At 65.2% G+C, this 111841-nt stretch carries 104 protein-coding genes and 1 tRNA gene; 31 read left to right on the forward strand and 74 right to left on the reverse strand.

The window, feature by feature from the left end:
• Positions 1-47 precede the first annotated feature (47 nt).
• Positions 48-1517: an NADP-dependent phosphogluconate dehydrogenase gene (gene gndA / locus HMPREF2990_RS03120; protein ID WP_070762662.1), complete on the reverse strand. Its 1470-nt coding sequence runs from the start codon at positions 1515-1517 to the stop codon at positions 48-50.
• Positions 1518-1566: 49 nt separating this feature from the next.
• On the opposite strand from gndA, the gene HMPREF2990_RS03125 reads away from it, so the two are divergent.
• Complete coding sequence (locus tag HMPREF2990_RS03125; protein WP_070762663.1) at positions 1567-2034, forward strand: PaaI family thioesterase; 468 nt, start codon at positions 1567-1569, stop codon at positions 2032-2034.
• On the opposite strand, the gene HMPREF2990_RS03130 is transcribed toward HMPREF2990_RS03125, so the two are convergent.
• The 5 genes from HMPREF2990_RS03130 to HMPREF2990_RS03150 form a co-directional block, all read right to left on the reverse strand.
• The gene (locus tag HMPREF2990_RS03130) at positions 2031-3086 is read right to left on the reverse strand and encodes a magnesium and cobalt transport protein CorA (RefSeq protein WP_246817414.1); all 1056 of its coding nucleotides are present in this window, start codon (positions 3084-3086) and stop codon (positions 2031-2033) included. The genes HMPREF2990_RS03125 and HMPREF2990_RS03130 overlap by 4 nt on opposite strands.
• A gap of 100 nt (positions 3087-3186) precedes the next feature.
• Positions 3187-4062 carry a pyruvate formate-lyase-activating protein gene (gene pflA / locus HMPREF2990_RS03135; RefSeq protein ID WP_070762665.1) on the reverse strand — a complete coding sequence of 292 codons (876 nt, stop codon included), beginning with the start codon at positions 4060-4062 and terminating at the stop codon, positions 3187-3189.
• A gap of 82 nt (positions 4063-4144) precedes the next feature.
• Positions 4145-4396: an autonomous glycyl radical cofactor GrcA2 gene (grcA2, locus tag HMPREF2990_RS03140; protein ID WP_070762666.1), complete on the reverse strand. Its 252-nt coding sequence runs from the start codon at positions 4394-4396 to the stop codon at positions 4145-4147.
• Positions 4397-4424: 28 nt separating this feature from the next.
• Positions 4425-6536, reverse strand: a complete 2112-nt coding sequence (locus tag HMPREF2990_RS03145) for a pyruvate formate lyase family protein (protein ID WP_070762667.1) — start codon at positions 6534-6536, stop codon at positions 4425-4427.
• Between the two features lie 251 nt (positions 6537-6787).
• On the reverse strand, positions 6788-8182 hold the full coding sequence (locus HMPREF2990_RS03150) for an NAD(P)/FAD-dependent oxidoreductase (protein ID WP_070762668.1): 1395 nt from the start codon (positions 8180-8182) through the stop codon (positions 6788-6790).
• Positions 8183-8326: 144 nt separating this feature from the next.
• Between HMPREF2990_RS03150 and HMPREF2990_RS03155 the strand changes: the two genes are divergently transcribed.
• Entirely contained in the window at positions 8327-9649 is a 1323-nt protein-coding gene (locus tag HMPREF2990_RS03155; RefSeq protein ID WP_246817415.1) for a cyclopropane-fatty-acyl-phospholipid synthase family protein, read from the forward strand.
• Positions 9650-9756: 107 nt separating this feature from the next.
• Here the strand turns inward: HMPREF2990_RS03155 and HMPREF2990_RS03160 are convergent, their stop codons facing one another.
• Both HMPREF2990_RS03160 and HMPREF2990_RS03165 read right to left on the reverse strand, forming a co-directional pair.
• A complete protein-coding gene (locus HMPREF2990_RS03160) occupies positions 9757-10491 on the reverse strand; it encodes a YceI family protein (protein WP_070762670.1) in 735 nt (244 codons plus the stop codon).
• A gap of 5 nt (positions 10492-10496) precedes the next feature.
• A complete protein-coding gene (locus tag HMPREF2990_RS03165; RefSeq protein ID WP_070762743.1) occupies positions 10497-10823 on the reverse strand; it encodes a hypothetical protein in 327 nt (108 codons plus the stop codon).
• 179 nt (positions 10824-11002) lie between these two features.
• On the opposite strand from HMPREF2990_RS03165, the gene HMPREF2990_RS03170 reads away from it, so the two are divergent.
• Complete coding sequence (locus HMPREF2990_RS03170; RefSeq protein WP_038590569.1) at positions 11003-11374, forward strand: RNA polymerase-binding protein RbpA; 372 nt, start codon at positions 11003-11005, stop codon at positions 11372-11374.
• A gap of 54 nt (positions 11375-11428) precedes the next feature.
• Here HMPREF2990_RS03170 and HMPREF2990_RS03175 read toward each other — a convergent pair whose 3' ends face one another.
• From HMPREF2990_RS03175 to HMPREF2990_RS03200, 6 genes are read right to left on the reverse strand one after another with little or no spacing between them, the layout of a single operon-like run.
• On the reverse strand, positions 11429-12415 hold the full coding sequence (locus tag HMPREF2990_RS03175) for a polyprenol monophosphomannose synthase (protein WP_070762671.1): 987 nt from the start codon (positions 12413-12415) through the stop codon (positions 11429-11431).
• A gap of 28 nt (positions 12416-12443) precedes the next feature.
• A complete protein-coding gene (lnt, locus tag HMPREF2990_RS03180; RefSeq protein ID WP_246817416.1) occupies positions 12444-13985 on the reverse strand; it encodes an apolipoprotein N-acyltransferase in 1542 nt (513 codons plus the stop codon).
• Positions 13986-14519, reverse strand: coding sequence for an FxsA family protein (locus HMPREF2990_RS03185; protein ID WP_070762672.1), 534 nt, complete (start codon positions 14517-14519; stop codon positions 13986-13988). It lies immediately after the preceding gene.
• A 9-nt stretch (positions 14520-14528) separates the two neighbouring features.
• Entirely contained in the window at positions 14529-15737 is a 1209-nt protein-coding gene (locus tag HMPREF2990_RS03190; RefSeq protein ID WP_246817417.1) for a lipase family protein, read from the reverse strand.
• Between the two features lie 5 nt (positions 15738-15742).
• Complete coding sequence (locus HMPREF2990_RS03195; protein WP_070762673.1) at positions 15743-16498, reverse strand: SDR family NAD(P)-dependent oxidoreductase; 756 nt, start codon at positions 16496-16498, stop codon at positions 15743-15745.
• Positions 16499-16502: 4 nt separating this feature from the next.
• The gene (locus HMPREF2990_RS03200; protein ID WP_070762674.1) at positions 16503-17606 is read right to left on the reverse strand and encodes a M24 family metallopeptidase; all 1104 of its coding nucleotides are present in this window, start codon (positions 17604-17606) and stop codon (positions 16503-16505) included.
• A 32-nt stretch (positions 17607-17638) separates the two neighbouring features.
• On the opposite strand from HMPREF2990_RS03200, the gene HMPREF2990_RS03205 reads away from it, so the two are divergent.
• Positions 17639-18211 carry a S1 family peptidase gene (locus tag HMPREF2990_RS03205; RefSeq protein WP_070762675.1) on the forward strand — a complete coding sequence of 191 codons (573 nt, stop codon included), beginning with the start codon at positions 17639-17641 and terminating at the stop codon, positions 18209-18211.
• Here HMPREF2990_RS03205 and HMPREF2990_RS03210 read toward each other — a convergent pair.
• From HMPREF2990_RS03210 to dop, 8 genes are all read right to left on the reverse strand, one after another.
• Positions 18208-21087 (reverse strand): DEAD/DEAH box helicase, encoded by a 2880-nt coding sequence (locus HMPREF2990_RS03210; protein WP_083316977.1) that lies wholly within the window; start codon positions 21085-21087, stop codon positions 18208-18210. The genes HMPREF2990_RS03205 and HMPREF2990_RS03210 overlap by 4 nt on opposite strands.
• Before the next feature lie 5 nt (positions 21088-21092).
• Positions 21093-22052 (reverse strand): twin-arginine translocase subunit TatC, encoded by a 960-nt coding sequence (gene tatC / locus HMPREF2990_RS03215; protein ID WP_083316978.1) that lies wholly within the window; start codon positions 22050-22052, stop codon positions 21093-21095.
• Between the two features lie 81 nt (positions 22053-22133).
• The gene (tatA, locus tag HMPREF2990_RS03220; protein WP_070762676.1) at positions 22134-22430 is read right to left on the reverse strand and encodes a Sec-independent protein translocase subunit TatA; all 297 of its coding nucleotides are present in this window, start codon (positions 22428-22430) and stop codon (positions 22134-22136) included.
• Positions 22431-22481: 51 nt separating this feature from the next.
• A complete protein-coding gene (locus HMPREF2990_RS03225) occupies positions 22482-23423 on the reverse strand; it encodes a helix-turn-helix transcriptional regulator (protein WP_070762677.1) in 942 nt (313 codons plus the stop codon).
• Positions 23413-24360 (reverse strand): helix-turn-helix transcriptional regulator, encoded by a 948-nt coding sequence (locus HMPREF2990_RS03230; protein ID WP_070762678.1) that lies wholly within the window; start codon positions 24358-24360, stop codon positions 23413-23415. The genes HMPREF2990_RS03225 and HMPREF2990_RS03230 overlap by 11 nt, the downstream gene beginning before the upstream one ends.
• Before the next feature lie 27 nt (positions 24361-24387).
• Entirely contained in the window at positions 24388-25779 is a 1392-nt protein-coding gene (pafA, locus tag HMPREF2990_RS03235) for a Pup--protein ligase (RefSeq protein ID WP_070762679.1), read from the reverse strand.
• A 4-nt stretch (positions 25780-25783) separates the two neighbouring features.
• A complete protein-coding gene (locus tag HMPREF2990_RS03240) occupies positions 25784-25972 on the reverse strand; it encodes a ubiquitin-like protein Pup (RefSeq protein WP_070762680.1) in 189 nt (62 codons plus the stop codon).
• The gene (gene dop, locus HMPREF2990_RS03245) at positions 25965-27476 is read right to left on the reverse strand and encodes a depupylase/deamidase Dop (protein ID WP_070762681.1); all 1512 of its coding nucleotides are present in this window, start codon (positions 27474-27476) and stop codon (positions 25965-25967) included. Before dop ends, HMPREF2990_RS03240 begins: the two co-directional genes overlap by 8 nt.
• Positions 27477-27543: 67 nt before the next feature.
• On the opposite strand from dop, the gene HMPREF2990_RS03250 reads away from it, so the two are divergent.
• On the forward strand, positions 27544-29031 hold the full coding sequence (locus HMPREF2990_RS03250; RefSeq protein WP_070762682.1) for a peptide MFS transporter: 1488 nt from the start codon (positions 27544-27546) through the stop codon (positions 29029-29031).
• Between the two features lie 96 nt (positions 29032-29127).
• Complete coding sequence (gene trpB, locus HMPREF2990_RS03255; RefSeq protein ID WP_070762683.1) at positions 29128-30471, forward strand: tryptophan synthase subunit beta; 1344 nt, start codon at positions 29128-29130, stop codon at positions 30469-30471.
• 295 nt (positions 30472-30766) lie between these two features.
• Here trpB and pdxS read toward each other — a convergent pair whose 3' ends face one another.
• Positions 30767-31651, reverse strand: coding sequence for a pyridoxal 5'-phosphate synthase lyase subunit PdxS (pdxS, locus tag HMPREF2990_RS03260; protein ID WP_070762684.1), 885 nt, complete (start codon positions 31649-31651; stop codon positions 30767-30769).
• An 81-nt stretch (positions 31652-31732) separates the two neighbouring features.
• On the opposite strand from pdxS, the gene HMPREF2990_RS03265 reads away from it, so the two are divergent.
• On the forward strand, positions 31733-33121 hold the full coding sequence (locus HMPREF2990_RS03265; protein WP_070762685.1) for a MocR-like pyridoxine biosynthesis transcription factor PdxR: 1389 nt from the start codon (positions 31733-31735) through the stop codon (positions 33119-33121).
• Here the strand turns inward: HMPREF2990_RS03265 and HMPREF2990_RS03270 are convergent.
• The 4 genes from HMPREF2990_RS03270 to HMPREF2990_RS03285 all read right to left on the reverse strand — a co-directional run bounded on the left by HMPREF2990_RS03270 (position 33075) and on the right by HMPREF2990_RS03285 (position 37869).
• Positions 33075-34118, reverse strand: coding sequence for a bile acid:sodium symporter family protein (locus HMPREF2990_RS03270; protein ID WP_083316979.1), 1044 nt, complete (start codon positions 34116-34118; stop codon positions 33075-33077). The genes HMPREF2990_RS03265 and HMPREF2990_RS03270 overlap by 47 nt on opposite strands.
• A gap of 103 nt (positions 34119-34221) precedes the next feature.
• Positions 34222-35769, reverse strand: coding sequence for a proteasome ATPase (arc, locus tag HMPREF2990_RS03275; protein WP_070762686.1), 1548 nt, complete (start codon positions 35767-35769; stop codon positions 34222-34224).
• A gap of 27 nt (positions 35770-35796) precedes the next feature.
• Positions 35797-36630: a tRNA (adenine-N1)-methyltransferase gene (locus HMPREF2990_RS03280; protein WP_070762687.1), complete on the reverse strand. Its 834-nt coding sequence runs from the start codon at positions 36628-36630 to the stop codon at positions 35797-35799.
• A 15-nt stretch (positions 36631-36645) separates the two neighbouring features.
• Positions 36646-37869 carry a M18 family aminopeptidase gene (locus tag HMPREF2990_RS03285; RefSeq protein ID WP_070762688.1) on the reverse strand — a complete coding sequence of 408 codons (1224 nt, stop codon included), beginning with the start codon at positions 37867-37869 and terminating at the stop codon, positions 36646-36648.
• Between the two features lie 26 nt (positions 37870-37895).
• Between HMPREF2990_RS03285 and HMPREF2990_RS03290 the strand changes: the two genes are divergently transcribed.
• On the forward strand, positions 37896-38708 hold the full coding sequence (locus HMPREF2990_RS03290; protein WP_246817418.1) for a RecB family exonuclease: 813 nt from the start codon (positions 37896-37898) through the stop codon (positions 38706-38708).
• Between the two features lie 14 nt (positions 38709-38722).
• Here the strand turns inward: HMPREF2990_RS03290 and HMPREF2990_RS03295 are convergent, their stop codons facing one another.
• The 9 genes from HMPREF2990_RS03295 to HMPREF2990_RS03335 form a co-directional block, all read right to left on the reverse strand.
• A complete protein-coding gene (locus HMPREF2990_RS03295; protein ID WP_070762690.1) occupies positions 38723-40408 on the reverse strand; it encodes a formate--tetrahydrofolate ligase in 1686 nt (561 codons plus the stop codon).
• Between the two features lie 36 nt (positions 40409-40444).
• On the reverse strand, positions 40445-41755 hold the full coding sequence (locus tag HMPREF2990_RS03300; protein ID WP_083316990.1) for an anaerobic C4-dicarboxylate transporter: 1311 nt from the start codon (positions 41753-41755) through the stop codon (positions 40445-40447).
• 139 nt (positions 41756-41894) lie between these two features.
• On the reverse strand, positions 41895-43319 hold the full coding sequence (gene aspA, locus HMPREF2990_RS03305; protein ID WP_070762691.1) for an aspartate ammonia-lyase: 1425 nt from the start codon (positions 43317-43319) through the stop codon (positions 41895-41897).
• A 121-nt stretch (positions 43320-43440) separates the two neighbouring features.
• Positions 43441-44289 (reverse strand): ATP phosphoribosyltransferase, encoded by an 849-nt coding sequence (gene hisG, locus HMPREF2990_RS03310; protein WP_070762748.1) that lies wholly within the window; start codon positions 44287-44289, stop codon positions 43441-43443.
• 24 nt (positions 44290-44313) lie between these two features.
• Entirely contained in the window at positions 44314-44577 is a 264-nt protein-coding gene (locus HMPREF2990_RS03315) for a phosphoribosyl-ATP diphosphatase (protein WP_038590632.1), read from the reverse strand.
• Positions 44578-44588: 11 nt separating this feature from the next.
• On the reverse strand, positions 44589-45272 hold the full coding sequence (locus tag HMPREF2990_RS03320) for an HAD family hydrolase (protein ID WP_256380965.1): 684 nt from the start codon (positions 45270-45272) through the stop codon (positions 44589-44591).
• Positions 45265-45669 (reverse strand): hypothetical protein, encoded by a 405-nt coding sequence (locus HMPREF2990_RS03325; protein WP_070762693.1) that lies wholly within the window; start codon positions 45667-45669, stop codon positions 45265-45267. Before HMPREF2990_RS03325 ends, HMPREF2990_RS03320 begins: the two co-directional genes overlap by 8 nt.
• A gap of 12 nt (positions 45670-45681) precedes the next feature.
• The gene (gene mshC, locus HMPREF2990_RS03330; RefSeq protein WP_070762694.1) at positions 45682-46908 is read right to left on the reverse strand and encodes a cysteine--1-D-myo-inosityl 2-amino-2-deoxy-alpha-D-glucopyranoside ligase; all 1227 of its coding nucleotides are present in this window, start codon (positions 46906-46908) and stop codon (positions 45682-45684) included.
• Positions 46909-46966: 58 nt separating this feature from the next.
• Positions 46967-47794 carry an undecaprenyl-diphosphate phosphatase gene (locus HMPREF2990_RS03335; RefSeq protein ID WP_371441162.1) on the reverse strand — a complete coding sequence of 276 codons (828 nt, stop codon included), beginning with the start codon at positions 47792-47794 and terminating at the stop codon, positions 46967-46969.
• 116 nt (positions 47795-47910) lie between these two features.
• Here HMPREF2990_RS03335 and HMPREF2990_RS03340 point away from each other — a divergent pair, with 116 nt between their 5' ends.
• Both HMPREF2990_RS03340 and HMPREF2990_RS03345 read left to right on the forward strand, forming a co-directional pair.
• Positions 47911-48975, forward strand: a complete 1065-nt coding sequence (locus HMPREF2990_RS03340) for a hypothetical protein (protein ID WP_210399959.1) — start codon at positions 47911-47913, stop codon at positions 48973-48975.
• A 68-nt stretch (positions 48976-49043) separates the two neighbouring features.
• Positions 49044-50126 carry a quinone-dependent dihydroorotate dehydrogenase gene (locus HMPREF2990_RS03345; protein WP_256380809.1) on the forward strand — a complete coding sequence of 361 codons (1083 nt, stop codon included), beginning with the start codon at positions 49044-49046 and terminating at the stop codon, positions 50124-50126.
• A 7-nt stretch (positions 50127-50133) separates the two neighbouring features.
• Here HMPREF2990_RS03345 and HMPREF2990_RS03350 read toward each other — a convergent pair whose 3' ends face one another.
• Both HMPREF2990_RS03350 and HMPREF2990_RS03355 read right to left on the reverse strand, forming a co-directional pair.
• Positions 50134-50490: a hypothetical protein gene (locus HMPREF2990_RS03350; protein ID WP_070762696.1), complete on the reverse strand. Its 357-nt coding sequence runs from the start codon at positions 50488-50490 to the stop codon at positions 50134-50136.
• Between the two features lie 14 nt (positions 50491-50504).
• A complete protein-coding gene (locus HMPREF2990_RS03355; RefSeq protein WP_070762697.1) occupies positions 50505-51038 on the reverse strand; it encodes a YbhB/YbcL family Raf kinase inhibitor-like protein in 534 nt (177 codons plus the stop codon).
• 241 nt (positions 51039-51279) lie between these two features.
• Between HMPREF2990_RS03355 and HMPREF2990_RS03360 the strand changes: the two genes are divergently transcribed.
• From HMPREF2990_RS03360 to HMPREF2990_RS03370, 3 genes are all read left to right on the forward strand, one after another.
• Positions 51280-51365 (forward strand) — tRNA-Leu (locus tag HMPREF2990_RS03360).
• Positions 51366-51485: 120 nt separating this feature from the next.
• Entirely contained in the window at positions 51486-52139 is a 654-nt protein-coding gene (locus HMPREF2990_RS03365) for a TVP38/TMEM64 family protein (protein ID WP_070762751.1), read from the forward strand.
• A 36-nt stretch (positions 52140-52175) separates the two neighbouring features.
• Complete coding sequence (locus HMPREF2990_RS03370; RefSeq protein WP_070762698.1) at positions 52176-52742, forward strand: MarR family transcriptional regulator; 567 nt, start codon at positions 52176-52178, stop codon at positions 52740-52742.
• Here HMPREF2990_RS03370 and HMPREF2990_RS03375 read toward each other — a convergent pair.
• The 3 genes from HMPREF2990_RS03375 to HMPREF2990_RS03385 are packed head-to-tail and all read right to left on the reverse strand — an operon-like array spanning position 52705 to position 55256.
• Complete coding sequence (locus HMPREF2990_RS03375; RefSeq protein WP_083316981.1) at positions 52705-53970, reverse strand: SPFH domain-containing protein; 1266 nt, start codon at positions 53968-53970, stop codon at positions 52705-52707. The two genes, HMPREF2990_RS03370 and HMPREF2990_RS03375, sit on opposite strands and share 38 nt — an antisense overlap.
• On the reverse strand, positions 53971-54399 hold the full coding sequence (locus HMPREF2990_RS03380; RefSeq protein ID WP_070762699.1) for an NfeD family protein: 429 nt from the start codon (positions 54397-54399) through the stop codon (positions 53971-53973).
• Positions 54400-54404: 5 nt separating this feature from the next.
• Positions 54405-55256, reverse strand: coding sequence for a DUF3097 domain-containing protein (locus HMPREF2990_RS03385; RefSeq protein ID WP_070762700.1), 852 nt, complete (start codon positions 55254-55256; stop codon positions 54405-54407).
• Between the two features lie 72 nt (positions 55257-55328).
• On the opposite strand from HMPREF2990_RS03385, the gene HMPREF2990_RS03390 reads away from it, so the two are divergent.
• Positions 55329-56087 (forward strand): hypothetical protein, encoded by a 759-nt coding sequence (locus tag HMPREF2990_RS03390; RefSeq protein WP_070762701.1) that lies wholly within the window; start codon positions 55329-55331, stop codon positions 56085-56087.
• A 3-nt stretch (positions 56088-56090) separates the two neighbouring features.
• Here the strand turns inward: HMPREF2990_RS03390 and HMPREF2990_RS03395 are convergent, their stop codons facing one another.
• The 3 genes from HMPREF2990_RS03395 to HMPREF2990_RS03405 all read right to left on the reverse strand — a co-directional run bounded on the left by HMPREF2990_RS03395 (position 56091) and on the right by HMPREF2990_RS03405 (position 59981).
• Positions 56091-57143, reverse strand: a complete 1053-nt coding sequence (locus HMPREF2990_RS03395; RefSeq protein WP_070762702.1) for a ferrochelatase — start codon at positions 57141-57143, stop codon at positions 56091-56093.
• A gap of 41 nt (positions 57144-57184) precedes the next feature.
• The gene (locus HMPREF2990_RS03400) at positions 57185-58957 is read right to left on the reverse strand and encodes a DIP1281 family NlpC/P60 protein (RefSeq protein WP_070762703.1); all 1773 of its coding nucleotides are present in this window, start codon (positions 58955-58957) and stop codon (positions 57185-57187) included.
• Between the two features lie 544 nt (positions 58958-59501).
• On the reverse strand, positions 59502-59981 hold the full coding sequence (locus HMPREF2990_RS03405; RefSeq protein ID WP_070762704.1) for an Rv1476 family membrane protein: 480 nt from the start codon (positions 59979-59981) through the stop codon (positions 59502-59504).
• 304 nt (positions 59982-60285) lie between these two features.
• Here HMPREF2990_RS03405 and acnA point away from each other — a divergent pair, with 304 nt between their 5' ends.
• From acnA to HMPREF2990_RS03420, 3 genes are all read left to right on the forward strand, one after another.
• Positions 60286-63066, forward strand: coding sequence for an aconitate hydratase AcnA (gene acnA, locus HMPREF2990_RS03410; protein WP_210399960.1), 2781 nt, complete (start codon positions 60286-60288; stop codon positions 63064-63066).
• Positions 63067-63169: 103 nt separating this feature from the next.
• Positions 63170-63736 carry a TetR/AcrR family transcriptional regulator gene (locus HMPREF2990_RS03415; RefSeq protein WP_070762706.1) on the forward strand — a complete coding sequence of 189 codons (567 nt, stop codon included), beginning with the start codon at positions 63170-63172 and terminating at the stop codon, positions 63734-63736.
• A gap of 24 nt (positions 63737-63760) precedes the next feature.
• Complete coding sequence (locus HMPREF2990_RS03420) at positions 63761-64516, forward strand: glutamine amidotransferase-related protein (RefSeq protein WP_070762707.1); 756 nt, start codon at positions 63761-63763, stop codon at positions 64514-64516.
• A gap of 6 nt (positions 64517-64522) precedes the next feature.
• Here HMPREF2990_RS03420 and HMPREF2990_RS03425 read toward each other — a convergent pair whose 3' ends face one another.
• Entirely contained in the window at positions 64523-65248 is a 726-nt protein-coding gene (locus tag HMPREF2990_RS03425; protein WP_070762708.1) for an NAD(P)H-binding protein, read from the reverse strand.
• 60 nt (positions 65249-65308) lie between these two features.
• On the opposite strand from HMPREF2990_RS03425, the gene HMPREF2990_RS03430 reads away from it, so the two are divergent.
• The 4 genes from HMPREF2990_RS03430 to HMPREF2990_RS03445 are packed head-to-tail and all read left to right on the forward strand — an operon-like array spanning position 65309 to position 68310.
• A complete protein-coding gene (locus tag HMPREF2990_RS03430; protein WP_038590680.1) occupies positions 65309-65578 on the forward strand; it encodes an ACT domain-containing protein in 270 nt (89 codons plus the stop codon).
• A 15-nt stretch (positions 65579-65593) separates the two neighbouring features.
• On the forward strand, positions 65594-66964 hold the full coding sequence (locus HMPREF2990_RS03435) for a PFL family protein (RefSeq protein WP_070762709.1): 1371 nt from the start codon (positions 65594-65596) through the stop codon (positions 66962-66964).
• Positions 66965-67013: 49 nt separating this feature from the next.
• Positions 67014-67712: a MerR family transcriptional regulator gene (locus HMPREF2990_RS03440; protein WP_070762710.1), complete on the forward strand. Its 699-nt coding sequence runs from the start codon at positions 67014-67016 to the stop codon at positions 67710-67712.
• Positions 67705-68310 (forward strand): hypothetical protein, encoded by a 606-nt coding sequence (locus HMPREF2990_RS03445; RefSeq protein WP_070762711.1) that lies wholly within the window; start codon positions 67705-67707, stop codon positions 68308-68310. The genes HMPREF2990_RS03440 and HMPREF2990_RS03445 overlap by 8 nt, the downstream gene beginning before the upstream one ends.
• Here HMPREF2990_RS03445 and HMPREF2990_RS03450 read toward each other — a convergent pair.
• The 9 genes from HMPREF2990_RS03450 to HMPREF2990_RS03490 form a co-directional block, all read right to left on the reverse strand.
• Positions 68291-68533, reverse strand: a complete 243-nt coding sequence (locus tag HMPREF2990_RS03450; RefSeq protein WP_083316983.1) for a PLDc N-terminal domain-containing protein — start codon at positions 68531-68533, stop codon at positions 68291-68293. The two genes, HMPREF2990_RS03445 and HMPREF2990_RS03450, sit on opposite strands and share 20 nt — an antisense overlap.
• A gap of 147 nt (positions 68534-68680) precedes the next feature.
• Entirely contained in the window at positions 68681-70309 is a 1629-nt protein-coding gene (locus HMPREF2990_RS03455; protein ID WP_070762712.1) for an ABC-F family ATP-binding cassette domain-containing protein, read from the reverse strand.
• 102 nt (positions 70310-70411) lie between these two features.
• A complete protein-coding gene (locus tag HMPREF2990_RS03460; RefSeq protein ID WP_070762713.1) occupies positions 70412-70852 on the reverse strand; it encodes a metal-sulfur cluster assembly factor in 441 nt (146 codons plus the stop codon).
• A 3-nt stretch (positions 70853-70855) separates the two neighbouring features.
• Positions 70856-71308 carry a Fe-S cluster assembly sulfur transfer protein SufU gene (gene sufU / locus HMPREF2990_RS03465; protein WP_070762714.1) on the reverse strand — a complete coding sequence of 151 codons (453 nt, stop codon included), beginning with the start codon at positions 71306-71308 and terminating at the stop codon, positions 70856-70858.
• On the reverse strand, positions 71305-72564 hold the full coding sequence (locus tag HMPREF2990_RS03470; RefSeq protein ID WP_070762715.1) for a cysteine desulfurase: 1260 nt from the start codon (positions 72562-72564) through the stop codon (positions 71305-71307). Before HMPREF2990_RS03470 ends, sufU begins: the two co-directional genes overlap by 4 nt.
• Positions 72564-73319 carry a Fe-S cluster assembly ATPase SufC gene (gene sufC, locus HMPREF2990_RS03475; protein ID WP_070762716.1) on the reverse strand — a complete coding sequence of 252 codons (756 nt, stop codon included), beginning with the start codon at positions 73317-73319 and terminating at the stop codon, positions 72564-72566. Before sufC ends, HMPREF2990_RS03470 begins: the two co-directional genes overlap by 1 nt.
• Positions 73320-73368: 49 nt before the next feature.
• On the reverse strand, positions 73369-74541 hold the full coding sequence (gene sufD / locus HMPREF2990_RS03480) for a Fe-S cluster assembly protein SufD (RefSeq protein ID WP_070762717.1): 1173 nt from the start codon (positions 74539-74541) through the stop codon (positions 73369-73371).
• A 5-nt stretch (positions 74542-74546) separates the two neighbouring features.
• Positions 74547-75992 carry a Fe-S cluster assembly protein SufB gene (gene sufB / locus HMPREF2990_RS03485; protein WP_070762718.1) on the reverse strand — a complete coding sequence of 482 codons (1446 nt, stop codon included), beginning with the start codon at positions 75990-75992 and terminating at the stop codon, positions 74547-74549.
• Positions 75979-76713: a helix-turn-helix transcriptional regulator gene (locus HMPREF2990_RS03490; protein ID WP_070762719.1), complete on the reverse strand. Its 735-nt coding sequence runs from the start codon at positions 76711-76713 to the stop codon at positions 75979-75981. The genes sufB and HMPREF2990_RS03490 overlap by 14 nt, the downstream gene beginning before the upstream one ends.
• A gap of 262 nt (positions 76714-76975) precedes the next feature.
• Between HMPREF2990_RS03490 and mptB the strand changes: the two genes are divergently transcribed.
• The 5 genes from mptB to HMPREF2990_RS03515 all read left to right on the forward strand — a co-directional run bounded on the left by mptB (position 76976) and on the right by HMPREF2990_RS03515 (position 82444).
• Positions 76976-78574: a polyprenol phosphomannose-dependent alpha 1,6 mannosyltransferase MptB gene (mptB, locus tag HMPREF2990_RS03495; RefSeq protein WP_168167119.1), complete on the forward strand. Its 1599-nt coding sequence runs from the start codon at positions 76976-76978 to the stop codon at positions 78572-78574.
• A 5-nt stretch (positions 78575-78579) separates the two neighbouring features.
• Positions 78580-79506, forward strand: a complete 927-nt coding sequence (locus tag HMPREF2990_RS03500; RefSeq protein ID WP_070762720.1) for an ABC transporter ATP-binding protein — start codon at positions 78580-78582, stop codon at positions 79504-79506.
• Between the two features lie 132 nt (positions 79507-79638).
• On the forward strand, positions 79639-80340 hold the full coding sequence (locus HMPREF2990_RS03505) for an ABC transporter permease (protein WP_083316991.1): 702 nt from the start codon (positions 79639-79641) through the stop codon (positions 80338-80340).
• 126 nt (positions 80341-80466) lie between these two features.
• Positions 80467-81450, forward strand: coding sequence for a COX15/CtaA family protein (locus HMPREF2990_RS03510; RefSeq protein ID WP_246817419.1), 984 nt, complete (start codon positions 80467-80469; stop codon positions 81448-81450).
• Positions 81451-81490: 40 nt separating this feature from the next.
• Positions 81491-82444 (forward strand): zinc-binding dehydrogenase, encoded by a 954-nt coding sequence (locus HMPREF2990_RS03515; protein WP_070762722.1) that lies wholly within the window; start codon positions 81491-81493, stop codon positions 82442-82444.
• Here the strand turns inward: HMPREF2990_RS03515 and HMPREF2990_RS03520 are convergent.
• A complete protein-coding gene (locus tag HMPREF2990_RS03520) occupies positions 82441-83367 on the reverse strand; it encodes a heme o synthase (protein ID WP_210399961.1) in 927 nt (308 codons plus the stop codon). The genes HMPREF2990_RS03515 and HMPREF2990_RS03520 overlap by 4 nt on opposite strands.
• A 443-nt stretch (positions 83368-83810) precedes the next feature.
• Here HMPREF2990_RS03520 and tkt point away from each other — a divergent pair, with 443 nt between their 5' ends.
• The 4 genes from tkt to pgl all read left to right on the forward strand — a co-directional run bounded on the left by tkt (position 83811) and on the right by pgl (position 90350).
• Positions 83811-85892, forward strand: a complete 2082-nt coding sequence (gene tkt / locus HMPREF2990_RS03525; protein ID WP_141757787.1) for a transketolase — start codon at positions 83811-83813, stop codon at positions 85890-85892.
• Between the two features lie 101 nt (positions 85893-85993).
• Positions 85994-87091, forward strand: a complete 1098-nt coding sequence (gene tal, locus HMPREF2990_RS03530; RefSeq protein ID WP_070762755.1) for a transaldolase — start codon at positions 85994-85996, stop codon at positions 87089-87091.
• Between the two features lie 16 nt (positions 87092-87107).
• On the forward strand, positions 87108-88655 hold the full coding sequence (gene zwf / locus HMPREF2990_RS03535) for a glucose-6-phosphate dehydrogenase (RefSeq protein WP_070762725.1): 1548 nt from the start codon (positions 87108-87110) through the stop codon (positions 88653-88655).
• A gap of 21 nt (positions 88656-88676) precedes the next feature.
• Positions 88677-90350, forward strand: a complete 1674-nt coding sequence (gene pgl, locus HMPREF2990_RS13325) for a 6-phosphogluconolactonase (RefSeq protein WP_070762726.1) — start codon at positions 88677-88679, stop codon at positions 90348-90350.
• A gap of 66 nt (positions 90351-90416) precedes the next feature.
• On the opposite strand, the gene secG is transcribed toward pgl, so the two are convergent.
• The 19 genes from secG to metK all read right to left on the reverse strand — a co-directional run bounded on the left by secG (position 90417) and on the right by metK (position 110546).
• Positions 90417-90653 (reverse strand): preprotein translocase subunit SecG, encoded by a 237-nt coding sequence (gene secG, locus HMPREF2990_RS03545; protein ID WP_070762727.1) that lies wholly within the window; start codon positions 90651-90653, stop codon positions 90417-90419.
• A gap of 115 nt (positions 90654-90768) precedes the next feature.
• On the reverse strand, positions 90769-91551 hold the full coding sequence (tpiA, locus tag HMPREF2990_RS03550; protein ID WP_070762728.1) for a triose-phosphate isomerase: 783 nt from the start codon (positions 91549-91551) through the stop codon (positions 90769-90771).
• Positions 91552-91590: 39 nt separating this feature from the next.
• Positions 91591-92808 (reverse strand): phosphoglycerate kinase, encoded by a 1218-nt coding sequence (pgk, locus tag HMPREF2990_RS03555; RefSeq protein WP_070762729.1) that lies wholly within the window; start codon positions 92806-92808, stop codon positions 91591-91593.
• Between the two features lie 115 nt (positions 92809-92923).
• Positions 92924-93934 (reverse strand): type I glyceraldehyde-3-phosphate dehydrogenase, encoded by a 1011-nt coding sequence (gene gap / locus HMPREF2990_RS03560; RefSeq protein ID WP_070762730.1) that lies wholly within the window; start codon positions 93932-93934, stop codon positions 92924-92926.
• Positions 93935-94327: 393 nt separating this feature from the next.
• The gene (whiA, locus tag HMPREF2990_RS03565; RefSeq protein ID WP_083316985.1) at positions 94328-95344 is read right to left on the reverse strand and encodes a DNA-binding protein WhiA; all 1017 of its coding nucleotides are present in this window, start codon (positions 95342-95344) and stop codon (positions 94328-94330) included.
• 85 nt (positions 95345-95429) lie between these two features.
• A complete protein-coding gene (yvcK, locus tag HMPREF2990_RS03570; protein WP_070762732.1) occupies positions 95430-96407 on the reverse strand; it encodes a gluconeogenesis factor YvcK family protein in 978 nt (325 codons plus the stop codon).
• Positions 96408-96449: 42 nt separating this feature from the next.
• Entirely contained in the window at positions 96450-97370 is a 921-nt protein-coding gene (rapZ, locus tag HMPREF2990_RS03575; RefSeq protein WP_083316986.1) for an RNase adapter RapZ, read from the reverse strand.
• A 61-nt stretch (positions 97371-97431) separates the two neighbouring features.
• On the reverse strand, positions 97432-99504 hold the full coding sequence (uvrC, locus tag HMPREF2990_RS03580) for an excinuclease ABC subunit UvrC (protein WP_070762733.1): 2073 nt from the start codon (positions 99502-99504) through the stop codon (positions 97432-97434).
• A 29-nt stretch (positions 99505-99533) separates the two neighbouring features.
• A complete protein-coding gene (locus HMPREF2990_RS03585) occupies positions 99534-100130 on the reverse strand; it encodes a PH domain-containing protein (protein ID WP_083316987.1) in 597 nt (198 codons plus the stop codon).
• A 66-nt stretch (positions 100131-100196) separates the two neighbouring features.
• Positions 100197-100682, reverse strand: a complete 486-nt coding sequence (gene ribH, locus HMPREF2990_RS03590) for a 6,7-dimethyl-8-ribityllumazine synthase (RefSeq protein WP_070762734.1) — start codon at positions 100680-100682, stop codon at positions 100197-100199.
• A 63-nt stretch (positions 100683-100745) separates the two neighbouring features.
• Positions 100746-102032: a bifunctional 3,4-dihydroxy-2-butanone-4-phosphate synthase/GTP cyclohydrolase II gene (locus tag HMPREF2990_RS03595; RefSeq protein WP_070762735.1), complete on the reverse strand. Its 1287-nt coding sequence runs from the start codon at positions 102030-102032 to the stop codon at positions 100746-100748.
• Positions 102025-102660 carry a riboflavin synthase gene (locus HMPREF2990_RS03600; protein WP_070762736.1) on the reverse strand — a complete coding sequence of 212 codons (636 nt, stop codon included), beginning with the start codon at positions 102658-102660 and terminating at the stop codon, positions 102025-102027. The genes HMPREF2990_RS03595 and HMPREF2990_RS03600 overlap by 8 nt, the downstream gene beginning before the upstream one ends.
• Positions 102661-102672: 12 nt before the next feature.
• A complete protein-coding gene (ribD, locus tag HMPREF2990_RS03605; RefSeq protein WP_070762737.1) occupies positions 102673-103695 on the reverse strand; it encodes a bifunctional diaminohydroxyphosphoribosylaminopyrimidine deaminase/5-amino-6-(5-phosphoribosylamino)uracil reductase RibD in 1023 nt (340 codons plus the stop codon).
• Positions 103692-104360, reverse strand: coding sequence for a ribulose-phosphate 3-epimerase (gene rpe / locus HMPREF2990_RS03610; RefSeq protein ID WP_038590773.1), 669 nt, complete (start codon positions 104358-104360; stop codon positions 103692-103694). Before rpe ends, ribD begins: the two co-directional genes overlap by 4 nt.
• A gap of 10 nt (positions 104361-104370) precedes the next feature.
• On the reverse strand, positions 104371-105798 hold the full coding sequence (locus HMPREF2990_RS03615) for an RsmB/NOP family class I SAM-dependent RNA methyltransferase (RefSeq protein WP_070762738.1): 1428 nt from the start codon (positions 105796-105798) through the stop codon (positions 104371-104373).
• Positions 105795-106727 (reverse strand): methionyl-tRNA formyltransferase, encoded by a 933-nt coding sequence (gene fmt, locus HMPREF2990_RS03620; RefSeq protein ID WP_070762739.1) that lies wholly within the window; start codon positions 106725-106727, stop codon positions 105795-105797. Before fmt ends, HMPREF2990_RS03615 begins: the two co-directional genes overlap by 4 nt.
• Positions 106728-107228, reverse strand: a complete 501-nt coding sequence (gene def / locus HMPREF2990_RS03625) for a peptide deformylase (protein WP_070762740.1) — start codon at positions 107226-107228, stop codon at positions 106728-106730.
• A gap of 44 nt (positions 107229-107272) precedes the next feature.
• On the reverse strand, positions 107273-109279 hold the full coding sequence (locus HMPREF2990_RS03630; protein ID WP_070762741.1) for a primosomal protein N': 2007 nt from the start codon (positions 109277-109279) through the stop codon (positions 107273-107275).
• Between the two features lie 52 nt (positions 109280-109331).
• Positions 109332-110546, reverse strand: a complete 1215-nt coding sequence (gene metK, locus HMPREF2990_RS03635; RefSeq protein ID WP_070762742.1) for a methionine adenosyltransferase — start codon at positions 110544-110546, stop codon at positions 109332-109334.
• A 747-nt stretch (positions 110547-111293) separates the two neighbouring features.
• Here metK and HMPREF2990_RS03640 point away from each other — a divergent pair.
• Positions 111294-111841, forward strand: a 548-nt coding sequence (locus HMPREF2990_RS03640) for a hypothetical protein (RefSeq protein WP_141757788.1), incomplete at its 3' end; no start/stop codon positions are given.

A 111841-nucleotide genomic window follows, 5' to 3' on the forward strand; every position in this document is an offset into this window, starting at 1 on the left:
GCGCGAAGACACGCCCGGGCCGCGAACATCCCAGCAACAGGACCGCCTTAAGCGTCGATCTCCTCGCGAGACCCGGACCACGTGGTGTGGAAGGTGCCGTCCATGTCGACGCGCTTATACGTGTGCGCGCCGAAGAAGTCGCGCTGCCCCTGAATCAGCGCTGCGGGCAGGCGTGTGGAGCGCAGCGAGTCGTAGTAGGAGAGCGAGGACGCGAAGACCGGGACTGGCAGGCCGAGTTGGGTGGCGGTGATGACGACGCGGCGCCAGGCGTCGATAAGCCCGCCCTCAAGCTCCTGCTTGAAGTACGGATCGAGGAGCAGCGACGGCAGCTCGGGGTCGTTTTCGTAGGCCTCGGTGATGCGGTTGAGGAACTTCGCTCGGATGATGCAGCCGCCGCGCCAGATGCGCGCCAGCGCGCCCGGCTCGAGGTCCCAGCCGTACTCCTGCGAGCCCGCGTTGATCTCGTCGAAGCCCTGCGCGTAGGCGACGAGCTTCGAGGCGTAGAGCGCGCGGCGGACGTCCTCGACGAATGCGTCGCGGTCGACGCCGAGCTCGTCGAGCGTTTTCACCTCGCCGGCCGGCAGACCGATGCGCTGCGCGGCCTCGCGCTGGGCGATTGCCGACGACAACGCGCGCGCAAACACCGCCTCGCCGATACCGGTGACGGGCACGCCCAGGTCGAGCGCCTCCTTGACCGTCCAGCGGCCGGTGCCTTTCTGGCCGGCGGCGTCGAGGATGACGTCGATGAACGGCTTGCCCGTCTTGGCGTCGGTCTGGCGCAGGACCTCGGCGGTGATCTCGATGAGGTAGGAGTCCAGGTCGCCCTCGTTCCAGGTGCTGAAAATCTCGGCGAGTTCAGCGGGTTCGATTCCCGCGCCGTAGCGCAGCAGGTGGTAGGCCTCGCCGATGACCTGCATGTCGGCGTACTCAATGCCGTTGTGCACCATCTTGACGAAGTGGCCGGCACCGTCGGGGCCGATGTGGGTGACGCACGGGGTGCCGTCGACCTTCGCGGAAATGTCCTCGAGTAGCGGCCCGAGTGTCTCCCAGGATTCCTTCGGGCCACCCGGCATAATCGACGGGCCGCGCAGCGCGCCCTCCTCGCCGCCGGAGATACCAGCGCCGACGAAGTGGCGGCCGCGGGCGGCGACCTCCTTTTCGCGGCGGATTGTGTCCGTGAAAAGGGCGTTGCCGCCGTCGATGATGATGTCGCCGTCGTCCATCGCGGTCGCGAGCTGGTCGATCACCGCGTCCGTCGCCGCACCCGCCTGCACCATGATGATGGCCTTACGCGGGCGCTTGAGCGAGGCAACGAAGTCCTCGATCGTTTCCGCGGGGACGAAGTTGCCCTCATCGCCGTGCTCGGCCATGACCTGGCGGGTCTTCTCCGGGGAGCGGTTGAAAATGGCCACGGTGTGGCCCTTCGAGGCGAAGTTGCGGGCGAGGTTGGAGCCCATCACGGCCATGCCAACCACGCCGATGTCGGCGGTTCCGTACGCAGAGGATGCTTCAGTCATGCCGCCGATTCTACGCGCCGACACCGTGGTGGCGCGCTAGAGTGTGTCCATGAGCGCACACCAAGAGAGACAGGCTGGGCTGCCCAGCCGTTTTGCCAGGGAAGTACTGCACACACCGCTCGACAGCGATGAGCTGCGCGCCATCAACGAGCAGCGCGGCGGCTTCGGCGCCCACATCGGGCTCGTCACCACGTCCTGCTCGGCGGAGGGCGCGACCGGGTACGTGGAGGTAGAGCCGCAGTTGCTGCAGGTCACGGGTGTGGTCAATGGGGGTGTGTATGCGTCGATAGGCGAGACGCTCGGCTCGATCGCGGCGATCGCGGCGGCCGGCCGCCCGGCCGTGGGCATGAGCAACTACACCGACCTGCTCGGCAGCGTCGCGGAAGGCCGCATCGAGGCGGAGGCGCTCCCGGTACACACCGGCAAGCGCACGCACCTGTGGCGCGTGGAACAGCGCGCGGGCGGGCGGCTCGTCGCGGTGACGAACCTCAAGCTCATGCTTATCGACGCCACCTAGAGCCAGTGGTTACGCCGGAACCACCAGTACATCAGCGCCATCGAGCCGAACATGACACAGAGCACGACCGGGTAACTAAATGACCAGGAAAGCTCCGGCATGTTCTCGAAGTTCATGCCGTAAATGCCCGCGATCATTGTCGGGGCGGCCGCCATGCCCACGACGGCCGAGATGGTGCGCATGTCGGAGTTCTGCTGCATGCTGACTTTGGCTACGGAGGCGTCGAGAAGCGAGGAGAGGCGCTCGTCGAAGCCGAAGAGATGGTCGCTGGCGATCGTGGCGTTATCCATCACATCGCGGAAGTAGGAGCGCAGCGTTTTGCGCAGCAGGTCCTTGTGCGCGACCAGGGCGTTCTTCAGCGCTGGCACGAGCGGATCGATGGCGTGGCGCATCTCGAGCACCTCGCGCTTGTACATGTAGATCTTGTCGATGTTGATGTCGCGGCGCGGGGTGAAGACCTCGTTTTCCAGCTCGTCGACGTCGGTGGCGAGCTCGCTGGCGACGCGCAGGTGGTTGTCCACCGCGTAATCCGCGATCTTCCACGCCACCGCCGCGGGGCCCAAGATTGCGAGCTCCTCGTCCTCCTCCAGCTGCGCGGTGAGATCTGGCAGGGGAGCGTGGTGGCGAATGGTGATCGCGAAATTCGGGCCGACGACGATCTGGATCTCGCCGGTGGAAATGATCTCGCGGGAGTCGTCGACTTCCTCGTCGTCGCGGTAGTAGACGGTGCGGATGACCAGGAAGAGCTGGTCGTCGTAGCGCTCGACCTTGGGGCGCTGGTGAGCGTCGATGACGTCGTCGACGATGAGGTCGTGCAGGTTGAACAGCTCCGCGATGCGCTCCATCTGGGTGTTCGTCGGCTCTTTGAGCGAAAGCCACACGAAGGCGTTGTCGTGCTCCTCGACGCGCTCAAGCGCCTGAGCGACGCGCGCGTTGCCGGGCAGACGCTTGCCGTCTACGAAGATGCGGCAGAAGTCGATCGATCGCTCGATGGGCACCGGGACGTGGGGAGCAACGGGGGCGAACTTCTTCTTCGGCCGTGGACGTGGCATAGGAATCCGAGGCGGCATGCATGCCTCCCTTCATGTGACGCGAAAATGAACGGGCCCCGCCCTGGGAGCGGAGCCCTTAGAAAATACTACGCTGCGGCCGCTAGAAGACGGTGAGCCCCCGCGAGCGGAAGACCTCGCGGACCTGCTCGACGCTCTCGGGCGTCGGTGGTGTGACGTCCTCGAGCTCGTAGGGCAAACCGATGCGCTTCCACTTGTCCGCGCCCATGTTGTGGAAGGGGAGTACCTCCACGCGCTCGACGTTGTCGGACCAGCGGGCGACGATGTCGGCGACGTTATTCACGTTCTCCTCGGAGTCCGTGTGGCCTGGCACGACCACGAAGCGCACCCACACCGGTTTGCCGAGCGTATTGAGTCGGTCGCCGAAAGCAATCGTGGGGGCGAGCTCCCGCTTCGTTACGGCGTTGTAGGTGGCCTCGTCGCCGGATTTGACGTCGAGAAGCACGAGATCGATGTTGGCGAGGTCCTCGTCGCTGAGCCGCGCGCCGAGGTAGCCGGAGGTATCGATGCAGGTGTGGATGCCCGCGTCGTGGACGAGCTTGAGCAGGCGGCGCGTGAACGCGATCTGGAACAGCGGCTCGCCGCCGGAGAGCGTGAGACCGCCGCCGGAGGCGTTGAAGACGCTGCGGTAGCGCGTGACTCGCTTGGCCACCGACTCGACGGATTCGAGCGTGCCCTCCTTCATCTCCATCGTGTCCGGGTTGTGGCAGTACACGCAGCGCAGCGGGCAGCCGGAAAGAAAGATGGTCATGCGGGTGCCGGGGCCGTCGACAGCGGTGACGAGCTCCCACGAGTGCACGAGCCCCACGTCGCCAGTGCGGCGAGCTTCGAGCAGCTCGGGGCGGGTGATCTCCAAGTCGGCGTCCGCGGTGCCGCCAAGCCCTGCGGCAACACCCCTGACGCGCTCGCCTTGCTGCGGCTCGAGCGTGACGATGCCGGTTGTTCCATCCTGCGCCATTGGCGCCCTCCTGTTTCTTTGCGAGCGCCCCACCGCCCGCCTCTGACAGAGACGAACAGCGGGGCGTTGCGGAATTACTGTGTTATGCGCCGTGGTGGAAGGTGCGCGAAATGACGTCGCGCTGCTGCTCCTTAGTGAGCTTGACAAAGTTCACGGCGTAGCCGGAGACGCGAACGGTGAGGTTCGGGTAGTTCTCCGGGTGCTCCATTGCGTCCTCCAGAGTGTTCTGGTCGAGGACGTTGATGTTGGCGTGGTAGAGACCAGAGTCCATGTTGTTAGCGGAGCGGTTGGCCTTCATGGATTCGAGGCGCTCTTCAAAAGTGTGGATAGCCATTTGGGGATTCCTTTCTGAGAAGTGGAAGTTATGCGGGGTGGATTTCCGAGTCCGCGTGCTCCATGATGAAGCCCGCGTCCAGCACGCCGACCAGGTTTTGTACCTGCTCCTCCTTGTTGCGGCCGAGGCCGGAGGGGGTGATGGTGTTGGTCAGCGAGATGCCGTCAAGCGCGTCGTTGTAGTCGAGCTTGCCGACGGAGAGCATCGACGCCACCATACCGTGGTTGTCGGCACCGTTCTCGGGGTTCGCGCCCGGCGCGAACGGTGTGCCGGCCTGGTGCCCGGAGGGGAAGGAGCCGGTCGCCTTGCCGTAGACCACGTTCGAGGTGATGGTGAGCACCGACTGGGTCGGGATGGCGTCGCGGTACATCGGGATCGCCTTGATCTTCTGCATCACGGTGTGGACGACGGTGGCGGCGATGTCGTCGGCACGGTCGTCGTCGTTGCCGTAGAAGGGGAAGTCGCCCTCGGTGATGTAGTCGACGATCAGGCCGCTGTCATCGCGCACCGGGGTGACGGTGGCGTACTTGATTGCGGACAGGGAGTCGGCGACGATCGACAGACCAGCGATGCCGCAGCCCATGGTGCGCACGATGTCGGAGTCGTGCAGCGCCATCTCGACAGACTCGTAGGCGTACTTGTCGTGGCAGTAGTGAATGATGTTCAGCGCTTCGACGTAGGTGCCGATGACCCAGTCGAGCATCTCCTCGTACTTTGCCCAGACCTCATCGAAGTCGAGCGGGCCGTCGCCGGTGATCGGGGTGTGGCCCTCGGTGACCTGCTTGCCCGTGACCTCGTCGCGGCCGCCGTTCAAGGCGTACAGCAGGGCCTTCGCTGCGTTCACGCGGGCGCCGAAGAACTGCATCTGCTTGCCGACGGGCATCGGGGACACGCAGCAGGCAATCGCGGCGTCGTCGCCCCACTGGTCGCGGATCTGCTTGTCGGACTCGTACTGGATCGAGGAGGTCTCGATCGAGATTGCGGCGCAGAACTCCTTGTAGCCTTCCGGAAGTGCCGGGTCCCAGAAGATGGTGATGTTCGGCTCCGGGGCCGGGCCCAGGTTGCGCAGCGTCTGCAGGAGACGGAAGGCGGTCTTGGTGACCTGGTGGCGGCCGTCGGTGGAGAAGCCCGCGTCAGACCAGGTTGCCCAGTACGGGTCGCCAGAGAAGATCTGGTCGTAGTCCTCGGTGCGCAGGAAGCGGACGATGCGCAGCTTGATCACCAGCGCGTCGATGATCTCCTGTGCTTCTTCCTCGGTGAGCGTGCCGTTTGCCAGGTCGCGCTCGAAGTAGATGTCGAAGAAGGGGGAGAGGCGGCCAATGGACATCGCGGCGCCATCCTGGCTCTTCACCGAGGCCAGGTAGCCGAAGTAAGTCCACTGGACAGCTTCGAGTGCGTTCGTGGCGGGGCCGGAGATATCGAAGCCGTAATCGGCGGCCATCGCCTTGAGCTTCTTCAGCGCCTTAATCTGCTCGGAGTGCTCCTCGCGGTAGCGTGCCCAGTGCTCGGAGAACCCCTTGTCCAGCGACCCGTCCTTGGCGGCCATCTTGTCTTCGATGAGCTTGTCCACGCCGTAGAGAGCGACGCGGCGGTAGTCGCCGATGATACGGCCGCGCCCGTAGGCGTCCGGCAGGCCGGTGACGATGTGCGAAGAGCGGGCTGCGCGGATGCGCGGGGTGTAGATGTCAAAGACCGCGTCGTTGTGCGTCTTGCGGTACCTGGTGAAGATCTTCTTCACATCTTCGTTGACTTCCTTGCCGGCCTCCTTGATGGCCTGCTCGACCATGCGCCAGCCGCCGTTGGGCATCATCGCGCGCTTGGTCGGGACGTCGGTTTGCAGGCCGACGATGACGTTGTCGTCTTCGCAGATGTAGCCGGCGGGGAAGGCGTCGATGTCAGCTGGGGTTTCGGTGTCGACGTCGTAGACGCGGCGCTCGCGCTCGACGGCGAGGTAATTCTTGTCCAGCGTGTCCCAGACGCGCAGCGTCTTCTCGGTCGGGCCAGCGAGGAAAGAAGCGTCGCCGTCGTAGGGGGTGTAGTTGCGCTGGACGAAGTCGCGGACGTCGATGTGCTCGGTCCACGGGCCCTCTTCGAACCCATCCCAAGCGTTGGTCTGCGGTGCAGCGGTAGTAGCAGTCACGTTGAAAATCTATCCTTTATGTCTCGAGGATCTGATCCGAGATGGTCGCGCTCACTCTCTCCCAGGTTCCCGTTCAACATCCGCCACCGGGCTCGAAGGCTCCGGCCGATGATTTGAAGCGCGCCATCGTTAGTTCCCATCATAAGGTAAGACCATTGGAATTTGCACTCTCAACGCGCTGTGATATCGCCCACGTTGAAAACGGCGCGAAAAAGCCCGGTCACGCAGGTGACCGGGCCAAAAACTAGGGGCTAGTTCTCGCCGTTGGTGTCGCGAACCTCTTCGAGGTTGTCGTCGCCAGCCTTCTCGCGCAGCTTGGTCAAAGCGTTGCGGCCATGCTGCTGCTGCAGGGTGGTGGAGAGGTTGTAACGCTTCGGCGTCAGCGCGTTGAGCGTCCAGGTGTAAATCGAGACGAGGCGGTTACGCCCGGCCACCAGGAAGGAGACGTGCACGAGCAGCCACATCAGCCAGCCGATGAAGCCCGTGACCTCGACCTTGCCCATCTTCACCACGGCGTTGAAACGGGACACGATCGCCATCGAGCCCTTGTCAAAGTACTCAAAGGCATCGCGGTCCGCCTGCGCGACGTCGTGCTCGACCTGCTCCTTGATGATGCGGCCGACGTACTCGCCAGACTGGATCGCCACCTGGGCAACGCCCGGCAGGCGGTCGCGGCTCATCATGTCGCCGATGATGTAGACGTTGTCGGTCTCGCCCACGGTCAGGTCCGCGTTGACCGGGACCTTGCCGTTGCGCTCGGCCTCGACGCCGACTTGCTCGGCGATCTGCTTGCCCAGCGGGGAGGCCTGCACGCCAGCGGACCAGATCTTGGTGGCCGCACGCAGGGTGGTCTCCTTATCGGTCTTGGTGTCCTTGTAGGTCACCGTGTTCGCGTCGACGTTGGACACCAGGGCGTTGAGCACTACGGTCACGCCCTTGCGCTCGAGCTCGCGCTGGGCGCGCTTGCCCAGGCGCTTGCCGAAGGGCGGGAGGACCTGCGGCATGCCGTCGATAAGCACGACCTTGGCCTGGGAAGGCACGAAGTTCTTGAACTGGCCCTTGAACGAGCGGTGGGCCATCTCGGCGACCTGGCCGGCAAGCTCGACGCCGGTCGGGCCGGCACCGACGATGACGAAGGTGAGCAGTTCCTCGCGCTCCTGCTCGGTCTCGGCCAGCTCGGCGCGCTCGAAGGCGCTGACCAGGCGGGCGCGGATCTCAAGGGCGTTGTCCACCGTCTTCAGACCCGGGGCGAACTCGGCGAAGTGGTCGTTGCCAAAGTACGACTGGCCCGCACCAGCGGCAACGATGAGCGAGTCGTACTCGTAGGTGCGGGTAAACGCGCCCTCGTTCGCGGTGACAGTCTGGCCCTCGACGTCGACGTCGGTGACATCGGCACGCACGACGGCGACATTGTCCTGGTCTGCCAGGATCTGGCGCACCGACGTAGCGATCTCGCCGCTGGAAAGCAGACCGGTTGCCACCTGGTACAGCAGGGGCGCAAACAGGTGGTAGTTCGTGCGGTTGATCAGCGTGACGTCGACATCAGCGTCAGCGAGCTCGCGGGCTGCAAACAGGCCACCGAAACCAGCACCGATGATGACGACGTGGTGACGGTTGCCTGCGGGGCGAAACGGCGTTTCTGCCATAAGAACCTACTCCTTGCACACAAAGTACAAATTGCTGGGGAAATTTTTACCTTGCATATCCTACGCTGATTGTAAAAAATCACTATTGATGGGTCCCGTCGTGGCGTCAACCGCTACGAAAATATGGCGACTAGCATTGGCCGGGTGGCGAACTCTCAGCGATTTCCGGAGCACCTCGCGCCTATCGACGCACGCACGTGGCCGAGCGTGGCAAGCGTGCCCACCAGCCGCCTTCTGCGATGGAGGGCCTCGCGTGCAGAGGCGCATTTTGCTGCGGTGTGCGCAAAAGCGGAGCTCCGCCTGGAGGGTGACGCGCCGGACTTGAGTGTGGATTACGTCGAGGTCTTCGACCGGATCGCGGCGAGCGGCTGGGTCGGGCTCGCAGAGGGCTACATGGCAGGTGAGTGGCATACGCCGGACTCGGATCGGCTGGTGGCGGTGCTGCGCGGGCTGATCGAGGCGGGGTACAGGCCGCCGACGCTGCGCGTTGCGCCCCCGCAACACGGTGATGGTGGCCAGATTCCGCCGTCGCTGGTCCAGCACTACGCGGGTGACGGCGTAAGCCCATTTCAGGGGCACTTTGCCACCGGCGTGCCGACGCGCGAGCGTGTGCGGGTGAAGTCCTGGGTGCCGCGCGCCGGCCGCGGGGCGGAACCGGCGACGCACTTCGTGGACAACACGGAAATCGGGGCTCCGCTGGACGAAGCGACCACGCGCGCTGATCTTGCGGATGCGCAGGAACGCTCGGTAAATAGGCTGGTCAGTGAGGTGGGTGCCCGCGAGCGTTGGCGGATTCTGGAGTATCCGGCGGCGGGACCTGCGGCCACGATTGCAGCCGCGGCACGCGGTGCAGAAACGGAGTGCGTAACGCTGAGCGAGGACATGGCCGCGGCGCTGCGGGAGCAGCTCACGTTTGCAGGTGTCAGCGGGCATGTTCGCGCGGTGGGGCCCAACGTGACATTGCTGGGCCGGGATTTCGACGCCGCGGTGTCGCTGGAGCACCTCGAGACGCTGTCCGCGGACGATAAAGCGGAGTACCTGACCCGGCTGGGCAAGGCGGTCGCGCCAGGTGGGCGCATCGCGTTGCAGACGATCCTTGGCACGGACAGCCTTCTGGGTAAGGGTGCGGGCAAGGCCGCGACGGCGGCGTTGGCGTCGCTGCGCGCGTACGTATGGCCGGGCCTAAGCTATGTCACGCCCGAGGAACTGGCGAAGCTGGTGGATCGGCGCACGCCGCTGCGCGTGATTGGCGAGTCGCACGCGCCGGACCACCTGGCACGTTCCTTGGCGCTGCAGCGGGCGACGTTTGAGACGCACCTGCGGGATGCGGCAGCCGACGGTTTCGATCCGGTGTTCCGCAGGTTGTGGGTCTGGCAGCTGGCGCTGCGGCAAGCGCTCGCGGAGCTCGAGCTGATCGATCTCGCGCAAGTGACGCTCACGGCCCGGAATAGGCGGGGGCGTCGGTAGGGGTGGACGTGTGGGCGTCGAGAAGCAAGGGCGCGAAGTTAAGTTGACATAATGTACATTATCGGACAGATATTGCCATATATTGCGTCACGTGACGCAATATGGGCCTAGTCCTTGGTCAGGTGCAGGCGGACGTTGATTTCGCCTTCCTCGTTGATTGTGGCCGCAACGAACTCCGGCGACTCGACGCCGTAGTCTAGGCGGTTGATCGGCACGTCGCCCGCGACGTACACCGAGGATCCAGAACGCGCCGCGGCGAACTCGTGCGTGACCGGGTTGGTCTTGCCGTGGATGGTCATCTCGCCGGTGAGCTCGACAGTGCCGACGGAGCCGTCCTCCGGCAACTGCGAGACGTCCGCGGGCTCGGTCACGCGGAAGGTCGCCTCCGGGTAAGTATCGGTGTGCAGGATCTTGCGGCGCACGTTGGAATCGCGTACGTCGCTATCGCTGGTGAGGTTGTTCAGGTCTACAGTGATCTCGCCTGCGGTGAGCGTGCCGGCCTCGATGGTGACGTTGCCGGAGACGCCCTCCGTCGACGCCGAGGTGACCTTCCGTTGGCCCGGCAGTACCTCCGAGAAGGTAAAGCCGGCCGAGGTGCTGTTTGGCCCCGGGCGCTTGGTGACGGTCCACTCGCCGTCGATATCCGTCTCGGCGGCCTTCAGGCGCGACTCGTCGATGCCCTCGGTCTTCACGCCGTTGCTAAACAGTCCGCTCAGTGCGAGCGGGATTAGCGCGATGGCGAGCAGGAAGACCAGGATGATGGAGACAACGACGATCAGGATCGTCCGCTTGCGCTTCGTCGCGGCGATGTCCTCAGCCGTGGGCAAATTCTTGGATGTCATGATTGCTACCTTAACCTCTCGATGTGTTGAGCCAAGCTCACCATTTCGTCACACAAGTGACGTAATTCCTCAGGCGTTGCACCCTCGGCGGCTGCCGTGTGGATGTCCTCGGCCGCGCACCGCAGTTGATACAGGCGATCCCGCAGGTCAGACACCTTTTCCGGGCTGAGGATCACGGCGTCCTCTGGAATCTTCGTCCCCGAGACGGAGTTTCGCTGCTCGTAGGCGCGCTGCTTGCACGACGGGCTGCAGAACTTGCGACGCCGACCTCTCCCCTTCTGCTCCGGCAGCGGACCACCGCACCAGGCGCACACCGGCGGCGTGCGACCAATTCGCGCGGATTGGGGCAATTGGTCAGGATCCGATTCTGCGACGTCATCAATGCTTGCCACACGGCAAGCCTAGTACATTGGGCAAATTCCAGATCGCTCGCGACGCCGGGAACAAAAACTCAAGCGAAGACGTTATACTAAGGCGTTGACTTGAAGATATTGAAGGGATGGGATGCAGCATGGCTGATCGCGTGCTCCGAGGAAGCCGTATGGGTGCCGTAAGCTACGAGACTGACCGGGACCACGACCTGGCCCCGCGCCAGATGGCGAAGTACCGGACCCCGGACGGGTCGGTCTTCGAGGTTCCCTTCGCCGACGATGCGGAAATCCCCGAAGAGTGGATGTGCAAGAACGGCCAGCTCGGCACCCTCATGGAGGGCGAGGGCGTGGAGTCCAAGCCGACGAAGCCGCCGCGCACCCACTGGGACATGCTGCGTGAGCGCCGCAGCCTCGAGGAGCTCGACGTGCTGCTGGAGGAGCGCCTGGAGCACCTGCGCAAGCGCCGCCGCGCCGCAGCCCGCCTGGCCAAGGAGCAGCAGGAAAACTCCTAGAAAACGCGAAAGGCCCGGACCGTTACTTGAAGGGTCCGGGCCTTTTGCGCTTGCTTAGCGACGCAACCTGCGCAGCTCGTAGCGGGCGAGGCCAATCCCCTCGCGCACCATCTCATTCGCCTGGCTCGCAGCGTCGGCAAGCTTGGCGGGAAGCTTGGGCAGCGAGGTGTTGCTCAGCTCGAACTTGGCCAGCTTGAAGCCTTCCGCGATCATGTTCGCGAGTTCTTCCGGTGCCTGATCGATCTTGGCACCGACGCGGGAAAGCTTCGAGTTGTTGTACTCGTACTGGAGGAGCTTGCCCGCCTCCTTCGCCATTTCGGTCGCCTGCCAGCTGCGCTTCTCGGCACCCCACTTGGTGACCTCTACGAGCGAGGCACCGGCGAAGCTCGCGTCCAGCTTCGACTCGCCCAGCGTGCGGTCCTCGAAGGTGATCGGAACCTCGCGGACGTCGAAGCCCGCGTCGATGACCTTGTGCGCCAGGTCCACCTGGAAGATGTAGCCCTTGTTCGACAGCGCGTCCAAGTCGATAGCCTCGAGCACCTCGCGGCGGAAAGCGCGGTAGCCGGCGGTCATATCGGCAATGTCGCAACCAAGCGCCACCGAGATGTATTGGTTGCCCAGCTTGGACAGCAGGTAGCGGTTTTGCGGCCAGTTCTTTACCTCGCCGCCTTCGACGTAGCGGGAGCCGATGACCAGGTCTGCGCCGTCGTCAATCGCCCCGAGCAGACGCTCGAGCTCCTCGGGCGCGTGGGAGCCGTCGGCATCCATTTGGCACAGCACCTCGTAGTCCTTCTCCAGGCCCCAGCGGAAGCCGGCGCGGTAGGCCGCGAGCAGGCCCTCCTTGCCGGTGCGGTGGAGCACGTTGATCTCCGGGTGCGCGGCGGCGAGCTCGTCGGCCTTCTCGCCGGTGCCGTCCGGCGAATTATCGTCCACGATCAGCAGGTCAACATTCGGGTTTGCCTTGAGCACCCGATCCGTGATCAGCGGAAGGTTCTCCAGCTCGTTGTAGGTAGGGATGATGACCAACGTCGAGTTCGCCATGAACGGTTACTCCTTGTATGAACGGTTGTTAGCTCTCGGTGGGCGCATCCAGGGCGCGCGATGCACTCATTGCAGCATACTCCCGGCGCGTGGCCAACGACGCACCGATGGCGGCAAGCACGCCGCCAAGCACCATGAGCCACTCCAGCCACTCGCCGATGCGGACCGCGAGGGTCTGGCCGGACTTCAGCGGCAGCGTGGAGGTCAGGTGCGCCGGGGTGAAGATCTCGGTCTGCTGCTCCACCGTCCCGTCGGCGCGCACAATGGCGGACACGCCGGAGGTTGCAGCCACCACGACGGCGCGGTCGGTCTCGATGGCGCGCATACGGCTCATGGCCAGCTGCTGGTAGGTCATGTCGGTAAAACCAAAGGTGGCGTTGTTGGTAGGTGTTGCGAGCAGCTGTGCCCCGTTCTTCACCGCCATGCGGTAGGCGGGGTCCTCGGCGACCTCGTAGCAGGTGGCGATGCCCACGATCGTCTCGCCCATCCGCACCACACCCGGGCCGTCGCCGGGCTTAAAGTCGCCTGCGAGGTCGACCAGGTCGGAGAAGTTGCGGAAGAAATCGCGCATCGGCATGTACTCGCCAAAGGGCTGCAGGAAGCGCTTGTTGTGCCGCTCGCCGACGCTGCCGTCAGGGTTGATCACCACCATGGTGTTGCGTGCCCCGACCTCGTCGCGGGTCAGTGTGCCCACCAGCAGCGGCGCATCGACTGCGCGGGCGGCCTGCGTGACTAAGGTGCCGGCCTCCGGGTCGACGAAGGGGTTGACATCCGAGGCGTTTTCCGGCCAGATCACCAGGTCGACGGGGCCTTCCTCTGCCAGCCGCTCGGTCTCGTCCACGTGGTTCTGCAGTACGGCGCGGCGCTGCGCGTTGAAGTCGAGCCCCATCCGCGGCACGTTGCCTTGCACCGCGGCGGCGCGCACCGTACCGGTGGCTCCCCCGTCGGCGGACACACCCAGGCCTGCAAGCGCTCCGAGCACGAGCGGCGCAAGCGCGGTCAGCCCTGCTACCGCCCGGGCCTTCCCGCGACGTGCGACGCAGGCAGCCAGGCTCGCACCGGTCAGCACAGCCGCAACGGTGACGAGCGCGGGCCCACCGTAGGCCGCCAGGTTGGCTAGCGGGCCGTTGATCTGCCCCCAGGCCAGGCGCACCCAGGCAAAACCGCCAAAGGGGAAGGAAGAACGGGCGAACTCCGCGGCGAGGTAGACCAACGGGAAGGCGGCGAATCCCCACCGCCTGCGTGCGACCCACACCCCTGCGATACCCGTGACCAGTCCGTACAGGGAGAGGAAGAACGCCAGGGCCAGGTAGGGCATCGGTCCGACGAACTCGCCAATCCATGGCAGCAGCAGCAGGTAGCAGGCCAGCGCCTGCAGCATGCCGAGCCCGGCACCCAAACGCGCGCTTGGGCGTGCCCCCTTCGGCCAGGGCGCGAGCGCGGCGTAGAACAGTGCCATCGCCACAAGCGCCAGCACCCAGTAGCCAAAAGGCTCATAGGAGAAGAACAGCAGCGCACCGGAACCTGCGGCGAGCAGGCAGCGCAGCGCTGTCGTCCATACGCTACTCACCTACTTGCGCTCCCCGTCCGCGTCTCCGCCAGTATCGTCGCCGGGATTCGCTTCCTTGCGGAACATCTCCTCGAGCTCGTCGGCGTCAATCACCTCATGGCTCTGCTCAGGCGCCGCGGGGCCGCCGAAGTTACCGTAGCTGGTCTGGAATTGCGACAGCGGCGAGGAGTTGTAGACGCGCACGCTGAACTCTTCCATGCTGCGCATCGCCCGGTTCGTGATCACGCGGCGCAGCAGCGCCCGGGTCGGCCCAAACACCAGCAAAAGCCCCACCGCAGAGGTAACGAAGCCTGGGATGATGCTGAGCAGCCAGCCCGTCATCAGCAGCGCGGAGTCCCCGGCGAGGCGGCCGAGCGAGCTGCGTCCCTGCGAGGCCTGCGCGAGGGCACCACGCAGGCTCAGGCTTGCCAGCACGGCGCCAAGAAACATCAGCGCGAAGATGGCGAAGATTGCCCAGCCGACGCCGATGAGCTTGGCCACTCCGTAAAAAGCGAGGGCCTCCATGAAAAAGTAGGCGAAAATAAACAGCGGCATGCGGCCAGACTACCTGTCGAGTTGGCGCAGCAGCCAGTCAACATCGCGGGTGAGGTGCTGGAAATACGGCCCGTAGTGGTTCAGGCCCGTCCTGCCTGGCAGCCGCGGTAAACGCCGGGTCTGAAGGCCCACGCCCCACTGCTCGGCGAGGTCGCGGACTAAGGAGTACGGCACGATGTCGTCGTGAAGCGAGGCCCACAGCCGTAGTGGGATGCGCAAAGGGCGGCGGGACCCGAGTGCCTGGCGTTCGAGCACCTCGGCGGTGTGCGGCAGGGCGTCGAGAAGCTCGGCCATGCCGATGCCCTCCCGCGTCCAGGCGGTCGTGTGTGCCCAGGGCCGACGCAGTGCAGCACCGACGGCACAGACCTGCGCGTTGTCAACGATCGCCGCGGCCCCGGCCGGGCTCAAGTGTGGGATGAGCTCCTCGGCGACGCGCGGGTGGTGCGCCACCAGCCCGGCGACCGCGTAGAGGATCACTATCGACGGCAGCGCACCATCGACATGGTCAAGCATCGGAATCAGTGCCGCGGGCGGTGCCCCGCATACTGCCGCGAGCGGCTGGAGTTCGGGCGCGTACTCGGGTCGTTCGAGCCACGCCCCTACTGCCCCGCCGCCCTGGGAAAAGCCCCATAGGCCAAGGGCGTTGGTGTGCAGTGGGAGGTGGGAGGCGGCGCGGGTGGCGTCGATAAGCGATTGCGCGGCGGCGGTGTGGTCGCAGTACAGCTGCACGCGGTCGGCCGGATCGCGCGGATAGTCGGTGAGTACGACGTTTGCGCCGCGAGCGAGCATGAGCGCGATGGCGGGCTGCTCGTAGGCGGCGATGAGATCGAGCGGGGCGATCCGCGGCGCGAGGCCGACGGTGCAGGAATACGACGGGTCGCAACGCGCCGCCACGCCCTGGGTCGACGGCGCGAACGCGATGGTCGGGCGCGGGCCTGCCCCACCCCAGGGGGTGCGGGAGAGAAAGACCGCGCCGGTGGCGGTCAGCGTGCGGCCCGCGGCATCAGTGGTGACGTAGTCGATGCTGAGCGCCTGCGCGGGATTCAGCCTGCGCGTCAACCCCACTGCCTTGATCTCGCGTGCTTTCAGGAGGGTCCCCGGGCTGCGTCCAATCACCCAGGCCGCATCTGTGTGCTCCGGCTCTGTGAGGCGCGCGCCGCGCACCGCATCCACCGCGAGCCCGAGCGCGGCACGCAGCGCCGCCGAATGCTTCCCCACCTTCGCTAGCGCGGCATCCGACGCCAGATCGGCCGCGGCACCACGCGCATCACTGCGGCGAGCAGCGCTAATCGACGCGGCACCCACACCGTCCGGCTGCGCCCGGCACGTGCCGCGTCGACCATGGCGTCAGCGACCTCGTCCGGGGTGACGGACATCACTGCGGGCTTCATCCCCTCGGTCATGGAGCCGATGACGAAGCCAGGCCGCGCGGTGATCAGCCGCAGCTGGGAGCCGTGGAGCTGGTCTGCAAGGCCCTGGCAGAAGGCGTCGAGGCCTGCCTTGGTGGAGCCGTAGACGTAGTTGGCGCGGCGGGCGCGCCACCCGGCGATGGAGGAAAACGCGAAGACCGTCCCGCGCGTCATGACGTTGGTGAGCACCGTGAGCGCGTTGATCTGCGCGAGGTAGTCGACACTGCCAATGCGCACTACCTCCGTCTCATCCCGCAGCGCGCGGTCGTGATCGCCCAGGATGCCGAAGGCGACGATGGCGGTGGTGATCTCCCCGCCCGAGTGGACCTCTTCTACGAGTGCGCGGTGCGACTCCAAGTCGGTGGCTTCGAAGCGCCGCGTCTCCACCGCGGATGCGCCGGCCGCGAGCAGGCGCGCACGGATCTCGGCGGCGTCTGCGCGATCCGGTTCCCGCATCGCCAACACCACGCGGAGCCCGTCGCAGATGCGCTGCGCAATCGCGGTGCCGATGTCGCTCGTGCCGCCGAGGACCAGCAGGGTGCCTTCGGGCTCACTGTCTTGCGTACGCATGGGCCTAGCGTAGTCCACGGTGGACGTTGTTCAGCGAGACCGCGCCATCGTCGTCCAGGTAGACAATGTCCTCCAGCCGCATCCCCCACTTGCCGGGCAGGTAGATGCCCGGCTCGATGGAAAAGGCCATCCCGGCCTTGAGCTCGGTGTCGTTACCCGCGATGATGAAGGGTGCCTCGTGGCCGGCCAGGCCGATGCCGTGGCCGAGCCGGTGGGTGAAGTACTCGCCGTAACCGGCCTGATCGATCACGCCGCGCGCGACGGCATCGAGCTCGCCTGCGGTGATCCCCGGGCGAGCCGCCGTCACCGCCGCCTGGTGGGCTTGCGCAAGCACATCGTAGGCGCGCACGACCTCAGGGTCCGCGTCCTCGGTGTTTCCGCCGACGATGTAGGTGCGGGTGCAGTCCGAGTGGTAGCCGCTGTACAGCGTGCCGCCCAAGTCGACGACCACGACATCGCCGCGGGACAGGACGCGCTCGGAGAAGTCGTGGTGCGGGTTGGCACCGTTTTTGCCGGAGCCCACGATGACGAAGTCGACTGCCTCATGCTCGTCCATAATCAGGCGGTCGAGCTCCTCGGCCACCTGTGCTTCGGTGCGCCCGGCAACGAGCAGCTCAGGCACCCGTGCGTGCACACGGTCGATCGCGGCACCGGCGCGCGCCAGCTCGGCCAACTCCGCGTCCTCTTTAGCCATGAACAGCTCCGCGAGCGTGTCCGTGGCCAGCCGGGTATCCGGCACAAGCGCCTGCAACGCAAAGACGTGATCCGCGGTCAGCGAGCTGCCGAGTGCCACCGGCTTGGTCGCGTCGAGCGCTTCGACGGCCAGCGCGTAGGGATCTTGCCCGTCCCGCCAGCCGCGCACCTCTACCCCGCTGTCGGCAGGGATGCCCAGGCTCGCGATGTCTGTGAGCGGCGCGACGAGCACGGCACGCCCGTCCGGGCCGATTGCCAGTGCGGTGAGCCGCTCGTGTGAGGACGCCCAGCTGCCGGTGAGATACGCGAACTCCGCCCCGGTTCCGACAACCAGTCCGCCAAGCGAGTGTGTAGTAACGAGCTCTGCCGCGCGCTGCCGACGGTGTGCAAACGTGGTCTGATCTATTCGCGTCATGCAGGCAATCCTAGGCCGCTACACTTTTGAGCGTGACTTCGCCTACGTTCCCCGAGCTGCTCGCCCGCTGCTCCGTTGGCGCGCGCTACTGCTCCGGCATTTTCGTCGCCTCGGACACGGTGCTTACCTGCGCGCACTTTTTGCGCCCAGAAGACGAGGCAAATCCCGGCACAATCACGGTCCGGGTGGCCGGAGCCCGCTACCGGGCCCGCGGGGTGCGCCGGTTCGCCCGCACGGATATTGCGCTGCTGCGCGTCGACGCGGCGCGGGTCGGCCCCTTCCCAAAGCTCGGTCCTCCCCCGCGCCCGCTTGCGCGTACCGTCACCTTCGGCTTCGGCGGCGGGGCGAAGGTTCCAGCTGCGCGGAGCGGGCGGTTCCTGTTCACGCTTCCGCTGGCGTTTTCGCGCAACCTGCGGACGTTCGTGCGCCCGGCCGGTGTCGTCGCCAATGCCCAGCCCGCAGTCAAGGGGGACTCCGGGGGCCCAGTGCTTGTCGACGCCCACCTGGTCGGCACCCAGTCCCTTATCCTCGACCCCTTCCGCACCAACCTGCGGCTGGCCACCATCTCCCTGCTTACTGAGGAAGTACGGGAAGCACTCAGCTAGTTGCCCAGCGCGACAACGCCGCGTCGGATCGCGTCGATCGCCTTATTCGCCGAGTCGCGGATCTCGTCGCTATAACCGGTCTTTTTCACTTGTTCGAGCAGGTCGATGACCTGGCGGCACCAGCGCACGAAGTCGCCCGGGGTCAGCTCCGCGCCGCACTCTGCGGCGGCCGCGAGCGCGTAGCCAAGCGGGGCACCTGCGGTCCACTGGTGCAGCGAGAGCGCGAACGCGGGATCGGGCAGGCGGGTGACGGGCAGCTGGTGGCGTTGCTCGTCGGAGGTGAGCTCGCCGTAGATGCGCATGGTCTCCCCCATCGCCTCCGCCATCGCCTCGGTCGCCGCTTCCGGCGCACCGTGGGTGGTCTTACGGTTTTCAAAGACGACCATCGACGCCACACCGGCGAGCTCGGCGGGGTCGAGCTCGTCCCAGATCCCGCGCTTGAGGCACTGCGCGACGAGCAGGTCGGACACGTTGTGGATGCGGGCGAGGCGCTCGCCCTCCTCGCTCACGGCAGGCTCGCCCTCGCGCAGCTCGACGTAGTCGAGTTCGGTGAGCAGGCCGATGATGCGCTCGAAGGTGCGGCCGAGCGAATCGGTGGAGCGATCGACGCTGCGGGTAAGCGCCGCGAGTTTGCGTTCGTCGCGCACAAGCTCCTCGCCCACCCGGGCGAGCAACTCGCGGTCGTGCGCTGGCCACGCGTGCACCGGGTGATTGCGCACGGCCTCGCGCAGCGCGGTGACCTTCTTCGTCGGACGCACCCGCGCCTTCTCCCGCAGCTTGCGCGGCGCGTGCAGGTTGCCACTGTGAAGCTGGCTGACCACCTTGCGAGTGTGCTTACGCGGCTGATCCTGCACGTGCCGCGGGACCTTGATCTGGCCCACGACCACGGGCGGGTTGCGGAAAGAGGCCGCGTCGATGCGGCCCGACCAGCCACGCTCGGTGGTCACCCACGGGCGCGGATCGCGACGCTTGCCCGCAACTTGGACGACGGCGGCCAACTCCGGCTTCTTCTTCCCCGGCAGCGCGATGACCTCGCCCACGCGCAGCCGCCCCAGGATCGTCTCGGTTTCCTGCTGCCGGTTTTCTATCGCGTGCCGGCGGGCTTCCTTTTCCGCCTCGCTGAGATCACGGCGCAGGCCCAAGTACTCCACCAGGTCTGCCGCCGGGTCGTCGCCAGGCGGGGCGAATTTTGCCACGTCCGCGTGCAGCTGCTCGCGCTGGCGGCGCACCTTCGTGCGCAGACGGTCGATATCGCGCACCTCGCCGACCACCGAGCGGTTGGTTTGGAACTGTGCGAAGGACTGCTCGATCAAGCGGATGGAGTCCTCGTAGCCGTTCATGCCCAGCATGTTGATGGCCATGTTGTAGCCGGGCTGGAACTGGGAGATCAGCGGGTAGGTTCGCGTGGAGGCTAGACCCGCCACCTCGCGGGGATCCATCGCGGGTGCCCACTGCACTACGGCGTTGCCGATGTGGTCGATGCCGCGGCGCCCGGCACGGCCCGTGAGCTGGGTGTACTGGCCTGGGGTGAGATCCACGTGCGCCTCGCCGTTGAACTTCACCAGCTTCTCCAACACGACGGTCCGAGCCGGCATGTTGATGCCAAGCGCCAGCGTCTCGGTGGAGAAGACCACCTTGACCAGACCCCGGACGAACAGTTGCTCCACGATGTGCTTAAACGCCGGGAGCAGGCCCGCGTGGTGGGCAGCGTAGCCGCGCAGCCAGGCGGTGCGCAGCTGGCGGTAGTTGAGCACGTCGAGGTCCTCGTCGGGGATGCCGTCGACGCCGGCGTCGATAATCGCCCTGGCCTCATCTTGCTCCTCGGGCGTGGTGAGCTCCTTGCGCGAGCGCAGGCACTGGAACAGCGCCCCGTCGCAGCCGGCGCGGGAGAAGATGAACACGATCGCGGGCAGCATGTCGCGCCCGCCGAGTGCTGCCACGACCTGGGGGCGCCCGACCGGCTTGATCTTGTCCTGGCCGCGCATGCGCCCGCTGCGGCTGCCCTTGGCGCGCGAGCGGAAGCCGCGGCCCGATTCGAAGTCTGCGCGGCCCTCGTCGTGAGTGCCAGCCTCGATGCGCTCGATAGCGCGCAACAGCGAGGTGTTGACCTTGCCGCCGGCCCCGCCGCTGTCTGCATCGCCGGTGCCGGGCTCGAAGAGCGGGAAGACCTTGCGGCCCACCATCATGTACTGGCTCAGCGGCACCGGGCGGTGCTCAGAGACGACGATGGTGGTGTCACCGCGCACCGCGTCGAGCCACTCACCGAACTCCTCCGAGTTGGACACCGTGGCCGAAAGGCCGATGATGCTGACGGATTCGTCGAGGTTGAGGATGATTTCCTCCCACACTGCGCCGCGGTCGCGGTCGGCTAGGTAGTGGATCTCGTCCATCACGACGTGCGAGAGGCGGTGCAGCTGGCCGGAATTGGCGTAGATCATGTTGCGCAGCACCTCGGTGGTCATCACGACGATCTCCGCGCTGCCGTTAATCGAGGTGTCTCCCGTGAGCAGGCCGACCGCGTCTTCGCCGTGCTCGGCGACGAGGTCGTGGTACTTCTGATTGCTCAGCGCCTTAATCGGCGTGGTGTAGAAGCACTTCGTGCCTTGCTGCAGCGCGAGTGCGACGGCGAACTCTCCCACAATGGTCTTGCCGGAGCCGGTCGGCGCGCACACCAGCACGCCGTGACCGCGCTCGATGTCGGCGCACGCTTCTACCTGGAAGTCGTCGAGAGGGAAAGGACGCGCTGCGCGAAACTCCGCGAGGAACTCGAGCTGTTCGATCGGCGTCTGCTCCGGCTGTTCCCCCTCGGCACCAAACGCTTCCGGGGTGTACTTGTCATCGGGCAGAGACTGCGAAGAAGAAGCGCGGGAAACCATGCCCCTTAGAGTACGTCGTCGAAGGGATCCTTGTCCGCAAAGGAGCGCGACTGCGTCTTTGGCTGGTGCGTCGTTTGCGGTGCATTGCCGATGTTGGAAGCGCGAACCGGGGTGCTCGGTCCAACTGGCGTGGCAGCCCCGATCGCACCCGAGGAGGTCACCGGGCCGGAGCCCTGCTCGTCGTCTAAGTCCATCCAATCCGGGCGGTTCGCGCCCGTGCGCTTGTCGTGGATGCGGCAGAATTGGAAAGCCATCTCCACCAGCAGGCAGATCGAGATGCCGAGGGCGAGCATGGAGAAAGGATCCTGGCCCGGGGTCATTACCGCAGCGAAGCAGAAGATCAGCACGATGATCATGCGCCGCTTGTCCTTGACGTGTTCGTAGCGCAGGATGCCGACGAGGTTGAGCATGATCAGGATCAGCGGCACCTCGAAGCTCACGCCGAAGATGATGATGAGCGCGAGCAGGAAGTTGTAGTACTCACCGCCTGTGAGCGCCGCGACCTGGAACTCCGAGCCGATGGACATGAGCACGAGCAAGCCCTGGTCGAGCACGAAGTAGGCCAGCACCGCGCCTGCAACGAAGAGGAAGACTGCCACAGCAACGAAGCTGAATGTGTAGCGGCGCTCGTTCTTATGCAGACCGGGTGTGATGAAGTTCCAGATCTGGGTCAGCCACACCGGTGAGGCTAAGACGAGTCCGGCGAGCGCGCCGACTTTGAGGCGCAGCATGAACATCTCAAACGGGCTGGTAGCGAGCAGCCTGCACTGCCCATCGCCGGAAAAGTCGGCACGGAGCTCGTCCGGGAGGTTGCAGTAGGGTCCGCGGATGATCTCGCCGAGCGGCATCACGCCAGGTGGCGAGGTTTGGTACCAAATGAACCCGATAATCGTGCCGACAAATACCGCGGCCAAAGAGATCATGACGCGCCGCCGCAGCTCCTGGAGGTGCTCAACCAGGCTCATCTCACCGGTTGGGTTCTTCGCCCTCCTGCTGCGCTTCAGTTTTAGCGACAACGCCACTCCCCTCTCAACGTGCAGTAGCGCTTACTGGTTGCGCTGGTTTTCCGGCTTGTCCCAGAACGACTCTGGGCGCGCCGCCTGCTGCGCGTCGCTATTGGTGATGCCGTTGCTGCCGCCAGGGGTAGCGTCCAGCTCGCGCTGCGGCTGGGCCTGCTCCGGCTGGCCTGCCGCGTCATCGTTCTTCATCTCCTTGACCTCGGACTTGAAGATGCGCGCCGAGCGGCCCATGGAGCGGGCGAGGTCAGGCAGCTTATTCGCGCCGAACAGGAGTAGCACGATGACGAGGATGATGAGGATTTCGGTCCAGCCAATGCTAGCCATAGTGGATCAAGTCTCTTTCCTACGATTCCGACAGACGTTAAACCTAAAGCGCTATCTTAACGCGTCGGCTGCGCGACATGCACGCTCACGCACCTTCGCGGCCAAGTCTTCTGGCGCGACGAGACGCAAACGGTCCGCGTGCGCGAGGCAGAAACGGGCCAGCCAATCGTCCGAGCCGTAACGCAGGGTTGCATCGACCCACTCGGGAGGCTGGTCGGCCGCAGCTGGCGTGAGCTCGAGTTCAAGCTCCCAGTACTCCGCCATCCACAGGGCATCACCGCGCACCTTGAAGTGCGCCACGTTGCCGTCGTCAAAGGCGAAGGGCTCGTCGGCGTCTGCGGCGGCGCGCACGGCGCGCTCGTCGACCGCCTCTTCGCTGACGTTGATCTCGCGGATGCGGTCGAAGCGGAAGGTCTTCTGAGTGTCGCCCTCGAGCGCGCGCAGGTAGGTCTGCTCGTCGCGCTGCAGCACAGCAATTGGCGACACCGTGCGTTGGGTGAGCTGGTCGGAGGTCGCGGAGTAGTAGCGAAGCTGGAGCTTTCTGCCCTCGGCGATCGCCTCTGCAATCGTGGCCGCGACCGGGGTGTTTGCCGCGATCTGGTCCACATTGGTCACCCCGGCAGTGTTGGTGACTGCACGGATCTTGTCCGCGGCCGAGCGCACCGCATCGACGTTGACTAGGCCGGGCAAGGTCTCCAAAGATTCCAGCAGGAGCAGCAGAGCGTGCGCTTCTGTGGGTTTGAGCCGCAGCGGCGCGTTGAGTCCCTGGTCATCCAGCACTGTGACCCCGCGCCAGGTGTGCGCAAGGTCGAACATCTCCCCCGGCCCACGCCCCACTCCGGACAGGTGCAGCCGGTCCAAATCGTCGCGGACTTCCGCCACATCCATGTTCAGGTCGCGGGCGATCTCCATCAGCGTCTTGCCCTGGTGCCGGGAGACATACGGTAAGAGGTTGAGCAGGCGCACCAGCCGCCCCGATTGCTCATTCGCCATGATCTCCTCCCCCTGCCTGCGTCAGCAGCGCAAGCACATCGCGCCTAATGTCTTCCGGTTCGATCGCTCGCACGTCGAGCGCATGGGCGGCGGTCGTGCGCACGACCCAGTCGCGCTCTACCTCCCCCAGGACGATGGTGTCTGTCTCGCCGGTTGACCCGGGCTCGCGGGCGCCCTTTGCGGCGAGTTCCTCGGCGGTGCCCGCGCCGACGGTAATGCGGGCATCCGTCACCGGGCCGCGCAGCAGCTCGCGCACGATCTCGCCCGGGTCCCCGGTCGGCGAGTGGAAATCTGTGGTGTCTCGCACCAGCGTCACATCCGAGATGCGGGTGGCCCGGAAGACGCGCTCGGCGTCACGGTCCACGTCCCAGCCCACCAGGTACGCCCTGGTGTTGAGGGAAACAATGGACCACGGGTCGACCATGCGCCGCTGCACGCGGCCGCTACCCGGCACGTGGAAGTCGAAATGGGCGCGCAGATTATGGCGGATCGCGCCGAGCAGCTGGTGGAAGGCATCCGGATCCAGCTGGGTTGCGTCGTGTGCGGCGGAGGCGAGCGGGGCGCTGTCAAAGGTGCGGGTGGCACCCGACGCGGCCAGCTTGGTCCAGCCGGAGCGCGCAAAGGCACCGAGTGAGCCGCGCTGGCTCAGATCGACGGCGAGGCCCACGACGCTCGCCTCTTCTTCGGTCAGGTCGACTGGCGCGAGCTCGTAGCGTTCCCGGTCGAGGCTCAGCTGTCCGTCGCGATAGCGCACGGGAACTCCGGCGAGGCGTAGTGCTGCGACGTCGCGGCGGATCTGCAGGTTGAGGGCCTCTTGGCTGCGGTGCTGGTAGCCGTCGACGTGCTGGCCCCCCCACGCGGTCTCCCGCCTGCGTGGCGAGCCGAGCAACGCGAACGCGAGGTTCGCCTGGCGCACCTCTGGTTCTAGCTCCGCCACGTGACCTCCCGTGCTTGTCTGTCTGCGCTACGCTTCCGCGTCGTGCGAGTCAATGTAGTCAATGAACTCGTCGACGCGCGGGTCGGTGGACGCAAACGGGTCGAGCAGCTCTAGCGTGCGCGGCTCGGGCCGGTTCGTCTTCAGGTGTACCCAGTCCACGTTGTAGTCCACGCCCGCGGCCCGCGCGGCGGCGAGGAAACGCCCCCGCAGTGCGGCGCGCGTGGTCTGCGGCGGCTGGGCGGCTGCCTCGGCGATGGACTCGTCGTCGGTCCAGCGCTTGGCCAGCCCCTTGCGCTGCAGCAGGTAGAACAGTCCCCGGTTGGGGTTGATGTCGTGGTAGGTCAGATCGATCTGCGCGAGTTTGGGGTGATCCCACTCCGCGCCGAGCTTGTCCTTGAACTGGGTAAGCAGCTTGCGCTTGATCACCCAGTCGATCTCTGTGTCCACGCCTGAAAAGTCCTGCGAGGCAATTGCGTCGAGCGTGCGCGACCACAGGTCCACCACGCGCGCCATCTCCTCGTTCGGGGTGCCCTCGTCGGGGCGGGACTCCAGCCAGCGCTTGGCGGCCGCAAGCGTTGCCTGCTGCACTTCGAGCGCGGTCACAGTGCCGCCCTCCTTCAAGCGCAGCGGGGTCTGGCCCGTGGGGTCGGCGGCGATCTCGCGGATGTGCTCGATGGCGTTGTCCAGGGTGAAGTTCGGCAGGTCGAAGCCCGCTTCGAGCATCTCGATGACCAACAGTGTGGAGCCGACCTTCAGCGCGAAGGATGGCTCGGACATGTTGGAGTCGCCCACGATGACGTGCATGCGTCGGAAACGGTGCGAGTCGCCGTGGGGCTCGTCGCGAGTGTTAATGATCGGGCGGGTGCGCGTTGTCGCCGATGAGACGCCCTCCCATACCTGGTCGGCGCGCTGCGAGATGACGAAGCGGCCCTTCTTCACCATGCCCGCACCGCAGATGAGCTGGCGGGTGATCATGAAAGGCAACAGCTGCGTGCCGAAGGACTTCAGCGCGAGCTCGCGGCTGATCAGATAGTTCTCGTGCGTGCCGTAAGAGTTGCCCTTCGAGTCCACGTTGTTTTTGAACAGGAAGACGTTGCCGCCGACGCGGTCGTCAGCAAGCGCTTGCTCAGCTTCGGTGGCGAGCTGGTTGTAGAGCAGCTCGCCCGCCTTGTCGTAGTTGAGCAACTGCGTGACCGAGTCGCACTCGGCCGTGGCGTACTCGGGGTGCGAGCCCACATCCAGGTAGAGGCGCGAGGCGTTCTCCGTGAAGATATTCGAGCTGCGGTGCTCCGCCACGACGGGCCGGAACAGATAGCGCGAGATCTCCTCGGGGGTGAGAACCGCTTTACCGTCGCGGACCGCAGTGACTCCGAACTCGGTCTCCACGCCCATCACGCGGCGGGGGTAGACAGTGGTCATGGGGTTACTGCCCGCCCTTTTGTACGAACGAGCGCACGAACTCCTCCGCGTTGTTGTCCAGCAGGGAATCGATCTCGTCGAGGATGTCGTCGGTGCCCGTGGTGTTCAGCTGCGCCTGCCCGGCGTCGAAGGCCTCCTCCTGTGCCCCATCGTCGCCGCTGTTGCCGCCTTGTACGTACTGCTGCTTAGACATGCTTGAATCCTAATCCCTTCAACAATGCTGTGATGTCCTCGGCGCGCTCAACGAGCTCGCCGATCTCTTCCTTGGTAAAGCCATCGACCTTGTCCATCGGCAGACGGTGCGGCTGGTTGTTCACCGAGAAAATCACCGACTGCCAGCTCGATGCCACGATGTCCTCGCCGAACTTCTCGCTCACGCGGCCGCGGAAGTAGGCGCGCGAATCGGTCGGCGGCTCTGTGACCGCCCGCTCGATCGTTGCCTCGTCGACCAGTGTGCGCATTTGCCCCTTGCGCACCAGCGCGTGGTAGAGCGACTTCGCCGGGTCGATATCCGCGTACTGAATGTCGATGAGCTTGAGCTTCGGGTCCGCGATATCCACCCCGCGATCTAAGTAGCGCTTGATCAGCGACCACTTCGCGGTCCAGTCCAGCCGGTCCGCGGTGCTCAGCGGGTCGCGCTCGAGATCGTCCAGGATCTCACCCCACAGGGCAAGGACCTTGGTGTCTACCTCGTCGAGCTCCGGCAGCGCGGCAGCGCGCTCACGGTAGATCCGTAGGATCTCGATGGCGGTGAGCCTGCGCCCGTCGGCAAGCAAGAGCTCGTGCGTGCACGTCGGGTCGTGGGAGACCTGCTTGATCTCGTCGACGGGGTTTGCAAGCCGCAGGTCGGAAAAGTCGACGTCGGATTCGATGCAGTCGAGCACGAGCTTGGTCATACCCATCTTGAGGAAGTTGGAGTACTGGCTCATGTTCGCATCGCCCACGATGACGTGCAGGCGGCGGAACTTGGCGGCCAGCGCGTGCGGCTCGTCGCGCGTGTTCACGATGCCGCGGTTGAGCGTGGTCTCCAGCGAGACCTCCTGCTCAAAGTAGTCGGCGCGCTGCGAGATCTGGAAGCCCTCACGCTCCGATTCCTGACCGATGCCCATGCGGCCCGCACCAATGATCACCTGGCGGGTAACGAAGAAAGGAATGAGCGCCTGGGTCAGCCGCGCGAAGTCGGTCTTACGCGAGTACTGGTAGTTCTCGTGGCTGCCGTAGGACTGGCCCTTGCCGTCGACATTATTCTTATAAAACTTCAGCGGCGGGCACGGGTCGATCTTGTCCAGCACGCTAATCTGCTGGTCCCACAGCTCGCGGATATCGGCCGCGGCCTTGTTGAGCACGTAGTCTCCCGCCGCGTCATAAATCATGGCGTCCCACGCATTGGAAACCTCCGGCGAGGAGTACTCCGGGTGCCCATGGTCGACGTAGTAGCGCGCGCCATTGGTGGTGACCACGTTGGCCACTCCCATCGCGTTCGCGTCCACCACCGGGACGGTGCGATAACGCTGCAGGTCGAAGCCGCGCGTGTCTTTGAGCGGGGCCTCTTCCTCGTAGCTCCAGCGGGAGCGGGCGGCGGTGTTCATCGCCGCGTACGCCACCACCGCGTGGGTAGAGGTGAGCAGTTGGCTTATCGACGGGTCGTCCGGGGTTGTGATCCCGTACTCAGTCTCAGTGCCCATGTAACGTGTCATACCGCACTACCGTACCCGGCGCGGCGGGTATTTGTGTGAAAAATACGATTGAGCGTATTTTATTTACATGAGTTCTGTCACCCACGCAAGCAACCCCGAGGTAGCGCCGAAGGAACGGAAGTTCTTTGGGCAGCCTTGGGGGTTGGCCAACCTTTTCGGCATCGAGCTCTGGGAGCGCTTCAGCTTCTACGGCATGCAGGCCCTGTTGGCCTTCTATATGTACTACTCCACCACCGAGGGCGGCCTCGGGATGGACCAGACCACTGCGTTGAACCTGGTCGGTGCCTACGGTGGCTTTGTCTACATGATGGCGCTGGTCGCTTCCTTTGTCGGCGATCGCCTCCTTGGCTCCGAGCGCACGCTGCTCTACTCGGCCATCCTGGTCATGATTGGACACGTTGTTCTGGCTCTGGTGCCTGGCGGCGTCGGTCTTGCCATCGGCCTCACCTGTATCGGTATCGGCTCTGGCGGTGTGAAGACGTCTTCTCAGGTTGTTCTGGGCGAGCTGTACACCCGCGAGGACCCACGACGCGACGCGGGCTTCTCCATCTTCTATATGTCAGTCAACATTGGCGCCCTGCTGGGCCCGGCCCTCACCGGCGCAATCTGGGGTATGGCTGGCTTCCACTGGGGCTTCGGCCTCGCGGCGATCGGCATGGCGCTGGGGCTTGTCCAGTACATCCTCATGCGTGGTTCCAGCATTGGCGCTGCGGGCTCGGAGATCCCGAACCCGCTGCCGCATTCCGAATATGGCAAGTGGATCACCGGCACTGTCATCGTCGTTGGCGTTGTCGTCGCGCTGCTGGTCACAGGCGTTGTGCCACTGAGCTCGCTGTCCTGGATCGTGTTTGCGGTTGCGCTGGTCGCTACTGTGTTTCTGCTCTGGGAGATGTTCCAATCCGAAGAGGTCACTGCCGCGGAGAAGTCCCGCCTGACCGGCTACATTCCCCTGCTCGTTGGCTCGGTAGCGTTCTTCGCCATCTTCCAATCGCAGTTCACTGTGGTCGCGGTCTACTCGGATCAGCGCGTGAACTTGGACTTCCTCCTGTGGGAGCTCACGCCGGCGCAGGTGCAGTCCTTCAACCCGGCGTTCATCATCACCTTCTCCCCGATCTTCGCAGCTTTGTGGACGAAACTCGGCGATCGCCAGTGGTCTTCTTCGGTGAAGTTCGGCGTGGCCAACATCGTGATTGGTCTCTCGCTCTTCCTGTTCCTGCCGTACGTTGGCGGCGGTGAGCAGTCCACCCCGCTCTTCGTGCTCGTGTTGATCCTCTTCCTCTTCACGATGGGTGAGCTCTTGCTCTCGCCAGTTGGCAATTCCCTTGCCACCAAGGTTGCCCCCGAGGCTTTCAAGTCGCGCCTGTTTGCCGCCTGGTTGATGACTGTTTCGATGGGTACCGCACTGTCTGGTGTCCTCGGCTCGCTGTACAACCCGGATGATGCAACCGCGGAGCGCACCTTCTTCCTCTCCCTGTCCGCAGCCACGATTGTGCTTGGCGTGGTGCTCATCGCTATTCGACGCTGGGTGCTGCAAAAGTTCGGAGACGTACGCTAGCGGCTTTACACGTTTCGACGAATACGCCGAATCAGCCCCGCGGGCTGGGCTTGCGGGGTAGGCTACCCGGCAACGATGCAAACGAGAGGTGAACCCATGTCTGATGTCGACAAGATTGAGCGCGATACGCTTCTACCTGCATATTTCGGGCAGTTCGGTGGCCAGTACGTGCCCGAGCCGCTCTACCCGGTGCTCGATCAGCTCGAGCGCGCTTTCGTGGACGCCCGCGAGGACAACGAGTTTCTCGACGAGCTCTCGCGCCTCCAAGCGAAGTACCTCGGCCGTCCGACTCCGGTTTACGAATGTGCCAACCTGCCGAGGGTTGGTGCGTCGAAAATTTTCTTGAAGCGTGAGGATCTTGCGCACGGTGGCGCGCACAAGGGCAACCAGGTGTTGGCGCAGGCGTTGCTCGCGAAGCGGTTGGGCAAGAATCGCCTCATCGCCGAAACCGGCGCCGGCCAGCACGGCACCGCCACCGCCATGGTTGCCGCGCTGATGGGCATGGAGTGCACAATTTACATGGGTGCGCAAGACGTTGCCCGCCAGCAGCCGAACGTGCGCCGCATGCGCCTGATGGGCGCCACAGTCGTCCCCGTCACCAACGACGCCGGCGGCTCCATGTCCAACGCCATCGACATCGCTCTGCAGGACTGGGTCGAAAATATTGACTCCACCCACTACGTCCTCGGCTCCGCCTGCGGTCCCCACCCCTTCCCCACCCTGGTCAAGGAGTTCCAGGCTGTTATTTCGCGCGAGTCCCGCCAGCAGATGCTGGAGGACACCGGCAGACTTCCCGACGCCGTCATCGCCGCAGTCGGCGGCGGCTCCAACGCCATCGGCGCCTTCGCCGAATACCTCAAGGATGAGCCCGGCAACGCCGATGTCGAACTCATCGGCGTCGAACCCGCCGGCGAAGGCCTAAACACCGACCGCCACGGCGCACCGCTCAACCATGGCAAGCTGGGCATCCTGCACGGCTCCCGCTCCTTTATTGTCACTGGTCACGACGGCGAAGTCCTCCCCGAGTCCTTCTCTGTCTCCGCCGGACTGGACTACCCGGGCGTCGGCCCCGAGCACGCATACCTCCGCGAGATCGGCCGCGCCCAATACGTCGCCGTCACCGACGAGGACGCCCTCCAGGCCTTCCGTCTGCTCTCCCGCTACGAAGGCATCATCCCCGCTCTCGAGTCCTCCCACGCCCTGGCCTACGCCCTGAAACTCGCCGAAGTCGCCGACGCCGACGGCCACGAGCTCAACCTGCTGGTCAACCTGTCCGGCCGCGGCGACAAGGACCTCGACTACGTCTACAACATCCTCGGCGACCAACTCTTCGACGACCCCGAGCAAGCCCCCATCGGCGACCTCCACATCAGCGAAGTCCTCGCCTCCATGACCAGCTCCTCCAACGAGCGCGAGGCCGGCCACACCGTCGCCCACTAGTTTTGGGGGCTCTTGCCCTCACCTCACGACCTTGGACTTTCTCGCCTGCCCAATAGGCGCTTTACGTCAAGGGTTGTGAACGATGTGTGGTTCACATTTGATGGTGTCGGGTTGGAGTGTGGGCGCTGTGCTGGTGCGGATGATGGTGACGTGGCACAGGTTCCTTTAGCAGTTTGAGTATGTCACTGTCCTTTCAGATGGAGGGAACGGAAATACACATAGCCCGCCCACAATCGGGTGGACAGGCTATGAATCTTCGGCGACCTGAGGTGGAACTGCTGCCAACGTAATGGGATTACCAGCCGCGTTCTGCGAGGCGGTGCGGCGCCGGCAGGTCGGCGACGTTGATGCCCACCATCGCCTCGCCGAGGCCGCGGGACGCTTCGGTGACAACCGCGATGTCGTCGTAGTGCTTGGTTGCCTTGACCACGGCCTTCGCGCGGGCTTCGGGGTTGCCTGACTTGAAGATGCCGGATCCGACGAACACACCGTCCGCGCCGAGCTCCATCATCAGCGCTGCGTCTGCCGGGGTGGCGACACCACCGGCGGTAAACAGCGGCACAGGAAGCTTGCCGTGCTCAGCGACGTAGCAGACCAGCTCGTAAGGGGCCTGCAGCTCCTTCGCCGCGACGTAGAGCTCGTCACGGTTGGCGGCATAGGTGGCCTGCAGGACAGCGATCTCGCTGCGGATCGTGCGGATGTGCTTGGTGGCCTCCGAAACGTCACCGGTGCCAGCCTCGCCCTTGGAACGAATCATGGCAGCGCCCTCGTTGATCCTGCGCAGCGCCTCGCCCAGGTTGGTAGCACCGCACACGAAGGGCACGTTGAAGTCGCGCTTGTCCACGTGGTTGACGTAGTCCGCCGGGCTGAGTACCTCGGACTCGTCGATGTAGTGGACGCCGAGGTGCTCGAGGATCTTCGCCTCCACGCTGTGGCCGATGCGCGCCTTGGCCATGACCGGGATGTCCACGGCGTTGAGGATGCCCTCGATCAGGTCCGGGTCCGACATGCGGGCCACGCCACCCTGGGCGCGGATGTCAGCCGGCACGCGCTCCAGCGCCATGACGGCAACGGCACCGGAATCTTCGGCGATCTTTGCCTGCTCTGGGGTGACCACGTCCATGATCACGCCGCTCTTGAAGGAATTGGTTAGCTCTGCAAATTTGGTGAAATCAGTCATAGTGACCAATCTTCGGCCGCCAACTGGTAGATTCCAAGGTCCAGTTTTATTTTCATTCTTTGTACCAGTTAGGCGGTGTGTGTGCTCCTCGACATCTCCCCATCGCTGCCCGTGCCACTGCCAACACAGATTGCCCAGCAGATCCGACTCGCCGTAGCCGAAGGCACCCTGCAACCAGGCGACAGGGTGCCGAGCACGCGCTCGCTGGCGCGGCAACTCGGAGTCTCCCGGGGCACCGTTGTCTCCGCCTATGACCAGCTGATTAGCGAGGGGTTCTTCCTCTCCGCACAGGGCGCGCCGACCCGCGTCCATCCGGAGCTCACGCGCTCTCCCGCGGCGCAGCCGCCGCGCCCACTCGGAGTCTCACGGAAACTCCCCCGCGCCCGTATCTCTTTGCGGCCGTCTGCCGGGAGTAGCGGTGCCGTGCGCCCCGCCGCGTGGCGCAAGGCGTGGCGAGAGGCCATCAACGTCACCGGAACGAGCGTGGACAAGACCGGCGAGCCGGAGCTCAAAGCCGCGATCGCCGAGCACCTGCGCCTCGCCCGCGGCGTCACGGTAGATCCGGACCACGTCGTCATCACCGGCGGCTCCCGCGAGGGGCTGCTGTTGATCCTGCACGCACTCGGCCCGCAGCTACGCGTCGGCGTAGAAGACCCGGGGCACCCTGGGCTGCGCCGCGTGATTCCGCTCGGCGGACACGAGGCTGTCCCCTGCACAACCAATGCTGGCGGCGTGGAGGTCGACGAGTTGCCTGGAGACCTCGACGCACTGCTGGTCACTCCCTCGCACCTCTACCCCTTCGGAGGTGCGATGAGCGCAGCCCGGCGCTCTGCCTTGTTGAACTGGGCATCGACGACAGGCGCCGTGCTCATCGAGGACGACTTCAATACTGAGCTGCGCTACCTGATCTCCCCACAACCGACGCTGGCCACGCTCGCGCCCGGAGCCGACGTGCTAACCCTGGGCACCTTCTCCACCCTGCTGTCTCGGGAGCTGTCCGCCGGCTATGTCATCGCCCCGCCGGCGCTCGCGCCCGCGCTGCGCAATACTCGCGAAGTCCTTGGCATGCCAGTCGCGACCGTGACACAGCGCGCGATTGCCAACCTGCTCGCCGGTGGGTACCTCCGCCGCAGTACGCGGGCAGCGCACAACCGCCTTGCTAAGCGACGTGCCGTCCTGGCAGAGTCCTTACTCCCCGCGCTCAAGCAAGACGGAGTCAGCGTGACAGTCCCAGATGCTGGCGGCGCCGATGTCAGCGTCGCGTTTGCCGCGACGGCATTACGCGACTGCTTCGAGAAGGACCTGGCGGGACAAGGCATTGAATGCGGCCACGAATCGAGTCTCTGGTCAGACGGCAAGGATGGGCTCGTGCTGAGCTTTTCCCACCTCACTGACGCGGACTTCCACATCGCGGTCGACGCAGTTACTGCGGCTGCGTCGCGCCTGTCTGCGCAGGCTCCGAGGCAATAGTCGACGCTTGCGCGCCTGCCTGCGGGTTTACCTCGTGATTGCGTGTACTTCTCCGGACTGCCCAGGCGTAGACGGCGCCCGTAATGTTGTGCAGGACGGCTGCGACGGCACCTGGCAGCGCTGCCTCAGGGGAAAAGAACTTGCCCGCCATACCGCTGGCAAGCCCGGCAGACTGCGTACCGACCTCAATAGCCACGGTGCGGCGGTAGCTCTCAGGCAGCCGGGTGAGTTTTGCAGTGTAGTAACCGAGTACGTAGCCGAGCACGTTGTGAATAAGCACTGCGGCGAAGACGAGCAGGCCGACCTCAACCAGTGCCTCACGGTTCTTCGCCACCGTAGGAAACACCACGCCGCCGATACCCGCGATAGAGATCCACGGCAGTACCGGCGAGATGTGTTCCATCCACGCGTCCAGGACGTAGCGCAACACAACGCCACCGATGACTGGGATGAGGACCGTCTGCGCGAGCGACCATGCCATGCCGGCACCGTCCACGTGCACGTCCGCGCCTGCGAGAAGCAGCATGATGATCGGCGTGACTATCGGGGCCAACAGCGTGGACACACTGGTCATGGCAACGGAGAGCGCGACATCACCCTTGGCCAAGTAGGCGATGACGTTCGATGAGGTACCACCCGGCACGGAACCGAGCATGAGCAGGCCGACGGCCAGTGCAGGGTGCATGCCAAAGAGCTTTGCTACCCCAACTGCGGCGAGAGGCATGATGACGAACTGAGCCACCACGCCGATGGCGATGGGCACTGGCCTTTTCACCACTTCTTTGAAGTCCGGGATGGTCAGCGTGAGCCCCATACCGAACATGATGATCATCAAGAAATAGGTGATGTAGCTCGTCAGAGGCAAGAACGGCCCAGGTATGAAGAATGCGAGCACCGAACCGGCAAGGATGAACGCTGGAAACGCCGCGACCGCGATCGCGGCGGAGCGATCCTCCTGCGGCGTAGAAGTTGGTTGCGGTGCGTGCGGGGTGGTCATGAACTCTCTCCTATTCACTGTGTGGAATGGTATTCCACGGTATGGGATAGGGGGGAGTATAAGTGATCACGCCCACACTGTCGCGTTTGTATTCACGTTCGGCTTAGCCAACAACCTCCGCGCTGACCACGCGCTTGCCCTGGCGTCCAGTGATGCGTGCCCACTCGTCCGGGTTCGCGGTGTTCGGCATGTCTTCGCTCTCGTCCTGCTCTGCGCGCACTGCGGCTCGGAGGTGGTCGGCGGTGACGCCGTGCGGTGCCGCGTCGTTGCCGGCATGCATCGCGGCGATGTGGTCTTTAATCGCGAGCTTCTTCGCCCGGTCCACGACGTTGGCGATCATGGCGCCGGAGATGAAGTCGGCGTAGTGGAGGAGCTCGGAGGAGCCGTCGACAAGCTCGAGGCGCACGAAGGGGCGCGGGGCGAACATCGCCTCGGCGGCGGCGTCGATAAGCTCAGAGGGCTCGGCCGCGAGCGGGATCTCGGGCGTGATGTAGCGCGCCAGGATGTCCTCGGCCTCCGCGCGGTTCGGGCGCGAGACGCGCACCTTGATATCGAGGCGTCCCGGGCGCAGGATCGCCGGGTCGATGAGCTCCTCGCGGTTCGTGGCACCGATGACGATGACGTTTGCGATGTCCTCAACGCCGTCGATCTCCGTGAGCAACTGTGGGACCACGGTGGTCTCCATATCGGAGCTCACGCCGGAGCCGCGGGTGCGGAAGATGGACTCCATCTCGTCGAAGAAGATGATGACGGGGCGACCGTTTGCGGCGAGTTCCCGGGCGCGCTCGAAGATCAGGCGGATGCGGCGCTCGGTTTCGCCGACGAACTTGTTCAAAAGCTCCGGGCCTTTGACGTTAATGAAGTGTGCCTGGCCGCCGTCCCCGATCCGCTGGGAGAGCGAGTTGGCCACGGCCTTGGCGATGAGCGTTTTGCCACAGCCGGGCGGGCCGTAGAGCAGCAGGCCCTTCGGCGGGGTGAGGTCGTAGTCCCGGTAGAGCTCCGGGTAGGTAAAGGGCAGCTCCACCGAATCTTGGATCATCTCGATCTGCGAGCTTAAGCCCCCGATGTCGGCGTAGGTGACGTCCGGGACTTCGTCGAGCGAGAGCTGGTTGACCTCGGTCTTCGGCACGCGCTCAAAGGCGTAACCGGCACGGGTATCCACCAGCACGGTATCGCCTGCGCGGGCGGTTTCTACCAGCGGCTGCGCAAGGTGGACCAGGTGCTCTGTGCCCTGCTGGTCGGCGACGATCGCGCGCTTGGTGTCAATCTTTTCGGACAGAGTGGCAAGCTGGCCGACGTTCTCGTACCCGCAGGCCTCCACCACGATCGCACCGTCGCCCAAGCGCACCAGGGTGCCCGGGCGCAGGGCTTCTGGCGCTACGTTGGGCGCGACCTTGACGCGCATCCGCCGGCCGGAGGTAAACACCTCGGCCTCAAGGCCGCGGCGGGAAGCAGCCTCGAGGAAGATGCCGTAGGTCGACGCCGGCTCTCCCAGTGCCTCGACCTGGGCGTAGAGGTCGTTGAGCTTGTCACGGCTCGCCTTAAGCAGCTCCGCAAGCTTCTTGTTGCGGGAGCTCATCGCCTGGTTCTCGCGCTTGAGCTCGCGCAGCTCGGGGCCAAATGCGTCGTCGTTGATTGCGTTGGATGCCATAGACACCACCCTAGCGGGTCAAACGCGCTACTTGCGTGCGCGGCGCTGCGGGCGCGGGGGCGTGACGCCGTCGGCAAGCCTGCGGGTCCACACCAAGAATGCGGTGTGCGCGTTCATGCGGTGCTCCGGGCGGGTGGCCAGGCCCTCGACCTTCCATTCGCGCAGGAGCGTCTCCCAGGCGCGGGGCTCGGTGAAGCACTTCGCCTCGCGGATTGCCTCCATGATGTTCATCAACTGCGGCACCGTGGCCACGTACGTCATGAACACCCCGCCGGGGATCAGCACGCTTTTCACCGTGTCGATGAAGTGCCAGGGCTCCACCATGTCCAGGATCACGCGGTCGACCGGGCCGTCGAGCTCCTCCGGAGTGATCTCGCCGAAGTCCCCCAGGCGCGGGGTCCACCACTCGGGCGTGCCGTTGAAGTAGTCCGCCACGTTGTCCCGTGCGAAGGCCAGGTGGTCGTCGCGGATCTCGTAGGAGAACACCCGGCCTTCCGGGCCGACGGCGCGCAGCAGCGACATGGTCAGCGCACCCGAGCCGGCTCCGGCCTCGAGGACGCGGGCACCCATGAAGATGTCGCCCTCTACCAGGATCTGCGCCGCGTCCTTGGGGTAGATCACCGCGGCACCGCGCGGCATGGACAGCACGTGGTCGACCAAGAGGTGGCGGAAGCACAGGTAGTCCGAGCCCAGGGTGGACTTGACCACCGAGCCCTCGTCCGCACCGATGATGTCATCGTGCATGACGATGCCCTTGTGGGTGTGGAACTGCCCGCCTTCGACCAATTCGATGGTGAAGTGGCGGCGTTTCGCGTCGGTGAGCTGGACTTTGTCTCCTGCTTGGAAAGGACCTGAATACATGGGCCTAAGTATGCCCTACTCCCCTGCCGCCGCGTAAAACGCAGTCAGTGCCTTGACGAAGTACTCCATGTCGCGTGCGCCGCACAGCTCGCGCGCCGAGTGCATGGACAAAAGCGGCACGCCAGCGTCCACGGTGCGGATGCCCATGCGGGTCGCAGAGATCGGGCCGATCGTGGTGCCGCACGGCACGTCGTTGTTGCCCACGAACTTCTGGTTTGGCACCCCGGCCGCTTGGCAGGCGCGCAGCCACTCTGCTTCCGTTACGGCGTCCGAGGCGTAGCGCTGGTTCGCGTTGATCTTCAACACCGGGCCGGCGTTGAGGCGCGGGCGGTGCGTGGGGTCGTGCTTCTCCGGGTAGTTCGGGTGCACCGCGTGCGCGGCGTCGGCGGAGACCTGGAAGGACTGCGCAAACACCTCGAAGGGATCGCCGATCTCGCGGGCGATCCGGTGCAGCACCCGCTCGAGCAGCGGGCCGCCGGCACCAGTGGTGGTCGAGGAGCCAATCTCTTCGTGGTTGAAGGCCGCGAGCACCAGGATGTCGCGGGAATCCTCCTTCGCAGCCAGCAGTGCCTCGAGCGACGCCCACACGCTGGTGAGGTTATCCAGGCGGCCTGCGGCGAGCAGATCGCCGAGCAGCTCGCCGCGCTGGGCGTCGGCGGTGATCAGCTCGTGCGCGAGGATGCGCTGCGGGTCCACGCCTGCGGCCTCGCCGACCAGCTCCATCAGCGGGCGGTCGCCGCCGAGCACCGGAGGCGTGTGCGCCTGGCGGTTCACCGTCGGGCCGTCCGCGCGGTAGAGGTGGATGGCCAGGTTGGGGATGCGGGCGATCGCGCTAGTGTCGACGAGGTGCTGCGCCCCGTCATCGGTGATGATGCGGCCAGCAAAGCGCAGGTCCCGATCCAGCCAGCTTTGCAGGATCGGGCCGCCGTAGACCTCCACCGCGACCTGGCGCAGCCCCTCGCGCTCAAAATCCGGCTCCGGCTTGGCCATCAGGCCGGGCGAATCAGTGTGGGAGCCAACAATGCGGAAGCGAGGGCGGGCGTTTTCCGGCACCCACCACGCGATGACCGCCCCGCCGTCGACGAGTACGTGGCCGCCGGGGGCTGCTGGGGAGTCGGGGGTGGATGAGGTGGCGTCGAGAAGCGAAAAGCCCTGCTCCACTAGGGTGGAGGCGACGCGATCGGCCGCGTGGAAGGCGCTGGGGCTTGCGTGGGTGAAGTCAATAAAGCGAGCGAGCATGCCTCCACTCTAAGATGTGGGGCACCATGACACCACGACCGCTTGCACTTTCCCCGTCCCGCGCCTCCGACTACCAAAGCTGCCCGTTGAAGTATCGGCTGCGCACCATCGACAAAATCCCCGAGCCGACGACGGAAGCGCAGGTCAAGGGCACACTCGTGCACGCGGTCTTGGAGGATATGTTCAGCTGGCCGCGCGAGGAGCGCACCTTCCCGGCGGCGGTGAAGCGCATCAAGCCGGCGTGGGCCGCGCTGTGTGAGAAGGATCCGAGCAGCGCCGAGCCGATTGACGACGAAATGGCGCTTTTCCGGGATGCGCGCGACTTGCTGCGCGGCTACTTCCATATGGAAAACCCGCTCGGCTTCGACGCCCACGAGCAGGAGATGTACGTCAACACCGTGCTGCCCAACGGCGTGCCGGTGCGCGGCTTCATCGACCGGGTCGACATCGCCCCCACCGGCGAGGTCCGCGTGGTGGACTATAAGACCGGCAAGAAGCCACTGCCCCGCTACTCGCAGGATGCGCAGTTCCAGATGCGTTTCTATGCGCTGGTGTACTGGCGGTTGTTTGCAACCATCCCCACTCAGCTGCGGCTGATGTATTTGAAGGTGATGGACTCGATGTTCCTTTCACCCTCGCGCGAAGAGCTGGAGTACTTCGAGCGCGACTTAGGCGAGCTGTGGGCGAAGATCGAGGCAGATGGGAAGGAGGGGCACTTCCGGCCGAAGAAGTCGAAGCTGTGTGGCTGGTGCGCCTTCCAGGACCTGTGCCCGGAGTTTGGCGGTATGCCGCCGGAGTACCCGGGATGGCCGGGCTCGGCGGCGGATACCGCGGACTAACTCGTCGAGTCGCTTTAGAACAGGCCGGTGATGTGGCCGTCCTCGGCGACGTCGATGTTGTTGGCCGCCGGGGTCTTCGGCAGGCCCGGCATGGTCATCACATCGCCGGTGAGCGCGACGACGAAGCCCGCCCCGGTGCGTGGGATGAGCTTGCGCACGTGCAGCGTGTGGCCTGTTGGTGCGCCGAGCTGCGAGGGCTCGTCCGAGAAGGAGTACTGCGTCTTGGAGATGCACACCGGCAGGGTGTCGAAGCCGTTTGCCTTCAGCATCTTGAGGTCGCGCATCGCGTTGACGGAGTATTGCACGTTGTCGGCGCGGTAGATCTCGCGCGCGATCGTCTCGATCGAGGCCTCGATCCCGTCAGCCGGGTCGTAGAGCTGCGTGGACGTGCCCTCGGAGAGGTTGTCCAGCAGCGTGGTCGCAAGCTGCGTGGCGCCCTCCCCACCCTTGGCCCACACGTCTGCCTCGGCGATTGCAACGCCGGTACGCTTTGCCCAGTCACGCACCCACTCGAGCTCGGCCTCCGTGTCCGAGGTAAAGCGGTTGAGCGCGACGACCGGGGTCACGCCGAATTTGCGGATGTTTTCCACGTGGCGTGCAAGGTTGCTGATGCCCTGCTCGAGTGCATCGAGGTTCTCCTGTTCCAAGTCCTCGCGCGCAATCCCCGCGTTGTACTTAATCGAGCGAACCGTGGCCACCACGACGGCACCGGCGACGTCCAGGTCGCCGTAGCGTGCCTTGATGTCGAAGAACTTCTCCGCGCCCAAATCAGAGCCGAAGCCAGCCTCGGTGAGCACAATGTCCGCGTACTGCATGGCGGTGCGGGTGGCCAACAGCGTGTTGCAGCCGTGGGCGATGTTGGCAAAGGGGCCACCGTGGATAAACGCCGGGGTGCCGCCGAGAGTTTGCACCAGGTTCGGGTTGATGGCTTGCTTGAGCAGCGCGGCCATCGCACCCTCTGCGCCGAGCTGGCCAGCGGTGACCGGCTCCTGGTCGTAGGTCAGCCCGATGGTGATGTTGGCCAGGCGCTCCTTGAGATCGTCCAGATCCGTTGCCAACCCAAGGATCGCCATGATCTCCGAGGCTGCCGTGATGGTGAAACCGGTCTGTGCTGGCACGCCGTTGGTGGGTCCGCCCAGGCCGGTGACGACGTTGCGCAGGCTGCGGTCATTGACGTCCAGGCAGCGCTGCCAGGTCACGCGGCGCGGGTCAATGTTCAGCTCGTTGCCCTGGTGGATGTGGTTATCAATCATCGCAGCCAGGGTGTTGTTCGCCGCGGTGATCGCGTGGAAATCCCCGGTGAAGTGCAGATTGATGTCCTCCATCGGGACGACCTGCGAGTAGCCACCGCCGGCCGCGCCGCCCTTGATGCCCATGACCGGGCCAAGCGAAGGCTCGCGGAGCGCCACCATGGCGTTGTGGCCAAGCTGCGCGAGTGCGTCGGTCAGACCGATCAAGACGGTGGACTTGCCCTCGCCCGCAGGCGTGGGCGACACACCGGTGACCAGCACCAGCTTCGCGTCGGCCTCCCCGGGGTTGCGGGCAACGTCGACCTTTGCCATGTGCGCGCCGTACGGGATCAGCGCGTCCTGGTCTACGCCGGCCTTCGCGGCAATGTCCGCGATCGGCTGGAGCGTGTGGGCCTGGGCAATATCGACGTCGGATTTCGGAGCTGTGGTTGGTGCTTTGGTCTCAGACATGCCCCCACAGTACCGCAGGAACGGGGATGAAGGACGCTAGAGAACGACGGCACCAATCCCGTATCCCAGCAGGATAGAGATGGTGATGCACGCGATGCCGGGGATGATAAACGGATGGTCAAAGACGTACTTGCCAATCCGGGTCGAGCCAGTGTCGTCCATCTCCACCGCGGCGAGCAGCGTGGGATAGGTCGGCAGGACGAACAGTGCCGAGACTGCCGGAAAGGCAGCCACCGCTGTTAGCGGGCTGACACCGATGGCCAATGCGGCGGGCATGAGCGCCTTCGCGGTCGCCGCTTGCGAGTAGAGGAGGCAGGCGGCGAAGAAGAGCACGACTGCGAGCAGCCAGGGCTGCGCTTGCAACACGTCGCCGGCGATGACCTGGATGTCATCGATGTAGTGGTTGATAAAGGTCGTGCCGAGCCAGGCGACACCGAGCACGCACACGCTGGCAGACATGCCGGAGCGGAAGACCTGGGTGGTGAGTACCTCGGCGGACTTGCTCTTGGTTACCCAGCAGATCACGGCCGCAGCCGAGAGCATGATCGCCATAATCGCCTCGTTGCGCGGCACCGTCGGGTCGGGGATCAGACCGATCTGCTCGGAGATCAGCGTGGCGTACACCATGACGATGAGGATGGCGGCGAGGAAGATGCCGACGGAGGCCTTGGCCCCTGGCTTCGGGGAGAACCCGGCCGAGGTGTGCGAGGTAGACACCAGGCCGTCGGCCAAGCGCTGCTGGTAGACCGGATCGTCCTCCAGGTCGCGCCCGAGCCGGTTGGCCAGCCAAGCGGTGGGGAAAATGGCGAGGAAGGTCGCCGGCAGCATCACCGCGAGCAGCTGCAGGTAGCCCACACCGTGCGGCTCAAGCAGTGCTGCCATAAACACCACGGCGGCCGAAATTGGAGAGGCCACGATGGCCATCTGGGAGGCAATCACGGCGACTGAGAGCGGGCGCGAGGGGCATACCTTGCCTTCCTTGGCCACCTCCACGATCACCGGGAGGGTGGAAAACGCGGTGTGGCCGGTGCCCGCGAGCACCGTCATCAGCCAGGTGACGATCGGCGCGTAAATGGTCACGCGCTTCGGGTTAGAGCGCAGGAACTTCTCGGCCAGATACACCAGGTAGTCCATGCCGCCCGCGAGCTGCATCGCGGAGATCGCGGCGATGACGCACATAATGATGCCGATGACATCAAAGGGAATGTCCTCGGCGGTGACGGTCACGCCGGTCGCGCCGAGCAACAGCACGCCGAGCCCACCGGCGAAGCCGATAGCGATTGATCCCATCCGGGCGCCCAGTACGATGGCGCCGAACAGGATGATGAGGTGGACGAGCAAGAGCAAGGACACGGGGCGACTCCTCTGTTCAATCCTTGAGGTGTTCTGATGCGAGTTCCATTATCGCCCCGATGGTGTTACCAATACAATTTGGCCGGGCGTGAGATGCGTTACGCTCCCACGCCCGGCCTCGGCTACATCCGGATTAGTCCTCGTCTACGTACAGCTTGCCCCGGTACTCGGGGTGCATGAGGTTTTCCTTGCTCAGCACGGTATCGAGCTCCTCCTCGGTGAGCAGCCCCTTCTCCAGGACCAGCTCGCGCACGCCGCGGCCGGTCGCTGCTGCTTCCTTACCGATCAGGTCGCCGTTGTGGTGGCCGATGACCGGGTTGAGGTAGGTGATGATGCCGATGGAGTTCTGCACGTAGGCCTCGCAGACCTCCTTGTTGGCGGTAATCCCGGTGACGCACTTCTCGCGCAGGGTGCGTGCCGCGTTAGCAAGCAGCGAGATGGAGTTGAACAGTGACTGCGCGATCACCGGCTCCATCACGTTGAGCTGCAGCTGGCCGGCCTCGGCGGCCATGGACACCGTCAGGTCGTTGCCGAAAACCTTGAAGCACGCCTGGTTGACCACCTCAGGGATGACCGGGTTGACCTTCGCCGGCATAATCGACGAGCCCGCCTGGCGTTCCGGCAGGTTGATCTCGTTGAGGCCGGCACGCGGCCCGGAGGACAAAAGACGCAGGTCGTTGCTGATCTTGGACATCTTCATCGCGGCGCGCTTGATCGCGCCGTGCATCATGACGTACCCGCCGGTATCCGAGGTCGCCTCGATCAGGTTCGGCGAGGCCTGGATATCCAGGCCAGTCACCTCACGCAGCGCAGCGACCGCCTGATCGCGGTAGCCCTTCGGCGTGTTGATGCCGGTGCCGATCGCGGTGGCGCCCAGGTTGATCTCCAACAGTGACTCCGCCGCGTTGACCAGTGTACGGTTTTCCTCCCCCAGGTTCTCACCAAACGCGGTGAACTCCTCCCCCAGCGTCATCGGCACCGCATCCTGGAGCTGGGTGCGCCCCATCTTGATAATGTCCGCAAACTCGTCGCCCTTCGCGCGGAACGCCTGCTGCAGCTGGTCGAATTCCTCGATGAGATTCTGCACCGCGTGGTACAGGCCGAGCCGCAAACCGGTCGGGTACGCGTCGTTGGTGGACTGCGACATGTTCACATCGTCGTTCGGGTTGAGCGCTGCGTAGTCGCCCTTCTCCTTGCCCATGTACTCGAGCGCGAGGTTCGTCACGACCTCGTTGGTGTTCATGTTCAGCGAGGTACCCGCCCCGCCCTGGAAGGCGTCGATGGGGAACTGATCCATGCAGCGCCCCTCTTCAAGGATCTGGTCGCAGGCCCAGACAATGGCCTCCGCCTTGGCCTTCGGCAGTGCGTGGAGGCGCCGGTTGGCTAGCGCCGCTGCCTTCTTCACCTGCACCATGCCGCGGACAAAGTCCGGGAAATCATTGATGGTCTCGCGCGAGATCTGGAAGTTGTCCACCGCGCGCAGCGTGTGGATGCCGTAGTACACATCGGCCGGGACGTCGAGGGTGCCAAGCAGGTCTTCTTCTTTACGAGTGCTCATGCCGCCCAAACTACCAAGCAACGCGCGCCCACCACACGCCTCGCCCGGTTTGGGGGTGAATGCGCGGGGCATGCTTATCGACGCCTACGTGTCCACTCGCGCGACACGCCCCGCAAGCCACCTAGAGCCGGGCGATACGCAGCTCGGTGGCAATCGTGCCCTCGGCACCAAGATCCGTGAGCGCGTCCATGATGCGGTTCGCTTCCTTGCGCGGCACCATCGCACGGACCGCGACCCAGTTCTCGCGCGACAGCGGCGAAACCGTCGGGCCGGTAATGCCCGGGGTGAGCGCCAGCACCTCGTCGAGGGAATCGCGCGAGACGTTGTAGTCGATCATCAGGTAGTTGTGGGCGTTGAGGATGCCCTCGATGCGCTTGAGGACCTTCACGTGCCCGTCGCCAAGCACCATGTCCTTCCGCTTGACCACCACCGCCTCGCTGGCGATGATCGGCTCGCCGAACGGGGCCAGGCCCTGCTGGCGCAACGTCGCGCCGGTGGAGACCACATCGGCGATCACGTCAGCCACGCCGAGCTTGATGGAGATCTCCACCGCGCCGTCGAGGCGGATAACCTGGCCCGGAGTGATACCGCGCGCGCCGAGGTAGTCCTCCACCAAATGCGGGTACGAGGTGGCAATGCGCTTGCCCTGCAGATCCTCGACTGCCCAGGTCTCGCCCTGCGGGGCGGCAAAACGGAATGTGGAGGCACCAAAGCCAAGCTCCATGACCTCTTCGACGTTGGCGCGGGAGTCCTCCGCCAAGTCGCGGCCGGTAATGCCTAAGTCGAGGTGGCCCTGGGCGACGTAGATCGCGATGTCCTTAGGGCGGAGGAAGAAGAACTCCACCCCGTTCGGCTCATCCACGATGTTCAGCGCCTTGTTCAGCCCACGGCCCTTGTAGCCGGCCTCCTTGAGTACCTGCAGCGCCTTTTCCGACAGCGAGCCCTTATTGGGCACGGCAATTTTGATCAGCGGTTTGTCCATTGCTGCTACTTCCTAGAGGTACTTGTAAATGTCTTCCGGGGTCAGCCCGCGCTTGATCATCATGACCTGCGTCCAGTAGATGAGTTGGCTCATCTCCTCGGCGAGCTCTGCGTCCGACTGGTACTCGGACGCGATCCAGACTTCGCCGGCCTCCTCGATGATCTTCTTGCCGATGAAGTGCTCGCCCTTGTCCAGCGCTTCGACGGTGCCGGAGCCCGCGGGGCGGTCGGCGGATTTTTGGGTCAGCTCAGCAAACAGTGCATCGAAAGTTTTCACGCCTTCAAACCTTAGCCCAGTGGCCTTGCCGCCGCGGCAAACCATGCGGAAACATCCGCCACCGTCGCCCCCACAAAGCGCGCTGGGTCAAACTTGTACACCCCGCGCGGCACCTCTTGTGCAAGGCCGAGCACGCGGCAACCAGCAGTGGCTGCGGCCGTCATGCCGGTGAAGGAATCCTCCGCGACCAGACACGACGCGGGGTCTGCCCCGACGCGGCGGGCGGCCTCGGCATACATGTCCGGGGCTGGTTTCGGGGCGGTGACCTCATCGCCGGTGATCGAGTCGGTGAAGAACTCACGCCCGATCGCGTCGATGCAGCGATCCGCCAGCGAGCGCTCCGTGTTCGTGGTGACAAGCATCGGCACGCCCGTGGCCTCTAAGAGGCTGAGCAGGGGGCGGATCCCCGGAGTGAGCTCAATGCCGTGTGCGAGCTTTTCTGCCATCCGCGCGTACATCCACTCCCGCAGCGTGTCCTCCTCGCCTGGGGCGAGTTCGTAGTCGGCCCACCGCGCACAGATACGCAGCGATTCGGCGAAGCTTGCGCCCTCGGTCTTCTTCCGTTCCTCCGGGGTGAGCCTGCGCCCGAGTTTCTCGGAAAGCTCGAAGGTGGTCTCCGCCCACACCGGCTCGGTGTTAATGAGCGTGCCGTCCATGTCCCAAAAGATCGCTGCGGGAAGCTCGTGCTTACTCAAATTCCGGCAGCTCCCCCACTACCTCGTCTTCCGCGCCAACCGCTACCGCGGCACGGCGTACGAGGTCTTCCAGCTCAGCCTTCTCCTCGGGTTCGAGCACGGCGTACTCGTACTTAGCGTTGAAGGCCTCCAGGTTGTCGTAGAAGGGCGTGACCAGCGATGTCAGGCGCGCGGCGTCGGGCGCAGGCTCAAGCAGGTCGACCGCGTCGAGGAACATCTCGAGCAGTTTCTTCAGCTCGGGCAGCGCATCCGGGTCGAAGGGCTGCTCCCACAGCTCCTTATCGCTGTCGTTGAGGTAGGAGCCAGTGGCGAAGGTACGCAAGTCATCGATGAACTCGTCGACGTCCGGCTGCAGCTCGGTGCGGACGGAGGATCCTGCTGGTGTTGGCGTTGTCATGGTCTCTATTCTTTACGACTCGGCGAAAACGCGCACGCCGAGCAGGCCGTCAATCGCATCCGCGAACAGGCCCTCGTGGTCGCCGCGTGCTTGGTCAATGAGGCGTAGCGCCCGGGGCGTGTCCAGATCGTCGGCAAGCGCGGCGCGCAGCTCGTTGGTGTTAGCCAGCGCCTCGGCCTCGGATACCTCGTTGCTCAAGCGCTCCTGCCAGCGGGCAAGGCGCTGCTCGGCAGCTTTGAGCCCGCGGTCACTGAAGTCGCGGTCTGCCCGGTAGTGGTCGGCAAAGACCGCCACGCGGATGGCGTCGGCGCTGTGGCCCTGTTCGGTGAGCTTGTGCACGAAGACGAGGTTGCCCAGCGACTTGGACATCTTCACCCCGTTGAGCGCGATCATGCCGGAGTGGACGTAGTGGCCGGCCATGCGCGGGGTACCAAGGGCCGCCTCCGCGTGCGCTGCAGAGAACTCGTGGTGCGGGAACGCCAGGTCGGAGCCCCCGCCCTGGATGGCGAAAGAGGAGCCGAGGCGGTTGGTGGCAATCGCGGAGCACTCCACGTGCCAGCCGGGTCGACCCGCCCCCAGCGGTGTCTGCCAGGACGGCTCACCCTCGCGCGCCCCGCGCCACACCAGGGCGTCGAGCGTGTCGCGCTTGCCCTCACGCTGCGGGTCGCCGCCGCGCTCAGCGAAGAAGGCCTCCATGGTGGTCCGATCCAAGTTGGACTCGTAGCCGAACTGCTCGGTGGCCGTGATGTCGGCGTAGATATCGCCCTTGTCGAGGCGGTAGGCCGCGCCAACGTCGAGAAGCTTCTGCACCATCTCAGCGACTTCATCGATCGCTTCCATCGCGCCGACGAACTCGCGCGGCGGGATCACCGAGAGGATCTCCATGTCGCTGCGGAAGAGGTTGATCTGGCTGCGGCCCAGCTCGCGCCAGTCGACGCCGTCGCGCTCGGCGCGCTCGAACAGCGGGTCGTCCACGTCGGTGACGTTTTGCACGTAATGGACCTTGTGGCCGTTAGCCAGCAGCTGGCGCTGCACCAGGTCGAAGGTGAGGTAGGTCGCGGCGTGGCCCAAGTGGGTGGAGTCGTACGGGGTGATCCCGCAGACGTAGAGGCCGACCTCGCCGCGTGCATCCGGTGTCACGTTAACCGGACGCACTTTCTGGTCGGCGGTGTCGTACAAGTGCAACGGCCGGGGGAAACCGGCGACGTGCTTCACATTCGGGTAAGGCCAGGATTGCATGGCAACCACCCTAACCCATCTGCGCCGGCTTCAGCGCAGTCCGGATAACAGCCGCAGACTAGACCGGCTGCATCACACCCGTGGCCAACAGGATCATCACGATGATGCCCAGCGGGATGCGGTAGGCCGCGAACCAGGCAAAGGAGTGGTTGGACACGAACTTCAAAAGCCAGGCAATGGAAATGTAGCCGAGCACGAAGGCCACGCCGGAGCCGACCAAAAGCTGGATGCCGCTAGCGGCTTGTCCGGCTTGGGGGTCGAAGGCGTCGGGAAGCGAAAAGAGCCCCGAGGCGAGCACGGCCGGGATGGCGAGCAGGAAGCTGAAGCGGGTGGCCACCTCGCGGTCCAGGTTGAGAAAGAGGCCACCGGAGACCGTGCCGCCGGAGCGCGACACACCCGGGATGAGCGCGAGGCACTGCCACAGGCCCATCACGATTGCGTCCTTCATGTTCAGTTCCTCGAAGCTGCGGGTCTTTCTGCCCTTGCGCTCGGCGAGGATGAACACGAGGGAGAACAGGATGAGCACCGCCGCGGTGATCCACAGATTGCGCAGGTTTTCCCTAATCAGGTCCTTGAACAGCACGCCCATTACCGCGACCGGGATGGTGCCCACGATGACCATCCAGCCCATGCGGTAGTCAAAGCCGCGCTTGTCCTTGTTGGCCAGGCCGACAAACCAGCCCGAGAGATAGCGCCAGATGTCTTTGGCGAAGTAGACCAGCACCGCGAGCTCCGTGCCGAGCTGGACGACGGCGGTGAAACTGGCACCGGCGTCTTGACCCCAAAACAGCTCGGAGACGATGCGCAGGTGCCCGGAGGACGAGACCGGCAGGAACTCGGTCAGCCCCTGCACGATCGACAAGACGATGACCTGGATCCAGGTCATGGACTCGGTGAGTTGCGTGGGATCAGTCATGGCAAGAAACACTACCCGCGCCATACCGCTGCCACCCAACGCACACGGCTCAAGGTGCTTACGCCAGGTTGCTAGGGTTAGGGGTTGTGAAACACTCAAGATTTCGTGCTGCTGCCTGTCTTCTGGTGGCCGCTACCGCGCTGAGCGCGTGCGGCTCGGACGTCACTGGCGACGACCTGCCAGAGCAGATGGGCAACGCCACTCCGGCTCCATCCCCCGCATCGTCTGATCCCGCAGGCACCGTCCTGCCTTTCGACGCAATCGAAGACCTCGACACTACCGAGGGCGTGATCGCGGTGCGCACCGCCAACGAGCTGCACGTGGGTACCGTCGAGAAGCTGCGCGAGGGTACCGCTGACACGCTTGCGCTCGACGAGGCGTGCGGAGATGTTTCCGCCAACGCCGGGGTTTTCGCACTGGGTTGTGGGAGCACAATCATGCTTGTGCGCGCCGCGGATTCCGCGCAGGCGGAGACCCTAGAGGTCGAGGAGCCGGTTACTTCTGCCACGGTCACCACCGGCGGCGAGGTGCTCGCGGGTAGCGACAGCGAGCGCAAGGTCTGGCTCTACCGCGACGGTCAGCTCGCCGACACCTTCTCGGTCGCGCGCGAAACCGACCAGCTCCAGGCGGTCCCCGTGGACGGCCAGGCGGACAGCGTGGTGCGCGTCAACCACTTCGACACCACCATCCAGGACATTGACTGGGGCACGGGCCGCCAGGGCGGCACGCTCCGCGTCGGCCTGGGCGTAGGCAAGGTCGCCGGTGGCACACACGGGCTGGTGCTCGCCGCCGACGCGACGGGCAACCAGCTTTTGGTCTACACCACCGACGACATCATCCGCCTCCACCAGATGGCACCGGTGCCGGAAAGCCCGTGGGATGTGGCCTGGGACGAGAACACGCAGCTCGCGTGGATCACCTCCACCGCCACCAACACCGCCACCGGCTACGACATCTCCCGCGGCGTCCCGCTCAAACGCAGCGAGTTCGCAACAGTTGCGGACGCGCAGAGCATCATCACGCTTGACGACGCCACGTTGCTCATCGCGTCCGCCTCCGGCGAAGGCCTCCAGATCGTCGAGCCCACCGACCGGGAACTTGCCGATCTGCCGGCCGCAACCGCCCCCGCAACCCAAGTACCGCAAAACTAACACCGGCGACGCAAAAGGAAGTAAGAGACGTGACCGAGAAGCCATCCTCCCCCAGCAAAGCCGCCGGCGTGTACGACACGGCCTACGCCGCCGCGCTTAAGGCAATGTTCCTCCTGCCGCCGGAGCGCATCCACGGCATCATCAACGTCGGGCTGCGCGCACTCCACGCACTCGGCCCGGTGAACCGATTCGCAGAGAAGGTCGTGCGCGTGCACGACCCGGCGCTCAAGCAGGTCTGCTTCGGCGTCGAATTCCCCGCCCCGCTCGGCCTGGCTGCCGGGTTTGATAAGAACGCCGACGCGCTCGACGCCTGGGGCGCGCTCGGGTTCGGCTACGCCGAGGTCGGCACCGTCACACCGAAGACGCAGCCCGGCAACCCCGCGCCCCGCCTGTTCCGCCTGCCCGCCGACAAGGCGATCTTGAACCGCATGGGCTTTAACAACCGCGGCGCGCTCGCGGCGGCGATTAACCTCGATTCGCGCAAGTCGACCGACATCGTGGGCATCAACATCGGCAAGAACAAGACCGCCGAAGACGCCGTCGCCGACTACCGCGCCGGCGCAACCGTGCTCGGTCCCCTGGCCGACTACCTGGTGGTCAACGTCTCTTCCCCGAACACGCCCGGGCTGCGCGACCTGCAGGCGGTTGAAGAGCTCCGCCCGATCCTGCAGGTAGTCGCGGAGTCGACCGACACCCCAGTGCTGGTGAAGATCGCCCCGGACCTTTCCGACGAGGACATCGACGCGGTCGCCGACCTGGCGGTAGAGCTCGGCCTGGCGGGCATCGTGGCGACGAACACCACGATTTCCCGCGAGGGCCTTGCCACGCCTGCCGATGAGGTCGAGGCGATGGGCGCCGGCGGTATCTCCGGTGCCCCGCTCAATGACCGCTCGCTCGAGGTGCTGCGCCGCCTCCACGCGCGCGTTGGCGAATCGCTCACGCTGGTCAGCGTCGGCGGGATCAGCACGCCCGAGCAGGCGTGGGAGCGCATCGCCGCGGGCGCAAGCCTGCTCCAGGGCTACACGGGCTTCATCTACGGCGGTCCGGCCTGGATCCGCCGGATCCACACCGGCATTGCCGCACAGATTAAAGCCCACGACCTGAAGGATATTACCCAGGCCGTGGGCTGCGGGCTACCCTACAAGGGCTAGCGGCTCGCTAGCGACGCTGCGGCGTGGTCCGGCGCAGCACGATCGCGCACAGCAGCGCGCCAACGCCCCACAGCGCGGGCCAGTAGGCCTGCGTGTAGAACAGCGTGTATGTCGGCAGCGCCACGCCGAGCCCGATGAGCACGAGCGCGACAATGAGCGCGCCGACCTGCGTGCGCGAGCCCTCCTGGGAGGTGCTCACGGTGGCGAACGCGCCGATGATCACCGCGGCGATAAGCACGGTGACGGTCTGCAACGTCATAGCGAAGAGCTCCTCGCCACGGAGCAGGGTTAACACGGTAAACAAGAACAGCGCGGCGGCCAGCGTGATAAACGCGCCGCCTGCGCGAAGCTGAATTGGGACCATAGGTAAACGTCGAGTTAGTTGTTCTCGAACCAACCCCACGCCACGGCGCGACCCAGCGAGTGGAAGTACAGGTTAAAGCCAAGCTGCGTCGGGTTGGCGATCTCCGCTGGCAGCTCCTCGACGTCCACCGCATGCACCGCAAACAGGTAGCGGTGCGGGCCGTGACCTGCCGGCGGGTTCGCACCGTAGAAGCCGGAGACACCCGAATCGCCAACCAGCTGGGTGGCACCCACGCCCAGGTCTTCCTTTGCGGCATCGCCGGAAGCCAGGCTCGTCACCGAGACCGGGATGTTAAACGCGGCCCAGTGCCAGAAGCCGGAGCCAGTCGGGGCGTCCGGGTCAAAGCAGGTAATGGCGAGCGACTTCGTGCCCTTCGGCAGATCGGACCAAGACAGCTGCGGCGAGGTCGCATTGTCGCCGGTCAACGCAAGCGGGAGCTTCTCGCCTTCGACGAAGTCCTCGGAGCTTAGCGGAAAGGATGGCAGGTCCTTCAACGGCGCGTACGGGTCGGGGCCGGGGAAACGATCAGATACGTATGAAGTAGTCATGCTTCCTATTTGTACCTGAAATGTTGTGAACTCCGCCATGTTTTTGCCCAATTCGCCGAAACCTCACGGTGCTCGTCCCAACACGAGGGCCACGCGAATCACAGCAGTGTCGTAACGGGCCCGACACACGCGGTCTGACAGCACCGGAAACCACCAACACGCTGGCGATTTGTACTCTTTGGTGGTGTCGCCCTATAGTAGTGCAAGTGCCCAGCCGAGAGGCTGAAAACACAAACACCCAGCCCGGGTGGCGGAATGGCAGACGCGCTAGCTTGAGGTGCTAGTGTCCTATTAACGGACGTGGGGGTTCAAGTCCCCCCTCGGGCACAACGACCGGCTTCTGAGAAGGAGCCGGTTTTTCTTTTCGCACAAGGAGAGCTGGACCTTATGGAGTCTGCGGAATCTACGGGCACGCAGCCGTCGGCAAGCAAAAGGCCCCGGCGTGCTGTGCCAACCGCGACTCCGCAGCGCATTACCTTAGTTGCCCTTGCCGCGCTCGCGTTCTGCGCGGCGTGGTGGTGGCTGGACGTGCCCTCGCTTGCCACGCTGCGCGCCTGGTCCGACTCCACTGGCGCTTGGTTCCCGGTCGTCTTCTGGCTCTTCTACGTGCTGATCACGCAGTTCCCCATCCCCCGCACCGTGTTGACCCTGTCCGCGGGCATCCTGTTCGGCACCGGGGCGGGTATTGCGCTGTCGCTGACGGCGACGACGGCCGCAGCGGTGCTGTCCCTGTGCATCGTGCGGGGCCTGCTGCGCGATTGGATCGCGCCGAAGCTGACACACCCGGCGGTCGAGCAGATCAACCGCCGCCTCGAGCAGCGCGGGTGGTTGGCGGTAGCCAGCCTTCGCATGATCGCCGGCGTGCCCTTTTCCATCATGAACTACGCCGCAGCGCTCACCCGCGTGCGCGTGCTCCCCTTCGCCATCGCGACCTTCATCGGCTCTGCGCCAACGACGGTGCTCGGGGTGATCTTCGGCGATACGCTCACCGGCCAGGCCAATCCCTGGGCGATCGCGGCGCTCGTGGCGCTGGCAATCCTCGGCGTCGGGGGCCTGCTTCTCGACGCCGCGCTACCGACACGCCGCGCACCCCAAAAGTAAAGGCCTGAACCCAGACCGGGGCGTAAAGTAGGCCCTATGATTGCCGTCCACGCGAAGTACAGGGGTAGGGAGAAGAACCGCGCGCAGCTCGTGCAGCGCTCGGCCGAGGCGCTGGCAACGCTGTCGGGGGTTGGCGAGTTCGAGGTCTGCGGCGTCGAGGACATCCGCGCCGACGTGGATTCGCCCGAGGCCGCGCTCAACCTGGTCATGGCGCTGCTTTCCGACGGCAACTGGGCAATCGGGCTCGGCATCACCGGCCACGGCCGGGCCGTCTACGCGGCGAGCGACGCGGTGGGTACCCGCCCCGCCAAGGTCAGTGTCGTTGTGGATACGCCTGAGCCAAAGACCTTCGCCACCGATATCGCGGCGACGTTCGCGCTCGTAGGCCACGTGCTACACAAGCGCACCTTGGAAGGCCGAGAGGCCACCTCGCTGGTGCGAAGTGGCCTCAATCAGAATGAAGCGGCGGCCGAGCTCGGCATCTCCAAGCAGGCGATGAGCCAGCGGCTCCAGGCTGCCGGCTGGCAAGCCGAGCAGGCCGGGTGGAAGCTCGCGCTCAACCTGATTACTCAGGCTTCCGCGCCTCCTGCTCTGGATTCTTAAGTTCTTCCTGGGCTGGGTACGGGGCGTAGACGGACGAGGACTGCTCCGGCGCAGCAATCTCGCGGGGCTGATGGGCGGCCTCCGGTGCGCTCGAACGAGCAACACTGCTGGGGCTGTCCTGCGTCGGGTCCGGATCGTCGACGTGCTTGTTGGCCACGGCCCGTGCCTCGGCAAGCGCCTTCGCCAGCTCTGGATCCGTTGAGGTGTCGAACCATGAGTCGGTGTCCTCCGACTCCGCCATCTCCTTGGTTTCCTCGTCCACGCGGGCGGGCTCGTAGCGGAACACGCCGTCCTCGCCCTTGCCCGCGAAGGCCTGCGCGAACTGCTGCAGCGAGTCGCCGAACTGCGAGGGGATCATCCACATCGTGGCCGCCTCGTTGTCCGCAATCTGCGGCAGCTTCTCCAAGTACTGGTACGCCAAAAGCTCCGGGGTCACGCCGGAGGACTTCACCGCGGCGTTGACCTTCTGGATCGCCCGAGCCTCACCCTGGGCGGCCAGGTACTTCGCGGCGCGCTCACCCTCGGCGCGCAGGATCATCGCCTGGCGCTCAGCCTCCGCGCTCAAAATCGCGGCGTGCTTCTCGCCCTCGGCGGACAAGATGCGTGCTTGCTTCTCACCCTCTGCAGTCTTGATGTCAGACTCACGCTTACCTTCTGCGGTAAGGATCATGGCGCGCTTCTCGCGGTCCGCCTTCATCTGCATCTCCATGGACTGCTGGATGCTCGGCGGCGGATCAATTGCCTTGAGCTCCACTCGGCTAATGCGCAGGCCCCACTTACCCGTCGCGGCATCCAACTCGCCACGCAGGCGACGGTTGATGGTCTCGCGCGAGGTCAGGGTCTCCTCCAGCGTCATGCCGCCGACCACGTCGCGCAGCGTTGCTGTGGAGATCTGCTCCACGCCGACGAGGTAGTTGTCCACCCCGTAGATGGCCTTGGCGGGGTCGTTGATCTGGAACGTCACCACCGTGTCAATCGCCACGGTGAGGTTGTCCTGCGTGATCACCGCCTGGGGCGGGAAAGACACAACGCGCTCACGCGTATCCACGCGCGCACGCACCGAGTCAATGTACGGGATGAGTAAAGTCAGGCCACCGGAAACCGTGCGGGTGTAGCGTCCTAGCCGCTCAATCACGGCGGACTCCCCCTGCGGGATCAGTTTCACGGAGGCGAAGAGCAAGGCCGCCACGAGGGCGATGATGACGACCAAAACAATGGTTGCGCCCATTTAGTGTTCCTTCCAGACGACCGCAACAGGGCCGTCGATATCCGCTACTGTGACAGTGTCGCCGGCGGCGATGCGCTCGGCAGGGTCGAGGCACCTCGCTGACCAGATGGAACCATCCATCCGCACCTGACCGCCATCCGGCCCGATCTCCTCGATCACCGTCACGCGCTGGCCAACCAGCGCGCGAGGTGAGTCGTCATAGACCTGCGGTTGACGGAAACGCTTGTTCAGGTACGGCCGCAAAAAGAGCCAGAACGCTGCCGAGGAAACCACGAATGTGACGATCTCGGCCCACAACGGCACTCCGCCGAGCGCGACTCCTGCAGTGGTCAACGCGCCGGCAGCGAGCATAAGCAGGGTAAACTCCCCCACCGCAAGCTCTAAAAGCGCGAGGACTGCTGCTGCGACAAACCAAACTAAAGCACCCACGCGCCCTAGGGTACAAGGTCTTGCTTGGACAGATCAGGATTCGTCACAAAATCGACCAACCGCTCGACCGCACCAATCAGTGTGGAGTCCAAATCACGGAACGTCTCCACAGCGTTGTACACGCGGTGCCAGCCTTCCTTCGGATCCGACCACCCGAGGCGCTCGCACACACCGGTTTTCCAGTCCTCGCCGTAGGGCACGTCCGGCCAGGCCGGAATGCGCAGCTTCTCCGGCTTCACCGCAGCCCAGATGTCGATGTAGGGGTGCCCAGTGACCAGGACGTGCTCGCCGACGTGCTCAACCAGCCGCGACTCCTTGGTGCCTTCGATGAGGTGGTCCGCGAGCACGCCGATGCGGCGACCAGGGCCTGGCTGAAACTCCGCGAGCCTCTCCGGTAAGTTGTCCAGGCCCTCGAGGTACTCCACCACGACGCCTTCGACGCGCAGGTCGTGGCCCCACACCTTTTCCACAATCGCCGCGTCGTGGATGCCTTCGACCCAGATCCTGCTGGGCATGGCGACCTTCGCGCGCACGTTTTCCACCTTGCGCGAGCCCGAGTTGGAACGCTTCGGGCCAGTTTCCTGCGGGGGCACGTACCTGGTCAGGGTGACGCGCTGGCCCTCCACCAGGAACGCGCCCGGCAGCATCTTGAACAGCCGCTCGGTGCCGTACCGGTCCTCGAGCCGGACGAAGTCACCGTCGTAGGTGCGCTCGAAACCGACCACGGCACCAACGAAGTCGTTGCCCACGATCTCCACGACGATGCCAGGCTCTGCCGGCACCTCCGGGTACACCGGCCGCTTTTTGCGCGCGTGGCCCTGAAAAATGTCTCCTCCGTAGCGGTCATCAAAGCTCATAGTGACCAAAGTCTAACCGGGGCGCACTCACCGCTTTACTCCTGTGCAAAAAGCCCTGCTAGGATTCGTCGAATGCATTCGCGCGCCGAAGTCTATTCGCCCCTGCAAAACACCGCCGTTTGGATCGCGGCGTGGCTCTACAACGTCGAGTCCAGCGATGAAACCCTCGACGCCCTACGCGACCTCGGCGGCAGGCACTCCTACCTCGGCGGCCCGCTTCTGCCGCTGCTTCGCGACATCCGCGCCGCCGCCGATCTGGAAACCCCCGGCCCCGCAGTCAGGCTCATCCTCTGGGGTCCGGGGCAAGCCCCGGGACTTCTCGCCGGCAGCCCCGCGATGGAGGCGCTCACTCCCGCCGGCGCGATCGTCGTACGCGGCCACGACGCCTCCCACATCCTCGTGCCCCGCTACACCGGTGCCACGGTGCAGTGGCGCTGGTTCGAAGAAACCCGCCGCCTGCCCGAGCCCGCGTGGCTCAGCCCCGGGGAGGCCGATGCGCTGCTCGCCCAGGCCACCAACCAGGCTGCACTGCTTATCGACGCCACAGGTCCCACCCGCCACGATCTCCCCAACCCCCGCCTTACCGTCGGCACACTCGCCGACTTCTACGACACGCCGGGCCTACCCGCCGGCGTCACCGCGCGGGCAGCCAAGCTTTTCGCGCGCGCTGACCAGGTCGCGGCCATCATCGAGACGGTGACCGACCGGCTCAACGACCACTCCTTCGACCCGCAGCTTTTCGCCCTGTGGCGCCACATCCGGACCGCGCGGATGGCGGGGGTGGCCGACGCCGTACTGGACTACCAGCGCGAATACATGGGAAACGCCTAAGCGCTACTGGGGCCGCGCCCCGGTGGGCCGCTGCTGCGGCGCGCAGCAGCCTGGGCGGCACGGGGCACCGTTTTCGGTGCAGCCCTGGACGGTGACCGTCGATAAGCTAGCCGGCTCCTCGCCCCGCGCAACTGCCTCGGCGAGATCGACCACCATCGCGGCGAACTGCGGGGTCAACCCCACGGTTGCCAAGCGATCAAGGCTGACGCCCTTGGCCTCGCAGGCCTGCTTGAGCTCGGTGTCGAGGTCCCAGACCACCTCCATGTGGTCGGTGATAAACCCGATCGGTACGCAGATGAGGTGCTCCATCCCGGTGTCTGCGAGCTCCTCAGCGCGGTCAACGACGTCGGGTTCGAGCCACGGGGTTGCAGGGTTGCCAGAGCGGGACTGCCAAACAAGCTCGTAGTCGCTTACGCCAGCCCGCTCGGCCACGAGGCGGGACGCCTCTGCCACTTGCCGGGAATAGAGGTGCGAGTTGTCGGGCCCACCCGAGACGAGGTCCGCGGCATCGGGGACGCTGTGCGCAGTAAAGAGGACGCGGAAGTTTTTACCCGTGGCCCGCTCGATCGCGCCCTTCAGCTCAGCCGCGATCAGTGCAACGAAGCGTTCGTTGCCGAAAAACTGCCACAGCTTGGTGAAGTTCACGCTCGGCGCGACCTCGCGCATCCGCTGGATATCTTCGTCGTACTGGCGGCAGGCGGAGTAGCCACCCCAGGCGCTGGTGGCAAAGACGAGTACCTTGTGCTTACCGTCCGCAGCGAGCTGCTTCGCCGTGTCCTCGGCCAGCGGGTGCCAGTTCCGGTTGCCAAAGTAGACAGGAAGGTCAATGCCGCGCCTTTTCAGCTCTGCCTCGACGTTGGCGATCAGCGTGCGGTTCTGCTGGTTGATCGGGCTGACGCCGTCGAAGTGGTAGTAGTGCTCGCCAACCTTGGCCAAGCGCTCCTTGGGGATGCCACGACCGCGGGTCACATTCTCCAAAAATGGAAGCACCTCGTCCTTACCCTCGGGGCCGCCGAAGGAAAGGACGAGGAGTGCATCGTAGTCAGAAAGCTTCATGCCACCATCGTAATGAGCGTGACATGACGCGGAGCCAGTACCTAGAGGAGTCGCACCGCCATCGGCGCCATACCGGAGTAGCGGACCGGGGAGATCTGCACGTTCTGGCCCGCCTGCGGGGCCTCGATCATCGTGCCGTCGCCGAGGTAGATCGCCACGTGCTGGCTGCCGCCCGGACCCCAGAAGAGCAAGTCGCCGCGCTGCGCCTCGCTCGCGGGCACCTGGGTGCCGCGCTGGTACTGGTAGCCGGTGTAGTGCGGCAGCGAAATGCCAACGCCAGCGAAGGCGTAGAGCACCAGGCCGGAGCAGTCGAACCCGGAAACACTGCCGCCGTTGACACCGGTTGTCGGACCGTTCGCGTCACCGCCGCCCCACACGTACGGCGTGCCGATCATGGCCTGCGCGCGGGAGATGACGGTCTCGATCGAGCCCGAATTCGAGCCGGAGACTGCATTGGAAACCGCGTCGGAGACAGACTCTGCGGTACCGACCTCCGGCAGCAGCGAGGCAAGACCATCACTGACCTCCGGGCTAGCGTAGTCATCGGACGTTGGGCTCACGTTCGCCGCCCCGCCGCCGAGCGCGTTGCTCAAGCCGCCGGCGAAGGCCGCGATGACCTCGCTGTTGCTCGACCCGCCGTAGGGGTTGTCCAGGCTGGTGTGGTTCGCCTGGCTCGACCCGACCATCGCAGCGGCGGCAATGATGCCTGCCGCAGCAGTAATCATCTCGTCGGAGATCTCCAGGTTGCTCGACATCGCCGCGGCGTTGGCCCCGCTTTCGGCGTTTTCCGCCGGTGCCGTCTGCAGGTTCTCCCCATTAGCAGTTGCCGCGGTGGTCAACGCCTGGGCCACGGTCTCCGAGCTCAGCGACGCCACGGCCGGGTCGATCTGCGCCGCGTGCTGCTCGACGCGCACAACCACGTCGTCCGGCACCTCGTCTGCAGTGACCTGCTGCTCTGGCGCAGCAGCGAGCGCGCTGCCGTCCGTCTGCTCGACCTGCTGCTGTGCAGGGGCATCGGTTTCAGTGCCCGCAGCGCCCTCCGTGCCCTCAGCGGACTCTGAAGACTCAGTAGTGTCGGCGTCCCCGTTGGCGTCGGCACGCTGCTGGTCGAGCTCGGACTGGGCCGCGTCGAGCTCCAACTGAGCGGCATCGCGCTGGGACTGCTCCTGCGCGAGCTCTGAGTTGGCCGAGTCGAGCAGTGCACGCACCTCTGCCTCAGCGGCCTCGGCCTCTGCGGCGGTAGACGCAGCGTGCTCGCTTGCCTCGCGCTGTGTCGCCTCGTCGTTCGCTGCCTCAGTGCGGGCGCGCTCAACTTCGGCGAGCTTCGCGCGACGCTCCTCAGTCCGCTGACGGAGGAAGAGCGAGCGATCAAGCACGTCCTTCTGATCATCGCCACTTATGGCAAAGTCAAGGCTTTTCGATTGACCCGCGCCGCGGTACTGAGAACGAGTGACCTCATCGAGCGCCTTACGCGCCTCCACGACAGCTTCTTCGGAGGCTGCGAGACGCTTCTTTGCCTCCTCTGCACCGCGGCGAGCCTGCTCGGCACGTGCGCGGGAGTCCTGCAGGTCTACCAGCGCCTGGTTGACCTTTTCCTGCAGGTCGCCGATGTTGAGGTTCAGCCGGTCGATGTTGGCTTGGGCTTGCGAAATGTTTGCCGCAAGCTCCGTCATCGACGCCGGAGCGGCAACGGCCACGGGGCTGACCAGGGGTGCCGCAAAGGACAGGGATGTTGTGCACGCAACGACGCCGAGGGTGGCGCGGAATCGGCGGCCAGCGCGCGTGGGGCGCGCAGCAGCCGAGGCTCCACCCACAGACGATGGCGTGAACCGCGATGGTTCTACCACGAAAAGGGCTCCTCACGCCGCGTGTCAAAGCATGCGGAAATCATCGAGGGGCTTGCCACCTCTCGACGGCTGCCGCCCATGGGTGACTAGCCCATAGCCTTGACTCGCAGCTGTAGAAAATTGACTACTGATGCAAGCCCGTAAGCAACACTGACCCCGCCGTCTGTGCCCGGTTCATCCTTGGCGTGCTTCCCCACATGCCCGAATTTTCCGACGCAACCTCGCGTGACTAGCGCGTTGTTGCTGTTGAGCGCGAGACGATTGAGTGCAATGCCGACTCACGAGCCGACATGGAGACCATACGACACGTGATCATCCCGTTGCACAATCTTTACCTAATTTCACATGAGTCAAGGTTTTTCCCATGACCCAAAATGACCACACGCTGCACATTCATCCCCCTGCATACTTAGTGTGATTTTGGACACATCATGTAACGCGAGCAAAAAGAAGACGCCGCCCCACCTCAAGTCAAGGCGGGACGGCGCGGTAGCGCTTTCGACAGGGTTGGCTACATCCGTCCGCGAACCGCCCACACAGTCGCGCCGGTTACTACACCGAAGACGATTGCCGCGGCGAGCGCGAGCGGCAGCCAGGGCATATGGAAGCTGTCGGCGGCCTCCGCAAAAGCGATCACGCCCTGGAGGTAATCGGGTTCGGCGACCATCGCGCGCTGCCCGGCGTCGATAGATGCGCGGTCGAGCGTGTCACTGACGGCCAGCGCCACCTGGGGGGTGCGCACGATCACGGTGTCGAAGTCCCCCGCGAGCAACAGGTCCTGGGCCACGTCGCGCAGGTCCGGCACATGTGCGGGTGTGTGCTCGAGAACGACGAGCCCTGTGTGACCCTGGTCTACACTCGGCGCGGCGTCAAGGGCGTCGCGCATGGCCGCTTCGAGCGGTGCATTGACTGGGTTCTCCGTCCCGAAGGCGATGCCGTCCGCCGCGAGCTGGCCTTCCAAGTCAGCCATGTCGATCTCGGGTGGAATCATTCGGACACTCCTTGAGGTGTTGTGCGAGGGGCGCGCCGCCACCACGATCGGCGCGGCGATTGTGCAGTGTATCTGGCAGCTCCATCGCGACTGCGTGCCCCACGCGGTTGTACTGCACGCAAATGGGGGTGAGATTGCGCACTCCTCGGCCAGTTCTTTCCCTAAAACCTCCGCGCCTTACCTAAACATAACGTGCGTACTGTTATTATGGCGACGGAACCGTGGTTGGTCGCATATCATTGATGGTTGACCATCACGTGTCATAGTTCCCAGATTTGGATTACGACGAGAAATGGAGCTCACTGTGGCTGAAAGCAAGAACTCCTTCAACGCTAAGAAGACGCTCGAGGTCGGCGGGAAGTCCTACGACTACTTCGCACTCGATGCTGTTGACGGCATGAAGAAGCTGCCCTACTCCCTCAAGGTGCTGGGCGAGAACCTGCTGCGCACCGAAGACGGCAAGAACGTCACCGAAGACCACATCAAGGCAATTGCCAACTGGGATCCGTCGGCCGAGCCGTCGATCGAGATCCAGTTCACCCCGGCCCGCGTCCTCATGCAGGACTTCACCGGCGTGCCCTGTGTGGTCGACCTTGCCACGATGCGTGAGGCAGTCAGCGACCTCGGCGGCAGCCCCGACCAGGTCAACCCGCTGAACCCGGCAGAGATGGTCATTGACCACTCCGTGATCATCGAGGCGTTTGGTTCCACCACCGCGCTGGATAAGAACGTCGAGATTGAGTACCAGCGCAACGAGGAGCGCTACCAGTTCCTGCGTTGGGGTGCGGAGAACTTCTCCAACTTCCGCGTCGTCCCGCCGGGAACCGGCATTGTCCACCAGGTCAACATCGAGTACCTCTCCCGCGTTGTCTTTGACAACGAGGGCCTGGCATACCCGGACACCTGCATCGGTACCGACTCCCACACCACCATGGAAAACGGCCTGGGCATCCTGGGCTGGGGCGTCGGCGGCATCGAGGCCGAGGCTGCAATGCTCGGCCAGCCGGTCTCCATGCTCATCCCGCGCGTCGTCGGCTTCAAGCTCACCGGTGAGATCCCGGTAGGCGTGACCGCAACCGACGTGGTGCTCACCATCACCGAGATGCTGCGCGAGCACGGCGTGGTGCAGAAGTTCGTCGAGTTCTACGGCAACGGCGTCAAGCAGATTCCGCTGGCAAACCGCGCCACCATCGGCAACATGAGCCCGGAGTTCGGCTCCACCTGTGCGATCTTCCCGATCGACGAGGAGACCATCAACTACCTGCACCTGACCGGCCGCAACCAGGAGGACATCGACCGCGTCGAGGCATACGCCAAGGCACAGGGCATGTGGCTGGAGCAGGACGCAGAGGAGGCCGAGTACTCCGAGTACCTCGAGCTCGACCTTTCCACCGTCGTACCGTCTATCGCTGGCCCGAAGCGCCCGCAGGACCGCATTCTGCTCGCCGAGGCGAAGGAAACCTTCCGCAAGCAGCTGCCGGACTACAACACCGCTGGCAACGAGACCTCCGAGCCGGTGCGCGCAGAGAAGACCGAGTCCGTGGACTACAACCAGTCCTGGCCGGGCAACGGCGAGTCTGCAGCAGCAGGCGCTGAGGGCCGCGCATCCAAGCCGGTCATCGTCGAGTCCCCGCAGGGCGGCGAGTACACCCTCGACCACGGCATGGTCGCGATTGCCGCAATCACCTCCTGCACCAACACCTCCAACCCGTCCGTCATGGTCGGTGCCGCACTGCTGGCTCGTAAGGCTGCTGAGAAGGGCCTGCACGCCAAGCCGTGGGTCAAGACCATCATGGCTCCGGGCTCCCAGGTCGTCGACGGCTACTACGAGCGCGGCGACCTGTGGAAGGACCTCGAGGCTGTCGGCTTCTACCTCACCGGCTTCGGCTGCGCATCCTGCATCGGTAACTCCGGCCCGCTGCCGAACGAGGTCTCGGATGCAATCAACGAGTACGACTTGACCGCAACCGCAGTCCTGTCCGGTAACCGCAACTTCGAAGGCCGCATCTCCCCCGATGTGAAGATGAACTACCTGGCCTCCCCGCTGCTGGTTATCGCGTACTCCATCGCCGGCACCATGGACTTCGACTTCGAGACCCAGCCGCTCGGCCAGGACGCCGATGGCAACGACGTCTTCCTGAAGGACGTTTGGCCGTCCACCGAGGAGATCGAGAGCACCATCTCCGGCATCATCTCCCGCGAGATGTACGAGGCCGACTACGCTGACGTCTTCAAGGGCGACGAGCAGTGGCAGAACCTGGACATCCCGAAGGGCAAGACCTTCGACTGGAACGAGGACTCCACCTACATCCGCAAGGCTCCGTACTTCGACGGCATGCCGGAGGAGCCGGAGGCAGTCGAGGACATCGCCGGTGCACGCGTGCTGGCCAAGCTCGGCGACTCCGTGACCACCGACCACATCTCCCCTGCTTCCTCCATCAAGCCGGGCACCCCGGCGGCGAACTACCTGGACGAGCACGGTGTGGCACGCCACGACTACAACTCCTTCGGTTCCCGTCGTGGTAACCACGAGGTCATGGTTCGCGGTACCTTCGCCAACATCCGTCTGCGCAACGAGCTGGTGGACGAGCAGGGTGGCTACACCCGCGACTTCACCCAGGAGGGCGCACCGCAGGCCTACATCTACGACGCGGCGATGAACTACGCAGAGAAGAACATCCCGCTCGTGGTCATCGCTGGTAAGGAGTACGGCACCGGCTCCTCCCGTGACTGGGCTGCAAAGGGTACCAACCTGCTCGGCGTCAAGTCCGTCATCGCTGAGTCCTTCGAGCGTATCCACCGCTCGAACCTCATCGGCATGGGCGTGCTGCCGCTGCAGTTCCCGGAGGGTGAGTCCCACGGCTCCCTCGGCCTGGACGGCACCGAAACCTTCGAGCTGACCGGCATCACCGCCTTCAACGACGGCGACACGATCCCGAAGACGATCCACGTCGCAGCGACGAAGGACGGCGGCGAGAAGGTCGAGTTCGACGCAGTGGTCCGCGTTGACACCCCTGGTGAGGCAGAGTACTTCCGCCACGGAGGCATTCTGCAGTACGTGCTGCGCCAGATGGTCAAGAACTAATGCCTTGACCCAGCAAGAGGGGTAACTCGGGTTTCGCACCCGGGTGCCCCTCTTCTTTGTCTGCACCCAGCCCACCCCGAACAAAGGAAGGATCGCACCGCGCATGCCCATCGTCAGCGAAAGCGAACTCACTCGCCGTCGGCAGGAAATCATCGACTCTGCCCGCCTCTGCTTCGCCCACTACGGGTTCGAAGGCGCCACCGTAGCCAAGCTTGAGCAGGCGACCGGGAAAACACGCGGTGCGATCTTCCACCACTTTGCAGACAAGGAGGCGCTCTTCCTCGCGATCGCAAGCGAGGACGCGAAGCGCCAGGCCGAGGTGGTGAGCAACCAGGGTCTGGTTGAGGTGATGCGCGACATGCTGCACCACCGGGAAAAGAACGATTGGTTTGTCACCCGGGCCGAGATCGTCCGCAAGCTGCGCACCGATCCCGAGTTTGAGAAGCGCTGGCGCGAGCACCAGGAGGTGCTAGACAAAGCTGTTCATGAACGCATCGTGTCCAACCGCGCAACGCGCGAGGACGTGACCACCGACGTGGTGCAGACCTACCTGGAGACGGTCTTCGAAGGATTCGTGGTTAAGCTGGCTGCGGGCGAGCCCGTGGAGCGTCTAGAGGCCATGCTTTCTTTGGTGGAGCAGTCCGTACGGAGCCCGTTTAGTACAAAGTAGACCAAGCGGTATAGACTTGCCGCTATGTCCAAGCTGCTTTTCCTCTCCTTGCGCCAGGGCGAACTTGCCCAACAGGTCGCACGTGCCGAATACCACGACGTACTCAAGGCCACGGGGTTAAGCGAGGTAGACGTTGAGCTGCAGATCCTCGACCGGCTCGACGAGGAGGTTGGCTCGCTTGAGACCATCAGCGGCATCATCGTCGGCGGCAGCTCGCTCAACATCACCAACGATGAGTACTCGCCGTGGCAGCGTCACGTCCACGAGGTGCTCGCCGGGGTGGTGGATTCCGGGCTCCCGGTCTTCTTCGTCTGCTTCGGCTTTTCCTGGTTGGTGGATCACCTCGGTGGCACTGTCGGCCATTCCCACCCGGAAGACTCCGGCCCAACCGAGGTCGTGCTTAGCGACGCCGCGCACGACGATCCCCTCCTCCGCGGCACCGCCGCCCGCTTCACCGCGCTGACCGGCCACACCGAGAATCCCGACGCAGACACGCTGCCCGCCACGCTGACCGTGCTGGCCACCGGTCCGAGCTGCCCGGTCCAAATCGTGCGCTACGGCGAGAAGGTGTGGGCTACTCAGTTCCACGCGGAGATGGACGCGGAAGCGATGCACACGCGCATGGACTTCTTCTACGACTACGGGTACTTCCCTGCCGAAGAGTACGCCCGGATCGTGGCGGACCTGCCGAACCACGATGTGGCTTGGGCGAACGCGATCCTGCGCAACTTCGCCCAGTACTGCTTCGAGCGCAGCCCGGCGCACGCTCCGCGCGCCTAGCCCGCCTTAGCGGCCGAGCTCGCGCACCGGCACGCTGCCATTTTCAAACTCGAAGGGGTTGGGCACTCCAGAGACGTCTTCGCGTCCGACGAGCTCAACGATGACCTCCGCGACCAGCTCGCGCGAGGTCTCCGGGTGCGCCGAGTCGGCACCGTCGTCGCCTGCGGCCGTGATTGGGGCGAAGCCGGGCACGGGGCCGTCGACAAGCAGGGCGGGGCCCAGGATGACCTGCGGCAGGTCGCTGTCCATCAGGCGTAGATCCACCGCCTTCTTCGCCTCGACGTAGGCGTACCAGGAGCCACCATCGTCTTCTGTGGTGGCGAAACGCGCGCCGACGTAGGAGACCATGAGGAACCGTGGAGGCTCCGAGAGCTGCTCGAGCGCTTCGATGACTCGCAGTGCCGCATCCCGATCGACCGCCCAGGTCCGCTCCGCAGAACCGCCGCCCGCGCCAGCGGACCACACCACCACGTCGAACTGCGCAAGCAGGTCAGCCCACTGCGCGACGGAAAGCTCCGTAATGTCGCGAACCAAAGCGTGCGCGCCCGCCTGCTCGATGCGCTCGACGTGCGCAGGGTTGCGCACCAGCCCGGTAACTTCGTGGCCCTGCTGGGCTAGCCACGGCACCGAGTGGCGGCTGACATTGCCGCCCGCGCCGATGACGAGCACACGCCTCGTGCGTTCCGGCTGTGCGCTAAATGTTGTGTGTTTGTTGTTGGTAAAAGCAGTCATGGGCCCACCGTAACCTCCCAGCTGCGCGCCGTACACCACCCCCGCACTAAGATGAGCGCTATGCACGCAATCATTACCACCACGGGCCCGGACCGCGTCGGCATCATTGCCGCCGTGGCCGGTGCTGCCGCGGAACGCGACCTGAACATTCTCGACGTCTCCCAGACCCTGATGGATAACTACTTCACTATGGTCATGCGCGTCGCCCTCCCCGACAACACCCCGGACATGGGCGAGCTGCAGGAGCACCTTGCGGCCGTGGGCGACAAGCTCGGCGTCATCGTGCGCATCCAGTCCGAGGACCTCTTCACCGCGATGAACGAGGTCTAGGGGTAACACACGACGATGGCTACAGATTTCGATTTTAAGTCCGGCCACATCCTCGACGTCATCCGGATGATCGAGGACTACCGCCTGGATATCCGCACTGTCACCATGGGCATCTCGCTGATCGGCTGCACCCGCTCCTCCATGGAGGCCACCTGCCAGGCCGTCTACGACCGGGTGACCACCCGCGCCGCCCGCCTGGTGGAGGTGTGCGAGGGCATTGAGCGCGAGCTCGGCATTCCGATCGTGAACAAGCGCATCTCGGTCTCCCCTGTTTCGCTCGTTGCAGCGGGTGTGGACGGCAACCCCGTCGACATCGCGCGCGCTTTGGACAAGGCCGCGTCCGAGTTGGGCGTCAACTTCGTGGGCGGCTACTCCGCGCTGGTGGAAAAGGGCGAGACGACCTCAGATCGCCGCCTGATCGATTCGATCCCCGAGGCGCTCAGCGTCACCCAGGCGGTGTGCGGCTCCGTCAACGTGGGCACCTCGCGCGCAGGCATCAACATGGACGCTGTCGCGCGTATGGGTCAGGTGGTCAAGGAGGCCGCCGAGCTGACGAAGGACGAGTCCTCCATCGCTTGCGCGAAGCTCGTGGTCTTTGCGAACGCGGTCGGCGACAACCCATTCATGGCCGGTGCCTTCCACGGCATCGAGGAGCCCGACACGGTGGTCTCCGTCGGTGTTTCCGGCCCCGGCGTGGTGGACAACGCGATCAGCCCGCTGGCGGGTGCCTCGCTGAACGAGATCGCCGAGGAGATCAAGAAGGCCGCCTTCAAGATCACCCGCGCCGGCCAGCTGGTCGGCAACATGGCGGCGGAGCGCCTCGGCGTGCCCTTCGGCATCGTCGATCTCTCCCTCGCCCCGACCGCGGAGGTCGGCGACTCGGTAGCCCACATCCTGGAGCGCATCGGGCTCGAGCAGGTCGGCACCCACGGCACGACCGCTGCACTCGCCCTGCTCAACGACGCGGTGAAGAAGGGCGGCATGATGGCCTGCTCCCGCGTCGGTGGTCTGTCTGGCTCCTTCATCCCGGTCTCCGAGGACCAGGGCATGATCGACGCGGTCCGCTCCGGTTCGATCTCCATGGACAAGCTCGAGGCCATGACCTCGATCTGCTCCGTCGGCTTCGACATGATCGCCATCCCCGGCGACACCTCGGCGGAAACAATCGCGGGCATGATTGCCGACGAAGCCGCGATCGGCATCATGAACCATAAGACCACCGCGGCACGCCTCATCCCCGTCCCGGGCACCAAGCCGGGCGATGAGGTGAACTTCGGTGGCCTGCTCGGCTACGCGCCGGTCATCCCGGTCAATACGAAGAGCACTGCGGAAATGATCCGGCGCGGCGGCTTCATCCCGGCACCTGTGCACGGGTTTAGGAACTAGGCGCGCTTCCCTTGGCCCTCACATTGTGTGAGGGTTTAGGTTTAAAGGCGTGAAGATTTCTGAAGTCGCTGCGGCCGCAGGTTGCTCCGTACGTTCAGTGCGCCACCTGCACGAAAGCGGAGCCGTGGCCGAGCCTGCTCGCACGAGTGGAAACTACCGGGAGTATTCGATCAACGACCTCGCCGCTGTCGTTCGCGCTCGTGCGCTTATCGACGCCGGCGTGCCCATCGCCGACGTCGCCGCCGAAGACACCGCGGCTGTGGTCGAGCGTGCCCTAGCGCAACTGGATGGCCGCATTGCCCACCTGCAGCAGCAGCGGAAGAGGCTGGCCATGCTTGCGGCTAATCCTTCTGGTGCGCCGGAGGATATCCGCCAAGCACTGCGTGGAGTATTCACCGACCCGCAGGCACTCCAGCGCGAGCTGGACGCGTGGGACCTCATGGCGCTGACCGGGGTTGCCACTGCCGCCACGTGGGACCAGCTGCGTGCAAACCTCAACGATCCGGAGTGCATCACAGCAGCGCGTGCGGCCGGTCAGCTCTGGGAGGACCTCGGGGAGATGCGGCCGCGAAACTGCCAAGTGGCCGAAACCGCTTCGCGCTTTCGCGAGCTCCTCCCCCACGGGCTGCTGCGCGGGGTTCTCTCTACCCTGCAGGCAGGCGACGTGCCACTCAGCGTGCACGATGTGCCGACGCGGGGTGCGCAACGAGTCGTGCTGCAGGCGTTGGCGGAGGGGTTCGATGGATAAGGTCCTCTCGTTGTGGAAGCAGCATCCAGGCTTCCGTCTTGCCCGCTACGAGCTCGAACTGTACCTCGATCTACTGCGGTGGATTCGCGGCCACCGGCTCGTGCCAGAGGATGCAGAGGTACTCCCCCACCCGCCAGGGCGATTGCAGATGCTCGTGAGCGTGATTTCGGTCCTATGCATCGAGATGGTGGTAGTCCACCTGCTCCTCCCCGCGGGGACAGTGCGGTTGGTTGCGCTGCTGCTGTCCATCTGGGGCGTTGTGTACGTTGCCTCGCTGATCGGCAGCGAGCGCATCCGCCCGAGCTACGTTGCCGACGACGTGACTGTGCTGCGCCGCGGCAAGCTCGTGTTTGCCGAAATCCCGTCCTCGCGCATCAAGCAAAAACACCACCAGCGAACGTTTGCGTCCGAGGTGTCCATTGACGCCGAGACGCTCACTGTAGGCGGGGCCGGTGGCACCGACACGCTCTTAGAACTCACCGAGGCGATCGACGTCGCCGGGGATCGCTACCCCTGGCAGCGGCCGCGGATGCAACCGGTGACGCAGATCCGCTACTACGCCGGGGTTGAGAGTGAAACTAGCGCTTCTTCCCGATGAGGAAGTAGCCCACCCAGCCGAAGGTGTTGACCGCGCCGATGATCGGCGTCCACAGCCACTTCGGGCCGCGGACCTTGCTGTCCTTCGCACGCGCAAGGTCACGTAGTGCTAGCGCTTTGCCGACCGTGTCCAAGGCCGTAAGAATTCCGACGATAGTCTTTTGGTCTGTAGACATGCCGTTCCATGCGTCGCGCAGGATCTTCACAAGTTCGTTGTTGCTCATAGACGCCAGTCTACGCGGCCGCGTTAGTACAACACGCTATTGATCATGCCCCCGATGGCCAGATCGGCTACGCCTCCGGCGGCGAGGACTGAAGCGCAGAGGCGACGTGCATAGGAAGACATACTTCCATGCTAATTTGCAGCCCCTTTAAGCCAATTCAACGATCTCCATATACTCGTCGCTCCACAAATCTTCATCGCCCTCGGGCATGATGATCACCCGTTCCGGCTCAAGTGCGCGCACTGCGCCCGGGTCGTGAGTGACCAGGACGACCGCACCCGTGTAGGTCTTGAGCGCGTCGAGGACCTGCTCACGGGACTGCGGGTCAAGGTTGTTCGTGGGCTCGTCGAGAAGCAGCACATTGGCACGGGAGGAGACGAGCGTGGCTAGCGCGAGCCTAGTTTTCTCACCGCCGGAGAGCGTGCCCGCGGGCTGTTCGAGCTTATCGCCGGAGAACATGAACGCACCCAGCAACCCGCGCAGGTCCTGCTGGCCTGCATCGGGACACGCCTCGATGGTGTTCTCCCACACGGTTTTGTCGCCGTCGATGGTGTCGTGCTCCTGTGCGAAGTAGCCGATACGCAGACCGTGTCCGGAGACCAGGCCGCCTTCGCCGTCGGTGCGCTCGACGCCGGCGAGCAACTTGAGCAGTGTCGTCTTGCCGGCGCCGTTGGTGCCAAGCACGACGACGCGGGAGCCCTTGTCGATGGCCAGGTCGACGCCCGCGAACACCTCGAGCGAGCCGTACATCTTGGTCAGGCCCTTGCCGTAGAGCGGGGTCTTGCCGCAGGGCGCGGGTTCCGGGAACTTGATGGAGGCGAACTTGTCCGCCACGCGGACCTCATCGAGCTCCCCCATCATGCGGTCGGCGCGGGCGAGCATCTGCTTCGCCGCGGCGGCCTTGGTCGCCTTCGCTCCGAGCTTGGCGGCCTGCTTCTTCAGCGCGGAGGCTTTCTTTTCCGCGTTGGCGCGCTCGCGGCGGCGCCGAGCCTCGTCGAGGGCGCGGGCGTCCTTGTACTTGGCGAAGCCCATGTTGTACACGTCAGCCTCGGCGCGCACGGCGTCGAGGAACCAGATCTTGTTGCACACTGCGTCCAGAAGCTCGACGTCGTGCGAGATCATGATCAGCCCGCCCTCGTGCTTGGACAGAAATCCGCGCAGCCAGCTGATGGAGTCGGCGTCGAGGTGGTTGGTGGGCTCGTCGAGAAGCAGCGTGGTCTGCGACTTACCTGAACCCTGTCGCGATGCGAAGAGGATCTGTGCGAGCTCCACGCGGCGGCGCTGACCGCCCGACAGGGTCTTGAGCGGCTGGTCGAGCACCCGGCCCGGCAGGCCAAGGTTGTCGCAGATCTGGGCCGCTTCCGCATTCGCCTCGTACCCGCCGAGCGCCTGATAGCGCTCCTCGAGGCGGGAGAACTTCGCGATCGCCTTGTCGCGCTCGGCACCGTCGGTTTCTTCCATGATGGCCTGCTGCTTCGCCATCGAGCGTTGGATCTGGTCGAGACCGCGAGCCGAGAGCACGCGGTCGCGCGCCGTCTGCTCGATGTCGCCTTCCTTGGAATCCTGCGGCAGGTAGCCCACCTCGCCCGAGCGGGTGACGGAGCCGCCGTAGGGCTCCGTCTCGCCGGAGAGGATACGCATCGTCGTCGTCTTGCCCGCGCCGTTGCGGCCCACCAGGCCGATGCGGTCCCCCGGCTGGACGCGGAGGTGCTGGCCTGGCGCGTGAAGCAACGTGCGGGCCCCGACGCGGACTTCAAGATCATTGGTGACAATCACGCAAACACTGTAGCAAGCGCCCCCAAACCAAAAGCCACCCCTAAAACAGACAAGTCCCACTGACGGTTGCTTCCGTCAGCGGGACTTGCATTCAGGGGCGCGTTACACCGCAAACCCGAGCGCGCGCAGCTGCTCGCGGCCCTCTTCGGTGATCATGTGCGGACCCCACGGCGGCATCCAGACCCAGTTGAGCTCAATGTCGTCAACCGAGGTGTTGTTGACGATCGCCTCGTGCGCCTGCGCCTCGATGACGTCGGTCAGCGGGCAGGCCGGAGAGGTCAGCGTCATGTTCAGGATCGCGAGCGTCTTGCCCTCGCGCTCCTCGATCCAAAGATCGTAAACCAGGCCAAGGTCGACGACGTTGATCCCCAGCTCGGGGTCAATGACATCGTGCAGGAACTCTTCCGCATCGGCGGCGAGCTTAATCTGCTCCTCGGTCTGCGGCGGGCGCTCGCCGCCGCCCTCAAAGTTGGAGGTGCTTTCGCGCTCCTGGGCACCACCTGCGGCAGCGCCAGCGGTCTCGTTGACGTTGTCTTCAGACATGGTTTAGTTCTCCTTCTTCTCCAGGGCTTCCTGGGTTGCGGCCTCGAAGGCCTTCCACCCGAGCAGCGCGCACTTGACGCGAGCCGGGAACTTCGCCACCCCGCCAAAGGCCACGCCATCGCCGATGACTTCCGGGTCGCCTTCCACGGTGCCGCGCGAGGTGATCATTTCCTCGAAGGCCCCAAGCTTCTTCATCGCTTGGTCAAGCGGGAGCCCCTTGATCTCTTCGGCCATCACGCTTGTCGACGCCTGCGAGATCGAGCACCCCTGCGCCTCGTAGGAGACATCCTCTACGGTTTCGCCGTCCTCAGACAGGTGCACGCGCAGCGTCAGCTCGTCGCCGCAGGAGGGGTTGACGTGGTGGACTTCCGCCTCGTAAGGATCGCGAAGCCCTGCGTACTGCGGGTTCTTGTAGTGGTCCAGGATGACTTCCTGGTACATCGATTCAAGGTTCATCGTGCGAAAAACTCCTTCGCCTTTGCAATAGCTGCCACCAGCGTATCTACCTCGTCCTTGGTGTTGTAGAGGTAGAAGCTCGCGCGCGAGGTCGCCTGCACGGCAAGGCCGCGGTGGGCCGGCCACGCGCAGTGGTGGCCGGTGCGGATAGCGACGCCCTCGGCATCGAGGACCTGACCCAGATCGTGCGGGTGCACGCCATCGACGGTGAAGGCAATCGCGCCGCCGCGGTTGTCCGCAGTCAGCGGACCGGCGATCTCCAAGCCCTCGATTTTCTGCATCTGCTCGAGCGCATACGCGGTCAGCTCCTGCTCGTGGGCGTGGATGCGGTCCATGCCCACTTCGCTCAAGAACTCCACCGCCGCGCCGAGGCCGACGACCTGGCTGGTCATCTGCGTGCCCGCCTCAAACCGCTGCGGGGCAGGTGCGTAGGTCGAGCCTTCCATCTTCACGATCTCGATCATGGAACCACCGGTCAAAAACGGCGGCAGCTTGTCCAGGATGTCGCCCTTGCCGTAAACGGCGCCGACGCCGGAAGGCCCGCACATCTTGTGGCCCGAAAACGCGGCGAAGTCCACGTCGAGGGCGTGGAAGTCGACCGGCATGTGCGGCACCGACTGGCACGCGTCGAGCACCGTGAGTGCCCCGACCGCCTTCGCGCGTCGGACCATCTCCTCGACGTCAGCCACCGCGCCAGTCACGTTCGACTGGTGGGTAAACGCCACGACCTTGACGGTGTCGTCCAGCTCGAGCGAATCGAGGTCGATCCGCCCGTCCGGCGTCATCGCGTACCACTTGAGCGTGGCACCCGTGCGTCGGGCGAGCTCCTGCCACGGCACGAGGTTGGCGTGGTGCTCCAGCTCGGTGACGACGATGGTGTCACCCTCGCCTACCTGATACTCGCCAGCGCGATCGTCCCCAAGTACGTAGGCGACGAGGTTCAAGCCCTCGGTCGCGTTCTTCGTAAACGCGATCTCGTGGCCTTCCGCGCCGACGAAACGCGCGATGGCTTCGCGGGCCTTTTCGTAGGCGTCGGTCGCTTCCTCGGCGAGTTGGTAGGAGCCGCGGTGGACGGGCGCGAAGGTGTTCAGCACGAAGTCGCGCTCGGCGTTCCACACGCGTTCCGGTCGCTGTGACGTCGCACCAGAGTCGAGGTAGACAAGCGGCTTGTCATCCCTGACGGTGCGCGACAGGATCGGAAACTCTGCGCGGATCGCCTCCACGTTGAGTGTTCCGTTGTCGTTGACGTAGGCCATTAGATGAACTTCTCGTAGCCCTCTGCCTCGAGCTGGTCTGCCAGCGAGGCGTCGCCCGTCTTCACGATCTTGCCGTTGGCAAAGACGTGGACGAACTCCGGCTGCACGTAGTTGAGAATGCGCTTGTAGTGGGTGATCATCAGCACGCCACCGTTGGTCTCTTCTTGGTACTTGTTAATACCCTCGGAGACCACGCGCAGCGCGTCGACGTCGAGGCCGGAGTCGGTCTCGTCCATGACGGCGAACTTCGGCTTCATCAGCGCGAGCTGCATAACTTCGTGGCGCTTCTTCTCACCACCGGAGAAGCCCTCGTTGACGGAGCGCTCGGAGAAGGAGGCGTCCATCTGCAGCGAATTGCGGGCTTCGTTGAGCTCGGCAACCCAGTCGCGCAGCTTCGGGGCCTCGCCGCGCACCGCGGTCACCGCGGAGCGCATGAAGTTAGAGGAGGACACACCGGGGACCTCCACCGGGTACTGCATGGCCAGGAACAGGCCTGCACGTGCGCGCTCGTCGACCTCCATGTCGAGGATGTTCTCGCCGTCGAGGAGCACCTCGCCCTCGGTCACCTCGTACTTGGGGTGGCCCGCCAGCGTGTAGGCCAGCGTGGACTTACCCGAGCCGTTCGGGCCCATGATCGCGTGGGTTTCGCCAGCGTTAATGGTCAGGTTGACGCCCTTGAGAATCGGCGTCGGCTCCTGGCCTTCCTCCGTCGGCAGAACGTTGGCGTGCAGGTTCTTAATTTCAAGCTTCGACATATTCGCGTATCCGCTTTCTTTCTATCAGTACTTTGTTGAGCAGCGTTGACTAGTTATTGGTGCGCTCCAGCTCGCCCACAACGCGGGCGATGAGCTCCTCGCGGACGTGCTCGACCGGGATCTGGTTGAGCACTTCGTTGAAGAACCCGCGGATGATAAGGCGGGTTGCCTCGTCCTCGGGGATACCGCGGGAACGCAGGTAGAAGAGCTGCTCATCGTCGAAACGGCCGACCGTGGCAGCGTGGCCCGCGCCGGCGATCTCGCCCGTTTCAATCTCCAGGTTCGGGATCGCGTCCGCACGCGCGCCGTCGGTCAGCACGAGGTTGCGGTTCGTCTCGTATGTGTCGGTGCCCTTCGCCTCGGCACGGATGAGCACATCACCAACCCAGCAGGTGCGTGCCTCCGGCAGCGAGGACTGCTTGTCGCCCTGCAGCGCGCCCTTGTAGAGCACGTTGGAGCGGCAGTTCGGCACGGAGTGATCCACCAGCATGCGGTTCTCGATGTACTGGCCGGGGTCGGCGAAGTACACGCCGTTGAGCTCGGCGTCGCCGCCGGGGGCTGCGAATTTCACGCGCGGTGTGATGCGTACGACCTCGCCGCCGAAGGCTGCTACGTAGTGGCGCAGCGTTGCATCGCGCTCCAGCAGGATCGACTGCTGACCAATGTGGACGGTGTCCTCGTTCCACTCAGCGTCGACAATAGCGTGCACGGTCGAGCCCTCGCCGAGGTGCCAGTTCACGTTATCGGCGTGGGTGCCGGAGCCCGCGTAGCGCAGGACGACGTTGCCCTTGGCGTGCGTGCCGGATTCGATCAGGATGTTGCCGAAGGTAGTCACATCCGCCCCAGCGCCGGTGACGGTGATCGTGATGTCCTGCTCGAGCTCGGTGTCCTTCGGAAGGTGCACGATGACACCAGTCTCAGCGGAGCTCCAAGCCTGCGCGGAGACGCGGTCGACGGCACCGCCGGCGACCTTCAAGCGCTCGTCGCTAATCGGCACCTCTTCGACGCGCACTGCTTCCGGCGCGTCCACGGTGATCTGCGCCTTCGCAGCCGGAGCAAACTTGCCGTTGTGCAGGCCGCGGATGCGGCGCAGGGAGATGAAGCGCCACACCTCGTCGCGGCCGCCGGGCACCGGGAAATCCTCGACGCTAAACGACTGGAAGAGGTCACCCTTGTTGTTGTGCGGGGTGGCGTTGTGTACGGGGTCTACAGAAACGGTCATTGGGTTTAGCCCACCGATCCTTCCATTTGCAGCTCGATGAGACGGTTCAGTTCCAGGGCGTACTCCATCGGCAGCTCCTTCGCGATGGGCTCGACGAAGCCGCGCACGATCATGGCCATCGCTTCCTCCTCTGCGATGCCTCGGCTCATGAGGTAGAACAACTGCTCCTCGGAGACCTTGGACACCTTCGCCTCGTGTCCGAGAGTGACGCGGTCATTACGGATGTCGTTGTACGGGTAGGTGTCAGAGCGCGAGATGTCGTCCACCAGCAGCGCGTCACACTCTACGTTGGACTGGGAGTTGTGCGCATTCGCGTTGACCTGGATCAACCCGCGGTATGCGGAACGGCCGCCACCGCGAGCCACAGACTTCGACACCACCGAGGAGGAGGTGTGCGGGGCCATGTGAGTCATCTTGGCACCGGTGTCCTGGAACTGGCCCTCGCCGGCAAAAGCGACAGAAAGGACCTCGCCGCGAGCGTGCTCGCCGGTCATCCAGACAGCCGGGTACTTCATGGTCACCTTGGAGCCAATATTGCCGTCGACCCACTCCATGGTCGCGCCTTCTTCAGCCTTCGCGCGCTTGGTCACGAGGTTGTAGACGTTGTTCGACCAGTTCTGGATGGTGGTGTAGCGGCAGCGGCCGCCCTTCTTCACGATGATCTCCACCACTGCGGAGTGCAGCGAGTCGGACTTGTAGATCGGCGCGGTGCAACCCTCGACGTAGTGCACGTACGCGTCCTCGTCCACGATGATGAGGGTGCGCTCGAACTGGCCCATGTTCTCGGTGTTAATGCGGAAGTAGGCCTGGAGCGGGATGTCCACGTGGACCCCCGGCGGCACGTAAATGAAGGAACCACCGGACCACACAGCCGAGTTCAGCGCGGAGAACTTATTATCGCCCGCGGGAATCACGGTGCCGAAGTGCTCCTTAAACAGCTCCTCGTGCTCGCGCAGCGCGGTATCGGTGTCGACGAAGATGACGCCCTTTTCCTCCAGGTCCTCGCGGATCTGGTGGTAAACCACCTCAGATTCGTACTGAGCGGCCACACCCGCGACCAAGCGCTGCTTCTCCGCTTCGGGGATACCGAGCTTGTCGTAGGTGTCCTTAATGTCTTCGGGAAGGTCGTCCCAGGAGGTCGCCTGTTCCTCGGTTGAGCGGACGTAGTACTTAATGTTGTCGAAGTCAATATCCGACAGGTCCGCGCCCCAGGTGGGCATCGGCTTCTTTTCAAAGATCTCGTGCGCCTTCAGACGCTGGTTCAGCATCCACTCCGGCTCGTTCTTAATACCCGAGATGTCGCGCACCACGTCCTGGTTCAGGCCGCGGCGCGCGGAGGCACCAGCGACATCGGAGTCGTGCCAGCCGTAGCTGTACGCGCCGATAGAGTCGATGATCTGCTCATCGTTCATCGGTGTTTCGAGACCGGGTGCGGGGTTAGCTTTCGTCATTATCTCCGCTCCTTTCAGTATGGGTTCCCGCCGCCGTAGCGGTAGCGGCAAGAGGAATATTCGTCGTGCAGATGCCATCGCCGTCAGCGATCAGCGCCAGGGGCTGCACATGCGTGCCCACGAGCGCCGAGATGGCTTCGTGTTCTGCCTCGCAGATCTCCGGGTGCGCCGAGGCGACGTCAGAGACCGGGCAGTGGTGCTGGCAGAGCTGGATGCCGTTGCCAGCAGAGGTCACCGTGGCTGCGTAACCGTGACGATCCAACACCTCGGCGATCGCCTCCACGGTCGCCTTGGTTGCCTCCTCACCGGAAGCGGCATCGGAATCTCCGTTTTCCGCAGCGTTTGCCTCTGCGAGGACTTTCTCAATCCGTGCCCGGGCAAAGTCGCGCACTGCGCGCTCTCCCCCGAGCTGCTTAATCATCTCCACGGCGTCGACGGCCAGGCCGTCGTAATGCGTGCCAAATGAACGCCGCCCACTTTCGGTCAGCCGGAAGTACTTCGCGGGACGTCCCCGCGTCGCTTCCTCCCCAGCAACGACGCGCGGATCGCACGTCTCTGCCAGGTCGTCCCCGAGAAGTTTGTCGAGGTGGCGGCGCACACCTGCGGCAGAAAGGCCTAGTTGCTCGGCGATGTCGGTGGCGGTCACCGGGCCAAGCGTTAACAGCGCACGCATCACGTCGCCGCGGGTGTCTGCCCCTACTGCTCGATGCTGCTCGGCCATTGCTTCACCTCAGCTTCCTTTGATTTCCACATTGCTCGCGCGCAAAAGGACGTTCCTTTCGCCTTTACACAACAGTAGTGTTTCCAAATTATTCCTGCCGCGCGGGGTCCCCCCGGCGTGTCACCGCCTGCTTTCACCCGCCCCTGGTGGCCCCTAGAATGCTGAAGGTGTGACCCCACCGCACCACACCGCCAAGGACCGGGGCGCACACGAAGCAGCACGGTCCGCCTTTTCGCCAGGCCTGGTCGAGGCGCTACCCCGCCTGGGCACGGCCGGTTCGCGCTCAGCGCTGCTGCACCGCGCTGACCTTTCCGACGCTGGTGTTGCGGCCTCCACCATCGAGCTCAACCGCTTCGCACTGTTGCGGTGGCTCGGTGCACTCGGCACGCTACTGATGGGCCTGGGTGGGCTCGGCGGCGGAGCCCTACCGGTGGTGGACAACCCCTGGTTCGATCTGCCTGGCGGCCAGCTCATGGGCAGGATGATGCAGACGTCTTCCTCCGTGGTGCTGATCGGTGTCGGCTGCCTCGTTGTGGCGTGGCTGCTCATGGGCCCCTTTGTGGGTGCGGGCACCAAACACTCGCGCATCAGCGCGCGGGTGATCTTCCGCACCTTTCTCGTCTGGGCCGCGCCGCTGTTCCTCACCGCTCCCCTGTTTACCCAGGACATTTATTCTTACTTGGCGCACGGCTCCATCGTGCGCCAAGGCCTCGACCCCTACGCCGCAGGCCCCGTGGAGATCCTCGGCACGGACAACCACCTCGCGCGCTCCGTCCCCTTCATCTGGGCGCACTCACCGAGCCCCTACGGCCCGGTCGCGCTCGGCATCGCCTCGGCGATCTCGTGGATCACCCAAGACTCCATCTACTTCGGCGTGCTCGCCCACCGCGCAGTCTCTTTCGTCGGCGTTATCGCAGCGGCCTGGGGCATCCGCGCGCTCGCCGCGCGCTGCGGCGTCCACGGTGCCACCGCCCTGTGGCTCGGCGTGCTCAACCCGCTGACCATCCTGCATCTGATCGGCGGGATCCACAACGAAGCGGTCATGCTCGGCTTTCTCCTCGTCGGCATGGAGCTGGGCCTGCGCGGCGTCGACGAGATCGCACAGCGCTCACGCAATCTGCGGGGCTGGGCGCTGTTCCTCGGCTCGAGCGCGCTACTGACCTGCGGCGGCATGGTCAAGGTTACAGGGTTCGTCGCCCTCGGGTTTACAGGCATGGCGCTGGCACGGCTCTGGGCAGGAAACGGGAGTAAGCGGGCGTCGATACGCGCCATCGGGTGTGCCGCACTCATCCAGACCTGCGTCCTTGTTCTCACAGTGGCGGCTGTGTCGCTAGCCACGGGCATCGGGCTCGGCTGGGTCACCGGGCAGGGCGGCGCGGCGTCGATACGCAGCTGGCTCTCGGTCACCACCGATATCGGCGTGCTGAGCGGGCGCCTCGCCATGCTGCTCAACCTCGGCGACCACACCGATGCCATCTTGAGCATTACCCGCGGCGTCGGCCTGCTTATCGCCGGCGCGTTCCTGGTGCGCATGCTCTGGGCAACCTTCAAAGGCTCGATCCACCCCGTCGGTGGGCTCGGTGTAGCCACACTCGTGCTCGTCCTGCTGTTTCCGGTCGTCCACCCCTGGTACCCGCTCTGGGGCATTCTGCCGCTGGCGGCGTGGGCGAACCGCTTCTTCTTCCGCGCGAGCGTCGCCACCTATTGCGCCGTGTTCAGTTTCCTGGTCCTGCCCCGCGGGCTCGCGCTCCCGCCGGGCACAGTGGCCACCATCTATCTGGCCGCCGCCTGCTATTTCGCCCTCATGTGCGGCGGCGCATGGCTGTGGTACCGGTGGCGCGCCGGGCGCGGGCTACACTAGCGCTCATGGAAAATGATGCCCTGGTAGTGAGCAATGTGGTGAAAACTTTTGGTCACACCCGCGCCGTCGACGGCGTGTCCTTCCGCGCGCGTCAGGGCCAGCTGCTTGCCCTGCTCGGCCCGAACGGCGCCGGCAAGACCACGACGATCGAGATGTGCGAGGGTTTTACCAGCCCTACCTCGGGCAGTATTCGCGTGCTCGACTTCGACCCGGCCACCGAACCGCAGAAAGTCCGCGACCGGATCGGCATCATGTTGCAGGGCGGTGGCTCCTACTCTGGGGTGAAGCTGCGCGAGATGCTGCGCCTGGCGGCCTCCTACAACAAGGACCCGCACGATCCTGACTGGCTCATCGAGTTGCTCGGTCTTGAGGGCGTGGCCAACACCACCTACCGCAGACTTTCGGGTGGCCAGCAGCAGCGTCTCTCGCTCGCGCTCGCGATTATCGGTCGCCCGGAGCTGCTGTTTCTCGACGAGCCGACCGCCGGCATGGACGCCCAGTCCAGGCTCGCCGTCTGGGACCTGGTCAACGCCTTAAAACGCGATGGCACCACCATTGTGCTGACCACCCACCTGATGGACGAGGCGGAGACGTTGGCCGACCACATCGTGATTATGGACCGCGGCCGCGTCGTCGCCGACGGAACAATGGCCGAGCTCACCTCACACGATGACTACCCGCTCGTCTCTTTCACCACCGCCACTGAGCTCGATGTGCCCGCGTTCAACACCCAGCTCAAGCCACTTGGTGTGTCCGCCGAAGCGCTGCGCCCGCTTTCCTACCGGGTGCGCGGCAGCGGCAGCCCCGCGCTGGTCACCGCGCTCGCCCAGGCCGCGGAGCACCAGGACGTGCTCATCCGCGAGCTGGGAATCTCGCACCGCAACTTAGAAGCCGTCTTCCTCGACATCACCGGCCGCGAGCTGCGCAGCTAGCGCCTTCACAAGCCTTCACCAGAAAAGGAGTAGATCACCGTGAGCACTGCGTCACCGGACACCCCGCGCCCCGCGAGTACGCTCCCGCCCGGGACGTTTACCCCCAACCCGCAGCGCGCATCTGTGCTGGACATGGCACTTGCCCAGGGCAAGATCGAATCGAAACTCATGCTGCGCCACGGCGAGCAACTGCTGGTCAACATCCTGATCCCCGGGGCACTCCTGGTGGTCGCGGCGGTCGTGCCCATCTTCGCCGATACGGACTTCAACCAGATTGTCCCCATGGTGTTCGCTGTTGCCGCCACGAGTGCCGGGTTTACCGGTCAGGCGATCGCGCTCGCCTTCGATCGACGCTACGGGGCGCTGAAACGCACCGGTGCCTCCGGGGTGCCGCCGTGGACGATCATCACCGGCAAGATTATTGGCGTGCTCGCCACAGTCGCGGTACAGATCGTCGTCCTCGGTGCCCTGGCCTTCTACCTAGGGTGGCGCGCAAGCGCGCTCGGTATCGTGTGCGGGCTTTTTACCCTGGTCGTCGGCGTGGCAGCGTTTAGCGCGATGGGTCTGTTGATGGGCGGCACCTTAAGCTCCGAGCTCGTGCTCGCCCTGGCCAACCTTTTCTGGCTCGTACTCATGGGGATTGTCGGCTGGGTCCAGTACAGCGGCGACATTGGGCAGGCGGGTGCCTGGAACCTGGTCCCCACGGCCGCCCTGGCGGGCGCCCTGACCAAGGCGCTCGCGGTCGCGTTCAACTGGCAGGCCTGGCTTTCACTGCTGTGCTGGACGGTCGCAGCAATGGCCGCCGCCGCCCGCTGGTTCCGCTTCGACGGATAACCGCAGCGCCCGCACTGCAGTGCGGATCCCCTTGTTTTCCGCAGTATGCGATAAGCTGTGGACGACACTTTCCTCATCCGAAAGTTGCATGCATTCTCTCCAAGATTTCGAAAGGGAGCGCGTCTCGTGAAGTCGACGCAGGTGGATTCCACACACACTCAGTCCCAGGCGCTCGCAAGCCAGCCTGATGGCCCTCACACCACCGGACCGTCAGGACCCTCGCTCAAGGTCCAGCGAGTGCTGGCCATGATTCTGCTGCTGTGCCAGAGCGGGATTACCGTGACCGGCTCGCTGGTGCGCGTCACCGGCTCCGGTCTGGGATGCGACACCTGGCCGCTGTGCCACGAGGGCTCCCTTGTACCGGTCGCTGGCGCGGCCCCCTGGATCCACCAGGCCATCGAGTTTGGCAACCGCCTGCTCGCCATCATTGTCGCGGCCGTCGCGATCGCGGTACTCGTCGCCGTCTACAAGGCGCAGCGTCGCAACGCGATCAAGGCACTCGCTGCCGTATCCCTCGCAGGCGTGGTGCTCCAGGCCATCATTGGCGGCATCTCCGTCCACCTGGACCTGCGCTGGTGGGCCGTGGCCGTGCACTTCCTGCCCTCGATGGTCCTGGTCGCCGTGGCCGCTGCGCTGTACATGCGCATCGCGGAGCCGGACGGGGTCGAGCCGACTCGTGTGTTCCCTAAGGCTGCGAGCACGTGGGCGATCATCGCCGCGATCGCGCTCGCCGTGGTGCTGATTACCGGCACGATGGTCACCGGCTCTGGCCCGCACTCGGGCGATGCGGACGCGGGCATGCACGGCCGCCTGGAGATGGACACCCGCATGCTGGCCTTTGTGCACGCGTTCTGCCTTTACCTCTACCTCGGCGCTACTGCGGTCGCTGTCTGGCTGCTGCGTAAGGCGCAGGTGCCGAAGGACGTGATGCGCACCGCGATCGTGCTCATCGTGCTCATCCTCGTCCAGTGGGCGATCGGCGTGATCCAGTTCCAGCTGGGCGTGCCCCGCTGGACCATCCCAGCCCACATCGGGATGTCCTCGATGGTGGTGGCCTTCACCACCTTCCTGTGGGCCCACGGCGAGCGCCGCCTCCCCACGCTGGTCTAACCTGCAGCATGCTTCCTGCCCGCCGGGGTAACCTGTGGCTATGCACGCCATAGTCACCGAATCCCCCGGCGGGCCGTTGCTTTTCACCGACATTGCTGGCCCCACCCCCACTGTGGGCCAGCTGCTTATCGACGTCACGTATGCCCACATCCAGCCTCCTCTCCCCAAAGCCGACGCTGGCACAGTCGTGGGCTCCGCCGGGTGCGGCCGTGTGGCAGAGGATCCGGAGGGCGAAATCGCCCCCGGTACGCTCGTCGCGTTTGCGGACGCACAAGGTGCGTGCGCGGAGCAGGTCGTCGTCACCCGCGAGCGCGTCGCCGCCGTGCCCGAGGGGATTGATGAGGCGGTGGCCGCCTGCATGCTCGCCCCGGGCATGGCCGCGCACGCGATGCTCTACAGCGTGCGCGAGACGAAAGACGGCGACACGATGGTGATCACCGACGGAGCAAGCGAGGTGGGGCTGGCGCTCACGCAGCTGGCAGCAGCTGCGGGCGCTACCGTCTTTTCCGTCGTGCGTGATGGCTCCGGCGAGGAAGCGGCGTATGACGCCGGCGCGACGGGGGTGTTCCGCTACTACGCTGATGCCGCGCAGCGTATTTGTGAGGCCAACGGCGGCCGTGGCGTCGACGTGGTCTACGAAGCTCATTCCGGCGCACTTCCAGGGGCGATCCACCCTCTGCAACTCGCACTGGAGGCCTGCGCACCACGCGGCCTCATCTGCGCCTACGGGCAGGTGGACGCAGACGAGCAGAGCGCACGCGTCGGAATCGCGGAGCTCGAGCGCCACGGAGGTCTGTACCTCACGCACGCCTCGCTGCCGTGGTATACGCAAACAGCAGACGAGTTCCGGTACCACTCACAAGCGGTGACCCGCGCTGTTGAAGACGGCACGCTGCGTTTCCACGTGCGCGAGGTCTTCCCCCTCACCGAGGCAGCCACGGCCTTTGAGGCTGCACAAGCAACCGGGCCCGGCTGCGTCGTGGTACGGATTTAGAAGTAGCTGGCGATGGTGGGCAGCCCCAGCACCGCGTCAACCGACAGGCCCAAGAAGAGCGCTGCGAGGTAGTTGTTGGACAGAATGAACAACTTCAGCGGCTTGACCTGCTCGCCGCGGCGCACACCCTGGTGCAGGCGGGTCGCCATAACCAGGAAGGCGATACCGGAAACCAGCGCGACGATGAGGTAAATCCACGAGGTCGCTGGCACGAGCGCGAGCGAGACGATGACCGTCCACCAGGAGTAGAGCACGATCTGGCGGGTGGTTTCCTCCTGGGAGGCCACCACGGGCAGCATCGGGACCTCGGCGCGAGCGTAGTCCTCGCGGTACTTCATCGCCAGGGCCCAGGTGTGCGGCGGGGTCCAGAAGAAGATGATGAGGAACATCACAACCGCCTGCCACCAGCGGTCGGGCGAGCCGTCAGTCACGTTGTCACGGATGACCGCCCAGCCGACCAGCACCGGCATGCAGCCGGCCGCGCCGCCCCAGATCACGTTCTGCCACGTCCTCCGCTTCAGCCACTTGGTGTAGACGAAGATGTAGAAGAAGTTGGTAAAGATGATGAAGGCGGCGGCGAGCCACGAGTTGCACAGGATGCCGAGCCAGAGCACGCTGGCGATGAGCAACATCCAGGCGAACACGGCGGCGCGGGTCTTGGTGATCTTCGCGCGGACCAGCGGGCGGGCGCGGGTGCGTCCCATCTTCTGATCAATGTCGTAGTCGGCCACCATGTTGAAGGTGTTGGCTGCGCCGGCACCCATCCAGCCGCCGAGCAGCGTGGCCAGGATGAGCCACACGTTGACGCTGCCTCGGTCGGCTTGCAGCATCGCCGGGATTGCCGCGACCAAGAGAAGTTCAATGACCCTCGGCTTCGTCAATGCGAAATACGCCTTCACGGTCTCCAAAAACTTCTCCTCCAAACAACACGTACCGCCCTCGCGGCGGCCTTACTTACTTCCACGTTGACGCGATCGTGACTTACTTCCACGTTGACGCGATCGTGCGCGGGGTGCGCACGCGGTCGCGTCCTTGAGGTGCCATAGGGCCTGCGATACTAGTCGGATCGCGGGGCCGGAAAGTTCCCGTCGGCGCTACCGCATCTGGGAGCGCGGGCTGGATCTGCTCCGCCCGGCATCATTCCTTTGGTTGATGTTAGCCCTTGACCTGTCCACCTCCCAATCGGACACGCGCCGGAAAAGGTGATGAGTGGAACACCGGTGACGCTCGGCCGACTACACTGTGACAGGCAAGCGCACAACCGGGCGGGTTTGCCCGCGTGAGCGCGCGTTTTGTATATAAACATCGCAACCGATTGAGTGAGGATACTGTGACACAGTCGACCCTGCCCCCGGAACTTCAAGCCATGACCGTCCGCAATTACCCGGACGATTGGACGGAGACCGACACCCGCGCGGTAGACACCGCCCGTATCCTCGCCGCCGATGCGGTCGAGCACTGCGGCTCCGGCCACCCCGGTACCGCGATGTCGCTGGCTCCTTTGGCTTACACGCTGTACCAGCGCGTCATGCGCCTGGACCCCACCGATCCGAAGTGGGCGGGCCGTGACCGCTTCGTGCTTTCCAACGGGCACTCCTCGCTTACCCAGTACGTCCAGCTCTACCTGGGCGGCTTCGGGCTTGAGATGGAAGACCTGAAGCAGCTGCGCACCTGGGGAGCAAAGACGCCGGGTCACCCCGAGTACAACCACACCGACCACGTCGAGATCACCACTGGCCCGCTCGGCCAGGGCCTGGCCTCTGCCGTCGGTATGGCAATGGCGGCGCGCCGCGAGCGCGGCCTGTTCGACCCGGATACCCCGGCGGGCGAGAGCCCCTTTGACCACTACATCTACGTGGTTGCGGGCGACGGCTGCCTGCAGGAGGGCGTGACCTCCGAGGCCTGCTCCCTGGCGGGTACCCAGCAGCTGGGCAACCTGATCCTGTTCTGGGACGACAACCGGATTTCCATCGAAGACAACACGCAGATCGCGTTTACCGAGGACGTTATGGCCCGCTACGAGGCCTACGGCTGGCAGACGTTGACGGTGGAGTCCGGTGAGGACGTCGCGGCGATTGAAGAGGCCGTGGAAAAGGCCAAGGCGGAGACGACCAAGCCGACGATCGTGCGCGTGAAGACCGTCATTGGCTTCCCGGCCCCCAACCTGCAGAACACGGGCGCAGCACACGGCGCTGCACTCGGCGCTGAGGAGATCAAGCTGGTCAAGGAAGCGCTCGGCTTTGACACCGACGTGGACTTCCCGGAGGAAGACGAGGTCATCGCGCACACCCGCAAGCTTGGTGAGCGCGCAGCAGCCGTCCGCAGCGAGTGGCAGCAGCGCTTCGACGCGTGGGCGGAAAAGTACCCCGAAAACAAGGCACTGTTCGACCGTCTGACGGCGCGCGAGCTGCCGGACGGCTGGAAGGACGAGTTCCCCACCTGGGAGCCCGACGCCAAGGGCGTGGCTACCCGCAAGGCTTCTGCAGCGGCGATCCAGGCCGCGGCGGCTGCCCTGCCGGAGCTGTGGGGCGGTTCCGCCGACCTCGCTGGCTCCAACAACACACTGATCAACGGCGCTCCGTCCTTTGGCCCGGAGTCGATCACCACGGAGATGTTCACCGCAGAGCCTTACGGCCGCAACCTGCACTTCGGTATCCGCGAGCACGCGATGGGCGCGATCATGAACGGCATCGCCCTCCACGGCGGCACCCGCGTCTACGGCGGCACCTTCCTCATCTTCTCCGAGTACCTCTACCCCGCCATCCGCGTCGCGGCCCTGTCCGGGATCGACGGCTACTACGTGTTCACCCACGACTCCATCGGGCTCGGCGAGGACGGCCCGACCCACCAGCCGGTCGAGACGCTCACCGCGCTGCGCGCCATCCCGGACCTAGCAGTGATTCGCCCGGCCGATGCGAACGAGACCTCCGCGGCTTGGATCGCCGCACTCGAGGGCCGCGAACAGCCGAAGGCACTCGCCCTGTCGCGCCAGAACCTGCCGGTGCTCGAGGGCACCAAGGAGAAGGCCTTCGAGGGAGTGGCCAAGGGCGGCTATGTGCTTGTCGACGGGGCGAAGTCCACCCCCGACGTCATCCTCATCGCCTCCGGCTCCGAGGTCCAGTACGCCGTCGAGGCAGCGAAGCTCCTGGCCGAGGACAACGTGTCGGCCCGCGTGGTCTCCATGCCGTCGATTGACTGGTTCCTGGAGCAGTCTGAGGAGTACCAGGAGGAGATCCTCCCACGCGCGGTCAAGGCGCGCGTGTCCGTCGAGGCAGGCACTGCGATGCCGTGGCACCGCTTCACCGGCGATCACGGCCGCAATGTTTCCCTGGAGCACTTCGGTGCTTCCGCCCCGGGCGCGGAGCTCTTCGAGCGCTTCGGCTTTACCACCGAGCACGTTGTCGAGGCGGCACGCGCCTCACTTGAATCTGTTGCAGCGCAAAACTAACCACGGCAGGTAGAAAGGGGCTGGAACACCAGCCCCTTTTGTCGCCCCAACTACGAAAGGCACACCATATGGCACACGAGAACCACAACGGCAAGCACGCGATGGTCGCGACCAACCGTATTTACGACATCGGGACCTCCGTGTGGCTCGATGACCTCTCCCGCGACCTGCTCCACGGCACCGAGAACTTCGACCTGTTCCTGCTGGAGCGCAACATCTTAGGCATTACCACCAACCCGGCGATCTTCTCCGCGGCGATTAGCGCCGGCGGCGACTACGACCGCCAGCTCGAGGAGCTGCGCGCAGAGAACGTCACCGCGGAGGAAGCCGTCTACCGCATGAGCATCCTTGATGTGCAGGAAGCCTGCGACGTGCTCGCCGGGGTCTACCAGGACACGCACGGCCGCGACGGGCGCGTTTCCATCGAGGTAGATCCCCGCTACGCGCACGATGAGGAGAAGACGATCAACCAGGCGCGCGAACTGTGGAAGCAGGTGGCCCGCCCGAACGCGATGATCAAGATCCCGGCCACCGACGAGTCGCTGCCCGCGATCACCACCGCGCTGTCAGAGGGCATCAGCGTGAACGTCACCCTGATCTTCTCTGTGGAGCGCTACAAGCAGGTCATCGACGCCTACAAGAAGGGCCTGGAGCTCGCCGCCCAGCAGGGGCGCGACCTCGAGGAGATCCACTCCGTCGCCTCCTTCTTCGTCTCGCGCATGGACGTCGAGGTGGATAAGCGGCTTGAGACCATCGGTACGCCGGAGGCGCTCGCGCTACGCGGCAAGGCAGGTATCGCTAACGCGCGCCTGGCCTACCACCTGTTCCTGGACTCCTTCAACGACGTCGACGAGCTGCCGCCGCGCGCAAACAAGCAGCGCCCGCTGTGGGCCTCGACCGGTGTGAAGAACCCCGAGTACCCGCAGAACATGTATGTTGTCGAGCTCGCAGGCCCAGACACGGTCAACACAATGCCGATGGATACCATCAACGTGGTCAACGAGATGGACCAGCTCAAGGGTGACACCTTGACTTACGCCGACGAGAACGCCCGCGAAGTCTTTGCCGGGCTGGAGAAGGTCGGCATCGATTTGGACGATGTCGTGGCAGTCCTCGAGCGCGAGGGCGTGGAGAAGTTTGTCACGGCGTGGCAGGAGCTGCTTGACTCCACCGAGGAAAAGCTCAACGCGGCGAAGTAAAGGAGACGCGTCGAAGGTGAACGAAGACAGGGAAGCACAGGTGCAGCGGGGCAATCCGCTGCGCTCGGCCGTCGATAAGCGATTGCCCCGTATTGCTGGCCCCTCCGGCCTGGTGATTTTCGGGGTGACCGGCGATTTGGCGCGCAAGAAGCTGCTGCCGGCGGTCTACGACCTGGCAAGCCGCGGCCTGCTGCCCGCAGGCTTTGCGCTCGTGGGGTTCGGCAGGCGCGACTGGTCGAAGCAGGAATTCCAGGACTACGTGCGCGAGGCTGTGCAGGCGCGCGCCCGCACCGAGTTTGACCAAAACGTCTGGGACCGGCTTGCCGACGGGATGCATTTCGTCTCCGGCGCATTCGACGACGATGCCGCCTTCGATGCCCTTGCCTCGACCCTGGCCGAGGCGGACCGCCGGCAGGGCGTTGACGGGAACTGGGCTTTCTACCTCTCGGTGCCCCCTGAGCACTTCGCGGGTGTGGTGCACCAGCTCGACCGCTGCGGGATGGCCAAGCCTGCTGAAGATCAGTGGCGCCGCGTGATCATCGAGAAGCCCTTTGGGCACGACCTGGCTTCGGCAATGGAACTGAATAAGGTGGTCAACACGGTCTTTCCGGAGCACGCGGTGTTCCGCATCGACCACTACCTGGGCAAAGAGACCGTGCAGAACATCATGGCGCTGCGCTTTTCTAACCAGCTCTTCGAGCCCATTTGGAACGCGAACTTCATCGACCACGTGCAGATCACCATGGCCGAGGACATCGGGCTTGGCGGCCGCGCCGGCTACTACGACGGCATCGGCGCTGCTCGCGATGTGATCCAGAACCACCTCATCCAGCTGCTCGCGCTCGTGGCGATGGAGGAGCCGACCTCGTTTTCCCCGCGCCAGCTGCGCGCTGAGAAACTCAAGGTCCTGCGCGCGACCTCCCCCACCGGCCCCTTTTCCGAGACGACGGCCCGCGGCCAGTACACCGCAGGCCTGCAGGGGTCTGTGCCGGTGGTGGGACTGCGCGAGGAAGAAGGCTTCGATCCGGACTCGAAGACGGAGACCTTTGCCGCCTGCACGTTGGAGATCAACTCGCGGCGCTGGGCCGGTGTGCCCTTCTACCTGCGCACCGGCAAGCGGCTCGGACGCCGCGTGACAGAGATTGCGCTGGTGTTCAAGCGCCCGCCGTACCAGCCCTTCTACCCGGATCAGACGAACCTGCTGACCAACAACGCCGTGGTCATCCGCGTGCAGCCGGACGAGGGCGTGCTCATGCGCTTCGGTTCCAAGGTGCCGGGCGTGGGCCTGGAGGTGCGCGACGTGAACATGGACTTCTCCTACTCCGAGGCCTTCACCGAGCAGTCGCCCGAGGCCTACGAACGTCTCATCCTCGACGCACTGTTGGACGAGTCTAGCCTTTTCCCCACCAACTCCGAGGTCGAGCGCAGCTGGGAGATCCTCGACCCAATCCTGGAGTATTGGGACGAGCACGGCGAGCCCGACGAGTACGAGGCCGGTACCTGGGGTCCGGCGTCCGCCGACCGCATGCTGGAAAAAGACGGCCGCACCTGGCGTCGCCCCTAAACGCAGAAAGAAGGTTGCTTCGTGATTATTTCGCTGCCGGACACCACTACCCGCCAGATCGCAGGCGCGCTGCTCAAGGCGCAGGAGAACTTCTCCATGGCCACGGGCCGCGTGCTCACGCTGCTCGTCGCCGCGCCTGAGACCGAGGATTCGGAGGCAATCCTCGAGACGGTCCGCGCCGCTACCAGGGAGAACCCGGCCCGCGTGATCGTGCTGCTGCTTGGCGACGCCTCGGCGCCCACCAGCATGAACGCCGACCTCATCATCGCCGCGCACTCCGGTGCCTCCGAAATGGTGGTCATGCGGCTCTTCGGCGAGCTCACCGGCCACCTCGACGCGGTGGTCACTCCCCTGCTCCTTCCCGATACCCCGATCGTGGCGTGGTGGCCCGGGCAGGCACCTGCGAAGCCAGTGGCCTCGCAGCTCGGCGCGATCGCACAGCGCCGCATCACCAACGCGCGTGCCGACGACTCCGCGGAACCGCTGCGCACACTCGTCGAGGGCTACCACCCTGGTGACTCGGACATGGCCTGGTCTCGCATCACGCCCTGGCGCGGGGTCGTCGCCTCGGCCTTGGACCGCTACGCGGATGATCCGGTGCAGTCGGTCTCCATCGCCGGCGCCCCTGCCGACCCCGCCGTCCTGCTGGCAGCCGGGTGGCTCGCGGCCTGCCTCGACGTGGAGGTCACCTGCTCCCCCGTTGCGCAGCCGCGCAAGGGCGTGCCCGTCGAGCACCTGGCGCTGCACTGCGAGAAAGGCGATATCACCGTCGACGTCCTCGACGCGCACACCGCACGCGTGGCGGTCCCCGGCAGCCCCGCCTCGCATGTCGCACTCGGCGCGCGCTCGGACGCGTCCTGCCTGACCGAGGAGCTGCGCCATTTGGACGACGACGTCACCTACGCCCGCGCCCTCAAGGCCACCACGCTGGTGCGCGAGGCAGACTCCGCGCCCGCGCACGTGGTTGACGTGGCGCGCGTTGCGGATCGTCCCGCGCTCGTCGACGCCACGGCTGAGCGGCTGCTCACACTGCTCGCAGCAATCCAGGCCGATGCCGCCGGCGGGCTGCACGGCGACGGTATCCCCCGCGTCGTGCTCACCGGTGGCACCGCCGGCATCGAGCTGCTCGCGAAACTTGGCGAGCGCGCAGGCAGCAGCGATGTGGACTTCGCGCGCATCGAGTTCTTCTTCGGCGACGAGCGCAACGTGCCCGCAACACACCCAGACTCCAACGAGGGCCAGGCGCGCGACGCGCTGCTCGACCCGCTCGGCGTGCCCGCCGAGCGCATCCACGGTTGGGGCCTCGACGGCGACGAGATGGACGAGGCAGTTGTCGCGTACGAGCGCGCGCTCGACGAGTACGCGCCGCGCGGCTTCGACCTCCACCTGCTGGGTATGGGCGGCGAGGGACACATCAACTCCCTGTTCCCGGACACAGACGCAGTGCGCGAGTCCCGCGCACGGGCCTTGGCGGTGACCGACTCCCCGAAGCCACCCGCAGAGCGCGCCACGCTCACCCTGCCCGCGGTCCGCAGCGCCGAGCGCGTGTGGCTACTCGTCTCCGGTGCGGAGAAGGCCGAGGCCGCAGGCCACGTTGCCCGCGGGGCGTCGCCCGAGGACTGGCCCGCAGCTGGCGCGCGCGGCAGCCACGAGACGGTGCTCTTCGTCTCAGAGGATGCGGCAGGCGAGTTGTAGCGCTAGCCACAAAACGCAGTGAGCCCCTCCCAGCGAACTGGGAGGGGCTCTACGCAGTAGAGGTCTCTACGCGGAGTAGGTCTGCATCAGGTTCAGCGCGACGATGCACGCGATCCAGATCAGGCAGATCACGATGGTGTAGCGGTCCAGGTTCTTCTCCACGATGGTGGAGCCGGACAGGTTGGACTGCACGCCGCCGCCGAAGAGGCTCGACAGGCCGCCGCCTTTACCCTTGTGGAGCAGGACGAACACGGTCGCAAGCACCGATGCGATTACGAGCACGATCTCCAGAGCCAACGTCATGTGGGGCGATCCTCCACTTTCACTTTGGGGAATAATTGTTCAACCTGCATTAGCCTACACCATCACCACGCAAAGCCTTACGGCGGACACACGACGCGCGCGTGTCCGCCCGGCGTTAGGCGACGGCGTTTGCGGCTGCGGCCGCCAGCTTGGCAAAGTCCTCGCCCTTCAGCGAGGCACCGCCGACCAAGCCACCGTCGACGTCCGGCTGCCCGACGATCTCGGCGACGGTCTCGGTCTTGACGGAGCCGCCGTAGAGGATGCGGATGCCGTCGGCCGTCGCATCGTCGGCAAGCTCGCGGACGAGCTCACGGATCGCGTGGCAAACTTCCTGCGCGTCCTCTGCGGAAGCGACCTTACCGGTGCCGATGGCCCACACCGGCTCGTAAGCGATGACGGTGCGGTTGAGCTCCTCGGTGCTCAGGCCAGCCAGAGAGGCGCGGGTCTGCTCCTCCACGAAGCTGACGTGCTTGCCTTCCTCGCGGACCTCCAGCGGCTCGCCCACGCACACGATCGGCGAGATGCCGTGTGCAAGCGCCTTCTTCGCCTTCGCAGCGACCAGCTCGTCGCTCTCGTTGTGGTACTGGCGGCGCTCGGAGTGGCCGACAACCACCCAAGTGCAGCCGAGCTTCTCCAGCATGGCGGCGGAAATCTCGCCGGTGTACGCACCGTTATCGTGCTGGGAGACATCCTGCGCGCCATAGGTGATCTGCAGCTTGTCGCCCTCCACGAGCGTCTGGATCGAGCGCAGGTCCGTGAACGGGACGGTCAGCGCAACGTCGACAAGCTCGTAGCCATCCTTCGGGAAGGCAAAAGCGAGCTTCTGGGCGCTGGAGATGGCCTCAAGGTGGTCAAGGTTCATCTTCCAGTTGCCGGCAATAAGTGGCTTGCGTGCCATAAGTCTGTGTTCCTCTCTTCTAGGTACCGGGGTCCGGGACTACTTGGACAGAACGACGACGCCTGGCAGCTCCTTGCCCTCGATGAGCTCGAGGGAGGCACCGCCGCCGGTGGAGATGTGGGAGAACCCATCCTCATCCAGGCCGAGGGTGCGCACAGACGCTGCGGAGTCGCCACCGCCGACGACGGTGAAGGAGTCGTTGTTCTTGGTTGCAGCAATCATGGCCTCGGCGACAGCCTTGGTGCCGTCAGCGAACTGCGGGAACTCGAACACGCCCATCGGGCCGTTCCAGAACACGGTCTTGGAATCCTCGATGGCGGAAGCGTAGAGCTTCGCGGTCTCCGGGCCGATGTCCAGCGACAGCCAGCCCTCCGGGATGCTGTCCAGATCGAAGGTCTCCTTGGCCGCGTCCTTGTCAAACTTCTCCGCAACGGCGAGGTCGACCGGGAGGACCAGCTTGTCCCCGTAGCGCTCGATGAGCTCCTTGCAGGTGGCAATCATGTCTTCCTGCAGCAGGGAGTTCTGCACGTTGTGCCCCTGTGCCGCGAGGAAGGTGTAGCACATGCCGCCACCGATGACGACCTTGTCGGCCTTTGCCGCCAGCGCCTCAATCACGCCGAGCTTGTCCGAAACCTTGGACCCGCCGAGGACGACAACGTAGGGGTGCTCCGGGGCATCCTTGACTGCCGACAGCGTGGAGACCTCCTTCTCCACCAGGTAGCCGGCGTAGGCCGGGAGCTTCTTCGAAATGTCGTACACCGAGGCCTGTGCGCGGTGGACCACGCCAAAGCCATCGGAGACAAAAGCACCGTTGTCTGCGGCCAAGTCGGCCAGCTCAGCTGCGAACTCCTCGCGCTCCGCCTCATCCTTGGAGGTCTCGCGCGGGTCGAAGCGGACGTTCTCCAGCAGCAGGATCTCGCCTTCGGTCAGGCCGTTGGCGCGCTCGTGCGCGTCCTCGCCAGAGACGTCGCCTGCGAGCGCGACGAACTGACCCAGGCGCTCGGACAGCGCCTCTGCCACCGGCTGGAGCGAGAAGGCCGGGTTGACCTCGCCCTTCGGGCGGCCCAGGTGCGCCATCGCGATCACCTTTGCGCCGCCGTCAAGCAGGGCGCGCAGGGTGGGCAGGGAGGCGTCGATGCGACCGGCGTCGGTGATGTTGCCGTCCTCGTCGAGCGGGACGTTGAAGTCGGATCGGACGATGACGTGGCGGCCGTCCACGCCCTCGTCGAGAAGCTGCTGCAGTGTTTGCGTAGTCATCGGTGAATGCTCCTTGATAAGTGTGTCTACGGGGGACATGATACGCAGTTTTACGCCGAAGGCCCGGTGCATGCGATGTGCACGCACCGGGCCCATCAGCTGAACCGCGCGGGGTTTAGAGGTTGTCAGCGACGTGCTTGGTCATACGGACGTACTGGGAGGTGTAGGACCACTCGTTGTCGTACCAGGAGATGACCTTGACCAGGTTGTTGTCGATGACGCGGGTCATGCCAGCATCAAAGATTGCACCGTGGCTGTTGCCGATGATGTCGGAGGAAACGATCGGATCCTCGGTGTAGAGCATGGCGGTACCGAGCACCTCGTCCTCGGTGGCCTTCTTCACCGCAGCGTTGATCTCCTCTGCCGTGGCGTCCTTGTTCAGCTGCACGGTCAGGTCGGTTGCGGAGCCGGTGATGGTGGGCACGCGCATAGCGAAACCATCCAGCTTGCCCTCCAGCTCAGGCAGAACCAGCGCCACTGCCTTTGCAGCACCCGTGGTGGTCGGCACGATGTTCTGAGCAGCGGCACGGGCGCGGCGCAGGTCCTTGTGCGGTGCATCCTGGATGCGCTGGTCGCCGGTGTAAGCGTGGATGGTGGTCATCAGACCGGACTTGATGCCAAACTCCTCGTCCAGCACCTTTGCCAGCGGTGCGAGCGAGTTGGTGGTGCAGGATGCGGCGGAGATGATGTTCTTGTCGTTGGTGTAGTCGGTGTGGTTGACGCCCCACACGTAGGTGCCATCAACATCCTTGCCAGGAGCAGAGATGATGACCTTCTTCGCACCAGCATCCAGGTGTGCCTTTGCGGTGTCGCCGGAGCGGAACACGCCGGTGCACTCGAGCACGATGTCAACGTTTGCGTCGCCCCAAGCCAGCTTGGACGGGTCCTTCTCCTCGGAGACCTCGATGCGGCGGCCGTCAACGCTGATGGAGCTATCGTCGAACTCCACCTCGTGGCCGAACTGGCCGTACGCGGTGTCGTACTTCATCAGGTGTGCAAGGGTCTCGTTGTCGGTGAGGTCGTTGATCTTCACAACCTCGAGCTCGCCCTGGTACTCATCCTGGATGATGCGGAACGCTGCGCGACCGATACGACCGAAGCCATTGATGCCAATACGAGTAGTCACTGTCTAATACTCCTCTGCTGAGTCGAGTTCTACGGGGCACACGCTGCGCCCCTAGGTTCAGGCTCCTGGCGCCTACCCGCCTGCGGTTCAAACCCGTTGCTACCTGCAGGGTTACCGGGCGATTCGGCTTCCTTTTCGCCTGTCGGTGCCCAGTGTAGCGATGCACCCTCAACCCTGCATGGCTCCTGGACGGCTCCGCACGCGCGATTTGAGCGAACCAGAAAGGTACGCAAAACCGGGGGTACAAATGCCGTTTCTCCCCGATCATCGGTGCCCGATTCTTCGCGTCACCACACGCTTTGCCGACATCCTCCCCCGTCGTTCGGGCACCACACCGACAATGAGCACACCTTTAATAGTTGACGTAACTACATTATTTCCGTGTGCAATATGTCACATTTCGGATTCGTGCGACTTTTCCTCGTCGATCCCTGCCGTCGTTGGCGGAATTCCCAGCTCTTTCGCACGCTTATCCGCAAGCGACAACAGCCTCCGGATGCGCCCCGCCACCGCATCCTTAGTCATCTGCGGGTCCGCCAGCTTGCCCAGCTCCTCCAGGGAGGCGTGCCGGTGCTCGGCCCGCAGGTACCCCGCCTCCGCGAGGTGCTCAGGCACATCGTCGCCGAGAATGTCCATCGCGCGCTCCACACGGCGCGCCGCGGTCGCAGCCGCCTGCGCGGAGCGACGGGTATTGGCGTCATCAAAGGTAGCGAGGCGCTGCCCCGAGCGCGCACGCAGCTGCTTGCGGCGGCGCTTCTCGTCCCACTCCAGGCGCGAAAGCGGCGCGCCCATCCGGCTAAGCAAAATACCGATGGTCTCCCCGTCACGGATGTAGACGCGCTCCACTCCCCGCGTCTCCTTGGTCCGCGTCGGAATATCCAGCCGGCGCGCCAAGCCCACGAGCGCGAGCGCGGACTCCTCCGACGGGCACGCGACCTCGAGCGCCGAAGTCCTGCCCGGCTCCGTCAGCGAGCCGCGCGCCAAAAACGCACCGCGCCACGCGGCCTCGACGTCCGCGACTGGGCCGGAGACGATCGTGTGCGGCATGCCGACGACTGGGTGGCCTGATGCGGTGACCAGGCGCAGCTTCCGCACCACGTCGCGCATCCCGCGGCGCACAGTGACGACGCACTTGCGCTCCTTGGTCGCGGACCCCGGGGCAATGATGTCCATCTCCGCCTCGATCCCGGTGGTGGCGTGCAGCAACGTCACCAGCCGGCGCGCAACCTGCTCCTCCGCGAACTCCACGACCAGCGCAATGCCCTGCGGTGTGTCCTGGTAGCTGCCCGCGTAGCGGATCATGGCGGTGGCCTCCGCAATCTGCGCACTCGCATGCGTGAGGCGAACGTTGAGCAGCTCGTCTTTGACTTTCGCGGTCAGCGCCACCGTTGCCGTCCCCTTTCTGTTCATCTCTCGTTGGCCTGTATGAGCACACACAGGCGCGCGCACCTACCTCAGCTGTACTCAGCGAGGGCGCGCGTATCGACGCTTGATTCTAGCGCGCCCGGTACAACTCCAAAATCGCCTCCGCCAACTTGGCAGGGTCGTGCTTGTCCACCTGCTCGCCCTCCGGGGCGGGAATGTGGACGTCGCGAAACGCGATTCCGGCGCTCACCTGCTGCGCGGCACGCTGCAGGTGCCGACGCTCACCTTCTGAGGGCGAGATATGGTTGTCGGCCAGGAAGTAGTCGACGCGCAGCTCCGGCGCGTGCTGGTTAAACACCTGGATGTGGCGCTCGGTACTAAACCCTAAGGTCTCGCCCGCCTGGGGCAAGAGGTTGAGCATGACGACCACCATCGCGTCGGTAGAGTTCAGCGCCTCCACGATGCCCGGCACCAAAAGGTGCGGCAGCACCGAGGAGAACCAGGAACCCGGACCAATGGTGACGATGTCGGCGGAACGGATCGCCTCAATCGCCTCAGGCGAGGCCTCCGGCCGGTCCGGCAACAGGCGCACGCGGCGCACCTCGCCCGAGGTCGACGCCACGGCGGCCTGTCCGCGCACCGAGCGCAGCACCCGCGGATCATCGTCCAGCCCGGAGACATCCGCCTCGATATCCAGCGGCCGCGGGCTCATCGGGATCACGCGACCGACCGAGCGAGTCCACCGCGCCACAATGTCGAGGGCGTTCTGCATCCCGCCGAACTTCTCAGCCAGGCTTACCAGCATGAGGTTGCCCAGCGGGTGCCCGGCCATCACGCCGTTGCCGCCAAAGCGGTGCTGCAGCGCCTCTTGCCACAGCGTGCCCTCCTCGTCGTCAGCGGTCAGCGCGGCGAGCGCCATACGCAGATCCCCCGGCGGGATGATGGGAAACTCCCGGCGCAGCCGCCCGGAGGATCCCCCATCGTCGGCAACAGTGACCACGGCGTTAATCTCCGTGGCCTCGGCTTCGCGGGCGGCGAGCAGGGTCTGGTACAGGCCGTGACCACCACCCAGGCAGGTCAAAGCAAGACGCTCAGTAGACGAGCTCATCGCTTTCTCCTTTCACGCTGGGAAGTTAAAGAACCGCGGCACCTAGTGCCTCTTCAAGTCTCTGTGCAACACGCTGACATCCAGTTGCGGCTTCTTCCGCAGCCGCCGCCCGACCTCTTCGGCCACTGCCACCGAGCGGTGGTGCCCACCCGTGCAGCCGATACCGACGGTGATGAAGTCTTTCCCCTCGTGGCGGTAGCCGTCGAGCGTGCTGCCGAGCAGGCGCACGAAGTTTTCAATAAACGGCTCCGCATCGGCTTGGCCAAGCACGTAGTCGGAGACCGGCTTGTCCACCCCGCGGAACTCGCGCAGCTCTTCCACCCAGTACGGGTTCGGCAGGAAGCGGACATCCACGATCAGGTCCGCATCGCGCGGCGAGCCGTGCTTAAACCCGAAGGATTCCACGGTGACGTGCTGGCGTCCGGAGGCCAGCTCGCCTATCGACGCCTCGATCGAACGCCGCAGGTCATGCACCGACTGATTGGTGGTATCGATGATCACATCGGCGATCTCGCGCACCGGTTCCAGCTCTTTGCGTTCCCGCTCTATGCCGTGCTTGAGCGTGTCCTTGCCCTGCAGGGGGTGCGTGCGGCGCACCGAGTCGAAGCGCTGGATGAGCACCCCGTCGCGCGCTTCGAGGTAGAGCACGAAGGGGTTGTAGCCGCCCTCCTTGATCTTGGAGATCGTCTCCATCAACGAGCCATTGAACATGCGCGCACGCACGTCGGTGACCACCGCCACCTTCGCCACAGGCGATTGCTCACCGGTGGACATCTCCACCAGCTCCAGGATGAGCTGCGGCGGCAGGTTCTGGGAGACGAAGTAGCCCTTGTCCTCGAAGATCTTCGCCGCCGTGGACAGGCCACCGCCGGACAGCCCGGTGATGATGACGGGGTGCAAAACTTGCGCTGCGTTGCCCGATTGGCCCGCAGGTTGGGTCTGATGCTGGTGCGACTGCGTCATACACCACATCCTAACCGAGCCGACGCACGCACGCGGGCGGCTTTCGGCCCTAAGTTGCCCCTTAGTTGCCCTGGTGCAGGTGCTCGTAGATCGTCGCGGCGAGCTTCGGACCCACGCCGTCGACCTCTTGAATCTCCTCCACGGAAGCCGCCTTGATCTTCTTCACGGACCCGAAGTGCTTCACCAGCTCCGTGCGCCGCGCGGGCCCGAGTCCGGGGATCGCGTCAAGCGCAGAGGCGCGCATCCGCTTGGAGCGCTGCTGACGGTGGTAGGTGATGGCGAAGCGGTGCGCCTCATCGCGGATCTGCTGGAGCAGGTACATACCCTCGGAGTTGCGCGGCAGGATCACCGGCTCGTCGTCGTCGGGCACCCAGACCTCTTCCAGCCGCTTCGCTAGCCCGATGAGCTGGACGTCGACGATACCGAGCTCGTCGAAGACAACCTGCGCGGCGTCGACCTGTGGCTTGCCGCCGTCGACAATGTAGAGCTGCGGTGGGTAGGCAAAGCGCTTGTTGTCCGTGGTCTCGACCTCGGCGGCCTCCTCGGCGAACATCAGCGCCGCGCTTTCTTCGTCAGGGTTGGCCAGCTTGTCCTCGTTGTAGCGCTTGAACCTGCGGCGGGTGACCTCGGCGATCGAGCCGACGTCGTTGGAGCGGCCGTCGCCGGCGGCTTCCTTGATGCGGTAGCGTCGATAATCTTGCTTCTTCGGCAGGCCATCCTCGAAGACGACAAGCGAGGCGACCACGTCGGTGCCCTGGATGTGCGAGATATCGGTGCACTCCATGCGCAACGGGGCTTCTTGCATCCCCAGCGCATCCTGGATGTCCTGCAGGGCCTGCGAGCGCGCGGTGAGGTCGCCGACACGCTTGAGCTTGTGCTGGTGCAGGGCCTCGACCGCGTTTTTGCGCACCGTTTCCATCAACGCGGCCTTGTCGCCACGCTGCGGCACGCGGATGTCCACCTGCGCGCCGCGCAGGCCCTCGAGCAGCTCTGTGACCTCGGCCAGCTCGTCCGGTATCTCGGCGACGAGGATCTCGCGGGGCACGGGCTGCGGGGTGCGTATCGACGCCCACGATTCCTGGTCTACCCCGCGCCGCTGGATCTTCTCTTCCTCGCGCTTGCGGTCTTCCTCCTGTTCCTGACGCTGCCGCTCAACGGCATCCGAGTAGTACTGCACCAGGAAATTCTGCATGAGCACGGGCAGCGCCGGGTCCTTGTCGCCCTCCTCGAGACGCTCGGTGGAGCCAGGTTCGTCGCCGGTCTTCTCCACCACCCAGCCACGCTGCGCGCGGATGCGCCCGCCGCGTACATTGAAGATTTGGACGGCGGCTTCGAGCTCGTCGGTATCAAAGGCGATGATGTCGGCGTCCGTATCCTGGCTCAGCACCACGGTCTGGCGCTCCATGACCTTGTTGACTGCGCCCAGGTCGTCGCGCAGTCGCGCCGCCTTCTCAAACTCGAGGTTTTCCGCGGCCTCTTCCATCTGGCGCGTCATCCCGCGCACGAGCGCGTCCGTGTTGCCGGACATGAAGCCGAGGAAGCCGGCGACGATCGCCGCGTACTCTTCCTCGTCTACGCGCCCGACGCAGGGTGCGGCGCACTTGTCGATGTAGCCGAGCAAGCATGGCCTGCCCAGCGACTCGTGACGGTTGTACACACCATTGCTGCAGGTGCGGATGGGAAAGACGCGCGTGAGCAGGTCGAGCGTTTCGCGCACGGCCCACGCATGTGAGTACGGGCCGAAGTAGCGCACTCCCTTGCGTTTCGGCCCACGGTAGAAGAAGGCGCGGGGGAAGCGCTCGCGCACGCTCACCGCGAGCATCGGGTACGTCTTGTCGTCCCGGTACATCACGTTGAACCAGGGGTCGAACTTTTTAATCCAGGTGTACTCGAGCTGGAGTGCTTCCACCTCGCTGGAGACCACCGTCCATTCCACGGATGCGCCGGTAAAGACCATCTGCCGGGTCCGCGGGTGTAGGTGCTCCGGGGGCTGGAAGTAGTTGTTCAGCCGCGAGCGCAGGTTCTTTGCCTTGCCCACGTACACGACGCGCCCGTTCGCGTCGCGGAATTTATACACGCCCGGGTCGGTGGGAATCGTGCCTGTCGCCGGGCGGTAGTCCTGCGGGTTTGCCAATCAGCTCGTCCCTTTCCGTTGTGCGCTGCTTATGCCGCGGTGTCCTCCGGCATGTACTTCGCCTCGAGGTCGCGGAACTTTGCGACGGTCTCAAGCGCGTGCTCCTTGTCCCCCGCCTGGATCGCCCACAGGGGCACGTACTCAAACTCTGGCAGCTCCAGGCGCGCCATGCGCGCGCCCTTGGGGAAGGACAGCCCGTAAATCACCAGCCAAGGGTAGAAGCGCGTGCCGATGATGTTGGCTACTTCCACCCCGTCCTCGTTGACGCGGACGCGCGGCCGAGTCAGGCAGATCCAGGACACGATCGAGATGACGATGCCGACGCCAACGAAGGCGAACTTATCGATCCCGGTAATGGCAACGCCGGTGAACTCCACGTCCACGACCGAGGCCATGAAGAAGTGCACCGCCATAACCAGCACGATCCACGCGACGGCCACACGGCGCAAGAAGCGCGACTTGACGGTGAGCTCCCAAGGCTTCGTCGAGGTCAGCGCGTGGGGGTCGAGGGCGTTGAGGTAGACGAGCTCCTCGTCGCTCAGCTTGCGCGTCTGCGTCGCATGCTGCGCGTCGTTTACCTCCCCCGTTGCCCCGGAACCGCCAGTGGACCCTGTCTCCCCTGTCACGCGAACGTCCTTTCCTTCCCGCGGCCCGCACGTCGAGCCTGCGCTACCGTCAACTACCTTGGGATCCTAGTCACGGGCGCGCAGCGCGCGCACCTTTCCCAGCTCTACCGCCGCGCCGAGCGCCGCGCGAACTGCGGCCTCGCCCTTGTCCTCCTTGGCGTCCTCACCACCGGAGCGCTCGTAGGCCTGGTCCTCATCTTCCACGGTGAGCACACCGTTGCCCACGGGCGTGCCCTCGTCGAGGGCGACGCGGGTCAGCCCGCTGGTCACCGAGTCGCAGACGACTTCGAAGTGCGGCGTCTTGCCGCGGATCACGCAGCCGAGCGCCACCACGGCGTCGTAGCGGCGGGCGCAGGCCTGCACCACCACGGGCAGTTCCATTGCGCCGTCCACCAAGTACTCGTCGGCCTTCGCGCCGAGCTCGCGCGCCGTGGCCAGCGCTCGCTCGCGCAGGGTATCGACGATCCGCGCATTCCAGCGCGTGGACACAATTGCCACCGTCAGGCCCTCAGCCTGCGGCGAATAGGGTTCCGGCTCACCAGAGGAGGCCATAAGTTTTCCACTCCATTCGAGTCGTCGCTTCTATAGACAGGCGTCTTTTGAGAATACGTGCAGTCAGCCCGCCGAAGGCGCACCGCCACCGGCAGTCGGCGTGTGCGCATCCAACCACTGCGCAACGCCCGGCAGGTCATGCCCCATCCGGTCGCGCTTGGTGCGCAGGTAGCCGATGTTGTCGTGCGAGGGCACGATCTCAATCCGGGTGCGGCCGGCAACCTGCGGGCCAAACCCGCTGAGCGCGTGCACCTTGTCCGGGTTGTTGGACAGCAGCTGCATGGATTCGATGCCCAGGTCGGCAAGGATTTGGCCGGCGACTGAGTACTCGCGGGCGTCGATAGGCAGCCCCTGCTCTAAGTTTGCATCCACCGTGTCAAGGCCCTGGTCCTGCAGCGCGTAGGCCTGCAGCTTGGCCAGCAGGCCGATCCCACGGCCTTCGTGGCCACGGACGTAGACCACCACGCCGCGGCCGGATTCGTGGATGCGGCGCATGGACTCGTGCAGCTGCGGGCCGCAGTCGCAGCGGGCCGAGGCGAAGGCGTCGCCGGTCAGGCACTCGGAGTGTACGCGCACGAGCACGTCGTCGGCACTAGCGAGCTGCGCTGGATCACCAGCGATGAGCGCGACGTGTTCGGTGCCGTCGATGTCGTTGCGGTAGCCCACGGCGTGGAACTCGCCGAACTCGGTGGGCAGGCGCGTCTCGGTGACGCGAGAGACGAAGCGTTCGTGGCGGCGTCGATACGCAATGAGCTGGTCAATCGAGATCATCACCAGGCCGTGGGTGTCGGCGAATTCGCGCAGCTCGTCGAAGCGGGCCATATCCGTCGGGTCCTGCTCGGAGACGATCTCGCACAGCGCGCCCGCCGGACGCAGCCCCGCCATCCGGGCGAGATCCACGCTGGCCTCGGTGTGCCCGTCGCGGGCGAGCACGCCGCCGGGCCGGGCGCGCAGCGGCACCACGTGTCCCGGGCGGGTGAAGTCGTTCACGGTGGTCTCGGCGCTGGCGAGTCGGCGCAGCGTCTCGGCGCGCGAGGTCGCGGAAATGCCGGTCGTGCCGGTCGCCGCGTCCACGGTCACGGTGTAGGCGGTGCCGCGGGCGTCCTGGTTGCGCGCCACCATCGGCGGCAGATCGAGCCGATCGGCGTCCTCGTTCTCCAGGGCGACGCAGATGTAGCCGGAGGTGTAGCGCACCATGAAGGCCACGAGCTCGGGCGTGGCGGCTTCAGCGGCGAAGATGAGGTCGCCCTCGTTTTCCCGATCCTCATTATCCACCACAACCACCGCTTCACTGCGGGCAATGGCGGCGATGGCATCCTCGACAGCATCCAAGCGGGAACCGTTACTCATAGTGGTTTACCTTAGCCCGCACCATATTTTCCACGTACTTGGCTACCTGGTCGACCTCCAGGTTCACCGGATCACCAACGCGCAGCTCGCCCGCGGTGGTTTCTGCCAGCGTGGTCGGGATCAGCGAAACCTCGAAGAAGTCGTCCCCCACCGCAGACACGGTCAACGAGGTGCCGTTGACCGCGATCGAGCCCTTCTCCGCCACGTAGCGGCGCAGGCCCTCCGGCAAGCTGAAGCGCAGCACGTCCCAGCGCGGCCCCGGCGTGCGCGACAGCAGCTCGGCCACGCCATCCACGTGGCCCTGCACAATATGCCCACCTAACCGATCGCCCACTTTCAGCGCCCGCTCAAGGTTCACCCGCGTCCCTTCCTGGTTCGCCAGCCCGAGCCGGGTGCGCCGCATCGTCTCGGGCATCACGTCAGCCCAGAAGCGCTCGGGGCGCGGCTGCCCCGCGTCGACCGTCTCCGGCAGCCCGGTCACAGTCAGGCACACACCGTCGACGGCAATGGAGTCGCCGTTGCGCGCATCCTCGGTCACCTTCGGCGCGCGGATGCACACGCGCGCATCCGTCTCGCCCAGTTCCACGGCCTCGATCGTGCCGACTTCTTCAATCAGTCCGGTAAACACTGCGTATCCTGCCTACTTCTCCTGCTCAAGTAAATCTTTTCGTGCCATCTCGATGAGCACATCTTCACCCAGCTGTGTCACACGCTCGATGCGGAAGCGCTGCGCCTGGCTCATCGTCGTGGCCAGCGGCCCACCGAGCACCCCGCGCCCAGCGCCGAGCAGCGCCGGGGCAACATACGCCTGGATGCGGTCGACGAGCCCCGCCGCCACGAAGCTGTGCGCAAGAGACGCGCCGCCTTCAACGAGCGCGTCGCGCGCCCCGCGCTCCCACAGCGCCGCCAGCGCGGTTGCCGGATCCGGGTACTGCGTAAAGCCGAGGCGCGCGAGGTTGCCCGCGACCTTGCGGCTGCCCACCACCACGCGCTCCGGCTGGGTGGGGTACAGTTCGCCGTCCGGGCGTCGCGCGGTGAGCTGCGGGTCGTCCGCGAGTGCGGTGCCGGTACCCACGATGATCGCGTCGCGCCGCGCCCGATCAAGGTGTACGTGCGCACGCGCCGCCTCGCCAGTAATCCACTTGCTCGTCCCATCGGCCGCAGCGGTAAACCCATCGAGGGTCGCCGCATACTTCCAGGTCACTGCGGGCCGCTGCATGCTTATCGACGCCCACCACGCCCCCAGCGCCACCACCTCCCGCGCCTCGTACACCACCTGCACCCCAGCACGCCGAAGCACTTCCGCACCCCCAGCAGCCTCTGGGTTCGGATCTTTGGTGAGGTAGATGACCTGCGCTACGCCCGCCTGTATGAGCGCGTACGTGCACGGACCCGTGCGCCCCGTGTGCGCGCAGGGCTCGAGGGTCACAATCGCGGTCGCGCCCTGCGCCCGATCGCCGGCAGCAGACAACGCGTTGACCTCGGCGTGCGCGCCACCGGCGGGCGAGGTCGCGCCTACGGCGATGAGGTGCCCCGCGGCGTCGATAATCGCGCAGCCAACCGGCGGATTCGGCGAGGTCGTGCCCCGCACGCTCTCACCTGCGGAAACCGCCGCGGCAATGCCCGCCTCTACCGCGGCTGGATGCGGCCGTACGTTACTCAGTTGGCACCGCCGCGCGCCTCTTGGGCGAGCTCGCGCAGACGCTCAACCGCCTCGGCCGGGTTGTCCGCACCGAAGACCGCGGAGCCCGCCACGAAGGCGTCGACGCCGGCCTCCGCCGCCTGCGCGATCGTCGCGTTCGCGATGCCGCCGTCGATACCAATGATCGTGTCGAGCCCCTCGGCTTTGATGTGGTCACGCAGCGCCATGACCTTGCCAAGCACCTCCGGCATGAACTTCTGCCCACCGAAGCCGGGCTCCACGCTCATCACCATGACCTGGTCAAACTCGCCCACCGAGTCCAGGTAGGGCTCGATCGGAGTGCCCGGCTTGACCGCAAAGCCCGACTGGACGCCGAGCTCGCGGCACTGCCGCCCCGCCGCCACGTGGTCTCTGGTTGCCTCCACGTGGAAGATCATGCGGTCCCCGCCTGCCTGAACGTAGGTGGGAAACCAGCGCTCCGGGTCTTCGATCATCAGGTGCATGTCCAGAAACTGGTCCGTGACACCGTCGACGGCCTTAGTCACGTCGGGGCCGAAGGAGAGGTTAGGCACGAAGTGACCATCCATGATGTCCACGTGGATCAAGTCCGCGTTGGGCACTTTGCGCACGTCGTTGCCCAGGTTTGCGTAGTCTGCGGCGAGAATTGATGGGGCGATGTAGATCATGGTGCTAAGCCTACTTCTTCCGCAGCACCGCGAAGAACATTGCGTCGGTGCCGTGGCGGTGCGGCCACATCTGCACGCTGCGCGCCTCGCCGGTTTCGGTCATGCCGCAGGCGTACGGGCTCGCATCGAGCTCTTCGACCTCGCCGCGCCCAAGCGCGTCGTCGACCACTCCGCGTGTCTCGCGCACATCGGGCGAGCAGGTCGAGTAGATCACGACACCGCCGGGACGGGTAAGTGAGATCGCGGAGGCCAGCAGCGCCTTCTGCAGCGGAACCAGCTCGTCGATGTCGCTTTCCTGCTTGGTCCAGCGGGCTTCCGGGCGGCGTCGCAAAGCACCGAGCCCCGAGCACGGGGCATCGACCAGCACGCGGTCGTAGCCGGGATTCAGGCCAGGGTCGCGACCGTCCACCGTGTGGACGTTGACCGGCAGGCCCTTCACCGCCTTGCGCACCAGGTCCGCGCGGTGTTTGCTGGGCTCGACCGCATCGACGGTGGCGCCGTCGATACGCGCGAGTGCGCCGATGAGCGCAGCCTTGCCGCCGGGACCAGCACAGAGGTCAAGCCAACGGCCTTGATCGTCGTCGACCGACACCTCGGCGACGGCGCGCGCGATGAGCTGCGAACCCTCGTCCTGCACCGCGGCGAGCCCCTCGCGCACCGGCGCAAGCTCACCCGGGTCCCCCTCATCGAGGTAGACGGCGTAGGGCGAGTAACGTCCCTGCTCGCCGCCGACGGCCAGGGCGAGCTCCTCCGCGCTGAGCTCTCCGGGGCGCGCAACCAGGTGCACACCGGGGCGAGCCGAATCAGCCTCGAGCGCGGCACCCAGCTCGTCGGCCTGGGCACCCAGCGCGGTGCGGAAAGAGCGCGCGATCCACGCCGGGTGCGCGTGCTCGAAGGCGAGCGCGTCGAGTGCGTCCGAGGGCATGAGCCGGTCGAACCACTGCTGGCGCGTCGAGCGCCCAATGGTGCGCAAGATGCCGTTGGCAAAGCCCTTCGCCTTGCCCTGGCCCGCGGCCTCCACGAGGCGCACGGTAGTATCCACCGCGGCGTGCGGCGAGACGCGCGTGTACAGCAGCTGGTATGTGCCAAGGCGCAGGGCGGCGAGCACCCACGGGTCGATCTTATCCAACTCGCGGGAGGAATTCGCCGCGATCACCGCATCGAGCACGCCCTGGGTGCGCAGCGCGCCATAGGTCAGCTCGGTGGCAAAGGCCGCGTCGCGGCCGGTGATGCGCCGCTCGCGCAAAAGACCAGGCAGCACCAGGTTCGCGTAGGCCCCGTCCGTTGCCACGCGGTGCAGCACCTCCAGCGCCGCCTCGCGGGCCGGGTCGTTGATCGCTACTTGCCGCTGCTGCTTCGGTGCGCGCCTACGCGCCGCCGGCGCGGTCTTCTTCGGCTCACGCCTACCCGCGGCACGGGAACGAAATCCGCCACTCACTCAAACACCACTCCTTGCGCTACCACGTCCTGCTGCAAGCCGCGGCCCCAGTCCGCCGCAGCCATCATCTTCTTCCCTGGCGGCTGCACCGTGGTCAGGATCACGTCCTGGGTCCCGGTACCCACGCGCACCTCGTTCTTCTCGACGCTCACGTGCCCGGGTTCGAGCGAGTCCGTCTCGCCGACCTTGACCGGCCCCACCTTGACGCGCTGGCCGTCCCAGGTCGTCCACGCGCCCGGGCCGGGGGTGTGGGAGCGCACCGCGCGGTCGATCTGCTCTGCCGCCGCGTGCCAGTCAATGCGCGCGTTGTCGGTGGTGAGCTTCGGTGCGTAGCTCGCCTCGCCCTCCTGCGGGGTTGGGGCAAGCGTGCCGTTTTCCAGCCCCGTCATCGTCTCAACCAGCAGGTCCGCGCCCGCGTAAGCAAGGCGTGTCAGCAGTGAGTCCGCAGTGTCATCGGCCGCGATGTCCTCGGTGAGCGTGGCGAGCACCACGCCGGTATCCAGGCCCTCGTCGATCCGGAAGGTCGTCGCGCCGGTTGTCGCATCCCCCTCCCGGATCGCTGCCTGCACGGGGGCCGCGCCGCGCCACCTAGGCAGCAGCGAAAAGTGCAGGTTGACCCACCCGTGCGGGGCGATGCCCAGCATGTCCTTGGGGATCAAGTTGCCGTAGGCCACAACTGGGATCGCCTCCGGGGCGAGCTCTGCCAGCCGCGCGCGCACCTCGTCGTTCTCGCGCAGCGACTCAGGTGTGAGCACCTCGATGCCGTGCTCTTGCGCTAGCGCCTTTACCGGCGAGGGGTGCAGCGTCCTGCCCCGCCCACGACGGGCGTCGGGCCGGGTAAGCACCGCGACCACCTCGTGCTCGGAATCAATGAGCCGCTGCAGCGCCACTACCGCGGGCTCCGGGGTGCCGGCGAATACAACTCGCATCTAGTTCTCCTTCCACCATTCGGAAGCGTGAATCGCGGCCATTGCCGCTTTCCGCTCCTCGCGTTCCATCCGCTGCATAAACATGACTCCGTCCAGGTGATCCGTCTCATGCTGGATACACCGCGCAAGCAGCCCCGAGGCAGCGATTGTCACGGGCCGGCCCTGGACGTCATTCCCGGTTGCCAGCACATTCGCCGCGCGCGTGATCGTGCCCTGCACACCCGGGACAGACAGGCAACCCTCGACGCCAGTCTGCGTCTCTTCGCCCACCTGGTGCCACACCGGGTTGACCAGGTGGCCGCGCATGCCGTTGCAGTCGAAAACAAACAACCGGATGCCCAGGCCACCCTGGTTGGCCGCAAGCCCCACCCCGCCGGAGGCATCCATAATGTCCAGCATCTCCGCGGCGGCGTTTCGCAGCCCGTCGCCGAACTCCGCGACAGGGCGCGCAGCCGTCTTGAGAATGGGATCGCCGAAAAGGCGCAAACTCAGCGCAGTCATGTCTGCCAAGTGTACTGACCCACCCCTCCAGCACACTGCAAGGACTACCCCACGTCAATCGGGTTGACCTGGATGCGCAACGGCAGCGTCTGCTTGCGCGCAGCCCGGTGCACCGCGCCCGCTCGCAACGCCCGGCCGAGCTCGGTGCGTCCGCGCAGCGGGGATCGCACGAGCATCCGCTGCGCCTCGCCGTAACGGGGCACGTCCCACTCGCCCGGCAGTGTCACCCCGGCGGGCAGGTCGACAGGGCCCAGCACCTCCGCGTGCTCGGGCAGCTCCACGTGCGCGAAGAAGTCCTCGAGCGCGTGCCGTGGCGCATCCACGACGGCAATGTGCACCGCAGGTGGAAAGCGCGCGTCCCTGCGGTGCGCCAGCTCTAACGCCGCATGGCCCGCCGCGTCCCAGCGGATGAGGTGCTGCACGACCGGCAGCGAAGGATCTGCCACGACCACGACCTCGCCGCCCGCGCTGTGCGGTTGCACGAGCGTGGCCGCCTGCAGCCACTTGGCAAAGGTGTCCTCAGTTGCGCGTAAGTCCGGGCGGTGCAGGAGTGCCCAGACATCCAACAGGATCGCCGCGCCGTAGCCTCCTTCCGCGTGCGGCTCCGCCCCAGGCGTCGCGACGATAATCGCGGGCTCACCAGGCACCGCGTCGAGCACCTTGTCACCCCAAGAGGTGCGCACCCGGAACTGCGCGAACGCCCGGCCGAGCTCCTCTGCTGTCCGCTCGGTGCCCAGCACCGTGGCGCGCACCCGCCGCGAGCCGCACGCAGGGCACACGTGCGCGGGGTCCATCCGCCCGCACCATCTGCAGGTCGGGGCCGCCGCCTCTTCGCCCGAGGGCAGACCGAGCGGCCCGTTGCACCACCTGCAGCGGGCAGGCGTCCGGCACTGCCCGCACGCCAAAGACTGGATATAGCCCGTGCGCGGCACCTGAAAGAGCACAGGTGTCCCGCGCTTGAGCGCGCGCCGGGCGGCCATGAAAGCCTCGGAGGGAAGGCGCGCGTGCCGCGCCCGCGGGTCCCTCTCGAGCGCGATATCGGAATCGCCCGCGGCGTGGATGTACGGACTGAGCTGGCGCAGCACCGGGCGCGGCGCAACCAGTTCGTGCATCCAGCCGGACTCGACGAACAGCTGCGCCTCCGCCGTGCGGGCCCATCCACCAAGTACGAGCGGGACTCGTTCCATCGCGGAGCGGGTGGTGAGCACCTCGCGCGCGTGCACGTATGGCGCGCGGGGATCCACCAGGTTCGCATCGCCGTCGTGCATGAGCACCATCAGCCGCAAGTCGCGTACCGGCGCGAACGCCGCCGAGCGCGTGCCCACCACGATGCGGCCCTGCCCGTGCAAAATCGACAGGTAGCGCGAATACCGGGCCTGCGGGCCCTGGCTCGCCGTCAAGGTGGTCACCTGCTTCGCGCTGACCAGCTCACGAAAGGCTCGCTCGCAATTATCGACGTCACGCTGATCCGGCACCACAATCAACACCCCTCCCCCGTCACGCGCAAGCTTGACGCCCAGGGCCGCGAGCGCGCCCGCCCAATCGTCGCCGGGAGCCACCTGCCAGGCGGCGCGCGCCATCTTGCCTTCCAGTACCGCGTCGACGAAGCTCTCGCCGAATTCGTAACTGCTCCAGGCAGACAGGTCGGGCTCCGCCACCTCGCCGAGCTGCGCCCACGGCGTCGAGGTGTCCGTCTCCTCGGCCTTGGCGTGGCGCGCCGGGATGGCGGCGCGGTAGATGTCTGAGCGGACGCCGGCGTACCGCTGCGCTAAGGCGTCGATAAGCGAGCGAAGCTGCTCTGGAGCGACCTGCTCGGGCGAGATCACCCGCTCGATGAAGCGGAGGCTGCCCTCGTGCGTGGAGGCGGCGGTGCGCTCCAGGACGATTGCGTCCACCAGGCGGCCGGCGAAGCGGATTCGCACCCGCACTCCCGGTTGCGCCGCGTCGGATTCCCCTTCGGTGACCAGGTAGTCGAAAGGGCGATCGAGCTGCGGCAAGCCAAGCAGCGGCAGTACCCGAGCGACGGGAAAGCGAGCGGCAGGCTGGGACATGGTGCCAGATTCTAGCGCAGCGCTGCTCCTCGGCTTGCCCCGCCGGTTGTGGCTACTGGGTCGCGGCCTTGAGCTCCTCGACCTTGTTGAGCTGCTCCCACGGCAGCTCCACGTCGGTGCGGCCGAAGTGGCCGTAGGCGGCTGTCTGCCCGTAGATGGGGCGAAGCAGGTCGAGGTCACGGATGATTGCGGCCGGACGCAGGTCAAAGACCTTGTCCACCGCCTGCTGGATCGACGCGTCGGTGTGCCCCTCGGCTGCCGTGCCGAAGGTCTCCACGTAGAGGCCCACCGGGTTTGCGCGGCCGATCGCGTAGGCAACCTGCACCTCAACACGCTCAGCAAGACCCGCGGCGACGATATTCTTGGCCACCCAGCGCATGGCGTACGCAGCGGAGCGATCCACCTTTGAGGGGTCCTTGCCGGAGAACGCACCGCCGCCGTGGCGCGCCATGCCACCGTAGGTATCGACGATGATTTTGCGACCGGTCAGCCCCGCATCCCCCATCGGGCCGCCGAGCACGAACGAACCGGAGGGGTTGACCAGCAGCTTGGTGTCGTCGGTGTAGAAGCGCTCGAGGCCCGCGTCCTTGATCACCCACTCAAGCACCTGCGTGCGCAGCGCCTCCCGCAGTGCCTCGCCGTGGAAGTCAGGGTCGTGCTGAGTGGAAATGACCACGGTGTCGAGGGCAACCGGGCGGTCGCCGTCGTACGCGAAGGTCACCTGGGTCTTGCCGTCCGGGCGCAAGCCCACGACCGTGCCCATCTTGCGCACCTCCGTCAGGCGGCGGGCCAGGCGGTGCGCGGTGGCGATCGGCAGCGGCATGTACTCCGGGGGCTCGTTCGTGGCGTAGCCGAACATCAGTCCCTGGTCGCCCGCACCAGCCTGGTCATTTTCCTCCGCCGAGGCGTGCTCGCGGACCTCCTGCGAAGTGGTGACACCGTCGGCGATCTCCGCCGACTGGTCCCCGATCGCAATGTTGACGCCGCACGTACGACCGTCGAAGCCCACCTCGGAAGAAGTAAAACCAATGCCCACAAGCTTGTCGCGGACAATCTTGGCGATGTTGGAGTACGCACTCGTCTTGACCTCACCGACCACGTGCACCTGACCGGTAGTCACGAGCGTCTCGACGGCAACGCGGGAAGCCGGATCCTGCTGAAGCATATCGTCCAAAATGGCGTCCGAGATCGCGTCACAGATCTTGTCCGGGTGGCCTTCCGTAACAGACTCACTAGTGAACAAGCGGTAGTAGGGATCAGTAGACAAAACGGTCTCCTCTTTCGATGCAGCAATAACGTGTATTACGCACCCGCGCCAACTGGGAACCACCAGACAACAACGCTGGTCTCACACGGAATCACGGGCAGGCACCGGGGTGCTGCGCGCACGCGTTGCGGCGGGAACTTCAACAACAATAGACCAAGCGGTCTAAATGCGCAATGTTGGCGAGCGGAACGCTTCGCCCTGCACCGAATCCATGCCCCTACCTGGCTTTTCGTGACGCTGGTTGCGATAGCGAAGCGACTGACCTCCATACAGCGAGTTGCCAGACTAATTCCGCAGGGGCGGAAGTTCTTGCCAGCCGACGCGGCGCTGTCCCAGATACCTCGCCGCCCCCCTTCTTGCCCAGCAAACTGCCAGACTAATTCCGCACAGGCGGAAAACCGGGGCGGACTGTTAGCGGCACCTCACCCCCTCACACCCAGCGGACTCCCAGACTAATTCCGCAGGGGCGGAAGTTTGGCCGGACAGATGCTCGCCGAAGCTCAGTCGCAACGGGCATCTCGCCCCCCTGCCTCCCGTCCAGCTGACTCCCAGACTAATTCCGCACAGGCGGAAAACAAGGCCCTACGTTCGAGCCATATAAACACACTGCAAACTCCGGCAGAAACGTGCGCTCACCAGCCATGTTCGAAATGCTAAGCGGCCATGTTAGGAGCGTTTGTTAGCGTGCAGACATTCGACCAACACACCACCACAACACGCCAACACACGCCAAGGGAGCCCACGCCAATGTCCGACACCAAAGCACCACCGAAGACCCCGACCCAGGTCCGAGAAGAAATCATCGGACACTACACCTCCTTGAGCCAACACCACGCCCAAGTACTTACCGCCATTAGCCAACTGTGCGAGCGTGACATCCAAAGCGAATACGCCTGCAAAAGCATCCCCGTCTGGCTCATCCGCTACTGCAGAATGAAAAAATCACGCGCCTACGAATACACCGCAGTCGCGGTCAAACTCCGACGCTTCGCCTACCTCTGCGAAGCCTTCCACCAAGGCAAAATCGACTACTCCACTGTCCGACTCCTGCTCAAACACATCCATAAAGAAAACGAACAACGCCTCGTGGATCTTGCCATCGAACTGGGCTACCACGGCCTCGAAGAAGCACTCGCCGGCCAAAAAGACACCGAAATCAACCCCACGCCACCAGCCAAAGGCCTCCACCTGCGCGAAGACGGCTCGCTCACCCGCGGCTGGTTCACCATGAGCGCGGTCGACGGCGCACAATTCAAGGCCGCACTCGGGCCTGACCCCCGGAAAGTAGACACGTC

Origin of the sequence: Corynebacterium sp. HMSC071B10, assembly GCF_001814825.1 — a bacterium.
Taxonomy (GTDB): Bacteria; Actinomycetota; Actinomycetes; order Mycobacteriales; family Mycobacteriaceae; genus Corynebacterium.

Excerpts from the sequence above, each read along its gene's own strand:
- gndA (WP_070762662.1), bottom strand. The coding sequence starts at position 1,517 with ATGACTGAAGCATCCTCTGCGTACGGAACCGCCGACATCGGCGTGGTT.
- HMPREF2990_RS03125 (WP_070762663.1), top strand. The coding sequence starts at position 1,567 with ATGAGCGCACACCAAGAGAGACAGGCTGGGCTGCCCAGCCGTTTTGCC.
- HMPREF2990_RS03130 (WP_246817414.1), bottom strand. The coding sequence starts at position 3,086 with ATGCCACGTCCACGGCCGAAGAAGAAGTTCGCCCCCGTTGCTCCCCAC.
- pflA (WP_070762665.1), bottom strand. The coding sequence starts at position 4,062 with ATGGCGCAGGATGGAACAACCGGCATCGTCACGCTCGAGCCGCAGCAA.
- grcA2 (WP_070762666.1), bottom strand. The coding sequence starts at position 4,396 with ATGGCTATCCACACTTTTGAAGAGCGCCTCGAATCCATGAAGGCCAAC.
- HMPREF2990_RS03150 (WP_070762668.1), bottom strand. The coding sequence starts at position 8,182 with ATGGCAGAAACGCCGTTTCGCCCCGCAGGCAACCGTCACCACGTCGTC.
- HMPREF2990_RS03160 (WP_070762670.1), bottom strand. The coding sequence starts at position 10,491 with ATGACATCCAAGAATTTGCCCACGGCTGAGGACATCGCCGCGACGAAG.
- HMPREF2990_RS03170 (WP_038590569.1), top strand. The coding sequence starts at position 11,003 with ATGGCTGATCGCGTGCTCCGAGGAAGCCGTATGGGTGCCGTAAGCTAC.
- HMPREF2990_RS03175 (WP_070762671.1), bottom strand. The coding sequence starts at position 12,415 with ATGGCGAACTCGACGTTGGTCATCATCCCTACCTACAACGAGCTGGAG.
- HMPREF2990_RS03185 (WP_070762672.1), bottom strand. The coding sequence starts at position 14,519 with ATGCCGCTGTTTATTTTCGCCTACTTTTTCATGGAGGCCCTCGCTTTT.
- HMPREF2990_RS03195 (WP_070762673.1), bottom strand. The coding sequence starts at position 16,498 with ATGCGTACGCAAGACAGTGAGCCCGAAGGCACCCTGCTGGTCCTCGGC.
- HMPREF2990_RS03200 (WP_070762674.1), bottom strand. The coding sequence starts at position 17,606 with ATGACGCGAATAGATCAGACCACGTTTGCACACCGTCGGCAGCGCGCG.
- HMPREF2990_RS03210 (WP_083316977.1), bottom strand. The coding sequence starts at position 21,087 with ATGGTTTCCCGCGCTTCTTCTTCGCAGTCTCTGCCCGATGACAAGTAC.
- tatC (WP_083316978.1), bottom strand. The coding sequence starts at position 22,052 with ATGAGCCTGGTTGAGCACCTCCAGGAGCTGCGGCGGCGCGTCATGATC.
- tatA (WP_070762676.1), bottom strand. The coding sequence starts at position 22,430 with ATGGCTAGCATTGGCTGGACCGAAATCCTCATCATCCTCGTCATCGTG.
- HMPREF2990_RS03225 (WP_070762677.1), bottom strand. The coding sequence starts at position 23,423 with ATGGCGAATGAGCAATCGGGGCGGCTGGTGCGCCTGCTCAACCTCTTA.
- pafA (WP_070762679.1), bottom strand. The coding sequence starts at position 25,779 with ATGACCACTGTCTACCCCCGCCGCGTGATGGGCGTGGAGACCGAGTTC.
- HMPREF2990_RS03240 (WP_070762680.1), bottom strand. The coding sequence starts at position 25,972 with ATGTCTAAGCAGCAGTACGTACAAGGCGGCAACAGCGGCGACGATGGG.
- dop (WP_070762681.1), bottom strand. The coding sequence starts at position 27,476 with ATGACACGTTACATGGGCACTGAGACTGAGTACGGGATCACAACCCCG.
- HMPREF2990_RS03250 (WP_070762682.1), top strand. The coding sequence starts at position 27,544 with ATGAGTTCTGTCACCCACGCAAGCAACCCCGAGGTAGCGCCGAAGGAA.
- trpB (WP_070762683.1), top strand. The coding sequence starts at position 29,128 with ATGTCTGATGTCGACAAGATTGAGCGCGATACGCTTCTACCTGCATAT.
- pdxS (WP_070762684.1), bottom strand. The coding sequence starts at position 31,651 with ATGACTGATTTCACCAAATTTGCAGAGCTAACCAATTCCTTCAAGAGC.
- HMPREF2990_RS03270 (WP_083316979.1), bottom strand. The coding sequence starts at position 34,118 with ATGACCACCCCGCACGCACCGCAACCAACTTCTACGCCGCAGGAGGAT.
- arc (WP_070762686.1), bottom strand. The coding sequence starts at position 35,769 with ATGGCATCCAACGCAATCAACGACGACGCATTTGGCCCCGAGCTGCGC.
- HMPREF2990_RS03280 (WP_070762687.1), bottom strand. The coding sequence starts at position 36,630 with ATGTATTCAGGTCCTTTCCAAGCAGGAGACAAAGTCCAGCTCACCGAC.
- HMPREF2990_RS03285 (WP_070762688.1), bottom strand. The coding sequence starts at position 37,869 with ATGCTCGCTCGCTTTATTGACTTCACCCACGCAAGCCCCAGCGCCTTC.
- HMPREF2990_RS03290 (WP_246817418.1), top strand. The coding sequence starts at position 37,896 with ATGACACCACGACCGCTTGCACTTTCCCCGTCCCGCGCCTCCGACTAC.
- HMPREF2990_RS03295 (WP_070762690.1), bottom strand. The coding sequence starts at position 40,408 with ATGTCTGAGACCAAAGCACCAACCACAGCTCCGAAATCCGACGTCGAT.
- aspA (WP_070762691.1), bottom strand. The coding sequence starts at position 43,319 with ATGAGCACTCGTAAAGAAGAAGACCTGCTTGGCACCCTCGACGTCCCG.
- HMPREF2990_RS03325 (WP_070762693.1), bottom strand. The coding sequence starts at position 45,669 with ATGACAACGCCAACACCAGCAGGATCCTCCGTCCGCACCGAGCTGCAG.
- mshC (WP_070762694.1), bottom strand. The coding sequence starts at position 46,908 with ATGCAATCCTGGCCTTACCCGAATGTGAAGCACGTCGCCGGTTTCCCC.
- HMPREF2990_RS03335 (WP_371441162.1), bottom strand. The coding sequence starts at position 47,794 with ATGACCTGGATCCAGGTCATCGTCTTGTCGATCGTGCAGGGGCTGACC.
- HMPREF2990_RS03350 (WP_070762696.1), bottom strand. The coding sequence starts at position 50,490 with ATGGTCCCAATTCAGCTTCGCGCAGGCGGCGCGTTTATCACGCTGGCC.
- HMPREF2990_RS03355 (WP_070762697.1), bottom strand. The coding sequence starts at position 51,038 with ATGACTACTTCATACGTATCTGATCGTTTCCCCGGCCCCGACCCGTAC.
- HMPREF2990_RS03370 (WP_070762698.1), top strand. The coding sequence starts at position 52,176 with ATGATTGCCGTCCACGCGAAGTACAGGGGTAGGGAGAAGAACCGCGCG.
- HMPREF2990_RS03375 (WP_083316981.1), bottom strand. The coding sequence starts at position 53,970 with ATGGGCGCAACCATTGTTTTGGTCGTCATCATCGCCCTCGTGGCGGCC.
- HMPREF2990_RS03385 (WP_070762700.1), bottom strand. The coding sequence starts at position 55,256 with ATGAGCTTTGATGACCGCTACGGAGGAGACATTTTTCAGGGCCACGCG.
- HMPREF2990_RS03390 (WP_070762701.1), top strand. The coding sequence starts at position 55,329 with ATGCATTCGCGCGCCGAAGTCTATTCGCCCCTGCAAAACACCGCCGTT.
- HMPREF2990_RS03395 (WP_070762702.1), bottom strand. The coding sequence starts at position 57,143 with ATGAAGCTTTCTGACTACGATGCACTCCTCGTCCTTTCCTTCGGCGGC.
- HMPREF2990_RS03405 (WP_070762704.1), bottom strand. The coding sequence starts at position 59,981 with ATGATTCCACCCGAGATCGACATGGCTGACTTGGAAGGCCAGCTCGCG.
- HMPREF2990_RS03415 (WP_070762706.1), top strand. The coding sequence starts at position 63,170 with ATGCCCATCGTCAGCGAAAGCGAACTCACTCGCCGTCGGCAGGAAATC.
- HMPREF2990_RS03420 (WP_070762707.1), top strand. The coding sequence starts at position 63,761 with ATGTCCAAGCTGCTTTTCCTCTCCTTGCGCCAGGGCGAACTTGCCCAA.
- HMPREF2990_RS03425 (WP_070762708.1), bottom strand. The coding sequence starts at position 65,248 with ATGACTGCTTTTACCAACAACAAACACACAACATTTAGCGCACAGCCG.
- HMPREF2990_RS03430 (WP_038590680.1), top strand. The coding sequence starts at position 65,309 with ATGCACGCAATCATTACCACCACGGGCCCGGACCGCGTCGGCATCATT.
- HMPREF2990_RS03435 (WP_070762709.1), top strand. The coding sequence starts at position 65,594 with ATGGCTACAGATTTCGATTTTAAGTCCGGCCACATCCTCGACGTCATC.
- HMPREF2990_RS03445 (WP_070762711.1), top strand. The coding sequence starts at position 67,705 with ATGGATAAGGTCCTCTCGTTGTGGAAGCAGCATCCAGGCTTCCGTCTT.
- HMPREF2990_RS03450 (WP_083316983.1), bottom strand. The coding sequence starts at position 68,533 with ATGAGCAACAACGAACTTGTGAAGATCCTGCGCGACGCATGGAACGGC.
- HMPREF2990_RS03460 (WP_070762713.1), bottom strand. The coding sequence starts at position 70,852 with ATGTCTGAAGACAACGTCAACGAGACCGCTGGCGCTGCCGCAGGTGGT.
- sufU (WP_070762714.1), bottom strand. The coding sequence starts at position 71,308 with ATGAACCTTGAATCGATGTACCAGGAAGTCATCCTGGACCACTACAAG.
- HMPREF2990_RS03470 (WP_070762715.1), bottom strand. The coding sequence starts at position 72,564 with ATGGCCTACGTCAACGACAACGGAACACTCAACGTGGAGGCGATCCGC.
- sufC (WP_070762716.1), bottom strand. The coding sequence starts at position 73,319 with ATGTCGAAGCTTGAAATTAAGAACCTGCACGCCAACGTTCTGCCGACG.
- sufD (WP_070762717.1), bottom strand. The coding sequence starts at position 74,541 with ATGACCGTTTCTGTAGACCCCGTACACAACGCCACCCCGCACAACAAC.
- sufB (WP_070762718.1), bottom strand. The coding sequence starts at position 75,992 with ATGACGAAAGCTAACCCCGCACCCGGTCTCGAAACACCGATGAACGAT.
- HMPREF2990_RS03490 (WP_070762719.1), bottom strand. The coding sequence starts at position 76,713 with ATGGCCGAGCAGCATCGAGCAGTAGGGGCAGACACCCGCGGCGACGTG.
- HMPREF2990_RS03500 (WP_070762720.1), top strand. The coding sequence starts at position 78,580 with ATGGAAAATGATGCCCTGGTAGTGAGCAATGTGGTGAAAACTTTTGGT.
- HMPREF2990_RS03505 (WP_083316991.1), top strand. The coding sequence starts at position 79,639 with ATGGCACTTGCCCAGGGCAAGATCGAATCGAAACTCATGCTGCGCCAC.
- HMPREF2990_RS03515 (WP_070762722.1), top strand. The coding sequence starts at position 81,491 with ATGCACGCCATAGTCACCGAATCCCCCGGCGGGCCGTTGCTTTTCACC.
- tkt (WP_141757787.1), top strand. The coding sequence starts at position 83,811 with ATGACCGTCCGCAATTACCCGGACGATTGGACGGAGACCGACACCCGC.
- tal (WP_070762755.1), top strand. The coding sequence starts at position 85,994 with ATGGTCGCGACCAACCGTATTTACGACATCGGGACCTCCGTGTGGCTC.
- secG (WP_070762727.1), bottom strand. The coding sequence starts at position 90,653 with ATGACGTTGGCTCTGGAGATCGTGCTCGTAATCGCATCGGTGCTTGCG.
- tpiA (WP_070762728.1), bottom strand. The coding sequence starts at position 91,551 with ATGGCACGCAAGCCACTTATTGCCGGCAACTGGAAGATGAACCTTGAC.
- pgk (WP_070762729.1), bottom strand. The coding sequence starts at position 92,808 with ATGACTACGCAAACACTGCAGCAGCTTCTCGACGAGGGCGTGGACGGC.
- whiA (WP_083316985.1), bottom strand. The coding sequence starts at position 95,344 with ATGAACAGAAAGGGGACGGCAACGGTGGCGCTGACCGCGAAAGTCAAA.
- yvcK (WP_070762732.1), bottom strand. The coding sequence starts at position 96,407 with ATGAGCTCGTCTACTGAGCGTCTTGCTTTGACCTGCCTGGGTGGTGGT.
- rapZ (WP_083316986.1), bottom strand. The coding sequence starts at position 97,370 with ATGACGCAGTCGCACCAGCATCAGACCCAACCTGCGGGCCAATCGGGC.
- ribH (WP_070762734.1), bottom strand. The coding sequence starts at position 100,682 with ATGGCCTCCTCTGGTGAGCCGGAACCCTATTCGCCGCAGGCTGAGGGC.
- HMPREF2990_RS03595 (WP_070762735.1), bottom strand. The coding sequence starts at position 102,032 with ATGAGTAACGGTTCCCGCTTGGATGCTGTCGAGGATGCCATCGCCGCC.
- rpe (WP_038590773.1), bottom strand. The coding sequence starts at position 104,360 with ATGATCTACATCGCCCCATCAATTCTCGCCGCAGACTACGCAAACCTG.
- fmt (WP_070762739.1), bottom strand. The coding sequence starts at position 106,727 with ATGCGAGTTGTATTCGCCGGCACCCCGGAGCCCGCGGTAGTGGCGCTG.
- def (WP_070762740.1), bottom strand. The coding sequence starts at position 107,228 with ATGACTGCGCTGAGTTTGCGCCTTTTCGGCGATCCCATTCTCAAGACG.
- HMPREF2990_RS03630 (WP_070762741.1), bottom strand. The coding sequence starts at position 109,279 with ATGTCCCAGCCTGCCGCTCGCTTTCCCGTCGCTCGGGTACTGCCGCTG.